Origin of the sequence: Rhodanobacter sp. LX-99 (assembly GCF_018599185.1) — a bacterium.
In the GTDB taxonomy this organism is placed as follows: domain Bacteria; phylum Pseudomonadota; class Gammaproteobacteria; order Xanthomonadales; family Rhodanobacteraceae; genus Rhodanobacter.
Genome location: NZ_JAHFVL010000002.1, coordinates 560058 through 673257 on the forward strand (window position 1 = coordinate 560058; position 113200 = coordinate 673257).

Genomic DNA, 113200 nt, shown 5'->3' on the forward strand with positions numbered 1-113200 from the left:
GCTGGGCTCGGCCGCGCGCTACGCCGGCCGCGACGCGTTCCCGAACCTGACCCGCCTGCCGGGCTGAACGGCCGCCCATGCTGCGCTGGATCGCCCTGGTTCTGATCCTGCTGCTGATCGGGCTGCAGCTGAAGCTGTGGACCGGCAGCGGCAGCATGCACGAGGTGGACAGCTTGCGCGTGGCGGTGAAGAAGCAGACCGACGAGAACGCGAAGCTGCTGCAGCGCAACCAGGCGGTCGGCGCCGACGTGTTGGACCTCAAGCACGGTGACCAGGCGGTCGAGGCGCGTGCGCGCACCGAACTGGGGCTGATCAAGCCGGGCGAAGTGTTCTACCAGGTGGTCGAGCAGCCGGCCCGCGCCGGTAGCTCGCTACCGCCACCGCCACCCGCCACGCCTGCCGGATCGCCATGAGCGCGCCGGCGCTGTGGTGCGTGGTGCCGGCCGCGGGGCGCGGCGCCCGGGTCGGCGGTGACTGCCCGAAGCAGTACCTGCCGCTGGCCGGGCGGCCGCTGATCGCGCACACGCTGGAACGGCTCGCCGCGCATCCGCGGATCGCCGGCCTGCTGGTGACGCTGGCTGCCGGCGATGCGCAGTGGTCCGGCATCGACACGCTCAACGGCAAGCCGGTGCTGACCGCGATCGGCGGCGCGGAACGCAGCGATTCGGTGCTGGCCGGGATCGACGCCTTGCCCGCGTCGGTGGGCGCGGGCGATTTCGTGCTGGTGCACGATGCCGCGCGACCGTGCGTGCGGCTGGCCGATATCGGCAAGTTGATCGAACTGGCCGGTGCCGTTGACGGCGGCCTGCTCGGTGCGCCGCTGCGCGACACGCTGAAGCGGGCGAATACGGCCGGCCGCAGCGAGTCGACCGAACCGCGCGACCTGCGTTGGCGCGCCTTCACGCCACAGATGTTCCGGCGTGGTCAACTGGCGATGGCGCTGCGCGAGGCGGTACGGCGCGGCGTGAACGTCAGCGACGAGGCGATGGCGATGGAGCGGGCTGGCTTCGCGCCGCTGCTGGTCGAAGGCGCCGAGGACAACATCAAGGTAACCACGGCAGCGGACTTCGCGCTGGCCGAGTTCCTGCTTGCAAGGACAGTCGCATGAGGGCAGCCCCATGAGGATCGGACAGGGTTTCGACGTGCATGCATTCGGCGAGGGCGACCACGTCACCCTGGGCGGCGTGCGCGTGCCGCATCGCCGCGGCGTGGTGGCGCATTCGGACGGCGACGTGGTGATCCATGCGCTGTGCGACGCGATCTTCGGCGCGCTGGCGCTGGGCGACATCGGCCAGCATTTTCCGCCCACGGACGAGCGCTGGCGCGATGCCGACAGCCGCCAGTTCCTGCGCCATGCGGCGATGCTGATGGCGCAGCACGGCTACGCGCTGGGCAATGCCGACATCACCGTGATCGGCGAGGCGCCGAAGGTCGGCCCGCACGTGCAGGCGATGCGCGAGAACCTCGCCGCCGACCTGGACAGCGAGATCGGCCGCGTCAGCGTCAAGGCCACCACCACCGAAAAGCTCGGCTTCTGCGGCCGGGGCGAAGGGATCGCCGCGCAGGCGTGCGTCCTGCTGGAGCGCGCGTGACCGAAGTAGAGGCCCGCAGCGCCGCAAGCCGGCTGCACGACCAGCTCGAAGCCATCGTCGAGGTGCTGCGCCGGCACGACGACGAGAGCCCGCTGCCGGCCGAATCGCAGGCCGAATTGCGCCGGCGGCTGGACGAGCTGCATCCGGCCGACATCGCGTTCATCCTCGAATCGCTGCCGCTGGACGACCGCCTGGCGGTCTGGCAACTGGTCAAGGCCGACCGCGACGGCGAGATCCTGCTGGAAGTGTCCGATGCGGTGCGCGAATCGCTGATCGCGGACATGGACCGCCACGAGATCCTCGCCGCGGTCGAACCGCTGGACGCGGATGAGCTGGCCGACCTGGTCGAGGACCTGCCGACCGCGGTGCTGCCGGAGCTGATGGCGAGCCTGGGCACGCAGCAGCGCGAGCAGGTGCAGTCGGCGCTGTCCTACGAGGACGACCAGGTCGGCGCGCTGATGGACTTCGAGATGGTCACCATCCGCGAGGACGTGAGCCTGGAAGTGGTGTTGCGCTACCTGCGCCGCTGGGACGAATTGCCGGCGCAGACCGACAAGCTGTTCGTGATCAACCAGGACAACCTGCTCACCGGCGTGCTGCCGTTGCACTGGCTGCTGGTGAACCCGCCGGAGAAGATGGTCAGCGTGGTGATGGCGCCGGACGTCAACACCTTCCACCCCACCGACGACGCCTACGACGTGGCGCAGGCGTTCGAGCGCTACGACCTGGTGACCGCGCCGGTGGTCGACGAGCGCGGCCACCTGATCGGCCGCATCACCATCGACGCGATGGTCGACGTGATCCGAGAGGAGGGCGAGAGCGAAGCGCTCAGCCGCGGCGGCCTGCGCGAGGAGGAGGACATCTTCGCCTCGGTGTGGGCTTCGCTGAAGAACCGCTGGTCGTGGCTGGCGATCAACCTGGTCACCGCGTTCATCGCCTCGCGCGTGATCGGCCTGTTCGAGGGTTCGATCGAACGCCTGGTGGCGCTGGCCGCGCTGATGCCGATCGTGGCCGGCATCGGCGGGAACTCCGGCAACCAGACCATCACCATGATCGTGCGCGCGCTGGCGCTGAACCAGATCACCGCCGAAAGCGCGAAGCGGCTTTGGCGCAAGGAGCTGACCGTGTCGCTGCTGAACGGGCTGATCTGGGGCGGGGTGATCGGCATCGTGGCGTGGTTGCTGTACGACAGCGTATCGCTCGGCCTGGTGATGACCGCGGCGATGACGTTGAACCTGCTGCTGGCTGCGTTCGCCGGCGTCGGCATCCCGGTGCTGATGACGAAGTTCGGCCGCGATCCGGCGCTGGGCTCCAGCGTGCTGATCACCGCGATGACCGACAGCGGCGGTTTTTTCATCTTCCTTGGCTTGGCCACCGTCTTTCTGATGTGATGCCGGCCTGACCCGAATGCCGGCGCGGCCGGTGGAGTGCCATGTCCGAATCCGAACTTGCCCAGGCCCCGCTGCCGTGGGCCTACGGCGCCCCGCCGTTGCAGGCGCGGTTGCGCAGCGTGCCGGAGGATTTCCAGGTCGAGGAGATTCTCGGCTACGACGCCGACGGTGCCGGCGAGCACGCCTTGCTGTGGGTGGAGAAGCGCGGCGCGAATACCGACTGGGTGGCACGCGAACTGGCGAAATTCGCCGGCGTGCCGCAAGTCGCGGTGGGCTATGCGGGCATGAAGGACCGTCACGCGGTGACCCGGCAGACGTTCTCGGTACAACTGGCCGGCAAGCCCGATCCGGACTGGTCGGCGTTTCCGCACGCGGAAGCGAAGGTGCTGGCGGCGACGCGGCATTCGCGCAAGCTCAAACGCGGCGCGTTGCGCGGCAACCGTTTCGTGCTGGTGCTGCGCGACGTGCACGGCGACCGCGCGGCGGCCGAACAGGTGCTGGCGCAGATCGCCGCGCGCGGGGTGCCGAATTACTACGGCGAGCAGCGCTTCGGCCGCGAGGGCGGCAATGTGGCGCAGGCGCGGGCGATGTTCGGCGGACGCCGGGTGGATCGCGACAAGCGTTCGTTCCTGCTGTCGGCGGCGCGCTCGCAGATCTTCAACAGCGTGCTGGCGGCGCGGGTCGAACGCGGCGCCTGGGACAGCCCGCTGGAGGGCGAGATCTGGTCGCTGGCCGGTTCGCGCTCGTGGTTCGGGCCGGAGCCGTTCACCGAGCTGCTGGCCGAGCGGCTGGTTCGCGCCGACATCCATCCGTCCGGCCCGTTGTGGGGACAGGGCGAGCCGCCGAGCCAGGGCGAGGCGGGTGCGCTGGAACGCGAGATCGGTGCGGCGTACGACGACCTGGCCGCCGGCCTGGCGGCGGCGCGGATGGACCAGGAACGCCGACCGCTGCGGCTGCTGCCGAAGGACCTGCGCTGGCACTGGCAGGGTGACGATGCACTGGAACTGTCGTTCGAACTGCCGGCTGGCGCGTACGCCACGGTGGTGGTGCGCGAACTGGCCTCGATCGTGTAGTCAGCCCTTGAGCAGGACGATCACCGCGCCGGTGCCACCCAGCGCCGGTCGCGCCGAGGCAAACGCGATCACGTCGTCGCGCCGGCGCAGCATGCGGTCGGTGAGGCCTTTCAACACCGGTCCGGCGGCTTTCGAGCGCAGGCCCTTGCCGTGCACGATGCGCACGCAGCGCAGGCCGTGCTGCTTCGCCTCGGCCAGGAAGGCGATGATGCTGGCCTGTGCGGCGGCGGCGTTCATCTGGTGCAGGTCGAGATCGTCCTGCACGCTGAACTGGCCGCGCTTGAGCTGGCGCAGCAGCTTCGGCGGGTAGCCGTCGCGCAGGTAGCCCAGTTCCTCGCCCACCTCGAGCAGGGCCGGGTCGAACGCCATGTCCAGCAATTCGCCGGGTACCGCGGCTTCGTCCGCCTCCAGCATGTGCGGGTGCGGCGCGGGTTTCGCAGGGGCCGGCGGCGCCGATACCGGAGCCAGCGGACGCACGTCGCCGACCGCCTCGCGGAACAGGCGGCTGTCGTCGTCATCGACCGGTGCGGATGGGCGGCGCTTCATGCCCGCATGCTAAGTCAAAGCGCGTGCATGACGGGAAGGTGGAGATCGCGGCGAAGTGAAACCGGCGTCCCGCTCCGGTAAACTCGACGGGTGTGGCGCGCGCCGTGGGGTCATGGACAAGCGTGTCCGCAGTCCGTTTTCGATGGAGCATCATGCGAGTTCTGGTCAGTAACGACGATGGCGTGGATGCACCTGGCATCCGCGTGCTTGCCGAGCGTCTCGGCGAAGTGGCCCAGGTGACGGTGGTGGCGCCCGATCGCGATCGTTCCGGCGCCAGCAATTCGCTTACGCTCGATGCGCCGCTGCGCGTCTTGCCGATGGGCAACGGCTACTATCGCGTGGCCGGCACGCCGACCGATTGCGTGCACCTGGCGCTGGCCGGGCTGCTGGACGAAGAGCCCGATATGGTCGTGTCCGGCATCAACAACTCGGCGAACCTCGGCGACGACGTGATCTATTCCGGCACGGTGTCGGCGGCGATGGAAGGGCGTTTCCTGGGACTGCCGGCGATCGCGGTGTCGCTGGTCAGCCACGACCACAAGGGCGAGCATTACGACTCGGCGGCGAAGGCGGTGCTGCTGCTGATGCAGCGGCTGCTGGTCGATCCGCTGCCGGCCGACACCATCCTCAACGTCAACGTGCCGGATCGGCCGTGGGCACAGATCGAAGGCTTCGAAGTCACCCGGCTGGGGCGGCGTCACCGCTCCGCGCCGTGCATCGCGCAGACCGATCCGCGCGGGCGGCCGATCTGGTGGATCGGTCCGGCGGGCGAGGTGGACGATGCCGGTCCCGGCACCGATTTCAATGCCGTGCGGCGCGGCTTTGTTTCCGTCACGCCGATCCATGTCGACCTGACCCGGTTCCAGGCGCTGGAGAAAGTCAGCAGCTGGATGCAGCCGCTGAGCGACGCGATGGCGGTGGGCCGGACCAACGACGACGAGGCGGCCTGAGCCATGACCATGTATCCATTGCCTGCCGCGGACCTGAAGGGCGAGGGGATGACCTCGCAGCGCGCGCGCGATCGCCTCGCGGCGACCCTGAAAGATGGCGGCATCCGCGACCTGCGCGTGATCGAGGTGATCCGCAACCTGCCGCGCCACCACTTCATCGACCAGGCGCTGCATTCGCGTGCCTATGAGAACGACGCGCTGCCGATCGGCCACGGCCAGACCATCTCGCAACCGTGGGTGGTGGCGCGCATGACCGAGGCGCTGCTCGAGTTCGGCGTGCCGCAGAAGGTGCTGGAGATCGGCACCGGCTCCGGCTACCAGGCGGCGGTGCTGGCGGCGCTGGTGCCGCAGGTGTTCACGGTGGAGCGGATCGAGGCCCTGCTGCGCCAGGCGCGCCGGCGCTTCCGCCAGCTCGGCCTGACCAACCTGCGTTCGCGCTACGACGACGGCAAGCTCGGCTGGCCGGACGAGGCGCCGTTCGACGCGATCATCCTCACCGCCGCCGGCGACACCATTCCCACCCGCATCCTCGACCAGCTCAGCCCCACCGGCGTGCTGGTGGCGCCGGTCGGCTCGCCCAGCCGGCAGACGCTGATCCGCATGCGCGGCGACGGCCAGGGCGATTTCATCCAGGAGGAACTGGGCGCGGTCAGTTTCGTGCCGCTGCTGGGCGGGATCGGCTGATGCGTCTGTTCGGGGCACTTTATGCGCGTGCGCTGAGCTGGGCACGCGAGCCAAGGGCGTTGTATTACCTGTCCGGGCTGAGTTTCGTCGAGTCGTTCATCTTCCCGATTCCGCCGGAAGTGATGCTGGCGCCGATGATGCTGGGCAAGCGGCACAAGGCGTTCTTCTTCGCAAACATCAGCCTGCTGTTCTCGCTGCTGGGCGCACTGGTGGGCTACGTGCTGGGCCATTGGGCGTTCCATGCGCTGCGGCCGGTGCTCGATGCGCTGCACCTGCTGGCACCGATCGAGCAGGGCGTGGCGACCTTGAGCAGGCAGATGGTCGAGCATCACTGGGGCATGTACGGCGTGCTGATCCTGGCCGCGTTGCAGCCGGTGGTGCCGATGAAGTTCATCACCTGGGCCTGCGGCATCATCGGTGTGCCGATCCTGCCGTTCCTGGCCTGCATCGGGCTCGGCCGCGGCAAGCGCGTGTGGTTGCTGGCGTTGTTGATCCGCCTGTTCGGCGAACGCGCCGAGCGGATCCTGCACAAGTACGTCGAATGGATCGGCTGGGCCGCGCTGGTCGTGCTGGCCTTGCTGCTGGTGTGGTGGTTCTGGCTGCGTTGAGCGGCGCTGTCCGGGGGAGCGACGTCGCATGAAAAAGACTGCCCGCATCGGTATGCTGGTGCGCATGGATCGATATCTTCAGTGCCTGGTAACTCTGGCCGTGACCGTGCTGCTTGCTTCCTGCGGCACCATGCGCAGCTCGGTCGTGGTGGAACCAACACCCGACAGCGGCTATGGCCCTCGCCCGGTCACCAGTGCGCCGACACCCGCCCGTACGCCGATACCGGGCGGCAACTACGCGGTGGTGCAGGGCGACACGCTGTATTCGATCGCGTTCCGCAAGGGCGTGGACTTCCGTGATCTGGCGCAGTGGAACGGAATCGCCGCGCCATACACGATCTGGCCGGGACAACGGCTGACTCTTTCGCCGCCGACGAAGAGCCATGCCGCGCCGGTGGCTGCCGCCCCTGTCCACGCGGGTGGCGCGCCCGTGGCGGCAGCCCCGATGTTCGAGGCTGTGACCGCACCGTCGCCGTCGCCAGCCGGACCACCCGCAGCGACATCCGCGAGCGTGCCGGCCACCTCACCGGCGATCACGCCGCCGTCAAGACCTGCCGCGCCGGCCGTTGCCGCCACGGCGACCACCGTGGTGCCGGTGGCAGGTGTCCCGGCTGCCGCACCGGCGACCATGCCGCCGCCCGCGCCGCCGGCCGCCGGCGTTTCACGCGTGGTCAGCAGCGTGCAGTGGCGCTGGCCGGCCGATGGCAGTCTGGTGGGCCGCTTCCAGAGTGGCGACGCGATTCCCGGCATCCAGATCGCGGGCAAGTCCGGCGATCCGGTGCGTGCCGCCGCCGATGGCGTGGTGGTGTACAGCGGCAACGGCCTGGTCGGCTACGGCGAGCTGGTGATCATCAAGCACAACGACAGCTTCCTGTCCGCTTATGGCCACAATCGCAAGCGCCTGGTCAAGGAGGGCCAGCGGGTCAGTGCCGGCCAGCAGATCGCCGAGATGGGATCGACCGGCACCACCCGCAACGAACTGGAGTTCCAGATCCGCAAGGACGGCAACCCGGTCGATCCGCTGGGATATCTGCCGCTGCGCTGATCGCGGCGTGGATCGGTCAAGCCGGCGGCAGGATGAATCCGGCGATGACCCGGCGCCCTTCGCCGGCCAGCAGGTTGTAGGTGCGCGCGGCGGCGGCGTTGTCCATCACTTCGATGCCGATGCCCTTGCGCAGGAAACCGGCCATGAACGCGGCAGCCGGAAATACCTGGTGCTCGCCGGTGCCCAGGATCACCAGTTCGGGTTGCAACGCCAGCAGGGCTTCGACATGGCCGGCGTCCAGCGTGCCAGCGGCGGTGACCGGCCAGTTCTCGATCGCCCGATCGGGTGCGAGCAGGAAGCTGCTGGTGAGCTCGCGATCGATCAGGGTGACCCCGCGCGCGCCGACGCGGCGCACGTAGAGATAGCCTTCGGGGCGTTCGAGCGACAGGTCCATCAGCGTGGCAGGGCGATCTTCGGCTCGTCGGCGTTGCGGCGGAACAGCACGACGACATGGCCGATCTGGTGGATTTTTTCGGCCCCGGTGCCTTCGATCAGCACGTCGATCTGGGCCTGCCGTTCATCCTTGTCGCCACCGGACAGCTTCACCTTGACCAGTTCGTGGATGCCCAGCGCCTGGTCCAGTTCCTTGACCACGGCTGCGGTGGCGCCCTTGCTGCCCAGCAGGACCACCGGGCTCAGGTCATGGGCGAGGCTGCGCAGGTAGCGGATCTGCGAGGAGGAAAGGGCCATGCGCTGGTGCTCGATTCGCGGTCAGTGAACGGCAAAGGGTATCATGCGGCATCCCGTTCCCCAATCGGCGACTGTGACGACATGGCCCGCAGCAAGAGCAGCGCAGTCTGGCTGCGCGAACATTTCAATGACGAATATGTGAAGAAAGCCCAGGCCGAGGGTTTGCGTTCGCGTGCGGTGTACAAGCTGGAGGAACTGATCGAGCGCGATCACCTGCTGAAGCCGGGCATCAACGTGGTCGACCTCGGTGCGGCACCGGGCAGCTGGTCGCAGCTGGTGCGCAACCGGTTGGGCGACAGCGGCAGGGTGTTCGCGCTGGACATCCTGCCGATGCAGAGCATCGCCGGCGTGGATTTCCTGCAGGGCGACTTCCGCGAGGAATCGGTGCTGCACGAGCTCGAATCCCGCCTGGAGGGGCTCAAGGTGGATCTTGTACTGTCCGACATGGCCCCCAATATGAGTGGTGTGGCGCTGGCCGACCAGATCCGGGCGATGGATCTGGCCGAACTGGCGCTGGATTTCAGTCGACAATGGCTCAAGCCGGGCGGCTCGTTCCTGATCAAATTGTTTCAGGGAGTCGGCTTTGACGATTACTTGCGCAGCTTGCGCGCGGACTTCACCCGCGTAACCATGCGTAAACCTAAGGCCTCCCGCGCGCGTTCGCGTGAGGTGTACGCACTGGCGGTGGGCCGCAAGCCTGCCCCGGTGTCACCGGGCGAGAACCGTGCATGAATGAAACAGCGAAAAATGTGTTGCTCTGGGTGATCATCGCGGTGGTCCTGTTCACCGTGTTCCAGAGCTTCAATCCGCGTGGCGCGGCCTCGTCCGACCTGCCTTACAGCTCGTTCGTGCAGAGTGTCGACAACGGCAACGTCGCCAACGCCACGATCAGCGCCGACCAGCCGGCCACCATCAGCGGCAAGCTGAAGGATGGCAGCCCGTTCCGCACGGTCGCGCCGATGCTCGGCTTCTCCACCAACGAGGTGGTCAAGCAGATGCAGGACAAGGGCGTCGAGGTTCGCCAGGACCCGTCCGAGGGCTTCTCGCTGATCGGCCTGCTGATCAGCTGGCTGCCGGTGCTGCTGATCGTGGGCGTGTTCATCTGGTTCATGCGCCAGATGCAGTCCGGCGGCGGTGGCCGTGGCGCGATGAGCTTCGGCCGTTCGCGCGCCAAGCTGCAGGGCGAGGACCAGATCAAGGTCAACTTCAGCGACGTCGCCGGTTGCGACGAGGCGAAAGAGGAGGTCGGCGAGCTGGTCGAGTTCCTGCGCGACCCGAGCCGCTTCCAGAAGCTCGGCGGCAAGATTCCGCGCGGTGTGCTGATGGTCGGCCCGCCCGGCACCGGCAAGACTCTGCTGGCGAAGGCGATCGCGGGCGAGGCCAAGGTGCCGTTCTTCGCGATCTCCGGTTCCGACTTCGTCGAGATGTTCGTCGGCGTCGGCGCCAGCCGCGTGCGCGACATGTTCGAACAGGCGAAGAAACACGCGCCGTGCATCATCTTCATCGACGAGATCGACGCGGTCGGCCGCCATCGCGGCGCCGGCCTGGGCGGCGGCCATGACGAACGCGAGCAGACGCTGAACCAGCTGCTGGTGGAGATGGACGGTTTCGAGGGCACCGAAGGCATCATCGTGATCGCCGCGACGAACCGTCCCGACGTGCTGGACCCGGCGCTGCTGCGCCCGGGCCGCTTCGACCGCCAGGTCGTGGTGGGCCTGCCCGACGTGCGCGGACGCGAGCAGATCCTCAAGGTGCACATGCGCAAGGTGCCGATCGCCAGCGACGTCAACGCCATGACCATCGCACGCGGCACGCCCGGCTTCTCCGGTGCCGACCTGGCCAACCTGGTCAACGAGGCGGCGCTGTTCGCCGCGCGCGAGAACGCGCGCGAGGTGCGCATGAGCCACCTGGACAAGGCGCGCGACAAGATCCTGATGGGGGCCGAGCGCCGCTCGATGGCGATGAGCGAGGACGAGAAGAAGCTCACCGCCTATCACGAAGCCGGCCACGCCATCGTCGGCCGGCTGGTGCCCGAGCACGACCCGGTCTACAAGGTCACGATCATCCCGCGCGGGCGTGCGCTGGGCGTCACCATGTATCTGCCCGAGGGCGACAAGTACAGCATCAACCGCGTGGCGATCCAGTCGCAGCTGTGTTCGCTGTATGGCGGCCGGGTGGCGGAGGAATTGATCTTCGGTGCCGACAAGGTCACCACCGGCGCCTCCAACGACATCGAGCGGGCCACCAAGATGGCGCGCAACATGGCGACCAAGTGGGGACTGTCCGACGAGCTCGGTCCGATCACCTACGGCGAGGACGAGGACGAGGTGTTCCTGGGCCGTTCGGTGACCCAGCACAAGAGCATCTCCAACGAGACCGCCAGCAAGATCGACGAAGTGGTGCGCGGCATCCTCGATCGTGCCTATGCGCGCAGCAAGGAGTTGCTGACCGCGAACCTCGACAAGCTGCATGCCATGGCCGACGCCTTGCTGCAGTACGAGACGATCGACGCACACCAGATCGACGACATCATGGCCGGGCGCATCCCCGGGCCGCCGGCCGACTGGACGAAGAATGCATCGACCGGCGCCACGCCGCCGCCTCCACCGCCGAAAGGCGACGCCGGTTCGACCGTGGGCAAGGTCGGCGATCCTGCGCCGCAGAGCCGGACCGGCATGGAAGGCTGACCGCCGCCGTTTGGACGGCCATACCGTTGCATTGGAAGAGGGCGGCCACTGGCCGCTCTCTTGCGTTGCGCGCATCGAGCCTGTCGCCGTGCGTGCATGTGATAGCTGTGAAAGCGCCGCACCGGAGACCGTATTTGCCGGACATGAACAATTCGGTGAAGAAATTTTCACGAAAAGGGTTGACGCAAGCGGGTGGAGTCTGAATAATTCCGCTTCTTGCTTCACCGCCTCGATGCCCAGACATCCCGGCGATGAGGAAAACGGTTTTCAGTGCGCCCGTAGCTCAGTTGGATAGAGTACCTGGCTACGAACTAGGTGGTCGGGAGTTCGAATCTCTCCGGGCGCACCATTTTTATTCTGCGAGGCGGGGTGCTTGCACCCCGTTTTGTTTTCAACGGGAAACCTGTACGGCTCCCCGCGAAAACGATGATCAAGAAACACAAGGTGTGCTTCGATACGGATTGACTGAGCGAGGCGGCACCCGTAACATTTCAAGGCTCCGGTGGTGGCATGGCCGGTGATTCGAAAGCGGGGTATAGCTCAGTCTGGTAGAGCGTTGCGTTTGGGACGCAAAAGTCGGGGGTTCGAATCCCTCTGCCCCGACCAGCGAGACGTTCTACCTGCAGAGACTGCGCCTGTAGCTCAACCGGATAGAGCATCGGCCTTCTAAGCCGACGGTTGCAGGTTCGAGTCCTGTCTGGCGCACCAGTATCAGGTCGATGGTGGATGTAGCTCAGCTGGTTAGAGTCCCGGATTGTGATTCCGGTTGTCGTGGGTTCGAATCCCATCATCCACCCCAGTTTCAAACCCAGGTTTCCTGGGCCGTTAGCTCAGTTGGTAGAGCAGTTGACTCTTAATCAATTGGTCGAAGGTTCGAATCCTTCACGGCCCACCAATCGACAAAACGCCGATCGCTTGCGATCGGCGTTTTGCTTTGCGCAGCCGGAACGGCGGCGCGACACGTCGGCGGTGCCGCGATTCGCAGCCGCCAACGCTTGTGCTGCAAGGTCGTGCAACCGTAAAATGGTCCGCTTTCGTATAAGGGAATCATCGACTTAGGCGGGCGTGGCCGCGGGCATGGGGATGAGGCGCTTGCGGAATTGCTCCGGCAGGTGACAATCGGTTTCAGAATCCGGTGGTTACGCGCGTTTGACGAGGGTGGCAAGGCGAGAGTGGCGGAATTGGTAGACGCACCAGATTTAGGTTCTGGCGGTTAACCCCGTGGGGGTTCGAGTCCCCCCTTTCGCACCACACCCTGTTGATTTCTTTGTTTTTCGGGCGGCACGGCCGCCATGGCGCCTGTGGCAGGCCCACAACATCAGGTAGTACCAGGAGACGTCATGCAGGTTTCGGTTGAGAACATCGGCACGCTCGAGCGCAAGCTCACGGTGAAATTTCCCGCGGAGCGGTTCGAGACGCAGGTGAGCGCGCGCATCGCGGAGATGGGCCGCACGGTTCGCCTGAAGGGTTTCCGTCCGGGCAAGGTACCGACGACGGTGATCAAGCAGCGTTTCGGCGACCAGGTCCGTGGCGAAGTTTTGTCCGACCTGATCGGCAGCACGCTGCGCGAGGCGGTGGCGCAGGAAAAGCTGCAGCCGATCGCCAATCCGGCGATCGACACCACCGGCCAGCCGGAAAACGGTGAAATCGCCTATACCGCGACGTTCGAAATCATGCCGGAGTTCCCGCTGGTCGACGTGGCTGCGCTCGAGATCAGCCGTCCGATGGCGGTGGTGACCGATGCCGACATCGACAAGATGCTGGAGACCCTGCGCCAGCAGCGCCGCAGCTTCGACGAGGTGGATCGTGCCTCGGCCGAGGGCGACTTCGTGATGTTCGAGTACTCGGCCGAAGCCGGCGACTACCGCTTCCCGGCCGAGGGTCTGGAGCGTGCCGGCAGCGTGCTGGGTTCGGGCACCCTGTTCAAGGCGCTGGACGAGGCGCTGATTGGCCGCAAGGCGGGCGACAGTTTCGAGACCGAAATTGCCTTTCCGGAAGATTTCCGCAACGCGCAGCTGGCGGGCAAGACTGCCGGGGTCAGCTTCAGCATCCTGAAGGTGCAGGAACCGAAGCTGCCCGAGATCGACGCCGAGTTTGCGAAGTTGTTCGGCATCGCGGACGGCGACCTGGAGACGTTCCGCAAGGAAGTTCGTGCGAACCTCGAGCGTGAGCTGAAGGCGGCGCTGATGGCGCGCCTGAAATCCGAAGTTGCCGAGAAATTGTCCACGGCCCACGCCGAGTTGGACGTGCCGAAGCTGATGGTACAGTCCGAGGCGCGCAACATGGCCGCCGGCAGCGTGCCGCAGGGCCAGCAGCCACCGCCGCAGCTGGTCGAGGCCGCCATGCCGATCGCGCGCAAGCGGGTGATCGCCGGCCTGCTGATGGGCGAGATTGCCCGCAAGCAGGAGATCAAGATCGACCGCAAACGCATTGCCGAACAGCTCGCCGCGATTGCTTCGACCTATGAAGAGCCGGAGAAGGTCATTGAACTCTACAACGGCGACCCCCAACTGATGTCCGGGCTGCAGAATCGCGTGATGGAAGATCAGGTGGCCGAGTGGGTGGCGGAGCATGCCAAGACCACCCAGCTGGACCTGAGCTTCGACGACGTGATGCGCCCAGCCAACGCCTGAGCTGTCCGCCAGGCCCATCAACCGGAGAGCTGCAAGCATGGCCATGGATCCGATCCAGAACCTCAATTTGATACCGATGGTCGTCGAGCAGACGGCTCGCGGCGAGCGCTCCTATGACATCTACTCGCGCCTGTTGAAGGAGCGGGTGGTCTTCCTGGTCGGCGAAGTCAACGATCAGGTCGCCAACGTTATCGTTGCGCAGATGCTGTTCCTGGAGTCGGAGAATCCGGACAAGGACATCAACTTCTACATCAACAGCCCCGGCGGTGCGGTCACGGCCGGCCTGGCGATCTACGACACCATGCAGTTCATCAAGCCGAATGTCAGCACGATGTGCATCGGCCAGGCTTGCAGCATGGGTTCGTTCCTGTTGATGGCGGGCGCCAAGGGCAAGCGTTTCGCCCTGCCGAACTCGCGGATCATGATCCACCAGCCTTCCGGCGGCGCGCAGGGCCAGGCGACCGACATCGAGATCCAGGCGCGCGAGATCCTGTACGTGCGCGAGCGCCTGAACAGGCTGTATGTCGAGCACACCGGCCAGCCGATCGAGAAGATCGAGCTGGACATGGAGCGCGACCGCTTCATGAGCGCCGCCGACGCCAAGGCCTATGGCCTGATCGACGAAGTGCTCGACAAGCGCGCCGGCGAGACGGTGAAATCGGCCTGATTCACAGGTTGTACCCCAGAGTCGCGAGATGGGCTCTGCGTCTGCAGGCAGACGCGGAGCCCTGTGTTATTCTCGCGACGCATCCAGATTTACCAGCGGGATCGAGAGTATGAGCGACGACCGGCAGGGGCGTTCCAGCGACAGCGGCAAGATTCTCTATTGCTCTTTCTGCGGCAAGAGCCAGCATGAAGTGCGCAAGCTGATCGCGGGTCCATCCGTGTTCATCTGCGACGAGTGCGTGGAGCTGTGCAACGACATCATCCGCGAGGAACTGGAGGAAAAGGCCGCCTCCGGGCGCACCCAGTTGCCGAAGCCGCGCGAGATCCGCGAATCGCTGGATCAGTACGTGGTGGGCCAGACCCGCGCCAAGAAGGCGCTGGCGGTGGCGGTGTACAACCATTACAAGCGGATCGAGTCGCGCCAGAAGAGCGACGACATCGAGCTGGGCAAGTCCAACATCCTGCTGATCGGTCCGACCGGCTCGGGCAAGACGCTGCTGGCCGAGACGCTGGCGCGCCTGCTCAACGTGCCGTTCACGATCGCCGACGCCACCACGCTGACCGAGGCCGGTTACGTGGGCGAGGATGTCGAGAACATCATCCAGAAGCTGCTGCAGAAGTGCGACTACGACGTCGAGAAAGCGCAGTCCGGCATTGTCTACATCGATGAGATCGACAAGATCTCGCGCAAGAGCGAGAACCCGTCGATCACCCGCGACGTATCGGGCGAGGGCGTGCAGCAGGCGCTGCTGAAGCTGATCGAGGGCACCCTGGCCTCGGTGCCGCCGCAGGGCGGGCGCAAGCATCCGCAGCAGGAGTTCCTGCAGGTCGACACCAAGAACATCCTGTTCATCTGCGGCGGCGCGTTCGCCGGCCTGGAAAAGGTCATCCAGCAGCGTTCCGAGAACACCAGCATCGGCTTTTCCGCCGAGGTGCGCAGCAAGGAGCGCACCGAGAACCTGGGCAAGGTGCTGGCCGACGTGGAACCTGCCGATCTGGTGCGCTTCGGCCTGATCCCGGAATTCGTCGGGCGCCTGCCGGTGGTGGCCACGCTGGACGAGCTGGACGAGGCGGCGCTGGTGAAGATCCTCACCGAGCCCAAGAATGCCGTTACCAAGCAGTTCAAGAAGCTGTTCGAGATGGAGGAGGTGGAACTGGAGTTCCGCCCCGAGGCGCTGCAGGCGATCGCCCGCAAGGCGCTCAAGCGCAAGACCGGCGCCCGCGGCCTGCGCACGATCCTGGAGCAGGTGCTGCTGGACACGATGTACGAACTGCCGTCGCTGGAGCATGTCAGCAAGGTGGTGGTGGACGACGCCGTGATCGAAGGCCAGGCCGAGCCCTATCTGATCTATCGCGGCAATCTGCAGCAGCGGGTCGCAAGTGACGGCGGCGACGCTGCCTGACCCTGTAGCCCCTCTGCGGCGACGACGGCTCCGGTGACTTCGCCGGGGCCGTTCTGTTTTTGGCGGGCCGCCTGCCTTGAGTAGGCTCCCGGTCGCCTCCACTTGACGAGTTGACAGGCCCGGCGCAGTGTCGGGACGAAACCAGATCCGAATCCGAGGGACTCCTCTTTCATGGCCAAGAACGCCCCCCTTCCTGTTGCGCTGGACGCTCTGCCGGTGTTGCCGTTGCGCGACGTGGTGGTTTATCCGCACATGGTCATCCCGTTGTTTGTCGGTCGCGATAAGTCCATGCGTGCGCTGGAGCGCGCGATGGAAGGCGAACGGCAGATCCTGCTGGTCGCGCAGAAGAGCCCGGATATCGACGATCCGGAGATCGCCGACCTGCACCAGGTCGGCACGCTGGCCGGCGTGCTGCAGCTGCTGAAATTGCCCGATGGCACGGTCAAGGTGCTGGTCGAGGGCCAGTCGCGCGTGGCGGTCGAGGATTTCAAGGAAGCAGACGGCATGCTGACCGCCCGTTCGCGCGTGATCGAGCCGGTCTACAACGCGAAGGAGCGCGAGCTCGACGTGGTCTCGCGCACGCTGATTTCGCTGTTCGAGCAGCTGGTCAAGCAGAGCCGCAAGCTGCCGCCGGAAGTGCTGGCGAGCCTGTCCGGCATCGACGATCCGTCGCGCGTGGCCGATTCCATCGCCGCGCACCTGTCCGTGCGCATGGCCGACAAGCAGAAGGTGCTGGAGACCGCCGACGTCGGCCAGCGGCTGGAGCTGCTGATCGGCCTGGTCGATGGCGAGATGGACCTGCAGCAGGTGGAGAAGCGCATCCGCGGCCGGGTCAAGTCGCAGATGGAGAAGAGCCAGCGCGAGTACTACCTCAACGAGCAGATGAAGGCGATCCAGAAGGAGCTCGGCGACAGCGAGGATGGCCCGAACGAGGTCGAGGAACTGCAGAAGAAGATCGAGGGTTCCGGCATGCCCAAGGCCGTGCTGACCAAGGCGCGGCAGGAGTTCAGCAAGCTCAAGCAGATGTCGCCGATGTCGGCCGAGGCCACCGTGGTGCGCAACTACCTCGACTGGCTGGTCGGCGTGCCGTGGAAGAAACGCAGCAAGGTGCGCAAGGACCTGCAGCTGGCGCAGGAAGTGCTCGACGCCGACCACTTCGGCCTGGAAAAGGTCAAGGACCGCATCCTGGAATACCTCGCCGTGCAGCAGCGCGTATCGGTGATGAAGGGACCGATCCTGTGCCTGGTCGGTCCGCCCGGCGTGGGCAAGACCTCGCTGGGGCAGTCGATCGCCAAGGCGACCAACCGGAAATTCGTGCGCATGAGTCTCGGCGGGGTGCGCGACGAAGCCGAGATCCGCGGCCATCGACGCACGTATATCGGCTCGATGCCCGGTCGCATCGTGCAGAACATCAACAAGGTCGGGACCAAGAATCCGCTGTTCGTGCTGGACGAGATCGACAAGATGTCGATGGACTTCCGCGGCGACCCGTCGTCGGCGCTGCTGGAAGTGCTCGATCCGGAACAGAACCATGCGTTCAACGATCATTACCTCGAGGTCGACCTGGACCTGTCCGAGGTGATGTGGATCGCCACGGCGAATTCGCTGAACATTCCCGGTCCGCTGCTCGACCGCATGGAGGTCATCCGCATCCCCGGCTACACCGAGGACGAGAAGCTCGGCATCGCTCAGAAATATCTGCTGTCGAAGCAGCTCAAGGCGAATGGCCTGAAGCCGGAGGAGCTCAGCGTCACCGAAGACGCATTGCGTGACATCGTGCGCTACTACACGCGCGAGTCCGGTGTGCGCAACCTGGAGCGCGAAATCTCCAAGATCTGCCGCAAGGTGGTCAAGGAACTGACCCTGGGTCAGGTGAAGAAGGCCAAGGCGAAGGCGGCGCCCGCGCCCGCGAAGACGGCCAGAAGCAAGGCGAAGAACGGCGTCGGCAAGGTCAAGGTGGATTCGGCCAACCTCGATCAGTACCTGGGTGTGCGCCGGTTCGATTTCGGCCGCAAGGAACTGCAGAACGAAGTCGGCCTGGTCACCGGGCTGGCCTGGACCCAGGTCGGCGGCGAGCTGCTCAGCATCGAAGCCTCGGTGGTGGCCGGCAAGGGCAGGCTGGTGCACACCGGCCAGCTTGGCGACGTGATGAAGGAATCCATCCAGGCGGCGCTGTCGGTAGTGCGCGCGCGTGCCGACCAGTTGGGCATCGATCCGGAATTCCACCAGAAGCTCGACGTGCATATCCACGTGCCGGAGGGCGCCACGCCGAAGGACGGCCCCAGTGCGGGCATCGCCATGTGCACGGCGCTGGTCTCCGTGCTGACCAAGGTGCCGGTGCGCTCCGAAGTGGCGATGACCGGCGAGATCACCTTGCGCGGTCGCGTGCTGCCGATCGGCGGCCTCAAGGAAAAACTGCTGGCGGCGCATCGCGGCGGGATTACCACGGTGATCATCCCGGAGGACAACAAGAAGGATCTCGCCGACATGCCGACCAACATCACCTCGTCGCTGGAGATCCATCCGGTTCGCTGGATCGACGAAGTGCTGGATATCGCACTGGAGCGCCCGCTGCAGCCGAACCCGGCCAAGGACAGCCCTCCTGCCGCCGTGGCCGGCGAGCCGACGGAAGGGCACTCGCTGACGCACTGATCCGATCGTCGCGTCATCCTGCCGGTTTTCCATCCAAGGTGTCCTGCTGGGCAGGGCACTTTCTGCTTTTTCGCCGTCGGTCGACGAAGTTTCCGCATAGTCTCCTGGCGCTCGTTTTGCAAGCGGTTTCGCGAGTCGCCGATCTTCCGGAAACGTTGCTGTGGCTTGTGTTGCGGATTCCGGCAAGGCACTGGTATAAAGGCGATACCGCAGTCCCGGCGTTGTATGTCAGCGCAGCGATGCGGGGTTGCGTTACGGCCCTGGCAAGAGCCAACCATCCATGCCGGTGCTGTCTCGTCTCCGGACTGGCCGCACTGACGAAATCCGAATAAGGGAGTTTTTCAATGAATAAAACCGATCTGATCAATGCCATCGCCGAAAAGGCCGAGCTGACCAAGGCCGACGCCGGTCGTGCCCTCGAAGCCTTCTTCGAGACCGTGCAGAAGTCGCTGAAGAAAGGCGAGGATGTCTCGGTGGTGGGCTTCGGTACGTTCACTGTGCGCAAGCGCGCTGCCCGTACCGGCCGTAACCCGCGTACCAACGAAGCGATCAAGATCAAGGCCTCGAAGGTGCCTGCCTTCAAGGCTGGCAAGACCCTCAAGGATGCCCTAAACTAAGCGGCTAACGCTTGGTTTCGGGTGCTTAGCTCAGCGGTAGAGCGTCGCCCTTACAAGGCGGTGGTCGTAGGTTCGATCCCTACAGCACCCACCAGAAAAATGCGGAGTGGTAGTTCAGTCGGTTAGAATGCTGGCCTGTCACGCCGGAGGTCGCGGGTTCGAGTCCCGTCCACTCCGCCACAGTTCGCAAGGGCGCCCGTGTGGCGCCCTTGTCATTTGAGCGGCATGTGTCCGCGCAAAAGGACGCATGCCGGCACGGCGGCTTGTGCCAACCGCGCGCCACGCGCTTTCACCATCTTGCGGGAAGATTTCAATGCTGCAGGCAATGCGTAACAAGATGCACGGATGGCCGTCCATCATTGTGCTTGGCCTCGCCGTCCTGGCGATGTCGCTGTTCGGCATGGAGAGCTACTTCATGTCGAACGACGATGCCTTCGTGGCGAAGGTCGGCAAGCACGAGATCGACCAGCGCGCATTCCAGGACCGCGTGAACCAGCTGCGGCAGCAGGCAGCCGAACAGCAGGGCGAGCAGTTCGACTCCAGCGCCTTCGAGAAGAACGAGACCAAGCTGCGCATCCTGGACGGAATGATCGACGAGCAGCTGTTGCTGCAGGCCAATGCGGACTGGGGCCTGCGGGTTTCGGACCTGGCCATGCGCGACTACATCGCCTCGATCCCGGCGTTCCAGGTCAACGGACAGTTCGACGGCACCAGCTACCGTGCGTGGCTCACCAGCCAGTACAAGACGCCGGAAATGTTCGAGAACGAGATCCGCTCGTCATTGGCCGTCCAGTTGTTGCCGTCGGCGATCAACGACAGCACCATCGCCAGCGACGCCCAGCTCGATCATTTCCTGAAACTGCTGAGCCAGCGCCGCGACCTGCGCTACTTCCAGCTGCCGCGCCCCGCGCTGGACAACAAGACGGTCGGCGATGCCGAGATCGAAACCTGGTACAAGGCGCACCAGGCCGATTACATGAATCCCGAGCAGGTTTCGGTGAAGTACGTCGAAGTCGTCGGCGCCGACCTGCCGCTGGCTGCCGAGCCGAGCGACGACGAGCTGAGGAAGCGCTACGCGAGCGAGAAGCAGCGCTTCGTGCAGCCGGAACAGCGGCTCGTTTCGCATATCCTGATCAACGTGCCGGCCAACGCCACGCCGGAACAGCAGAAGGCGGCCCTGGCCAAGGCCGAGAAGATCGCGGCGGAAGCCAACCCGGGCGACTTCGCCAAACTGGCCGAACAGGACTCGCAGGATCTGGGCTCCCGTCGCCTGGGCGGCGACCTGGGCTGGCTGGAAAAAGGCGTGACCAACGAGGCCTTCGATTCGGCCCTGTTCGCGATGCAGAAGGGCCAGATCTCCAAGCCGGTGCTGTCGTCCGATGGTTATCACATCATCTGGCTGCGTGACGTCCGCAGCGGTGAGTCCAAGCCGTTCGAGGAAGTGCGCGACCAGCTGGTCAAGGAATCGACGGCGGCCGAGCGCGACCGCACGTACAACGAAGTCGCTGGCAAGATGTCCGACAACACCTACCAGAACCCCACATCGCTGGAGCCGGCATCGGTCGCATTGAAGCTGCCGATCAAGACCACGGCGCTGTTTACGCGCAAGGGCGGCGAAGGGGTCGCTGCGAATCCGAAGGTCGTCGCCGCGGCGTTCAGCGACGACGTGCTGGTGCAGGGTAACAATTCGGGTCTGATCGATCTGGGCAACAACCACTCGGTGGTGATCCACGTCGACCAGCACGTGCCGGCAGCCGCCAAGCCGCTCGCGGAAGTGCGCGCCGACGTGCAGCAGAAGATCCTGGATGCACGTGCCGCTGCGGTCGAGAAGAAGCAGGCCGACGAGGCACTGGTGCGTCTGCGCAAGGGCGAGCCGATGGAGGACGTGGCGAAGTCGCTGGGTGCCAGCATCACCACCGTAAACGAGGTGGTCCGGCACGCGCAGATGCCGGAGCCGTTGCTGACCCAGGCATTCCTTCTGCCGCACCCGGCGGCGGGCAAGCCGCAGTTCGCCGCCGTGGACATGCTGGACGGCTCCTATGTGCTGCTGGCTGTGGACAAGGTGCAGGATGGCGACCTGTCCAAGCTACCGCCGGAGCAGCGTGAGTCGTTGCGGCAACAGATGGTCCAGGCGTACGGCTATGAAGCGACGCGTGAGCTGATCGACCAGCTCAAGGCGAAGACCAAGATCAAGATCAACCAGCAGCGGCTGTAAGCGCGTCGGCCGACTCGCGCAGTCGGTGTCGTGCGAAGAGGGGCGGCCAATGGCCGCCCCTCTTCGTTGATGGTGCCGGTCAGGCCTAGTTGGGTGCGCTTACCGTCAGTGTCTGGCCGGGCTTCAACGTATGGCTGCTCAGGTGGTTCCAGCGCTGCAACTGGCTGACGTCGACCGAGTAGTCGCGGGCGATCTGCCACAGGTTGTCGCCGCGTTTCACGGTGTGGGTCATCCGCGCCGCCTTCTTGTCGGAGACGAGACCGGCCGCCGCGCCGGAGCCGGCGCTGGCCAGGAGATCGTCGTCGCTGCTGCTGGCGTGTTCCAGCAAGGCATCGTGGAACTGGCGGGCGTGTTTGGCGGGCAGGAGCAGGTACGAAGTGACGTTGGCGTCGATCATGTTGCTGCGAAACGCCGGATTGAGGTGCTTCAGTGCCTCCACCGACATGCCTGCATGGTCGGCCGCCCGCGCGACCGGCATCGAACGGGATATCTCGGTCTGCACCAGGTGCTGTTCGCCTGGCAGCGTGGGCAGACTGACATTGAAGCGCTCCGGCTCGCGCACCACGCAGGCTATCCCCAGCAGCTTGGTCAGATGTTCGCGGGTTACCTTGCGCACCGGCCAGTGGGGAATGGCGGGCTGCTCCGCCGGCTTGCCGTGCGTCCGGATGATCCTGCGTATCGCGAACTCACCGGCGTTGTAGGCGTAATCGGCCACCCGCCAGTCGTTGAACTGGTCGTGGTACTGCTCGAGCAGCTTCATCACGGCATTGGCGGCGGCAGGGACGTCGAGGCGGCCGTCGTAGTGGCCGTCGACGCGCAGTCCCATGGCACCGGCAGTCACCGGCATGATCTGCCACATGCCGGCCGGCCGACGCTTGTGGGCGGGCCCTGGCTGGAAGTGGCTTTCCACCCAGGGCAACAGCACGAATTCACCCGCGACGTCGTAGCGGTCGGCCACTTGCTGCACATAGACCAGGCGCGGCAACACGGCCTGCAACTGGCTTTCGAACTGCTGCGGATGGCGCGTATACCGTTTGGCCCAGGCCAATACCGCCGGGTCGGCGTCACAACCGGGCATGGCAAAGCTGCTGCGCAGCCGGTCCCAGACGTCGGTTCCTGGCGATGGCGCAGGCGGTTCGCTGGTCGGTGGAGCGGTCTCGGGTGCGGCAATGGTTGCTGACGAGGGTTCACCGCTCGGTCGCTGCGCTGTCTGTGGTGGCACTCCGGCACAGGCAGCCAGCGCGAGCGACAGGAGCAACGGCAGGAGTCGAATGTGCTGCCTCATCCGTGGAACCCATCCTTGGCGCTGCGCACGGTGGCAAAACGGGTCACCCGGTCGTCGCCGCTGCCTTGCTGCCGGCACCACGCGATGACGGCGTCGGTGTCGGTCCGCAGGAACGGGTTGGTCGCCAGCTCGCGGGCAAGCGGCACCGGCAGCGTGGGCTGGAGGCGTCGGCGCAGCGCGGCGACTTCCTGCAGCCGTTGCTGCAGTTCGGGATTGGCCGGTTCGATGGTGCGCGCAAAGCGTCCATTCGCTTCGGTGTACTCGTGCCCGCCGCAGACCAGGGTTTCCCCCGGCAGTTGCGACAGGCGATCCAGCGAGGCGAGCATCTGCGCCGGCGTGCCTTCGAACAGACGGCCGCAGCCCAGGCTGAACAAGGTATCGCCGCACAGCAGCAGGCCGGCTCCGACGTAGGCCACATGGCTGAGGGTGTGGCCCGGGATCGCGATCACCTCGAAGCGCATGGACGGCGCAGTCAGTTCGACCCGATCGCCGTCGCGTACCCGCTGGGTGGCCTCGCCGATGCGTTCATCGACGGGTGCATAAACCGGCACGTCGTGGCGTGCGCGCAAGGCCGGCACGCCGCCGACGTGGTCGGGATGGTGATGGGTCAGCAGAATCGCGCGCAGCTGCAACCGATGCGCCGCCAGCGCCTGCTCGACGACTTCGGCATCACCCGGATCGACGACGATCGCGTTGCCATCGTCGTCATGCAGCAGCCAGATGTAGTTGTCGGCCAGCGCCGGTAACGGTAGGAGATGCAAGATGGGCTCCGCTGCGTTTGAGGAATATCCGGCGGGCCGGCGTTTTCCCTGTGGAACGACAGACGCAGCCATCCGGGGCGCGCATGAGGCGGTCGACTATAAATTGGCATGGCTGCCGGCTCGTTAGCAGAACGTTAACCAGTCGGGCGACTGTTCAGCAGCGTGCGGCAGTTCCACCTCGCCTGCGACCTGCTGCCGGATGTCGTCAACCGTTACACTCTGGGCACAGATCAGAGACCGGACGGGTTGCATGCCACAACGCGATGACGACATCTACGCCAGTGCGCCGTTGCGCCGCTTGCTGGATGAGCAGACGCGCGTGCTGAAGCCGGAACTGCAACGCTGCTTCGGCACCCATGCGCTGTTGCTGGGCGCATCCTTGGGCGATGCGCCACCGGCGCTGCCGATGCTTGGCTGCTGGGCCACCCTGCACCTGGCGAACGGCCGCTACCGGGGCGACCTGCACGCGGCGGCGGACGAGCCGTTGCCGTTCATCGACGATGCGTTCGAGCTGGTGCTGTTGCGGCATGCGCTGGAAGTGGCGCCGCTGCCGGGGGCCTTGCTGGATGAGGCCGTTCGCGTGCTGGCGCCCGGCGGTGTGCTTGCGTTGACCGGCGTGCATCCGTTCGGCGGTTGGTCGCCATGGTTCTACTGGCGCACGCGCGGGAAGTCGCCGGCGCTGCAGATGCCGTGGCGGCTCCGGCACCGGCTTGAGCTGGCCGGGCTGGTGATCGAGCAGGTGCAGCGGGTGGGCAGCATGTGGCCCAGCCTGGCCACGACGCGGCGAACCCTTGCCGGCGCCTTCGGCGGCGGCTACGTGCTGGTCGCGCGCAAGCGCCGGCGCCTGGTCACGCCGCTGCGACTCAAGCCGGTGCCAGTGCGCGTGCCGGCGAATGGCCGGCTTTCGCCGGGTACCCGGCGCAGTTCGGCACTGTGATTTTCAATGGAATACGTGAGCAACGATGAGCGAAGTGGAAGCATTCACCGACGGGGCCTGCCTGGGCAACCCGGGTCCGGGCGGTTGGGCCGCGCTGTTGCGCGCAAAGGGCAGCGAACGCATGGTGGCTGGCGGTGAACCGGCCACCACCAACAACCGGATGGAGCTGATGGCGGCGATCGGTGCGCTGGAAGCGTTGAAGCGGCCGTGCCAGGTCACCCTCACCACCGACTCGCGCTATGTGATGCAGGGCATCGAGCAGTGGATGCCGAAGTGGCGCGCGAATGGCTGGCGCACCGCCGACAAGAAGCCGGTCAAGAACCAGGACCTGTGGCAACGCCTGTCCGATGCGGTCGGTGCCCATCAGGTGCGCTGGAAGTGGGTGAAGGGCCACAACGGCCACATCGAAAACGAGCGGGTCGACCAGGCCGCGCGTGAACAGGCCGAACTGATGAAGGGCAGGGCATGAGGCAGATCGTTCTCGATACCGAAACCACCGGCCTCGAAGTGCGCCAGGGCCATCGACTGGTGGAAATCGCCTGTGTCGAAATGGTCGAGCGCCGGCTTACCGGCCGGCACTACCAGACCTACCTGAACCCGGATCGGGCTATCGACGAAGGTGCCCGGCAGGTTACCGGCATCGAGGACGAGTTCCTGCTCGACAAGCCGCGTTTTGCCGAAGTGGTGGAGGAGTTCCTGGCCTTCATCGACGGCGCGGAACTGATCATCCACAACGCCAGTTTCGACATCGGCTTCCTCGATGCCGAACTGGCCCGGCTGGGCAACGGCGCAGGCAGGATCGGCGACCGTTGCAGCGTGCTGGATACCCTGGCGATGGCGCGCGAGCGCTACCCCGGTCAGCGCAACAGCCTCGATGCCCTGTGCAAGCGGCTGGGCGTGGACAACTCGCGACGCGACCTGCACGGCGGCCTGATCGACGCGCAGTTGCTGGCCGACGTCTACCTGGCGATGACCTCGGGACAGGTGGCCTTCGACCTCGGCTTCGAGGGAGCTGCCGAACAGCGCGATGTGGTGGTGACGACGCCGGTGGTACTGCATGCGCGGCCACGTGTGCTGCGCGCCTCGGCGGACGAGCTGTCGCAGCATGAGGCGCGGCTGGATGCGTTGGACAAGAGCAGTGGGGATGGGAAGAGCGTGTGGCGCAGGTTGGGGTGAGCTTTAGTGGTGCGGTGCGCAGCGTTCACGGCCACGGGTGGGATTGTTCGGCCCATCCTTGGGCCGAACCCCTTCGCGCTTTGCGCTGCGGGGCCAGCCTGTGGCTGTCCAAATTCGCTCCCGGCGAATTTGTCGAACCCGGGTGGGCTCTCATCCCCGCCGTCACCACTAGAAAAGCAAAACGCCCCACACGGGGGCGTTTTGCTTTTCTGGCGGAGAGGGTGGGATTCGAACCCACGGTACGCTTACACGTACGCCTGATTTCGAGTGCGCCATCGGGGCGACCGCAAGCCCTTGAATGGCAAGGCTTTCGATGCCGGATTTCACTCGTAACTCGTTGATCACGTTGTATAATTGCACGCATGGACGGTACGGTCGTGGTGCACCGGGGTAGCATTGCCGGAGCACAAAAAATCGTACACAGACCGTACACAGCGGGGCGTCCACATGGCCAAGATCCGGCTCACCGAACCCTTCATCAAGACACTGCCACTGCCGGCAGCACACCACGCGCTGTACCACGACGAGGTGGCACGCGGCCTGGCCGTGCGCATCACCCGGACAGGGGCGCGCTCGTTCTTGTTCTGCTACTCCCACGATGGGCGGGAGCGCCGTCTGTCCTTGGGGCCATGGTCGCCCCCTGTGTCCAACCGCCTGGGCACGCCTGCCACCCGCAAGGCTGGCGGCTCGCTGGACTGGGCGCGGCATGAGGTAGCCCGCCTGCGATTGCTGGTGCAGTCCGGCACCGATCCGATGGCGCAGAAGCAGGATGCCCGTGCTGAACGCGAGGCCGCCCGGCAGCAGGCGGCCCGCGAAATCGCCATCGAGACCCTGGCCAGCCGCTACATCAACGAGTGGGCCAAGCCGCGCAAGCGTACCTGGCAGGAGGACGAGCGCCGGCTGAACGCCATCGTGGTGCCGGCATGGGGCAAGCGCAAAGTGAAGTCCATAACGCGGGCGGACGTCAGCGCGCTGCTGGCTCCTGTGGCCACAGGGGAAGGGATGCGGCCCGCAGAGGCCGGCGCTCGCCTGGCGCTGGTGCGCAAGCTGTTCTCCTTTGCCCTCGACCAGGGAATCATCGACAACCACCCCTGCCTGCGCATGCAGTTGTCGTGTGGCAAGCCCGCCCCTCGCACGCGAGCGCTGACCACGGCACGCGATCTGCGGCTGCTCTGGCGCGTCACGGAGCCTGGCAGCGTATGGACGCGCGAGCCTGCCAACGGGGCCTTGCGCAAACGCCGTTTCATCGAGGCGGAAGCCGATGCCCTGCGGCTGCTATTGCTGACCGGCGCGCGCGCCAGCGAGGTCACCGATATGCCGTGGAGTGAGGTGGACTTGGACGTCGCCACGTGGGTGCTGCCTGCTGCGCGCAGCAAGAACAAGCGGGCACACCTTGTCCCGCTGGTGCCTGCCGCTGTGGAACTGCTGCACAGGCGCAAGGAAGCGGCGAGCAGCGAATACGTGTTTCCCGCCACGCGCCGCAACCACATCACCGACCGGAACCTGAGTCGCCCACTCAAGGAGGTGTGCCAGCGGCTTGCGACATTCGGGGTAGACATTGCGCCTTTCACCCCTCACGACCTGCGCCGCACCGTTGAAACCGGTATGGCGGCCTCTCGTGTGCCGAAGGAATACCGCGACCGCGTGCTCAACCATGTAGACAGCAGCGTCGGCGGCCAGCACTACAACCAATACGACTTTCTCGACGAGAAGCGCGAGGCACTGGAAAAGTGGGCGCGCCGTCTTGAGGGTCTGCTCACTGACGCTGTGGCCACAGTGGTGCCGATGCAAAGGAGGATGCGCGCATGACCGTTCGGCTCACTGATTTTAATGCCGCACAGTTCGATGGCTCGATGGATGGTGAAGAGTGCGTGTTGCTGAAAAGAGCGCACGCAGGCGACGAACTTGCCGCCGCTGAGCTGCTTATGCGCTATACCGAGGGGCGTCTCGAAAACACGATAGTGAAGCAGACGATTTCGCTTGGGTACGACCAAGTCGTGAAACACATAGCAGTACATGCGCTGAAATCAAAAGGCGAGAGTGGGCGTGCGTTGCCGGTTTCGCCCCGCATGTTTTTCAACGGGCTCAATGCCAGCGGCACAAGAGGTCCGAAATCACGAAATGGCGACAAGAAACTAAACCTATTCTTGGTCAACAAGGCTTGGCTAACTCGCAGTGATCTAAAGACCGCACTAGTAGATAGGCCGGCTACGATTCACAGAGTCGAAGCTAAGCTCGTAGAGCACGTGCAGGCAATGTTTCCTGGTGCATCCCAAGACACGGCGCGTGCATACGTTCATCAGTCATACCCCGGGATTCCTTGGGAGGATCGTAACGCGAGTGTGGAAGGCTACGACGCTCTATGAGTACCGCCACTGTAATTCGTACGAATTAACCCGGCCTGTGCTGTAACTAAATAGTGCACCCCTAAGCAAATGAGGTGCACCATGCAACACACCGACCTGTTGACTGACTACCTGTCAGTCGCCTCGGCCGCCAAGGCCCTGCACGTACATCCACACACTCTGAAGCGCTGGCGCTGGAACAGCTACGGCCCGCAGCCGATCAAGGTGGGCGGTCGCATGTACTACCGCGCGTCCGACATCCAGCGTTGGCTGGAATCCCTGGGCGAACATGACAACGCGGCACGCGCATGAGCAGCCCAAAAGAAAAGCCCTCGGCGGCAACCGAGGGCTCAAACAACAACATCACTTGCCCACAGGGTAGCGACGCTGCCGCTGCGTCTCAACCGCTCGCTGAGAAATTTTGGAACGATGACGAAACCGCTGAAGGGTATGAGCCGCCAGAGCAGTTGTCCTCCAAAGAGTTCGATCTTTTGCTGCCGCCTGGCTTGGTGGGTGAGGTAGCGCAGTACATCTACTCAAGTGCCGACTACCCCATGAGGGAGGGTGCCATCGTGGCGGCGCTGGGGTTGATTGCTGGCATCGTAGGACGCCATTTCAATTTCAACGGTTCGGGGCTGAACCTATATCTGCTGTTGCTCGCTGAATCCGGACGCGGCAAGGAAAGCATGGCCAAGGGCATTGATCGCCTGGTATCGGCAGCTCGTGAGAAGGTGCCGATGGTCGATGAGTTTGTCGGCCCCGGTGCCTTTGCCAGTGGCCAAGGACTTATCCGCACCCTGGACAAGCAACCCAGCTTCTTCAGCATCCAAGGGGAGTTTGGGGAAATGCTGCGGCGAATGAATAGTCCTCGCGCCCCGGACGCCTTGGTGAGGCTTAAGCAGGCGATGCTTGACCTATACGGCAAAAGTGGATGGGGGAGCACGCTTGGGAGCACGGCGTATAGCGATATGGAGAAGAACACTACTGTGGTTGCCGCCCCTGCGTTCACCCTGGTTGCTGAATCAGTACCAGGGAAAGTTCTCGATCATTTGTCGTTCGACGACATTGAGGATGGCTTCCTTCCAAGATTCCTGCCGTTTGAGTCCAGAGGCCCCCGCGGACGAGCCAATAAATCAGCAGGCCACAGCCCATCGCCCGGACTTGTTGATGAGTTGGCAACACTCGCGGAAGACAGCCTAAACCTTCGACGCAATAACAGATGCGTCGATGTGCTTGCCACAGAGGATGCAGCACTTACCCTGCAACACTACCGGGACAAGATCGACGATCTGTTCGACGACAAAGGCAAGGAACCCCACGAGCGCGTCTTGTTCAACCGCGCCCCGCTCAATGTTATGCGTGTCGCCGCTCTGGTCGCTATTGGTTGTACTAATGCCCGCACTGACACTCCGCTAGTGGATAAGGGACACGTCGAGTGGGCGATCCAGCTTGTCGAGTATTGCGTGGATGTTCTGGCATCGAGGTTCCGCGCCGGCGAGGTCGGAACTGGTGGTACGCGGCAAGAAGCTGAATTGAAGAAATACATAATCGAATACCTGCGAATGTCGGTCAGCGGGCGGCTCAAGTACAAAGTGCCCAAGAAGCTCGTCACAGATCGGGTGCATGTTGGTCTTGACTATCTGCGTCGGCGTGCACGGCGTTGCAAGGCATTCACCCAAGACGTCAGAGGTTTTGACCGCGCCCTTTCTGATGCTGTCGTCGTATTGGTACGAACTGGCGCGCTCCGCAAAGCCGATTCAAGGAAATTCGGTATGAGCGGCGAGGTCTATCACTTACACGACCTCGATGCTCTGAAACCGTGACATCCTAGTTCCATCGCCAGCACCACCTCCCTGCCGACGTTTGCTGTGTGCCCACAGGGGCAGGCAACCGTCTCAGCAGGACGTCCAGCAGCCTCCAGGCGTGGCGCGGCAGCCGGGGTCACTGCGGTGGGACTGGGGTTCTCGGCAGCCCATGAGCCGCGTACAGCGCCGGCGAGATGGACGCCCAGTACAGGTAACGGGTAACGCCTGGCGTAACAGGCGTTGTTACCCCGTCAGACGTATACACACCAAGGGCTGAGGCCGAGTGGGTAACAGGGTAACGAGTTCCAGCTATCCCCATCACTGATGAACTCAGACTGCTACACCCCTGTTACCTTGTTACCCCGTTACCCAATCCCTCTCAAACCCTTACTGTGTAAAGGTTTGAAGGGGTAACGAAAGGGGTAACGATTTGGGTAACGGGTAACGAGCTGCTGCCCTGGGTCAGCCTATTTCGCGCGAATTACGAGCGCCACAAGTGCGCAATGCTGCCGCCAGTTCACACCGGCGGCATAGCGATGCACAAGACACCCTTCACCATCCAGCAGGTAGCCCAGCGCGCTGGCGTCAGCGCGTCCACCATTCGCAGGCATTCGCGCCTGGGCAACTGTCCGGCACCACGCCAGTACGGCCCGCGCTCGCTGCGCTGGGATGCTGAGGAGGTGGAGACCTGGTTGCGCGACCCGGTAGCGTGGCGAGCAGCGCAGAAGGCGCAGCGGACATGAGCAGGCGTCCTCCTGGTCGCCACCCGTGGAAGCAGGAAACGACGCGCATGCGCCTGGGGCTGCGTCCGCACGGCTGGACTCGTTCAGCCTTTTGCACGACATGCGGCCCCGTGTGGATACCCACATGGTTCGTCATACGCGACTGGTGCCTGACCTGGTGCCCATGGTGTTATGAGGCGACAGCGCGTGGTGTGGAAATCGTTGAGCGGCCCTTGGTCACCTGCCAAGGATGCAGGTTCTACCTGTGGCACCCACGGGGAGAGAGCGAACCTGGCGGCTGCTCCATCGGTCATGGCGCATGGCGGCCGAATCGCCCCCACGAGTGCGCATGGTGGCGGCCATGATCGAGCAGAACCTTTGCCCACATTGTGGCCAACCCATGCCGACTTCGCGCGCCGAAGCTATCGAGGCACAGGTCACAACCTGGCGCGCGTGGTGCAGGCAGAACGGCAGATGGGTTAGCCCCGACGATCGCGTGAATGAGGCCGTGGCGGCAGAGCTGCTCGGGCGAACATCATTCACCCTGCGCAACTGGAGGTCTGCCGGTCAGCCACTTCCATTCGTCCGCGTTCGCGGGCGCATCTCCTACCGCCTGCGCGACCTGGCCCTGATGCTTGAGGAAAGTGAGTAAGCCCTGGCGCGTGATCGTGCACCACGTGCACCGACATTCACTCGGTGCACGTGGCTGGTTCGCTCGGTATTGCCGCCCACGTTAGAACTATCATGCTGCGCCAATCCTCCGATGCGCGAAGAAAACTTGGCGCGCGTTGTTCGCCGACGAAGGGAGCGAACATTTCCACTCCCCCCACTGGGTTCGGGTCAGGATTGAGTGAGTTTGGAGCGGAAGGTCATGCGAGCGAACAAGTCTTCGCCATCCTCGGCAATGCTTATGTCGCTCACTGCAACGATCTCTAGCACTTCATCGCCATCGACCATCAACACCTCGGCAGCCACAGGCACGAGCGTAGTTGCATAGCCATCGCGTGCCTTCTGCATTTCGTCCTCGATATGCTGCCAGGCGTTCGGATATCGCTGCTGTGCCTCGGTGGTTTGTAGCAGGCTCATGGCTTGCCTCCTCTCTGTCGTTCCAGTTGTTCGACGCGGTTGCGCAGTGCCGATACCTCGCGGCGCAAGGCGTTTAGCTCCACAGACACACGCTTCACCAGATCAACGAACTGATCGCGGGTCACTGCTGCGTCAGGACGGTGGCGCTCGGCATGCCGGCGTGTGGCTGCCAGTTCATCCATGGTCGTCCTCCTTGCCACGCACCTGCTGCTCAAGGCGTTCAATACGTGCAAGGTTCTGCGCCAGGCGCACGCGGTACTTGCGTAGCTCCTTGTATACGGCATTGAGCAAGTCCACGACCTCGCCCATCGTGGCCTGCTGTGTGCGCTCCTTGGGCGTGACGTGTATGCGCAGGTCAGCCATGGCCGCCTCCCTTCGCGCTGGCCTGCTGCTCAAGCTGGGCGACGCGTCGCTGTAACTCTTTGTTCGCCTTCACCAGCAGCGACATGAAGGAGAGGAAGTAGCCGATAGTCAGCGGCCGCCCGTGCATCTCCTTGGGCACACCGGCAATGATGTCCTCGAAGGACGTAGGTGCTTCGGTTTTTTCTCGGCTCATGGCGATCACCACTGCACGTCTTCGATCACGACCACGCCGGAGGCCCGCGTCACGTCAAAACCCAGCCAGCGGGTCACGAGCAATGCAGCGGAATCCGTCTGGAACAGGGACACCAGGTTCTGCGCGCCGTTGGCCGGGTCGGTCGCCAGTTGCAACGTCGCCTGGTCGCTGGCGTCCAGCATCGGGTCTTCCGCGTCGCCAGCAATGGCCGTGGCATCCAGCAGCACCGCCTTGCGGCCGTTGCTGTCGGCGGCCGGCACCTGGTCGCTGACCAGCACTGGCACGCCCGCCAACTCGCCACCGTTCGGCGTCATGGACGGGAACGCCTGCTCGCCGGTCGTGGTGGCCTTCGTCGCCAGCCGATTCGCGGTATGCACATCAACCACGAGGTACGGTTTCCCAGTTGCCGAGATGTTCACCGTCTCAAGCGCCGCACCAAGGTCAGCCAGGGGCGATGCCGAACCCGTCACCGACGATGCACCTGTGGCCACACGGGCGAGGAAGGCGGCGTTGGTGCCAGCCGCGACACCGTTACGCAGTTCCGTCGCCAGCAGGATGTTGCCGGCAGCCGTGGTGCCGTTAATCAGTTCTGACGTAAGGGCGACCAGCGCCTGCACCTTGAAGGGGTCAAGGTCTTGGCCATTGAACGCCAGGCTGCTGACGGGCGCGGGCGCGCCTTCGCCAACGACATGGCCTGCCGCCACCACCGTGGAAATGGCCAGGCGCTTCCGCAGCGGCACGCGACGCAGCACGTTGTCAGCGAGCAGGCGATCCAGCACGGACACGGCAGGAAGGGTTTCAACAAAGCCTGCGGCGACCAGGGCATGACCGACCAGGTTGCCCGCCCAGCCCGCATCCGCGACGCTGCCGGCCGACATGGCCGAGCGCAGCACGGTGGCCACGCGAAACCCGTTCGAGCTCTGGTCGGCGTACTGCGCAGCCAGGGACAGCCGGCCGCCCGCCTTGGCGAGGCACTTCGCCATCAACACATAGTCAGCCACTTGGGCACTTAGGATCATCGACATGGGAAACCTCCTTGGGTGTGACCACCGCACAACGCGATGGCGCAGCCCAAGGGTGTTGTCCTGGCCGAGATGGGCCTAGGTGAAAGCGTGATGGTTCGTGATGCCGCGCAACAGTCAGAAGACTGGTTGAGTTAGTCCGTGCTTGTTATCCCTGGAAGCCAAAAGACCGATAAGCGGCGTCGTCGTAAAACCCGAGGCCGCCGCCTCGCGGAAGCTTGTCGTGACTAAACTGACTGGTGGCATCCAGGAGTGCCTTCATATTGAAGGGGATGTGTATGACGCTAGCTGTTCCGTTGTTGATGCGGGAGGCTAGGGCCTGTGGCCAGTAGGAGCTGAAAGCACTGGGGACACGAATGGGAACAGACACTTCTGTATAAGCCGCGATGATGGGTATCCCGTATTCGTCAACCGCTTTAGCAATCTCAAAAGGAACCCAGTCAGTATCAAGGCGTGTCGTCTTGCCTAGAATAAGCACCATGTTCTTAGAGTTACGAAGTCGCTCTAACAACGACCTCCGCAGGGTTTCCCGTGAACTAGAGTCTCGGACAGCCGATACCTTTTCGTGGCTGTTAACCATAGTGAAGTCAATGTCCTTGTTCTCCGACCACGCCTTCATTAGGTTGTAGTAGTCGATATCGGAGTTGCCACCTGGAATATTGGTTCCGTTGGCATGAAAAGCGATGTATGTGCCATTCCGGTACGCCATTATTTTTCACTCCAGTATTTCTTGACATCTCGAAGATCTACATCGTCAAACCGATCGCGGTGAAGGACGATGCGAATCTTGCCCGTAACCTCTTTCTCTTTTGTCTTGGTGATCGCCGACAATATGAGGAGATTGAGTAGATCGCGGGTAGGTAACCCGATTCCAGAAAGGCCGCTGCCGACCAGTGGCAAATTAACCGGATGCCCTCCCGCCTCAATGCGTGCGCGCTCCCAGGCGGCACCGAGTGCTGACCACAGAAGGGTCACGTCCGAAGATGCCTTGCACGTTTGGGGGTCCGAGCGGGTGAGGGCAAAAAGTAGGTATACATCTTGATTTACGCCAATGATTGCTGTCGTGCCAATTGGATAGGCGTTCTTCTTGCCTGCCACCTTTTGCGTTGTAGTGAACGCGACCCCTTTAAGCTCTTTGTCGACAATCACGTCGAAAGATTCGGGGTGTCCTCCGAAGCAGCGCTTCAAGAAAATTCCGTGAAGGCTTTTATCCGAGACCGGCCTGCCAATCTCACTGTCGAAATAGTCATTAACAGCAATAAGCCGAACACCTTCCTGCTCAAACAGATCACCGAATAATATTTCCAAGCATGTATTCGAGTTTGGAATAGGTAGTGCAACGCGAGAAGGTTTTGAAATTCTTTCCAAACCGAGCACCACGCCCAGGATGACGATAATCGTCATGGGCAGTGGGCCTTCAATCTTTACCGTTGGTAGCAGGAACGTGACCGTTTTCGTCGCAGTGAAAATCAAGCTATAGGTTGTGAATACGCTCAGTGCCGCCTTTCGGGGTGACCTTTTGATCGCTCGCCATAGATCCTTTAACCAAGCCATAACTCACCTGTATTTTGTTCTTGTCTGCGATGCGGTCGCTTATCGCTCTTGATTGGTCTGTGAGGGAGAAGTGAACTTGATCGCCTCACCCTCAACCACAACGTGCCGGTCATTGTTGCTGCGGTCGCTGCGCACGATCACCGCATCCGCGCCAATCTCCGCTCCTGCTGCCTGTAGCTGCGGGATGGCGTCGCTAACCGTAGGGTCAGTCCAGCCGGGCTTGTAGCGGTTAGCGGAGACGATGCCGATGGAGGTGTACGCGCGCTGCGGCGGCGAGTAGAGGATTTGTACCTGGCTGGCGTTCGTCGGCGCGTAAGGCGTCGGCAGATTGCTATGTGCCTGGTACGTGCTGCACCCGGCGAGCGCGCCGACAAGCGCGATGCCCACAAGAATCTTCATGTTGTCCCCTGTTGCCGCCCTCATCGAAGGCATGCCGTAAGTATTCACCTATCAAGGGCCAGGTGCCACTAGGTGAAGGCGTGTAGAAAAAAAGCCCCCGCATATGCGAGGGCCTGGTCGCTACTTTTTCTTCGGTGGAGCCGGTGGCGGCCGGTTGTGCTCTTTCTCGGTCGTCTTCGGGTGCTTATCGGCGTACTTCTCGGTGACGAACTTTCCAGTGCCAGAATCACGGAAGTTCGGCGGCCCTTTCTTACTGGACATGACCTGTTCCTTTGCTTGCCCGGCATTGGGCGGCTCCATTATCCACGGCCATGTCTCACCCGTTGAGACAGTGCGAGCTTGCGCCCTTGCGCAGGGCCTCCACGGCGCGCTGCGCGGGCCTTGTAGCCACGGGCGCATGTTGCTGGTGCGGAAGGGCATGCGGGGCGCGTGGGCAGCGTGTGCGAGGCCACGCGAAATTCGTACACCAGTCGTACACAGCGAAAAACTGGCCTGGCGCTAGGCAAGAAAAAAGGGCTACGCTTTTCGGCGTAACCCTTTGTATTCATTGGCGGAGAGGGTGGGATTCGAACCCACGGTACGCTTACACGTACGCCTGATTTCGAGTCAGGTACATTCGACCACTCTGCCACCTCTCCGGTGCGGTGCATGGTGGCGCATGCGAGCCGGGAATCATACGCGAGCGAACTTGCCGTGACAACAACCGGGTCTTCCGGCATGCTGCAACGGCTCGCACCTACTGAAAGCCCATGATCGAATTCGGACACGGAACGCATGTCGGCCTGCGCCGCACGCGCAATGAGGATACTTATTACGCCGGTGCCTCGCTCGGCCTGTTCCTGGTGGCCGACGGCATGGGCGGGCACCAGCATGGCGAGGTGGCGTCGGCGCTGGTGCGGGATGCCGTCGTCGGCCTGGTCGGCCAGGGGCACAGCCTGATCGAGGCCGTGCACGGCGCTGCTGAGCGGTTGCTTGCGCACACCCGGCCTCGTTTCGATGTGTTGCCGATGGGCACCACCATCGCCGTGCTGCGGATCATCGGCGACGGTTACGAAGTCGCCTGGGTCGGCGACAGCCGGATCTACCAGTGGAAGAAGGAGCTGCGGCAGATCAGCCACGACCACTCGCTGGTGCAGACGCTGGTCGAGGCCGGCCAGCTCGACCCGGCGCAGGCCGCCCAGCATCCGCAGCGCAACGTGCTGACCCAGGCGCTGGGCGTGACCGCCATCGAGCAACTGCACATCGGCATGGCGCGTGGCCAGCTGGAACCGGGCATGGGTTTCCTGCTGTGCAGCGACGGCTTGACCGAGGGCGTCAGCGACGCCTCGATCGCGCGCACGGTGGCGCGGACCGACCTGGCCGCCCAGGAATGCGTGGATCAGCTGTTGTTGAGCGCTCTCGACAGTGGCGGTGACGACAACGTCACGGTGCTGATCGTGCGCTGCAGCTGAATCCGGTTTCCGGATTCCCCCTGCCGCAAAAAACAAGGGCCGCTTTCGCGGCCCTTGTGCTTCAGGCGTCGATCACGCCGTTCCGGCTTTCTTTTTCGCCAGCCGCAGCCAGGTGTCGACGACCGTGTCCGGGTTCAGCGATACCGACTCGATGCCCTGTTCCATCAGCCATTCGGCCAAGTCGGGATGGTCGCTGGGGCCCTGGCCGCAGATGCCGATGTACTTGCCCTTGGCGCGGGCGGTCTTGATCGCCATGGCCAGCAGCTTCTTCACCGCCGGGTCGCGCTCGTCGAACAGGCCGGCGACGATGCTGGAGTCGCGGTCGAGGCCCAGGGTGAGCTGGGTGAGGTCGTTCGAGCCGATCGAGAAGCCGTCGAAGATGTCGAGGAATTCATCCGCCATCAGGGCGTTCGACGGCACCTCGCACATCATGATGACCTTGAGCTCGTGCTCGCCCTGCTTGAGGCCGTTCTTCGCCAGTACCTCGATGACCTTGCGGCCTTCGCCGAGCGTGCGCACGAACGGGATCATCACCCATACGTTGGAGAGGCCCATCACTTCGCGCACCCGCTTGACCGCCTTGCACTCGAGGCCGAACGCCTCCTCGAAGCTCGGATCGACATAGCGGCTGGCGCCACGGAAGCCGATCATCGGGTTTTCTTCGTGCGGCTCGTAGCGCGAACCGCCGAGCAGGCCGGCGTACTCGTTGGACTTGAAGTCGGACAGGCGCACGATCACCGGCTTCGGGTAAACCGAGGCGGCGATGGTGGCGATGCCTTCGGCCAGGCGATCGACGTAGAACTCGACCGGGCCGGCGTAGCCGCTGATGCGCTCGTCGATCTTCGCCTTCGTTTCGGCATCCTGCTTGGCGTATTCCAGCAGCGCCTTCGGATGCACGCCGATGTGGCTGGCGATGATCATTTCCAGCCGGGCCAGGCCGATGCCGGCGTTCGGCAGCATGCCGAAGTCGAACGCGCGCTCGGGGTTGGCCACGTTCATCATGATCTTCAGCGGCGCTTCGGGCATGGCGCCCAGGTCGGCGGTGATCCGTTCGAACTTCAGGACGCCTTCGTAGATCGTGCCGGTATCGCCCTCGGCGCAGGACACGGTGACGTCGGCGCCGTCCGGAATCAGCTCCAGCGCATTGCCGGTGCCGACCACCGCCGGCACGCCCAGCTCGCGCGCGATGATCGCCGCGTGGCAGGTGCGGCCGCCGCGGTTGGTGACGATCGCCGAGGCGCGCTTCATCACCGGCTCCCAGTCGGGGTCGGTCATGTCCGCGATCAGCACGTCGCCGACCTGCACCTTGTTCATGTCGCTCAAGGAACGGATCACGCGGGCCTTGCCGGCACCGATCTTCTGGCCGATCGAACGGCCTTCGGCCAGTACCTTGCCCTTCTCGCTGAGGCTGAAGCGCTCCAGCTGGGTCGCATGCGAGCGCGACTTCACCGTTTCCGGGCGCGCCTGCACGATGTACAGCTTGCCGGTGTGGCCGTCCTTCGCCCATTCGATGTCCATCGGGCGGCCGTAATGCTTCTCGATGATCAGCGACTGGCGTGCGAGTTCCTGCACGTCATCGTCGCTGATGCAGAATGTGTTGCGCAGCTCGGCCGGGGTGTCCTCGGTCCTGACCCGTTCGCCGGGCGCGCTGGAATAGACCATGCGCAGCTGCTTGGCGCCGAGGTTGCGGCGCAGGACGGCTGGCTTGCCGTCGCGCAGGGTCGGCTTGAACACGTAGAACTCGTCCGGGTTGACCGCGCCCTGCACGACCATCTCGCCGAGACCGTACGAGCCGGTGACGAACACCACGTCGCGGAAGCCCGATTCGGTGTCCAGCGTGAACAGCACGCCGGCGGCGCCCACGTCCGAGCGCACCATCAGCTGCACGCCTGCGGAGAGGAACACGTCTTCGTGCTTGAAGCCCTGGTGGACTCGATAAGCAATGGCGCGATCGTTGTACAGCGAGGCGAAGACTTCCTTCACCTTGTGCAGCACGTCGTCGATGCCGACCACGTTGAGGAAGGTTTCCTGCTGGCCGGCGAACGAGGCATCCGGCAGATCCTCGGCGGTAGCCGACGAACGCACGGCCACTGCGACGTCGTCGGCGCCGGCGTCCTTGCACAACTTGATGTAGGCCCCGCGAATCGCCTGTTCGAGCTCGGCTGGCAGGGTGGTGTCGACGATCCAGCCGCGGATCTCCTTGCCGGCCGCCACCAGGGTATCGACGTCGTCGACGTCGAGTGTGGCCAGCCGATCCTGGATGCGCCTGGCCAAGCCGCTCTTTTCCAGATATTGCTGGAAGGCGCTGGCCGTGGTCGCGAAGCCGCCGGGCACGGAGACGCCGAGCTTGGCGAGGTTGCCGATCATCTCGCCGAGGGAGGCATTCTTGCCGCCGACCTTGCCCAGGTCGGTCATGCGCAGTTGGTCGAGCCAAAGCACCAGGTCGTTCAAGGGTGTCTCCTCAGGAAGCTCTGCAGGTAAGTGGAATGGGCGCGGCACGAAGGCCCGAAGCGGGTTGCAAAGAACTGGTATTGTCCGCTGCGGATGGTGCGCAGCACAAGAAGACCAATGCCGGAAGATGTCATTCCAACGGCATACCAGTCAGCTGGCGGTGGATTTCATGCTTGCGCTAAGGTGCAGGCAAATGCTTCCCCGCCATCAGGACCCTGTATGCAGCGAACGGTTTTTTTCATCTCCGATTCCACTGGTATCACCGCGGAGACGATCGGCAACAGCATCCTGGCGCAGTTCGAAGGCGTGCAGTTCGACAAGCATCGGCTGCCGTTCACCGACAACGCGCACAAGGCGGAAACCGCTGCGCTGCGGATCAAGACCAAGTACGCGCAAAGCGGGCAGCGGCCGATCGTGGTCAACACCATGGCCGACCGTGCGCTGTGCGAGATCGTGGCCGCCAGCGGCGCCCTGATGCTGGACGTGTTCGCGCCGTTCATCGGTCCGCTGGAGGACGAACTGGGAACCAAGCGCACCGGCCTGGTAAACCGCTCGCACGGCCTGGTCGATTTCGACAAGTACGAGGCGCGCATCAATGCGACCAACTACGCGCTCTCGCATGACGACGGCATCGATGTGAATTATGCCGAGGCCGACCTGATCCTGGTCGGCGTGTCGCGCTCCGGCAAGACGCCGACCTGCCTTTACATGGCCTTGCATTACGGCGTCAGCGCCGCCAACTATCCGCTGACCGACGAGGACCTCGAGAAGCTCGAACTGCCGGCGCGCCTGCGGCCGTACCGGGATCGGCTGTATGGACTGACCATCGATCCGGTTCGGCTGGCGCAGATCCGCGAACAGCGCCGCGCCGGCAGCCGCTACGCCACCTTGCAGCAGTGTCGCTGGGAGCTGGAGCAGGCCGACCGTCTGATGCGCCAGGCCAACATTCCCAGCCTCAACACCACGCACGTGTCGATCGAGGAGATCGCCAGCAAGATCTTCGACCGCTTCGGTATCGAGCGGACCATGTTCTGACTGATTGCCACCTGGAGTTTGCGCGCCCGCCATGAGCGTCGTACTGGACAACCGCAACAGCCTGCTGCCAGGACGCTTCGAGTTCCTGATGGGGCTGTATGCGGAAAACTACCACCGGCTGACGCGGCTGTTCGCGCCGCAGCAGCTGGCGCCGGGCCGGTATGTCTCCGACGTGGGCGACGGACTCGACGTGCACCTGCACGTGCAGGAGTGCCACCCGTACACGCTGGAGCTGGAGCTCACCTACGATTTCGTCGACGCGCATACCGGCCAGCGCGCGCCGTCGGCGCAGTTGCGCATGTATACCGATGCGCATGTGGCCGAGGCCTTGCACTGCCATCCCGGCCGGCACCTGTGGCAGGTGCTGGGGCCGTTCTCGCCGGCACACACCGTGTTCCAGCATCGCCTGCGCATGAACGGATTCCTGTCGCGCTGGCTGGAGTACCTGGCGGAGCAGGGACATTCCATCGGCACGCTGGAACCGCAAACGGGACAATCGGAAAGCGGCGGCCTCGTTTGAAAGTGCGGCCAGGGGATGGCCGCTTTTTGACTTTCTCGCGCTCAGGGATGAGCGCACAAGTACGTCACAGCAAAAAGCCCGCGCAAGGCGGGCTTTTTGCTTGAATAGTGGCGGAGTGGACGGGACTCGAACCCGCGACCTCCGGCGTGACAGGCCAGCATTCTAACCAACTGAACTACCACTCCGCATTTGCAACAGCTTCCAGCTTCTGCGAGCCAACTTGGCGTCCCCACGGGGATTCGAACCCCGGTCGCCACCGTGAAAGGGTGATGTCCTAGGCCTCTAGACGATGGGGACGGATTAAGTTGGTGGAGCCAGGCGGGATCGAACCGCCGACCTCCTGCATGCCATGCAGGCGCTCTCCCAGCTGAGCTATGGCCCCGCCGCTGGAAGCCGAGAAGAATAGGTGCGGGCCACATATCCGTCAAGCTTTTTTTCAGCATCCCGGCGAGGGAATCGTCCGTCGCCACCACCTTGTTCGATGACCGGCCGAGTACCGCCGTGCTTCGTTTAAGCTGCAGCGACTCGCGTCGTTTTGAAGAATTGACGAATGCACGAAATCGGCTTCATTCGTGACCTTGCCGTGGTGATGATCGTGGCGGGCGCCACCACGATCCTGTTCCAGCGGATGCGGCAGCCGGTGCTGGTGGGCTACATCCTGGCCGGCGTGCTGATCGGACCCCACACGCCGGGCGTGCTGGTAGGCGATCCGCGCGCGATCGACGACATCTCCAATCTCGGCGTGGTGTTGCTGATGTTCACGCTGGGCCTCGAATTCAGCGTGCGCAAGCTGCGCGGGGTCGGCATCGGCGTGCTGGCCGTGGCCGTGGCCGAAGTCGGGCTGATGCTGTGGATCGGCTACGGCATCGGCGGCCTGTTCGGCTGGACCGGCATGGACGCACTTTTCCTTGGCGCGATCATCTCGCTCTCGTCCACGATGGTGGCCACCCGCACGCTGGCGGAGGGCGGACAGCGGCATCAACCGTTTGCCCGACTGGTGGTAGGGCTGCTGGTGGCCGAGGACATGCTTGCCATCGTCATGCTGACCTTGCTCACGGCAGTGGCGCTCGGCGGCTCGGTACAGGCGGAGACCGCGTTCACCCTGGTCGGCCACCTGGGCCTGTTCGTCATCGTCGGGATGATCCTGGGCCTGCTGCTGCTGCCGCGGCTGGTGGATTACGTGGCTGGCTTCGACCGCGACGAAACGCTGCTGGTCAGCGTGCTCGGCATCTGTTTCGGCGCCAGCCTGTTCGCGGCCTGGATGGGGTTCAGCGTGGCGCTGGGCGCCTTCCTGGCGGGCGCGGTGGTGGCCGAGTCGCGCAGCGTGGGGCGCGTGCTGCACCTGGTGGAACCGCTGCGCGACATGTTCGCGGCGCTGTTCTTCGTGGCGATCGGCCTGAAGATCGATCCGGCGATGTTGCTTCAGTACACACTGCCGGCGCTGCTCATCGCGGCGGTCGTCATCGTCGGCAAGACGCTGGCGTGCAGCCTGGGTATCTTCGTTGTCGGGCACGACGCACGCACGGCGCTGCGTTCGGGGCTGGGCATGGCGCAGATCGGCGAGTTCTCGTTCGTCATCGCCACGCTCGGGCTTTCGCTTGGCGTGATCAGCGATTTCATCTATCCGATTGCGGTGGCGGTCTCGGTGCTGTGCATGGCCGCATCGCCATACATGAATCGTTCAGCCGACGGGTTGGCGAATGGCCTGCGCCGGGTGACGCCGCGCTCATTGAGGTTGCTGGCGACCAGCTACAGCGGTTGGCTGGAAAACCTCAAGCCGGTCAACGAAAACGCGGCGATAGCCGCCATGTTCCGGCGCCTGCTGTGGCATATCGGCATCAACGTCCTGCTGGTGGTGGCGCTGTTCGTCATCGGTGCCTACATCAATGCGCACAACTGGAGCTGGTTCTCGATGCTCGGCATCGACCGGGACCTGCGCCATACGCTGATCTGGGCCGGTGCGCTGTTCCTGTCCCTGCCGATGCTGATCGCGGTCTACCGCAAGGCCGAGGCGCTGGGCATGCTGTTGGCGGAGATCGGCATACGCGAGCGGTTTGCCGGTTCGTATACCCAGGCCATCCGCAACGTGCTGGCCAGGGTCATCCCGCTGGCGACGCTGCTTGCGCTGGCGCTGCTGGTGAGTGCGCTCAGTTCGGCGATCCTGCCGCCACGCGGTATCGCGCTGTCCCTGGTCGTGCTGGGCGTGGTGGTGGCGGTGGTGCTGTGGCGCGGCCTGGTAAGGATGCATGCGCGTCTGCAGGCGGCGCTGAAGGAGACCCTGGAAAAGCCCGGCCCCTCCGGGGGCGGCGCGGGCTGATGGGCAGGGGGCGGGACCCCGGGAAGGTAGTGAACCTTTATCCCGAGTGACGGTCTGATCCCCGAATCGTTGCCAAGATCGGACAAGCACCGCACAATGCGTGGCCTGCCTCCATCGGGGGGGCCCGGCCGGCAACGTCGGCATATCCATACATGAGGGAGTTACGAATGAAGCACTTTCTGCGTCCCACGCTGACGGCGGTCGCGATGGCCGTTGCGCTGGGCATGACGGCCGGCGTTGCCGCTCAGACCGCCGGCGCTGCCGGTACCGTCGACAAGGCGAAGGCCAGCTATGTTGTGGGTTGGGAGATTGCTTCCCAGGTTCCGCCGATCATGCGTGATGAGCTGGATCCGAATGCGGTGGCGAATGCGGTGAAGGCGGCGTTGTCCGGCCAGAAACCGACCATGAGCGAGGCCGAGGCCAAGCAGGTGCATGAAGCCTTCATGGCCAAGATCCAGGCCAAGTACCAGGCCGAGATGACCAAGCTGGCGGCCAAGAACAAGGCCGAAGGCGACGCCTTCCTGGCCAAGAACAAGACCGCGCCGGGCGTGAAGACGACCGCGTCGGGCCTGCAGTACCAGGTGATCAGCCAGGGTACGGGCGCCCGCCCGGGTCCGAACGATACCGTCGAGATCAACTACACCGGTACCTTCGTCGATGGCCAGGTGTTCGATGCCTCCGCCAAGCACAATCCGCCGGGTGCGGCCAAGATTCCGCTGGCCGGCGTGATTCCGGGCTTCCGCGAAGGCCTGCAGCTGATGCAGGTGGGCGGCCATTACAAGCTGTTCATCCCGGCGGCGCTGGCCTATGGCGCCGAGCCGCAGCCGCCGATGCCGCCGAATGCCACGCTGATCTTCGACGTGACCCTGGTCAAGACCGGCCCGACGCCGGCAGGTGCGGCTCCGGCCGGCAAGTAATCAGAGGTCTATCGCCGTTTGCGGCGGTGACGAACCGGAAGGGCGCGAAGCGATTCGCGCCCTTCTGTTTTTCCGTCGATGACGGCGCGGTGCTGTGGTGCGCGTTCGAGCGGCTAGAATAGACGGCTCAGTTTTAAGGGATCGCTGCAACGATGATGAAAGTCACCATTTTCGGTACCGGCTACGTCGGCCTGGTCACCGGTGCCTGCCTGGCCGAGATGGGCAACCATGTGCTTTGCGTCGACATCGACGCGGGCAAGGTCGAGCGCCTGAAGCGCGGCGAGATTCCGATCTACGAGCCGGGGCTGGAGTCGATCGTGCAGCGCAACCATGCCAGCGGCCGGCTCGACTTCACCACCGAAGCGGCGCCGGCGATCGCGCATGGCGAGCTGATCTTCATCGCTGTCGGCACCCCGCCGGACGAGGACGGCAGTGCCGACCTGCAGTACGTACAGAAAGTGGCCAGCACGATCGGCCGGCACCTGGACCGCTACGCGGTGGTGGTGAACAAGTCGACCGTGCCGGTGGGTACCGCCGATCGCGTGCGCGAGGCCGTCGCGGCCGAGCTGGCGGCGCGCCAGGCCACGGTGGAGTTCGACGTGGTGTCGAACCCGGAGTTCCTGAAGGAAGGCGCGGCGGTGGAAGACTGCCTGCGCCCCGATCGCATCATCGTGGGAGCTTCCAGCGCGCGTGCGGTGGCGTTGCTGCGCAAGCTGTATGCACCGTTCAACCGCAATCACGACCGCATGGTGGTGATGGACGAGCGCTCGGCCGAGCTGACCAAGTACGCCGCCAACGCGATGCTGGCGACCAAGATCAGCTTCATGAACGAGATCGCGAACATCGCCGAGCGGGTGGGTGCCGACGTGGAGCTGGTGCGTCAGGGCATCGGCTCGGACCCGCGCATCGGCTACAGCTTCATCTATCCGGGTGCCGGTTACGGCGGTTCGTGCTTCCCCAAGGACGTGCAGGCGCTGGAGCGCATCGCGCACGCCCACGGCTACGAGGCGCGCCTGCTCGGTGCGGTCGAAGCGGTCAACCGGCAGCAGAAGAGCAAGCTGTTCGAGCTCATCTCGCGCCACCTCGACGGCAAGTTGGCGGGCAGGACGGTGGCGCTGTGGGGGCTGGCATTCAAGCCGAATACCGACGACATGCGCGAAGCCTCCAGCCGGCGCCTGATGGAACAACTGTGGGATGCCGGCGCGAAGGTTCGCGCGTTCGATCCGGAGGCGCGCGAGGAAACGCAGCGGCTGTACGGCGACCGCGACGACCTGGTGCTGTGCGAGCAGGCCATGGATGTCCTGCAGGGCGCCGACGTGCTGGCCGTGGTCACCGAGTGGAAAACGTTCCGCAGCCCGGATTTCGCGGCGATCCGCGCCGCGCTGGCCGTGCCGGCGGTCTTCGACGGGCGCAACCTGTACGACCCGGCGGTGGTGGAGGAGGCGGGCCTGGCCTACTACGGCATCGGCCGCGGCCGCAGCCTGCAAGCATCGCGATGAACGACTCGAACGACACGCTTGCCCGGCGGCTCGACGAGATGGAGGTCAAGCTGACCTTCATCGATGAGGCGGTGCAGGCGCTGACCGCGGCGGATGCCGACCAGTCGCAGCGGATCGCCGCGCTGGAGCGTGCACTGCGCGACCTGCGCGGCGAGATGGCGTCGATGCGCATCGCCCAGGGCGACGATCCGCACGACGAACCGCCGCCGCCGCACTACTGATCCGAACCCATCCAACCTGTCGATTCCGGAACACCCGCATGGCCGATTCCCTGCGCGATCAACTGCTCAAGAGCGGTATCGTCAAACAGGTCCAACAGGACCGGGCGCGCGAGCCGAAGCGTCCGGCGCCGCCGCCGTCCGGCAAGCCCGCACGCAAGGGCGGCAAGCCGCACGCCGCGTCGCCCGCCGCACGGCCGTCGGGGCAGAGCCAGCAGGACATCGACCTGGCCAAGGCGTATGCGTTGCGCGCGCAAACCGAAGCGCGCGAACGCCAGCGGGCCGAGCAGGAGGCCGCCGAACAGGCCAGGCTGCGGCGCGAGCGCAAGCAGAAGATCCAGCAGCTGCTCGACGGCAAGGCGTTGAACAAGGCCGATGCCGACCAGCCGCGCAATTTCGAATTCGGCGGCAAGATCCGCCGCGTGCACGTGGATGCCGCGCAACTGGCGGCACTCAATGCCGGCGAACTGGGCGTGGTGCAGCAGGGCGGTCGTTATCTCCTGGTAAGCCGCGACATCGCCGAGCAGGTGCGCGACATCGATCCGCATCAGCTGGCGTTGCTGGTGGATCCGAATGCCGCTGGCGTGGGCGATGACGGCGTGCCCGATGACCTGATGTGGTGATGTCGACCCGCATCGACGAAAACGCCCGGCGGTGCCGGGCGTTTTCGTTACGGCAGCCGCGAACCGGTCAGTTGACGGAAGCGGCCGGCAACTCGAAACCGCTCTGCGCCAGCGCCGGAAAATCCCAGCCGTTCTTCGGCTTGAACCGATCGCCGTAACGCTGCGCCAGCTGTTCGAGCCTGGCCTTGAGCTTGTCGACGCCTTCGCTGCGCGCATACTGGATCGGGCCGCCCCGGAACGGCGCGAAGCCGGTGCCGAAGATCACCCCGGCGTCGAGCAGGTCGGCGTCGTCGACCACACCGTCGGCAAGGCAGGCGATCGCCTCGTTGACCATCGGCAGGACCATGCGTTCCTGCAGGTCCGGTGGCGTTACATAATCCTTGTCGATCTCGGGCTTCTGCGGCTTGCCGTCCTGCCACACGTACAGGCCCTGGCCATCCTTCTTGCCGCGCTTGCCCGCCGCGAGTTTTTCGTCCAGCCCCGGCGGCACTTCCAGCCCCAGGAACGGCGCCAGCTCCTTGCCGACCGAGGCGCAGACGTCCAGGCCCACGGTGTCGGCCAGCTCGATCGGGCCCATCGGCATGCCGAACTTCTTCGCCTCGCGATCCAGCACCGGGCCGGGCACGCCTTCGCTGAATAGCCGCATGGCTTCCAGCAGATATGGCATCAGGATGCGGTTGACCAGGAAGCCCGGCGTGCCCTTGACCGCCACCGGCAGCTTGCCGATCGCCTTGCAGAACGCCAGCGCGCGTTTCTCGATCGCCGGGTCGAGCCGGTCGTGGCGCACCACCTCGACCAGCGGCATCTGCGCCACCGGGTTGAAGAAATGCAGGCCGAGGAAGCGCTGCGGCGCGGCAAGATTCTTGCGCAGCTCGTCGAGCGGGATGCTGGAGGTGTTGCTGGCGAGGATTTCGTCGGCCTGGAACTGCGGCTCGATGCCGGCGTACAGCGCTTCCTTCGCTTCGGCGTTCTCGTAGATCGCCTCGATCGCCAGATCGGCCGAGGCCACGCCGCTACCCTCGACGTCCGCGCGCAGGCGACGCATGGTGGCTTCGACCTTTTCCGGTGTCTTCAGTTTCTTCTCGTACAGTGCTCGGGCGCGATCCAGCGCGGGCTGGATGAATTTCATCTCGCGGTCCTGCAGGGTCACGTCGAAGCCCTTGAACGCGGCCCATGCGGCGATGTCGCCGCCCATCACGCCGGCGCCGACCACGTGCACGTGCCTGATCGCCGGGTCGGTGCCGCCGCCCTGGCCCTTCAGCCGTTCCTGCAGGAAGAAGATGCGGATCAGGTTCTGCGCGGTCGGCGTCGTCGCCAGCTTCGCCACCGACCGTGCCTCGATCTTCAGCCGCTGCTGGATGTTGGAGCCGCCGCGCTTCCACACGTCGATCATCGCGAATGGAGCGGGGTAATGTTCCTTGCGCACCTTCGCGGCGGTCTGCCTGAACACCATCGGCGCCAGGATCTGCCGCGCCAGCCAGGTATTGCTGGCCCAGGCCTTGGCGCGCCGCGCGAGCGGGCGTGCCGCAGCGTGGCGCAACAGCAGTCGCGCCTCGGCCAGCAATTCGTCGGGGCGGGCCAGCCGATCGACCACGCCCAGGCCCAGCGCGCGTTTCGCCGACAGCGACTTGCCGGTCAGCATCAGCGGCAGCGCCTCGGTGGCGCCGATCAGGCGCGGCAGGCGTGCGGTGCCGCCCCAGCCGGGATGGATGCCCAGCATCACTTCGGGCAGCGCGATGCGGGTCTTGTCATCGTCGGCGGCGATGCGCTGGCGACAGGCAAGGATCAGCTCGGTCCCGCCGCCCATGCAGGCGCCGTGCACGGCGGCCACGGTGGGGCAGGGCAGCCGCGCCAGCGCCTCGTAGACGCGCTGGCCGTGCTCGATGTTCTCCAGCACGGTGTCCTGCTTCGCGTACTCGATGAATTCCTTCACGTCGGCACCGACGGCAAACCCGGAAGACTTGGCCGAATGGACGATGACGCCAGCCGGTTTGTCGATCGCCATCCGCTCGACGATCTGCTCGAGTTCGTCCAGCACCGCACGGGAGATGGCGTTGACGCTGCTGTTGGCCCGGTCGAGGGTCAACGTGACAACGCCATCGTCGCCTTCGCTGGTCTTCCAGTGGTTGAAACGCAATCCTTCGAACATGGGAGTACAGGCGTGGTGGTGGTGGCCTGAACCATACCGTTCTGCCGCCTTGATTGCGAGATGTGACGTGCTTGCTTGACCGTGCAGGGGCGCCGGTGTGAAATCAGGCCTTATTCGGAAAACCGCCTGCCGTGGCTGGCCAGGCGGGGCATCCGGGGCGGCCATGCTGCGGCACCGCCTGCGTACTGGACAATGGAACGATCCACCTTGATTCAATGGGTCTCGCGGCGGCCGGATACCGCCCGGTCAACCACCCGGGCAGTCGCTGGCGGGCCGACTTCACCATCGCACTATCGCCGATACAACAGAACGGGGACGCAATGACTTCAGCAATGGCCTCCGTTCCGCCGCAAGCCGGCACCGAGATTTTCGAGCGGATACTGGCGGCGCCGAGCGGCCTCGTGGTGCTGGACAGCAAGGACGTCCATGCCCTGATCGACCAGTTCCGCGCGATTGCCCGGCATACCGGCCAGGCGGTGTACCTGTGGCAACCCGATACCGGCCTGGGCAGCCTGCGCGACGCACAGGTGCGCGTACCGGACTGCCAGCGTCTGGGCAACGCGCTGCGCTACATGCAGCAGAGCATGCATTTCGGCGTGTACTTCCTGCTCGGGCTGGAGCTGCCATTGTCGGCGATGGACGCCACCTTGCTGCGTCAGCTCGCCCGCGCGCCCAAGGGGCATCTGCGTCGCGTGGTGCTGATCGACGCGCCGGTGGCGCTGGCCGAGCATCTGGGCGAGCTGGCGGTGCACCTGGGCAGCGAGGACAGCCAGCCGCGGCGCTTGCGCCTGCGCGATGGCCGGTGGCTGGTCTGAGATAAGGCATGCACATGAATTCCGGCATCCTGGTGGTCGCAGCCCAGCGCGAATTGCGCCGCAGCCTGTTCGATGCGCTCGACCAGGCGGGCTATCCGCAGATCCACAGCGCGCGCGACGTATCCCACGCGGCGATCCTGCTGGAGGGGCGCGAGGCTCTGCCCCCGCTGCAGCTGATCGTGGCGGTGCTGGCCGGCGACGAGCAGCAGGCACGCGCCTGCTGCGAGCAGTTGCGCCGCTTGCCGGGCGGCGCCGACACGCCGCTGATCCTGGTGCTGGCCGAGGAAGCCAAGCTCGCCCCCACCGACCTGCCGCCGGGGATCACCGACTGGCTTTCCGCCAGCCAGATCGGCAGCGAACTGGTGCCGCGCTGGCGGCGCTCGCTGGCCGGCCAGCGTCCGCGCAAGTTGGTTGCCGCGGCAGACAGCAGCGCGCATGAGGATTATCGCTACGTGTTCGAGGAAGGCGACAGCGAATGGCTGATCGCCGACGCGCAGACCGGGCGCCTGCTCGAAGTCAGTCCCACCGTGGCCAGGCACAGCCGCATGCACGCCGGCCAGTGGGAAGGGTTGCCGCTGGCCGACGTGCTGCGTTTCGAGGGCATCGCGATCAGCCAGGTGCTGGCCGAGGCCAATCGCAACTGGTATCCCTGCCAGCGCAAGTCGGCGCAGGGCGCCGATACCGGCCAGGCCAGCGTGCGGCGCATCCGGCATGCCGGGCACGAGGCACTGGCGTTGATGTTCCGCAGCGACCGCGCCGACCTGCGGGCCGAGGCCGCGCTGTCGCTGCTGTCGCGCATCTTCGCCTCGACCAGCGGGGTCGACGCGCAGACCGCGTCCGGCCGCCTGCTGTTCGACGAGCTGGGCCTGGATTACCTCGCCGTCTGGTCGGCGCGCCAGGACGGCGCCGACGCGCCGACCCAGATGCTGCAGTTATGGAGCGGCGACGACCTGCAGTGGCCGCCGGCGCAACTGCAGAGTTCGCTGCAGCTGGTGCTGGGCGGCAAGCCGATCCTGTACCGCAACGACGCGAAGCGGCTGGCGCCGATCGACCCGCTGTTGCAGCAGCTCGACCTGGCCGGTTTCGCCGGCCTGCCGCTGCACGACGAACGCCACACCGTGCTCGGCGCCATGCTGGCCGGCAGCCGCCGCGGTTTCGGCGAGATGGGCATCATCGAGCCGGTGCTGCGTTGTGCCGCGGCCCGCTTCGCGCAGATGCTGGAACTGGGCCGCACCCGTGAACAGGGCCGTGCCGAGGGCCTGGTCGACGCGCTGACCGGCCTGCCGAACCGGCTGCTGTTCAACGACCGGCTGGACACGATCATCCGCGAGGCGACCCGCAACGGCGAGTGCTTCGCCGTGCTGTTCGTCGACCTGGACCGCTTCAAGGCGATCAACGACACCTACGGCCATGCCGCCGGCGACCAGGTGCTGCGCACGGTCACCCAGCGCCTGTGCGGCAGCATCCGCGCCTCCGACACGGTGGCGCGCTATGCCGGCGACGAGTTCACTGTCGTGCTGCGCCACATCGTGAAGAACGACGACGTGCTGCGCGTGGCCGAGAAGATCGTGCAGGTGATGGAGACGCCGCTGTATCTGGAGGACGGCACCGAACTGCAGGTGACCGCGTCGATGGGCTTGAGCTTTTTCCCCGACGACGCGGGCGACGCGCAGACCCTGCTCAAGCATGCCGACGAGGCGATGTATGCGGCCAAGCACCAGGGCCGCAACACCTTCCAGATCTACGAGGTGAGCCCGGAGTACGCCCAGCAACACGGCATGGCGCTGAAGACGCGCCTGCGCCACGCCGAGGGCAATGGCGAACTGCGCGTGGTCTACCAGCCGCAGGTCAATACCGAGACCGAAGACATCGTGGGCATGGAGGCGCTGGTGCGCTGGGAGCATCCCGAGCTGGGCATGATCAGCCCGGCGGTGTTCATCCCGCTGGCCGAGGAGACCGGCCTGATCGTCTCGATCGGCGAGTGGGTGATGCGCACCGCCTGCCGCCAGGCGAAGGAATGGGAGCAGCGCTACAGCCTGCGCCTGCGCCTGGGCGTGAACCTGTCCGCGGTGCAGCTGATGGAGCCGCAACTGCTGGATACCGTGGCGACCGTGCTGCGCGAAACCGGGCTGGATCCCACCTTGCTGGAGATGGAGGTCACCGAAAGCATCAGCATCAAGGAGGCGCCGAACCTGGTCGAGAACCTGCATGCGCTGCACAGGCTGGGCTGCCATATCGCGATCGACGATTTCGGCACCGGTGCGGCTTCGCTGGACTACCTGCGCCGGCTGCCGGCCGACCGCATCAAGATCGACCAGAGCTTCGTGCGCAACATCGGGGTGGACCCCGACGACGAGGCGATCGTGCGCGCCACCATCGAGATGGCGCATCGGCTGAAACGCGCGGTGGTGGCGGAAGGCGTGGAGATCGAACAGCACCTGCAGTTCCTGCGCCAGCACGGTTGCGACGAATTGCAGGGCTACCTGTTCTGCCGTCCGCTGCAGCCGATCAGCTTCGACAAGCTGCTGGCCGAACGGCAGCGCCTGCTGGAGGGACGGGTGGCCGAACCGGCTTGAGCCGGTGGCCGACGTCCCCATAACTGGTCCTGGCCCGTCGCGGGCTCGGGGCGCCTGGCCAGACATGACAACCAGCCGACAGGCCGTGCGTTATGGTGGAGGCGGTACCCTGTGCATACTGAACTGAACTCGGGCGTCGGACCGCGGTCTGAGCGCCGCGTTCAGTTCAAAAACGAAGCTCCCGCAGCGGAAGACGGCATTGACGACGGATACGGCCCGGATGGGCGAAAATGAACTGGACCGTGCACTGGTCGAGCGTGTCCAGCGAGGAGACAAGCGGGCCTTCGACCTGTTGGTGCGCAAGTATCAGCACAAGGTGATCGGGCTGGTCTCGCGCTATGTGAGGAGCCATGCCGAGTGCGAGGACATCGCACAGGAATCGTTCATTCGCGCGTGGCGGGCGATCGGCTCGTTCCGCGGCGACAGCGCGTTCTACACCTGGCTGTACAAGATCGCGGTGAACACCGCCAAGAACCACCTGGTGGCGATGGGCCGGCGCCCGCCGTCCGGCGACATCGACGCCGATGACGCCGAGTTCATGGCCGGCGCCGAGCGCATGCACGACAGCGCCACGCCCGAGCGCGAACTGATGCGCCAGGAAATTGAACAATCCGTGTTTTCCACTGTCCAAGCGTTGCCCGAGGAGCTGCGGACCGCCATTACGCTGCGCGAGGTGGACGGCCTCAGCTACGATGAAATCGCCGAAGCGATGGGCTGCCCGATCGGTACGGTGCGTTCGCGCATCTTCCGGGCGCGCGAGGCGATCGACGAGAAGCTGCGGCCCCTGTTGTCGGACCGCGAGGATCAGACATGAATCAGGCAGGCACGAATCAGGACACCCGGGAAAGCCTTTCCGCGGGCATCGATGGCGAGTTGTCGAAGGAGCAGCTGCGTTTCCTGCTGCGCCGGCTCGACCACGATGCCTCGCTGCAGCAGGCCTGGACCCGTTATCACATCGCCCGCGACGGCCTGCGCCGGCAGTTGCCGCCGATGGCGCAGCCCGGTTTTGCCGCGCGGGTGATGCTGGCGATCGAGCAGGAGTCGAAGCCCGCGGTGGCGTCGACCCGTCGCAACCACTGGCTGCGCTGGTCCACCGGCGGTGCCATTGCCGCCAGCGTCGCCGCCGCTGCCCTGATGATCGGGCAGCCGACCGGTGATGCCGAGCGCGTGGCCGCCTCGACCGCCCAGCAGGCCAGTGCGGTCACCACCGCTGCGCCGGCGAACAAATCGGTCGCCCCCGCCGCCGTGCCGCCATGGCTGAGCGGCAACTCCGCCGGATTGCTCAGCCAGCAGGCCTCGGCCACCTTCGGTGCGTCGTTTGGCCAGGGCCAGTCGACCTATGCGCGGCGCCTGTCGGACTACCCGTCGATGCCTCGTTACCGGACGCTCGACAACAACGACGGCAGCTACCTGCTGCTGCTCGACCCGGAGCAGCGGATGGCGCCGGATACCTCGCGCCGAGCTTCCGCCGTCGCGCAATAAGGCGAGTCCGCGTGTGATTGCCCGCGGCTCGTCCTCATTGTTGTTCTCAGCTTTACCGACCCGCCGCATGGGCCGGCGGGCAACGCATGCCCGCATCGGCCGCACAGCAACTCTGGCCACCAACCCGTTCGAAGCCTACCGACCGGAAACAACCAAGGAGGAGTCATGAATCATTCCATCTTGCGCAGCCTGGCGTGCTGTGCGCTGCTGGGCATCGCCGGTGCCGGTACGGTGCAGGCGCAAACACCGGGCGTGGCGGCGCTGCCGGATTTCACCGGGATCGTGCAGAAGAACGCGCCGGCCGTGGTGCACGTCGAAGCCCGCTACAACGGCGAGCGGCAGGGTGACAGTCGCAGTACGCGCGGGCAGATGATGCCCGGACAGGGCATGCCGGACGATCCGCAGGCCGAGATCCTGCGACGCTTCTTCGGCATGCCGATGATGCCGTCGCCACAGGAGCAGAAACGGACTTCGCTCGGCTCGGGCTTCATCATTTCCAACGATGGCTACATCCTCACCAACAACCATGTGGTCGACCACGCCGACAAGGTGACCGTGCGCCTGCAGGACCGGCGCACGCTGACCGCCAAGGTGATCGGCACCGATCCGACTTATGACATCGCCCTGCTCAAGGTCGATGCCGGCGGCAACCTGCCGGCGGTGAGCATCGGCGATTCGCGCAGCCTCAAGCCGGGCCAGTGGGTGCTGGCGATCGGTTCGCCGTTCGGTTTCGACTACACCGTGACGCAGGGCATCGTCAGTGCGGTGGGCCGCAACCTGGGCCAGCGCGACCAGCCGTATACCTCGTTCATCCAGACCGACGTGCCGATCAACCGCGGCAATTCCGGCGGTCCGCTGTTCGACCTGCAGGGCCGCGTGGTCGGCATCAATTCGCAGATCTATTCCAACACCGGCGACTACCTCGGCGTGTCGTTCTCGATCCCGATCGACGTGGCGATGAACGCCGTGCAGCAGCTCAAGAGCAAGGGCTACGTCTCGCGCGGCATGCTTGGCGTGACCATGCAGCCGGTCGACGACGACATCGTCAAGGCCTTCCATCTCGAGAACGGCGCGGGCGCCGCGGTGGTCGACGTCAGCCCCGACAGCGGTGCGGCGAAGGCCGGCATCCAGCCCGGCGACATCATCCTGGCCTACGACGGGCAGCCCCTGCAGCAGGCGGCGGACCTGCCGCCGCTGGTGGGCATGACCAAGCCGGGCAGCAAGGTGCCGGTGGAGATCCTGCGCAACGGCAAGAGGCAGACGCTGGATGTCACCATCAGCGAAGCCTCGCGCGACAAGAGCGCGGTGAACAGCCAGGGCGCCACGTCCCCGTCGAGCCGCAGCGGCACGGCCGCACTGGGCCTGACCGTGCAGTCGATCGACAGCGATACCCGCAAGCAACTGGGGCTGAAGCCGGGGCAGGGTGTGGTGATCGGCGACATCACCGGCCCGGTGGCGGCACAGGCTGGCCTGCGCGCCGGCGACGTGATCACCATGGTCAACCAGCAGAAGATCGGCAGCGTGGCCGAGTTCGAGGCGGCGACGAAGAACGTGAAGGCCGGCAGCACGGTACTGTTGCTGGTGCGCCGCGGCGATCAGAGCAGCTTCGTCGGCCTCACGGTACCGGATGACAAGTAAGCCGGTCGCGGCGCACGGTTGGCGGGAAAACGGCGCAGGCGTCCGCCCTTGCCGGGTGGCGCCTTCGTCGCGCGGGTCCGTGCGTGGTGGCAGCGGGTTCCATGCGATAATGCTGGGTTAGCGTCGCCCACGGCGATGCGCTGCCACGCATGGTGTGTGGCGGCAAGACCCAAGCCCGACAGGCCGCCTGCGCTCCATGGAATTGATCCGCAACTTCTCCATCATCGCCCATATCGATCACGGCAAGTCGACCCTTGCCGATCGCATCATCCATCTCTGTGGCGGCCTGGCCGACCGCGAGATGGAGGCGCAGGTGCTGGACAACAATCCGATCGAGCGCGAGCGCGGCATCACCATCAAGGCGCAGTCGGTATCGCTGCCGTACACCGCGCGCAACGGCAAGACCTATCAGCTCAATTTCATCGACACGCCCGGCCACGTCGATTTCTCCTATGAAGTCAGCCGCTCGCTGGCGGCCTGCGAAGGCGCGCTGCTGGTGGTGGATGCCGCCCAGGGTGTCGAGGCGCAGTCGGTGGCGAACTGCTACACCGCCGTGGAGATGGGGCTGGAAGTGGTGCCGGTGCTGAACAAGATCGACCTGCCCACCGCCGACGTCGAGAAGGTGAAGGGCGAGATCGAGGCGGTGATCGGCATCGACGCCACCGACGCGGTGGCGATCAGCGCCAAGACCGGCCTCAACGTGGTCGAGGTGCTGGAGGCGATCGTCGCGCGCATCCCGCCGCCGAAGCCGCGCGACACCGACCGGCTGCAGGCGCTGATCATCGACTCGTGGTTCGACAACTATCTCGGCGTGGTCTCGCTGGTGCGCGTGATGCAGGGCGAGATCAAGCCCGGCGACAAGCTGCTGGTGATGTCCACCGGGCGTACCCACGAGGTGGACGACGTCGGCGTGTTCACGCCCAAGCGCAAGAAGACGGCCAGGCTGGGCGCCGGCGAAGTGGGCTGGATCAACGCCTCGATCAAGGACGTGCACGGCGCACCGGTGGGCGACACGCTGACCCACGCCGGCAAGCCCGCCGACAAGGCGCTGCCCGGCTTCCAGACCATGCAGCCGCGCGTGTTCGCGGGCCTGTTCCCGGTGTCGTCCGACGACTTCCCGGCGATGCGCGAGGCGCTGGACAAGCTGCGCCTCAACGATGCCGCGCTGTTCTTCGAGCCGGAGTCGTCCGAGGCGATGGGTTTCGGCTTCCGCTGCGGCTTCCTCGGCATGCTGCACATGGAAATCGTGCAGGAGCGGCTGGAGCGCGAATACGACCTGAACCTGATCACCACCGCGCCCACCGTGGTGTACGAGGTGCTCAAGACCGACGGCTCGATCCTGATGCTGGACAACCCGGCCAAGCTGCCGACCAACTCCAGCCTGGTGCAGGAAATCCGCGAGCCGATCATCGTCGCCAACATCCTCACGCCGCCGGACTACATCGGCAACGTGATCACTTTGTGCGAGGAAAAGCGTGGCGTGCAGCGCTCGATCCAGTACCTGGCGACCCAGGTGCAGATCAGCTACGAAATGCCGCTGGCCGAGGTGGTGATGGACTTCTTCGACCGGCTGAAATCGGTCTCGCGCGGCTACGCCTCGATGGACTATCACTTCGACCGCTTCGAGGCCGGCCCGTTCGTGCGTACCGACGTGCTGATCAACGGCGAGCGGGTCGACGCGCTGAGCCTGATCGTGCACCGCAGCCACGCCGACCGCCGCGGCCGCGAACTGGTCGAGCGCATGAAGGACCTGATCCCGCGCCAGCAGTTCGACGTGGCGATCCAGGCGGCGATCGGCGCGCAGATCATCGCGCGCTCCACCGTCAAGGCGCTGCGCAAGAACGTGCTGGCCAAGTGCTACGGCGGCGACGTCAGCCGCAAGAAGAAGTTGCTGGAGAAGCAGAAGGAAGGCAAGAAGCGCATGAAGCAGGTGGGTCGCGTGGAAATCCCGCAGGAAGCGTTCCTGGCTGTGCTGAAGGTGGACAAATAACAAGTGCGATCAGCGATGATCCATCGGGCAACCTGGAGTTAAGGCATGGAATTCGATTTTTCGGCGATTCTGCTAAGCCTCACCGTGCTGTTCGGCGTGGTGTGGGGCCTGGATCGGCTGTTCCTGTACAAGAAGCGCAAGGCGCGCCTGGATGCCGCCGGCGAGGAATACCGCGACCCGATGCCGGTGGACTGGTCGCGCTCGCTGTTTCCGGTGGTGCTGGTGGTGCTGCTGCTGCGCTCGTTCGTGGCCGAGCCCTTTCGCATCCCGTCCGGCTCGATGATGCCGACCCTGGACGTGGGCGATTTCATCCTGGTCAACAAGTTCGCCTACGGCCTGCGCATGCCGGCGTTCAACAACAAGCTGGTCGACCTCGGCGAACCGCAGCGCGGCGACGTGGTGGTGTTCCGCTTCCCCGGCTACCTGTGCCAGGACGGCGGCAAGCTGGTGCGCAGCGGCGACATGAGCTGCAACGATCCGCAGGCGCCGGTGCCGTCGCAGAACTGGATCAAGCGGGTGATCGGCCTGCCGGGCGACAGCATCGAGGTGCACGGCGCCGAGCTGTGGGTCAACGGCCAGCGCGTGACCTCGGACGAGGTCGGCCCGTACGTGGGCAATCCGCAGCGCAGCGTGGACCAGATCATGCTGAACATGGGCGCCACGGTCTGGACCGAGCACCTGGGCAAGGTCAACCACATGATCGCGCGGATGCCGGCCTACACCACGCCGAATTCGATTCCGAACGATCGGGTGCCTTCGAAGGTGCCGCCGGGCTGCTACCTGGTGATGGGCGACAACCGCTACGACAGCCTGGACAGCCGCTGGTGGGGCTGCATGCCGGAACAGAACCTGGCCGGCAAGGCCTTCCTGATCTGGATGAGCTGGAAGGGTTGGGGCACCGGCGGCGTGGATTTCTCGCGGATAGGCACGGTGATCCACTGAACCCGTCGGCCGCGGCCGCCCGGTTGGCGAAAGCGTGACGGGGTCGAACCGTCGCGCCCACGCGGCTGCCGACAGTGCGAGAATGCGCAGGCATAATCGGCACGCCGGCGCGGACGGCGGGACCGCCGCGCACGGATCACCATCCACAGAAAGGCACGCCGAACAGGCGGCATAGCGAGGGGACTATGAAATCGAAGCAGTCGGGCGTCACCCTGATCGGGTTCCTGGTCATCATGGCCATCGTGGCCTTCCTGGCCTACATGGGCATGAAGCTGCTGCCGTCGTATTCGGAATACATGGGCGTGGTGAAGGCGATGAACCAGGTCGCCACCGAAGGCACCAACGGCAAGTCGCTGGACGAGATCCGCCGTGGCCTGATGTTCAAGATGGGCTTCCAGTACGTCGACGACGCCACCATCAAGCCGGCAAACATCACCATCGTGCGCAACAGCGGCGGCGCCAACCAGCTGCGCGTGGCCTACGACAAGCAGATCCCGTTCATGTACAACATCGACTTCCTGCTGCACTTCGACAAGAGCGTGCCGCTGCAGGGCAACGTGGGCGAGTAACTTTTGGAACTGAACTACCGTTTTCGCGACCCCGCGCTGGCCCAGCTGGCGCTGACCCACCGCAGCATCGGCAAGCCGAACAACGAGCGACTGGAGTTTCTCGGCGATGCGCTGCTCGGCGCGATCGTCGCCGAGATGCTGTACGAGGTCCATCCCAAGGCCAGCGAAGGCGAACTGTCGCGGCTGCGGGCGCAACTGGTGAATGGCCAGGCGCTGGCCGTGGTGGCGCGCGAGCTGGACCTGGGCGACGGGCTGAAGCTCGGCCCCGGCGAGTTGAAGAGCGGCGGCTTCCGGCGTGATTCGATCCTGGCCGACGCGTTCGAGGCGATGGTCGCCGCGGTGTACCTGGATGGCGGTTTCGACGCCTGCCGCGAGACCGTGCGCGGGCTGTTCGCCGAGCGCATCGCCGCCTTGCGCCGCTCCTCCAAGGACGCCAAGACGCGGTTGCAGGAATGGCTGCAGGCCAAGGGCCTGCCGCTGCCGCAGTACGAGCTGGTCGCCAGCCACGGCGAGGACCATGCCAAGACCTTCGACGTCAGCTGCACGGTCAGCGAGCCGATGGCGTTCACCGTCGAAGCCCATGCCGGCAACCGCCGCGCCGCCGAACAGGACGCCGCCGAAATCGTGCTGAACCGACTGCTGGAACAGCAGGACGCCTGACCCGCCGCCGCACCGCCCGCGTGCCGTTGCCGGCGAAGCACTACACTTGCCACCCGACCCGAGCAACCTGTGCCATGAACCACGAACTGGACCCCGCCGGCGGCATCCTGCCGCATGAGAATTTCCGTTGCGGCACGGTCGCGCTGGCCGGACGCCCGAACGTGGGCAAGTCGACCCTGCTCAATGCGCTGATCGGCTTTCGCCTGTCGATCATCAGCCCGCGGCCGCAGACCACCCGCCACCGCATCCTCGGCATCAACACCAGCGAGGCCGGGCAGATCATGTACGTCGACACGCCGGGCCTGCATCGCGGCGCCAAGCGCGCGATGAACCGCAGCCTGAACCGTGCCGCGCGTTCGGCGATCAGCGACGTCGACCTGGTGGTGCAGGTGATCGAGGCCGGCCGCTTCACCGACGAGGACGAAGCGCTGTACGCCGCCCTGGTCGAACAGTCGTCGCCGCGCCTGCTGGTGATCAACAAGGTCGACCTCAACAAGGACAAGACGGTGATGCTGCCGTTCGTGGCCGAGCTGGTGGCGAAACACAGCTACGACGAGATCCACTACGTCAGCGCGCTCAAGGGGCAGGGCCTGAAGGAACTGGAGCAGGCGATCCTCAAGCGCCTGCCGGTGCGGCCGCCGGTGTTCGGCGAGGACGAGGTCACCGACCGCAGCGAACGTTTCCTCGCCGCCGAGATGGTGCGCGAGCAGCTGATGCTGCGGCTCGACCAGGAACTGCCGTACGCGACCACGGTGGAGATCGAACAGTTCAACGACCGTCCCGACGGCATCGCCGAGATCCACGCGATCATCTGGGTCGAGCGCGCCGGCCAGAAGGCCATCGTGATCGGCAACGGCGGCGCCCAGCTCAAGGCGATCGGCACGAGCGCGCGGCGCCACATGGAGCGCATGTTCGAGCGCAAGGTGTTCCTGAAGCTGTGGGTGAAGGTGCGCGAAGGCTGGGTCGACGACGAGAACATGCTGAAGAAATTCGGCTATACCGATTGAGGTCGGGATTCGGGATTGGGGATTGGGGATTCGCAAGAGCCCGGACTTCCAGCTTTTTCGAATCCCGAATCCCGGCCCCCAAGCCATGCGCATCGAACAGCAACCCGCCTACGTCCTGCACGCGCGTGCGTATCGCGAGACGTCGCTGCTGCTCGAATGCCTGACTCGCGAACACGGTCGGCTCGGGGTGGTGGCGCGCGGCGTGCGCGGCGAGCGGGCACGCTTGCGCCGGGCGCAGTTGGAGCCGTTCCAGCCATTGACGATGGACCTGCTGCTGCGCGGCGAGATGGCCACGCTGACCGCGGTCGAAGCGGCAGGCACGTCGACGCGCCTGCCCGGCGACGCCGGCCTGGCCGGGTTGTATCTCAACGAGCTGGTGGTGCGCCTGACCGGCCGGCAGGATCCCTACCCGCGGCTGTTCGATGCCTACGCACGGACCCTGGCGCGGCTGGCCGCCGGCGAATCGCTGGCGTGGAGCCTGCGCCGCTTCGAACGCGACCTGCTGGAAGCGATCGGCTACGGCCTGCAGCTGCAACACGAGGCGGATTCCGGCGAGCCGCTGGAAGCGGAGGCGTCCTACCGCTATCTGGTCGAGCAGGGCGCCGTGCGTTGCGCGGCCAACAGTCCGCATGCGCTGCGCGGCAGCGACCTGCTGGCGCTGGGACAGGACCGGATGCCCGACAACAGCGGCCTGAAATCGCTGCGCGACATGATGCGCGAGGTGATCCGCTTCCACCTGGGCGGCAGCGAGCTGCGCGCCTGGCGGGTGCTGGCGATGGCGGTGTCGGGTCGCCCGAAAACAGCCGATTAGCTGTCCAGCGCCTGCAACGTCGCCAGCAGGGCCTTGCGGAAGCGTGCCAACGCCACCGGCGTGGCGCCGCGCAGCAGCAGTTGCCGCTGCAGCAGCACGGTCTGCGCCGACAGCGCGGCGGCGCCGCAGAAGCCGCAGGACGAACGCAGCCGGTGCAGGCGCTCGCTGAAGCCGGCGCGGTCGCGGCTCAACGCGTCCAGTTCCTGGTGCAGCAGGGCCAGTTCCTCGCGCAGCAGCAGCCGCAACGCGCGCATGGTAGTGGCGTCGCCGGTGGTGGTCAGCGCGGCGCGGTCATCCAGCATGTAGGCGTCGGGGCGATCCGGTTGCACCAGCGCCAGCACGCGCTGCAGCTCGGCCAGCCCGCAGGGCTTCAACAGGATCTCGCTGAAACCGGCGTCGAGCAGCGACTGCCGATCGTCCGGTTCCAGCTCGGCCGTGGTGGCTACCGCGATGCTTTCCGCCGAATGCGCCTGCGCGTCCTCGCGCAGCGCGGCCAGGATCTGCAGCGCGCCGGCGCCGGGCATGCGGCAATCCAGCAGCAGCAGGTCGAAGGGCTCGCTGCGCGCCCGCTGCAGGGCCGTCATGCCGTCCATGCAGGCCTCCGCCCGCGCGCCCATCGAGGCCAGTCCGTCGCACAGGAAGCGGCAACTGCCGGGGTCGTCGTCGGCCACCAGGACCCGGGCAGGCGCGGCCTGGGCCGGGTCGGAATCCGCGTTGGCGAGAAGGCTGTTCATGACGAAATCCATATCGTTCATCTTGATTTGGCAGAATGGCCCGACATGCGCCCGACTTCAAGCCACTTCCTGCTGTGTTGCTGCCTGCTGCTGGGAATCGGCTGGGCGCTGCCTGCACGGGCGGAAGTATTGCTCACGGCGAAGTCGGTCAGCGTTCCCGGCGCCCACCTGCAGGCGGTGACCCTGCGCCTCGGCGAGGACGCCGCCGGCGGACTGCGGCTGCAACTGAGCGCGGAACAGGCCGACGTTCCGGCGATGGGCTGGCGGCGGCTGGGCCTGACCCTCGACGGCAACCTGCAGCGGGACGCCCGCCTGCGCTGGATCCTCGACGGCGACGTGCGCCTGGCCGGCGCGCCGGGCGGCGCCCTCAGCGATGCCCATGTGAACATCCTGCTCAGCGAAGCCGCCAACACCCTGCAGGTCGACATCCTGCAAGGCAAGGCACGCGCCAGGACCGCGCTGCCGCTGGACCAGCCCACCCACGCGCAGATCGTCCTGGACAATCTCCCCGCCGGCTGGCTGCAGGGCCTGCTCGGCACGGTATGGTCGGGGCGTCCCACCAGCGGCCGGCTGGATGCCGAGCTGGCGCTGGACCTGCGCGATCCCGGCCTGCAGTCGTCCGGGCAGTTCACCCTCACCGGTCTCGGCTTCGATACCCCGAGCGGCACCCTGGCGGGGCAGGGGCTGGGCGGCAACGGGCGTTTCAGTCTCGATACCACCACCGGCCCGGCGCGGATCGACCTGGACGCCAGCCTGCGTGGCGGCGAACTGCTGCTGGGGCCGATCTACGCCAAACTGCCGGACCATCCGGTCCAACTGGGCCTGCATGCGAATGCGCAGAACGGCGCGTTCGAATTGAGCCACCTGCGGCTGAACGATGCCGATGCGCTGCAGCTCGACGGCGCCATGGCCTTCGACGCGAAGGGTACGCTGAAGACCTTGCGGCTGGACCGCCTGCATGCGAATTTCCCGGCGGCCTACCAGCGCTACGGCGAAGCCTGGCTGAGCACGCTGGGCCTGCACGGCATGCGCATCGCCGGCGAACTGAGCGGCAGCCTGGACCTGCGCGCGGACGGTCCACGCAGTTTCGCCTTCGATACCGACGGGCTGGACCTGGCCGATGCGGATGGCCGGCTGGCGATCGACGGCCTGCAGGGCGGGCTGGACTGGGCGATCGACGGCGAGCGGCCGGCCACGACCCTGGGCTGGCGCAAGCTGCAGTTCTACCGGATAGCGAACGGCGCCGCGCAGTCGCAGTGGCGCAGCCGCGCCGGCATGCTCAGCCTGCAGCAGCCGCTGCAGGTGCCGGTCCTGCAGGGCCAGTTGCGCATTGGCCAGTTGGACTGGCGTCCGGCGGCGGCCAAGGGGCAACGGTTGGCCGCCTCGCTCGCGCTGACCGGCGTCGACATGGCCGCGTTCAGCCAGGCGATGGGCTGGCCGGCGTTCCCGGGCACGCTCGGCGGGGCGATCCCGTCGCTGCGCTGGGTCGACGACCGTTTCGAGCTGGACGGCGGCTTGTCGGCGAGCGTGTTCGGCGGCTTCGTCGACATCACCCGGCTCTCGCTGCAGCAGCCGTTCGGCGCCACGCCGGTGCTCACCGGCGACATCGACCTGAAGCAGCTGGACCTGGCCGCGATCACCAGCGTGTTCGACTTCGGCGGCATCACCGGCCCGCTGGACGGTTCGATCGAGGACCTGCGCCTGGTCAACTGGAGCCCGGTCGCGTTCAAGGCCAGCCTGCTCGCGGGCAGCGGCGGGCGGATCAGCCAGCGCGCGGTAAACAACCTCACCACGGTCGGTGGCGGCGGCATCGCCGCCGGCCTGCAGGGCGCCATGCTGAAATTGTTCAAGACCTTCGGCTACAAGCGCATCGGCCTCAATTGCACGCTGCAGGGCACACTTTGCCGGATGAGCGGCCTGGAGAGCAGCGACGGCGGCTACACTATCGTCGAAGGCAGTGGCTTGCCGCGGTTGCAGGTGATCGGCCACCAGACCCAGGTGGATTGGCCGACCCTGGTACGCCGCCTGCAGGACGCGATCCACGGAGAGACGCCGCAAATCCGCTGAGCGGAGCGCGGGTTGCCGGCTCTTCCATCCCTTTCCACTACAGGAGTTCGTCATGCGCAAGCTCGTCTACGTCATCCTGACTTCGCTGGCCGTGGCGCTGGTCGGCTGCGTCACCATCAACGTGTACTTCCCCGAGGCGGCTGCGCAGAAGGCCGCCGACCAGTTCATCGGCAACGTGCTGAACGAGGCGGCGCCCGCCACGACGGCACCGAAGGCGCAGAAGCCGGCGGCAAAGGACGACGGCCAGCCGTCGGCGATGCTGCTCGACCTGCTGGTGCCGGCCGCTTACGCCGCCGACACGCCGGACATCCGCATCCAGACCGCCGCCACCGAGGCGATCCGCGGCCGCATGCAGGCCCGCTTCCAGGGCGCGCTGGGCGACCTGCTCGACAGCGGCGCGGTGGGCTTCACCCGCGACGGCATGGTGGCCATGCGCGACGCCGCCAAGGTGCCGCTGAGCCAGCGCGCGCAGGCGAATGCCACGGTGGCCGACGAGAACCGCGACCGCACCGCGCTGTATCGCGAAATCGCCAACGCCAACAACCATCCGGAATGGGAAGCGCAGATCCGCGCCACCTTCGCCAAGACCTGGATCGAGAAGGCGCACGCGGGCTGGTACTACCAGAATGCGTCGGGCGCCTGGCAGAAGAAGTAGGCCGCAGGCGCCATCCGGGCCGATCTGGGATAATCGGGGGCCAGCCAGCATGGCCCCATCCCTTTAGGCACCATGTCCCGATCCAACTCCGTTCCGTCGACGCCTTTCGAAGCCCACATCACCGACCTCGGCCATGATGGCCGCGGCGTGGCCCGGGTCGACGGCAAGGCCGTGTTCGTCAGCGGCGCGCTGCTGGGCGAACACGTGCTGGCCCGCCTGCGCAAGCGCCATCGCCACTTCGACGAAGCCGAAGTCGTCGAACTGATCACCCGCTCGCCGCACCGGGTGGAGCCGCGCTGCCGGCATTTCTCGCAGTGCAGCGGCTGCTCGCTGCAGCACCTGGACGCCGCCTCGCAGATCGCCGCCAAGCAGCGCGTGCTGGCGGAGAATTTCGAGCGCATCGGCAAGGTCGCGCCACAGGCATGGCTGCCGCCGCTCACCGCCGAGCCGTGGGGCTACCGGCGCAAGGGCCGGCTGTCGGTGCGCAACGTGGCGAAGAAGGGTCGCGTGCTGGTGGGTTTCCGCGAGGAACAGAACCCGCGCTTCGTCACCGAGATCCAGCAATGCGAGGTGATGCATCCGGCGCTCGGCCCCAAGGTCGGCCTGCTCGCCGACCTGCTCAGCGGAATGGATGCGGTCAACGACATCCCGCAGATCGAGTTCGCCGCCGGCGACGACCTGATGGCGCTGGTGTTCCGCCACATGCAGCCATTGAGCGAACGCGACCTCGCCGCGCTGACCGCATTCGGCCAGCAGCATGCTCTCGCGATCTACCTGCAGCCGGGCGGCACCAGCAGCGTGCATCCGCTGTGGCCGGAGAACCCGCGGCTGGCGTTCCGCATCGGCGGTGGCGACGCACGCTTCGCGGACGTCGAGCTGGAGTTCCAGCCGCTCGACTTCGTGCAGGTCAACGCCGGCATGAACCAGCTGATGATGGCGCGCGCCCTGGAACTGCTCGACCCGCAGCCGGGCGACCGCGTGCTGGACCTGTTCTGCGGCCTCGGCAACTTCACCCTGCCGATCGCCCGCCGCGTGGCCGAAGTCGTGGGCGTGGAAGGCGAGCACGGCCTGGTCGAGCGCGCCGCGCAGAACGCCGCGCGCAACGGCATCGCGAACGCGCGCTTCCATGTCGCGAACCTGTTCGAAGACCAGCGCACCGCCGACTGGGCGCGGGCGCCATGGGACAAGCTGCTGCTCGATCCGCCGCGCGCCGGCGCGGACCAGGTGCTCGCCTACCTGCCGCACAAGCAGACCCGCCGCATCGTCTACGTCTCCTGCCATCCCGCCTCGCTGGCGCGCGACGCCGGCATCCTGGTCAACCAGCACGGCTTCAAGCTGGCCTCGGCCGGGGTGATGGACATGTTCCCGCATACCGCGCACGTCGAATCGATAGCCTTGTTTGAGCGCCATCCATGAGCGCGAGAATCAAGAAGTGGCCATCCATGGCCGCACTCTTCAATGAAACCCCGTTTCATTTGGGCTTTGTCGCAGGCTGAGAGCAGCTATCCGTGGCTATCGAGATCGAACGCAAATTCCTGTTGGCCAACCATGGCTGGCGCGCCGGCATCGAGCGCAGCGAGCCGATCGCGCAGGGCTATCTGGTCAGCGCGCAGGCGCTGCGCGACGGCACGGCGCGCGCTTCCGTTCGTGCCCGGCTCGCCGGCGCGCAGGCGTGGCTCAACATCAAGGCGGCTCGCCTCGGCATCGAGCGGGCCGAGTTCGAGTACCCGATCCCGGTCGACGACGCCAGGGACCTGCTGGCCACGTTGTGCGACGGCGTGCTGGAGAAGACGCGCCATCACGTGCGGGTCGACGGCGTGCTGTTCGAGGTCGACGAATTCGGGGGCGACAACCACGGGCTGGTCGTCGCCGAGGTCGAGCTGCCGGCGGTCGACGCGCCGTTTCCGCGGCCGTCGTGGCTGGGTCGCGAGGTGAGCGCGCTGACGCGCTACTACAACGTGAACCTGATCGCGCATCCGTACCGGCAATGGTCGCCGGCGGAGCGTGCTGCCGAGGATGCCGCATGTTGATGATCGGCGTGGCCGCGCTGGAACTGGCCGAACACGAGAAGCGCCGGCTCACCGCGCCGGGCGTGGCCGGGGTGCTGCTGTTCGCGCGCAACTACGCCTCGCGCGAGCAGCTGATCGCGCTGTGCGAGGCGATCCGCGACGTCGGCGGCGACGACCTGCTGATCGCGGTCGACCAGGAAGGCGGCCCGGTGCAGCGCTTCCGCGACGGCTTCACCCGCCTGCCGCCGCTGGCGGCGATCGGCACGGTGTACCGGCGCGACCCCGACGAGGCGATCCGCCTGGCCGAGGAGCACGCCTGGGTGATGGCCAGCGAGCTGCGCGCCAGCGGCGTCGATTTCAGTTTCGCGCCGGTGGTGGACCTGGCCCGCGGCAATGCGGCGATCGGCCTGCGCGCGTTCCACGCCGATCCGGCGGTGGCCGCCGAACTGGGCCAGGCCTACGTGCGCGGCATGCACCTGGGCGGCATGGCGGCGGTGCTCAAGCATTTCCCGGGGCACGGCTCGGTCGCCACCGACACGCACAAGGCGCGGGCGATCGACCCGCGCGGCCTCGATGAGATCCGCCGCGACGACCTGCTGCCGTTCGCCGAGTGCATCGAGGCGCGGGTCGAAGCGGTGATGATGGCGCACGTCACCTATCCGGCGGTGGACAGCCAGCCGGCGGGCTACTCGAAGGTGTGGATCGAACAGATCCTGCGCGGCGAGCTGGGTTTCGCCGGCGCGGTGATCAGCGACGACATCAGCATGGCCGCCGCCGGCGCGGCCGGCAGCGTGGGCGAGCGCGTGCGCGCGCACCTGGACGCCGGCTGCGACCTGGTGCTGGCCTGCTTCCCCGAAGTGGTGGACGAGGCGATCGCCGCGATGCCGCACGACGCCTCGCCGATGCCGCCGCAGCTGGCCGCCATGCGCGGCTCGCTGGGTTCCAGCTGGGACAGCCTCACCGACAATCCGCAGCGCGAGCGTTTCGTCGCGCGCATCACGGCACTGAACGCCGACCAAGGAACCGCATGAATACTCCAACCCCACCCCTGGCCGACGCGCTCGCGCAGGCCGAGCTGTTGTACGAACGCAGCACGCTGGAAAGCGTGATCGCCGACATGGGCCGGCAGATCGACGCCGCGCTGGACGGCGAGCGTGCGGTGTTCCTTCCCGTGATGAACGGCGCGCTGATCTTCGCCGGGCAACTGGCGCTGGCGATCCGCACCGACCTGGAATTCGACTACGTGCACGCCACCCGCTACCGCGGCGCCACCTCCGGCAGCGACCTGCACTGGTTGCGCGAACCGGCGGTGTCGCTGGTCGATCGCGTGGTGCTGCTGGTCGACGACATCCTCGACGAGGGCCACACGCTGAAGGCGGTGCGCGAGGACTGCTACCGGCGCGGCGCCAAGCGCGTGCTGATCGCCAGCCTGTGCACCAAGCGGCACGACCGCCTGGTGGACGGCATCGCCTCCGATTTCAACGGCGTCGAACTGCCGGACCGCTACGTGTTCGGCTACGGCCTGGACTATTACGAACAGGGCCGCAATTTGCCGGCGATCTATGCGTTGAGAGCCGGGAGTGGGGATTAGGGAGTCGATTGGCTCCTCCCCCTGCTTGCAGGGGGAGGCAGGGAGGGGGTAAAGCTCTTGACCAGCTTTTGACCTCCTGACAAAGAGCCACCCCTCCCCAGCCCTCCCCTGCGATGCAGGGGAGGGAGCAAAGCCGACGACTCATTCCGTTAGCTTCAGCCTGCCAATGGATCACCACGATGCCTCATCCTGACCCCGCCACCATCGACCTCGCCGTCATCGGCGGCAGCGGCCTGTACAAGTTTCCGGGGCTGGAAAACGCCACGCGGCAGGCGGTGGATACGCCGTATGGCCCGGCATCCGGCGACGTGGTGACCGGCGACTTCGCCGGCAAGCGCGTGGCCTTCCTGGCCCGTCACGGCGAGAGCCACACGCTGCCGCCGCACCGGGTCAACTACCGCGCCAACCTGTGGGCGCTGCACAGCCTCGGCGCGCGCCGGGTAGTCGGGGTCAACGCGGTGGGCGGCATCCGCGGCGACATGGGGCCGCGGGTGATCGTGGTGCCCGACCAGCTGATCGACTACACCCACGGCCGCTACACCAGCTACTGCGATGCCGAGGGTGCCGAGGTGAAGCACATCGACTTCAGCGAGCCGTACACCGAATCGCTGCGCCTGCGACTGCTGGCGGCGGCGCGCGCGGTGAACGTCGAGGTGATCGGCGGCGGCTGCTACGGCGCCACGCAGGGGCCGCGGCTGGAAACCCGCGCCGAGATCGCCCGGATGAAGCGCGACGGCTGCGACCTGGTCGGCATGACCGGCATGCCCGAGGCGGTGCTGGCGCGCGAGCTGGAGCTGGAATACGCCTGCCTGGCGCTGGTGGCGAACTTCGCCGCCGGCTGCGGCGACGAGGCGGAGATCAGCATCGAGGAAATCTTCGCGCACCTGGCGGCGGCTACCGCCGAAGTGCCGCGCATCCTCGCCGCACTGCTGGAAAGCTGACCGCCGCGGCGAATTCCTGGACTGGCCGGATATTTTCGTATTGCACTCGGCCTTCACATATTGATACTTTTCCCCGGCCAGGGCGGCGAACCGAAGGGGAGAACAATGGTTCAGCGCAGTTCCTGGCGCACCCATTCCATGGATCCAGAGGTTCACGCGATGCGTTTCGGTACGGTCAAATGGTTCAACGATGCCAAGGGTTTCGGTTTCATCGCGCCTGAGGACGGCGGGGAGGACGTGTTCGTCCATTTTTCGGCGATCAATTCCAAGGGCTTCCGCAGCCTGCAGGAAGGTCAGCGCGTACAGTTCGAAGTGACCCAGGGCCCGAAGGGCGCCCAGGCATCGGCAGTCGAAGTGGCCGCCTGATCAGCCAGGCACACGTTGCACAGCAAGAACGAAACCCCGCATCCTGTGCGGGGTTTTTATTTTCGTGAGCGGGAGAACGTGATGACTGACCGCAGGCAGTTCCTCAAGGCATCCGTGCTGGGGGCATCGGCCTCGATGCTGGCCTGGGGCGGCAAGCTGGTTGCCGGACCGGCACTGAAGACGCCGGCGACGGCGACCGTGCGGGTGGTTTCGACCTGGGACTTCGGCGTGGCGGCGAACCAGGCGGCATGGACCATCCTCGGCAAGGGCGGCCATGCGCTGGACGCGGTCGAGTTCGGCGTGCAGGTGCCGGAGTCGGACCTGAAGAACCACAGCGTCGGCAAGGGCGGCTACCCGGACCGCGACGGCCACGTCACCCTCGACGCCAGCATCATGGACGCCGACGGCAGTTGCGGCGCGGTGGCCGCGCTCGAGCACATCGAGCATCCGATCTCGGTGGCGCGGCGGGTGATGGAGCGCACGCCGCACGTGCTGCTGGTCGGCGAAGGCGCGCTGCAGTTCGCGCTGGAGCAGGGCTTCAAGAAGCAGGACCTGCTCACGCCGGAAGCCGAGCAGGCCTGGCACGAATGGCTGAAGACGGCGAAGTACCAGCCCTCGATCAACAGCGAGGTGCACGACTACGGCAAGGGCGGCAAGACGGGCATGCCCGGCGGCAAGGACAACCATGACACCATCGGCATGCTGGCGCTGGACGCGCACGGAAGGCTGGCCGGTGCCTGCACCACCAGCGGCATGGCGTGGAAGATGCGCGGCCGCGTCGGCGACAGCCCGATCATCGGCGCCGGTCTGTACGTGGACGGCGAGGTCGGCGGCGCCACCTCCACCGGCGTGGGCGAGGAAGTGATCCGCAACGCGGGGAGCTTCCTGGTGGTTGAACTGATGCGCCAGGGCCGCTCGCCGCACGAAGCCTGCAAGGAAGCGGTGATGCGCATCGTCAAGAAGCGCCGCGAAGCCTCCAAGACCCTGCAGGTCGGCTTCCTCGCCATGAACCGTGCCGGCGAGGTCGGCGCCTACGCCATCCAGCACGGCTTCTCCTATGCCGTGTGCGATGCGAAAAAGCAGGACGCCCTGATCCCCTCGCAAAGCGTCTACACGACGAGCTACTCATGATCCCGCTTGCCCATGATGCTTGAGATCGCCGCCAACTCGATCGCCTCCGCGCTGGCCGCGCAAGAGGGCGGAGCAGGGCGGGTCGAACTCTGCACGGCGCTGGAACTGGGCGGCCTCACGCCGTCGCACGCGCAGATCGCGCTGGCCCGCGAACGCCTGCGCATCCCGCTGTACGTGTTGATCCGCCCGCGCGCCGGCGACTTCCTCTACAGCGAGCTGGAATGCGAGGCCATGCAGCGCGACATCGAAACCTGCGTGGCGCTGGGCTGCGACGGCGTGGTGCTCGGCATGCTCGACGCCGAGGGCAACGTGGACATCGCGCGCTGCCGCACGCTGATCGCCGCCGCCGGAAAACTTGGCGTCACCTTCCACCGCGCCTTCGACCTCACGCGTGATCCGTTGTCGTCACTCGGTGACTTGATCCAACTCGGGTGCGAACGCGTGCTGACGTCGGGAGCGCAAGCCAGTGCATGGGAAGGCGCGGAGCTGATTCGCCGGCTGGTCGAGCTGGCGGCCGGGCGCATCGTCGTGATGCCCGGCGCGGGAGTGGGCGTCGGGAACATCGGCAAGTTGCACGAGATCACCGGCGCCAGCGAGTTCCACGCGTCGGCAAAACGGCAGCATCCGTCCGGCATGCGGTGGCAGCCGGAGCTGCTGAAGGACATGCAGGGTGGGGAGCTGCGCAGCGATGTGGAGCAGGTACGAGGCATGGTCGCGGCGTTGAACGGCGCGGCTGCATCACGCTGACCGGCTGCGAGACGGATGGCAGGCTCAGGCCGCAACGAGGAAGCCGGACCATGGGTTCCTTGAGACCAGCGTTTGCAAGGAAATTTGCCTGAAGAGACTAGACTTCCTGGCGAAATCTGCTTCACGTTGGGCCACAGCGAATATCCACACACCCATCGACGCATAGGAGAGAACCGTGAGCAAACAGATATTCGTCAACCTCCCGGTCGCCGATCTCCCGAAGTCAGTGGCCTTCTTCGAAGCGCTCGGCTTTTCACGGAACCCGCAGATGGGCGATGACTCTGGCGCGTGCATCGTCGTCAGCGACACGATTTTCGTGATGCTGGCTACGCATGCCAGGTTTCGTGACTTCACGCCCAAAGCCATCTGCGACACCAGCAAGGCCGTCGAGGTTTTGCTCAACCTCCATTGCGAGAGTCGCGACGAGGTGGATGGTCTCGTGGCCAAGGCGCTCGCCGCGGGCGGTTCGACCTACGACGAGCCGGAAGATCTCGGCTTCATGTACTCGCACAGCTTCGTCGATCCGGACGGCCATGGCTGGGGCCTCTTCCACATCAGCGCCACGCCGGCACAGGAGTGACCGTAGACCTTTCGCAACAATGACATGCGATCCCTGCCTTCGCAGGGATGACGATGTGGGAGGTTTTTGCTCGTCATTCCGACGAAGGCAGGGATCGCGTGTCGCACTTCAGCTCTTCAACAACGAAGCTGGCCATCCTCTCGGCCTTTTGCAGCAGCAACTGCGATTCCGGCCTACGCCGGAATGACGAGTAAAAACCGGGCCGCCCGGCACTCCCTACGGCAGCGCATGGCCCCCAGCTTGGTTAAGATGACGAATTGCCGAACAGCAGCAGGAGCCACCCGAGTGATCATCAAGCCCAAAGTCCGCGGATTCATCTGCATCACCGCCCACCCGGTCGGTTGCGAGCGCAACGTGCTCGACCAGATCAAGGTCACCCAGGCCGCGGGCCACGACAAAACCAAGGGTCCGAAGCGGGTGCTGGTGATCGGCGCCTCCACCGGCTACGGGCTGGCCTCGCGCATCACCGCCGCGTTCGGCTACGGCGCAGCCACGCTCGGCGTGTTCTTCGAGAAGCCCAGCAGCCACGAGAAGACCGGCACCGCCGGCTGGTACAACTCCGCCGCGTTCGACAAGGCGGCCAAAGCCGCCGGCCTGTACAGCAAGTCGATTAACGCCGACGCGTTCGCCCACGAAACCCGCGCCAAGGCCATCGAGATCATCAAGAACGAGATGGGCGGCCCGATCGACCTGGTGGTCTATTCGCTGGCCTCGCCCGTGCGCAAGCTGCCGGACACCGGCGAGGTGGTGCGCTCGGCGCTCAAGACCATCGGCGCGCCGTTCCACAACACCTCGGTCGACACCAACAAGGACACCGTGATCGAGGCCACCGTCGAGCCGGCCACCGAGCAGGAAATCAAGGACACCGTGACCGTGATGGGCGGCGAGGACTGGGCGCTGTGGATCGACGCGCTGAGCGCCGCCGGCGTGCTCGCCGAACACGCCAAGACCGTCGCCTACAGCTACATCGGCACCGAGATCACCTGGCCGATGTACTGGCACGGCACCCTGGGCCAGGCCAAGCAGCACCTGGACAACACCGCGAAGCAACTGCGCAGCCGCCACCCCGGCCTCGACGCCTACGTCGGCGTGATGAAGTCCGTCGTCACCCAGGCCAGCGCCGCCATCCCGGTGATCCCGCTGTACGTGTCCATCGCCTTCAAGATCATGAAGGAGAAGGGCATCCACGAAGGCCCGATCGAGCAGGCCAACCGCCTGTTCCACGACCGCCTCTATCGTGCCGATGGAAAAGCTGCGCCCACCGACGACGAAGGCCGCCTGCGCCTGGACGACTGGGAACTGCGCGACGACGTGCAGATCCCCTGCAAGACGATCTGGCCCACCGTCACCACCGAAAACCTCAAGCAGATCACCGACTACGCCGGCTACAAGCACGAGTTTTTGCAGCTGTTCGGGTTTGACCGGGCGGATGTGGACTATGACGCCGAGGTGGAGGCGGATCGGCGGTTTGATTGTTTGGAGGGGTGAGATTGTTTGCTGGCCGCTGAAGTCGCGTGGCTTCAGCGGCTACGGCTTATGACCTCTGAAGTGCACATTGACCCGGACTTTCACGCGGGGTAGACGACTGATGGCGGGCTTCTAGCTTCATCGATCGTCTCTCTTTGATCTCTGGTAAATATCGGCTAGGCGTCCATTGACGATGGGAGTGCTGTGCTTAATTATGCAAGGGTGTCCCTCTGTTTCTGACTGGGGCGACGACAGCAAACAGTGCGACAGGGAGCAGGGGCAATGACGCAAGAAGTCAAAAATCTCAGATTGAAGGACTTAGTTCTATGGACCGAAAACCCTAGGGACAGCATTGATCCAGGTGCGAATGACCAAGGCATTATAGATAAAGCCCTTGAAGACAGTTCATCAAAGTGGAACCTATTGAAGCTCGCGAAGGATATGGGCGATTACTATGACTTCAGTGAGCTTCCGACGATTGTTTTTCATGGGAAAAAGCCTGTTGTTTATGATGGCAATAGACGAGTGATTCTTGGGAAAGTTAAGCAAAAGCTGGCTTCCGCTCCAAATATCGATATTGACTCGCTTCCGGACGTTCCTCTGGAAATTCCCTGCAACGTTTGCTCAAAAGACATCGCTCTGCAGAACGTTTACAGGAAACATGCAGACACAGGGTCTTGGCTTCCCTTGGAGCGAGACATATTTTTGCATAAACACATGCGACAACCGAAAAGTCCATTTTTGGTGATTGAGGAAAGTACTGGGGTAATTAGTGGACATCCACACCTTAATCAGCGGTTTGTGAAAGAAGAGATATTCCGGGATGATCAACTGGCCCGGCTAGGGATGGCAGTGCAAGGGGATAAGCTCCTCACCAAGCACTCATCGGAGGAAACTCGAGCAATTCTTGAGGATGTCTCGCGCAAGGTGGCCGCAAAAGAAATATCGACTCGGCATAACCGCGGCAAGGTTCTGGAGGTCCTCGATCCTTCTCACCAGAAAATGATTGACGAACACAAGGGGAGATCCGCGCACGATGTGGATCTCAAGGCGTCAGAGCGTTCTGACGCTGAGACTGCCTCTTCAAATTCGCGCCAGAGCAAGCGCGTTCGAACGAAAGCGAACGAGATATTTGGTGGCACGCTGTACCTCCGAGCGGGGGCGGTTTCCAACTTATATCGGGACATTGTCGACCTTCATCGGTTTTACGCTGAAAACAAGAAGAACTTATCGGAGGCATTTCCCTGTCTTATACGTATGGCGCTTCGTCTAATTTCTGAAGCTGCGGCCGGCGACATGAAACAATCTATGGATCAGTATTTAAAATCACGTTTCCAGAAGGTGAAAAGTGCATTGAGTAAGGACGCCAAAACGACGCTTTCGAACTGTAACGTGACCGAGACGAGCATCATTCAGTTACTTCACACGGGGGCACACAACTACGCTGCGGCGGCCAACTTGGATCAAACGATAGCTATGTCCATAGTGATTGGCGCCATCCTCACAGAGTCTCATGGGAAAGCGGCAAAATGATGAGCCACTTTTGCTCTCCATTACGCTATCCGGGAGGAAAGAACTGTATCTTCCCGTTTGTCTCCCAGTTGTTTCATGAAAACGGCCTTATTGGATCGGCTTATGCCGAGCCGTACGCGGGCGGGGCGGGTTTGGCGCTTAGATTGCTCTTTGGAGAATTCGTTGAGCGAATCTATATAAACGACCTCGATCGTTCTGTCTTCGCTTTTTGGACCTCGATTCTGTCTCGTCCGGACGACTTCTGTCGATGGATCGAAGATGTCGAGGTGACGACGGATACTTGGCACAAGTTTAAGGAAATGCAGAATATTGCCTCTGAGGTGGGATTATTTGAGCTGGCTCAGTCGACTTTCTTCCTAAATAGAACGAATGTGTCTGGTGTATTGAAGGGTGGGATCATCGGTGGTTACGAGCAGAAAGGTAAGTATAAGATTGATGCTCGTTTCAATAAGGCAGATCTCATAGCTAGGATACAAAAGATATCCATGTTCAGGAGTAGAATTGCAGTTTCAAATATGGATGGACTTGCCTTCGTTAGAAAGATGGACAACCGGCAAGAAGACGTATTCATATATCTCGATCCTCCTTACTTTCAGAAAGGTTCAGATCTTTATATGAACTTTTATATGAAAAGAGATCACGAGCGGCTCTCAAAACATGTACATAAGATGAAAAAGAAGTGGATGGTATCTTACGATAGTCATGACTTCATTTTAAATCTCTATGCGTCAAAGAGTAGGATTCGCTACAGGTTATCGCAAAGCGCATCCAACCGAGTGGGGGACGAGGTGTTAATCTTCTCTGAAGGATTGTCCTTTGCCCAGTCGCTTGGGGCGCTTAATTCACCAATTGCTTTGTAGAAAGTTCTATTAGATTGCTTTATTCCGAACAGCAAAACGAGATCAGGTTGAGATGGCCCCGATCTTTTGACCGTCACCAGCCGCCCGAGCGCCGACCCTACACAGGACAGCTCCGCACATGTTCGATGTGTTCACCGAAGAAGTCGAAGTGCTCATCAAGGACGGTATTGCCAACCTCTATTGGTACAAGGCCGACCTACACAAGGGGTGGCTTAGGTCCGGTGTGCCAGAACGGTTGCGGGACGAGGTTCATCGCCTTCGTGACGGCGATGGCAAGCCGCTATCGAAGCGCCTCCAGATGGATGCACTATACGAGCGGCTTCGTGGTGGCGACTATGACCGACGGCTCGAAGTCTCCCGGAACTTCGTGCGCATCCTGATCGAGCATGAGAACTTCACGCCACAGGACAAAAACCACAGAATCGACGTGGCACGTCGCAGCCAGCTGGAGCTTCTTGAGCTGATTCGCCGGCAGGAAAAAGATCGCGAGTACAAGGACAACATCCGCGCACGCGCTGCAAAGGTTGTGCGGGAGACCTACGATTCAAAGCTCAACGAGCTTCGGGCCAAGTTCATCGAAGCGAACGATGTAGAGCCGCAGAAGCGCGGCTACCTTCTGGAATCGCTGTTCACGGAACTGATGCGCATCAGCGGCATCCCCGTCGAGGAGCCTTTCCGCATTGTTGGGGAGCAGCTCGATGGCGCCATCAAGTACGACGGGCACTACTACCTGCTTGAACTCAAATGGACAGCCGCCAAGGCAGATCCCAAAGAGATCGGCCATTTCTTCTTCAAGGTGGAGGGGAAGTTCGGTGCCCGCGGCCTCTTCCTGTCCATGAACGGGTTCACAGAAGGAGCCCTACTTAGCCTTCCTACCGGCAAAAGCCTCAATATGCTGCTGCTCGACGGCACCCACTTGGCGAACGTGATTTTCGGTCACTACAAATTCCAAGAGCTGCTCGAGCACGCCATCCGGCAAGCGACGCTCAAGGGCGAGATCTACTGCACCCATCAGCTTCAAGGCTAAAGCGTCCCCAGAACTATCGGAATCAGGTTCACTTATCCACACCTGTCTTGACTCCCCTCCATGGCCGTAGCAGACTCGTTTGCAAGGAGCGTAGAAACTCCTCTAACAGCGGCACCCACCTCCGACAAACTGGTGGGTTTTTTGTACCTGTTCGCAGGTGCAAGCCGACGCGAAGCCTGCGTCGGGAGGGCGGCTAATACAACACCCTTCGGGGAAATACGCCCGCCGTCTGTTAGCGGTTTCTAACCTCCCGACTTCCCGTCCGGCGCCATGCCGTGGACGGGCACTTCATGGAAATGAGGAGGCGACCATGTCGACGTTCGATTCGGATGATCTGGAAACGACGGGCTATTTCCTGCCGGAGGACAGCCAGCTGCGGCTGAAGCAGCTACGCGAGTATGTGGAGTTCCTGTCGCACTTGGCGCAACCGCGGAGGGCGGATGAGGAGCAGGAATACCTCCCCGAGATTCGCCCGGGCGAGGTGGCGATCTGCCTGGAGTTGCTGGAGGAGCAGATCGCTCAGGTGCTGGACGAACTCTCCTGGCCGGCCGAGCGTGGCCACAGGGCGGCAGCATGCAATGCCGATGCGGAAGCGGAGGCTCACGCGGAAGCCGCGGAACCAGAGGTCGCCGAGCCGGTGAGGGATGAAGCCGGCAAGCGCTTCCTCTTCGGCGTCACCCTGGATCAGCTCGACGAGATCAACCTGCTGCTCGACAGCCTGCGGGCCCTTGGCAATGTGGTGACCTGCAGCGATCACGCCGAGTTATCCGACGTCACGCTGTCGATCATGGGCGATGCCATCGTGCGTGATGTGATGAAGCTGCGCGACATCATCAGCGATGTGAATGCGCAGCGGCTAAAGCCACCGCACGTTACGAAACCCGGTGTTCGCGAGGAGCAGGGCGCCTACCATGCCGGGCGACCGCGTTTGTCCGTGGTGGACAACGCCTCACGTGCCGCGTGACCGCTGCCCATCCACCGGAACGGGTGTCGTGAAAAAAGTCAGGGACAATTTCGGCCGGCAACAGGAGCCGCCAAATTGTCCCTGAAGACTCATGTCGCCGCCTCCCGCGCTTGGCGGTACGTTGGAACTACCACGGTTTCAACGTCGCCCAGCGGCAGGAGGCAGCCATGTCACTTTACGCAGCCATCGATCTGCATTCCAGCAACAGCGTGTTGGCCGTCATGGATGGCGACGGCAAGCCGGTGCTGCGGTGTCGGCGACCCAATGAACTTCCGAGGCTACTTGCCGACTTGGCACCCTACCGGGACGAGCTGGTCGGCGTGGCGGTGGAATCCACCTACAACTGGTACTGGCTGGTCGATGGCCTGATGGATCACGGCTATGCGGTGCACCTGGTCAACACCACCGCGATCCCGCAGTACGACGGCCTCAAGCACGGCGACGACGATAGCGACGCCCTGCACCTGGCCCAGCTGATGCGGTTGGGGCTGTTGCCGGAAGGCTACATCTATCCGCGCGAGCAGCGCGCCACCCGCGATCTATTACGCCGTCGCTTCAGCCTGGTGCGGCAAGCCGTCAAGCTGATGCTGTCGATCCAATCCAGCTTCAGTCGCAGCACGGGCAAGCAACTATCGGCCAACGCCTTGCGACGACTCACGCCGCCACAGCTCGTCGACCTGTTTCCCGAGCTTTCCACCCGCTACGGCGTGCTGATCCAGTTCAAGTTGTGGCTGACGTTGCAGGATCAGGTCACCGCGTTGGAGCGCTGGATCCGCAAGGATCTGGCGCAGCCGGATCTGCTGGTACGCCTGCAGAGCGTGCCAGGCATTGGCCCGATTCTGGGCATGACGATCCTGCTCGAGAGCGGGGATGTCGCACGCTTCGCCTCGGTCGGCGACTACGCCTCGTACTGCCGTATGGTCGAGAGCGTGCGGCTATCCAACGGCAAGCGGAAGGGGCACGGCAATCGCAAGTGCGGTAATCGCTACTTGTGTTGGGCATTCATGGAAGCAGCCAACTACGCGGTGCGCTTCAATCCGCTGATCCGGCGGTGGTACGAACGCAAGCGCGCCCGTAAGCATCGCGTGGTCGCGATCAAGGCCGTGGCGCACAAGCTGGCACGCGCCTGCTACCACATGCTGCACGAAGGCACGACGTTCGATCTCACGCGCGCCTTCGGCTGACTGCGCTGGCGGTCGCAGGCCGGAAATGGTGTTTGGCTTCGAGCCAGCTTCCCTGAAAGGTCGCGACCGTCGGCACCCGTGTTATACGCAGGACCGCACGCGGACCGAGCCATCAAGGGGTGGGCCCTGAGCCCGAGACTCTGTGCGACGCACGACGCGCACCTGGACGGCATCCGTGATGACCGATGAGTGTTTGGACAGCAGCAAGGGCCGCTGACGCGGCCCTAACCAGAACGGTGACTGGCGCGATCTTGGCGCCGAATGAAACACAGCGGCGGGTGGTCAGCGGCAAGACGGGCATCTACCCTCGGCATCACCGGGGAAGAGCAAGTGCGGGCCTCTTGACTGCGGACGGCGAAATGGTGACTGCGGACGGCGAAATGGTGACACTTTTTTCGTGCGGCATCAACGCGAAGACGATTACCACTGACTTTGGGAACGCATGCTCAGGTTCGATAGCTGTATGTAGACCTGTAGCCAGGCTGCCGGGTTTGTGGTCGCGCAGAACTAAATGACTTGCTCGCCTTGGGTAAAATTCCTTACTATTAATCAAATAGTAAGGAGAATCGCCATGTCCGAAGCCGCCATGACCAGCAAGGGCCAGGTCACCATCCCCGCCGATATCCGCAAGGCGCTCGGCTTGGTCGCGGGCGAACGCGTAGTGTTTACGCAACTTGACGACGGCTCCACCATCATGCGAGCCAAGACCCGTTCGATGGATGAGATCAAGGGCTTGCTGAAGTCCGCCGGGAACAAACGCAAGGTGCCGTTGGACGACATGCGCATCGGACGGCGCTGATGGCGGGGCTGGATACCAATATCCTGGTGCGCTGGCTGGTGGATGACGACGCCGGACAGTCGCGCCGCATTGCGGAAATGCTCAAGTCTGCGACACGCCGTGATGAAACTCTCTTCGTACCCCTGACGGTCATGCTGGAATTGGAGTGGGTATTGCGCTCTCGTTACGCATTTGCCAAACCCGACATCCTGCTGGCGTTGAACGCCCTGCTCGAGACCCGGGAACTGGAGTTTCAGGTTGAGCCTGTTATCGAACGCGCGCTGCACGCTTATCGACAGGGCACGGCGGACTTCGCGGACTGCCTGCACGCCGCAGCATGCTCGGTGGAGGGGAAGGCACCCATGTTTACCTTGGATGCCAAGGCCGCCAAGCTGGCTGACGCAAGGCTGCTGGCAGGATAGAACTGGAGGGAAAAACGGGGGTCGGGTTCACTTCCGCGCATTTGCCAGTGAACCTGAAAACTCATGTCGCCGCCTCCTGCGCTTGGCGGTACGTTGGAGCTACCACGGTTTCGACGTCTCCCATCGTATTGCAGCCGAGTTGGAGCGTGGATCATGAAAGGCGTGCGAGAGACTTTTACCCGTTACGACGGTGCCGACTACCTCAAGACCGAGGCGGACATCGCCGCTTATCTCGAAGCTTGCGCGGAGGAGGCGCCCAACGATCCCGTATTCATGCTGAAAGCCCTCGGCACGGTGGCGCGCGCACGCAACATGAGCCAGCTGGCCGAGGCTGCTGGCATGACCCGCGCCGGGCTGTACAAGGCACTGTCGGGTGCAGGCAACCCCAGCCTCGCCAACACCATGAGGGTGGCGAAGGCGCTCGGTTATCGACTGGCGCTGGTGCCGGATCGGGAGTGATGTTGCGTGGTAGCACTTGAGTGGTCCCCGGCACCTTCTTTCAAAAGCGCAGCAGCATAGACACCCGTGCCCATCACCACCCCTCGACACTAGCGCGACAAAAGCTCCCGCATCTGGCTGGCCGTGTGGGTATCGCCAGCCGCATCGGCGGCCAAGGCCGCGCCGTGGAGTGCGCCCCGTCGGCCCGGTGCCGCCGTCAGGGCGGTCTTGTAGGCTTCGAGGGCTTCCTGCGGCTTGTGCAGTTGCAGATACAGATCACCAAGCTGCTCGCGTGCGGGAATGATCGGGCCTGGCGTCACCGGCAGCTTCTCGATAGCGTCTTCCTGGTTGGCCGCCAGCCGGAGCGTCGCGATGCCATCGTCGGGATGCGCGCCGGCCGCCGACTGCCATGCCCTGGCTTCCTTCCCGAGGATGTCGACCTGGGTCGCCCAGTAATCCTTTTTGCTGGCCAGCAACTGCTGCCGGCAGGCGTCCAGTCGCGCGATGTCGGCATCGGCGGCCTGGGCATGCCCGGAGCGCGCGTTGGCCACCGCGCGGGCCCAGTAGACGATGGCCGCCACCTCCGGTGCCGCGCCGTCGCCTGCCTGCAGGCGCGAGGCATCGGTCCACTGGCGACCTTCCATGGCGAGGCGGATCGGCATCGCCGTGGCGGCGTAGCCGACCTTGAAGTCGGCACCGGCGTGGACGCCCATGCCGTCAAGCGAACGCACCACCTGTTCCGCGTCGGCGCGCCGGCCGCGCTGGAGATACGCGTAGGTGAGGTAGTCCATCGCATGGAGTTCCTCGCCAAGGTCGCCCTGGCTGCGCGCCGCGGCGCGCGCCGCCATGTTCGATGCGATGGAGTCGTCCCACAGGCCCAGCCGCGTGAAGATGTGCGATGGCATGTGCAAAGCGTGCGGTGCCGAAGGCGCGATTTTCGCGTAGGCGCGCGCTGGAGCCAGGCCGCGGGGCGCCAGTTCGGCACTGTCGTAAGCGTGGATGAGGTAGTGGGCCACGCCGGGGTGATCGGGGTGTTCCCTGTAGATCGGCTCCAGGATGGCGCCCGCCTGTTTCTGGTTGGCGTGCGATGTGTCCTGCGGGGAGGCCGTGGCCAGCAGCGACAAGGCGTACAGCACCTGGACTTCGGTGTCGGCCGGGTGGCGGCTGGCCGCGACAGCCATGGCCGCCGCATAGGCCTTGGCCCGGGCGGGCGGCGGTACCTGCCCGGCATCGTGGTAATACGCCGCGATCGCGGCGATCAACGCGCGTTCGCGCGCGGTCTTCGCGCCCAGGCGGGTCGCCCGGGTGGCTTCCGCTTCGCCCTTGGCCAACTCGTCCGAGTTGGGCGGGCTCCACAACGGGTGGACATGGGACATCGCGATGCCCCAGTGCGCCATCGCACAGGAAGGGTCGGCATCGGCGACCTTCCGGAAGGCTTGCTCCGAGGCGGTATACGCAAAGGAGTGGAGCAGGGCGACGGCGCGTTCGAAGTCGTGCGATACCGCGGGGGCGCAGGAGGTGGGGAAACTGACCCTGCCCAGTTTTTCCGGTGCCGGATGCGAGTGCATTTCCTGGGAGGCGGCGGCCGGCGCGCAGGCGAGGGTGCTGGCCAAAAGCAGGGCAATGATGGTCTTCATCGCTGAGGCTCCGGCAGGTGGTGGGACGATCATAGGCTCACCGGCGCTCTTTACCACCGTCGGTGTATGGCCGATTGCGTGTGTTCCGTTGAGCGGGCGTTAAGATGACGGCGCGCGAGGACGAGCGGAGACGGCGATGTGGAGGCGGGTGGTCGGCTACGGGGTGCTGCTGGCGGCGGGAACGCTGGCCCTGCAGTGGCTGGACTACCAGCGCCTGGTGCGGATGCATGCGGGCGACGTCTACCTGTTCCTGGTCGCGGCGGCCTTCTTGGTGCTGGGCATCGTGCTGGGCGTGCGGGTGTTCGCCGCGCCGGCGCCGACCGCCTTCGACGGCAACCCGAAGGCGCAGGCGGCGCTGGGCCTGAGCGGGCGGGAGCTGCAGGTGCTGCATGAACTGGCCGCCGGCCACTCCAACAAGGAGATCGCGGCGCACCTCCACGTGTCGCCGAACACGGTCAAGACGCACGTGGCGCGGCTGTTCGAGAAGCTGGGCGCGAAGCGGCGCACCGAGGCGATCCGCCGGGCGCGCGAGCTGGGGATCGTGCCCTGAGGGTGCTGCATTCGGGGGAATCGCCCGAATTCACCCGTTCGGGCGATTGCCATGGCGGGCGGGACGGCGGTCAATGGCGACACCAACCATCAAAGGGGAACGGCTCATGTGGATCACGATCTTGAAATACGGCGTCATCGCGGGCGTGGTCGTCGGCGGGTTGATGTTCGCCACCTTCCTCGGCTTCGACGGCATGCCGCCGCTGAAGTACGGCATGCTGATCGGCTACACGACCATGCTGATCGCGCTGAGCGCGGTGTTCGTGGGGATCAAGCAGTACCGCGACGTGGACCGGGGTGGGGTGATCGGGTTCTGGCCGGCGTTCGGGATCGGCCTGGGCGTCAGCTTCATCGCTGGGATCCTCTACGTGGTGGCGTGGGAAGCGCTGCAGGCGATGACGCACATGGATTTCGCCACCTCGTATTCAAACGCGATCATCGCGAGCGAGAAGGCGAAGGGCGCGAGCGCCGAGGCGCTGGCGAAGCTGACTGCCGACATGGAGACGTTCAAGGTGCAGTACGCGAACCCGATGTTCCGCCTGCCGATGACCTTCGCGGAGATCTTCCCGGTCGGCGTGCTGGTGTCGCTGGTCTCGGCGGGTCTGCTGCGCAACAGCCGATTCCTGCCCGCGCGGCGGGGGTGAGGCGCCTTGCGAGCGCGGGTGGGTCGGGGCGCGCTACCGCAAGGCTTCCGCGTGGTAGCGCATGGCCACGTCGCACCTTTCGTAACGTGCTCCATACCGGGCCATGATTTCGGCATCGTGCTGGAAGCCAAGCTTCTCGTACAGGTGAATGGCGGCGGCGCATTTGGCGTTGGTGAGCAGGTACAGCGGCTCGGCGCCCAGCGACCTTGCCCGGTCGATGACCGCGGAGAGCAGGAACTCCCCGGCCTTCATGCCGCGTGCCGACTCGCGCACGCCCATCTTGGTGAGCTCGTAGCTGGTGGCCCCCGTCTTCTGCAGGGCGCATGCGCCAACGATCCCGAGCCCGCTTGCCTCGACGAAGAGAATGACGCCGCCCGCGTCGATGATCTTCGCCCGCGGGTTCTCCAGCACATCCCGATCGGTTTCTTCAAGGTGGAACATGGCATTGATCCACTCCGCATTGATGTCACGGAAGTGCACCGCGAGATCATCGCTGAACTCATGGATGGTAAGGACGTCGCTCATGGCGCTCCCGGCTTTGTAGGGTGGAAAGTATCCTAACGGTTGCCGGGGCGAAGTGAGCGGCGGGCGAGGTTCGAAACGAAAGGCCGGTGCGGTCATACAAGCCACGATGATGAGCGTGCCGGGCAGAACATGAGCGCCCCTTGCCCCGAGCGGGATCGGAGGATCCTGTCCTGGGCGTGGTGTACAAGCACAGATTCCGATCAGTTCCGCAGAACTCGTCCTTCGGATCGTGTCGATTCGTGCCCCCGCCGTTCGTCGTTGCTCTGCGAAGGGGCGAAAACCGGCATTGGCATCCCGGTCCCACCAACCAGCGCAAGACCAAGGAGGAATCATGACTGGCTCGATGGCGGCAAAGAGAAAGCTGGTGTTGAAGATGTCGGTCTCCCTGGACGGCTTTGTCGCCGGACCGAACGGCGAGGCCGGCTGGGTGTTCCGGTCATCGGGCGGCGACGACTCAACGGCGTGGTTGCTCGATACGCTGCGCGGAGCCGGCGTGCACATCATGGGCAGCCGCAGCTATCACGACATGGCGGCGTTCTGGCCCTATTCGGAGATGCCGATCGCAGCGCCGATGAACGACGTCCCCAAGGTCATCTTTTCGAGGACAGGGCTCAAGAACACCCAGGTGGATCCGTTGCCGGCGCTCGCCGAAGCGAAAGCGCGCAATGCGCAGCGGCATGGCGTTACGCCGACAGCGGCGGTGCTGCAGTCCTGGGCCGAACCCACGGTGGCGGGCGGCGATCTGGCGGAGGAAATCCTGCGGCTGAAGGCGCAGCCGGGCGGTTACATCCTTGCGCATGGCGGCGCCCGGTTCGCCCAAAGCCTCGTTGCCTCTGGCCTGATCGACGAATATCGACTGGGCATTCATCCGGTTGTGCTGGGCCAGGGCCAGCCGCTGTTCTGCGCACTGCGCAGTCCGGTCGACTTGCGCCTGATCGGCGTGACGCCGTTTCGCTCTGGCGCCGTGGCAGCCGTCTACCAGCCGGCATGAACCGCCGCGCGTCAGTAGCTCTTGCCACGCGCCGACACCGGCCATACCACCTCGACCTTGCCGTTGCGCACGCCGACGTACCAGTCGTGGAGGTTGCAGGTCGGGTCGCAATGCCCGGGAACGAGCCTCAGCTTTTCGTTGATGCGCAGGACGCCGCGCCTGTCCTCGATCACGCCGTGTTCGTCCGAGGCGCTGACGTAGGTCACGTCGTCGCGGCCGTGGATGACGGGCAGGCCGCTGTCGAGCGACTGCACCTTGAGGCCGGCGTCGCAGACCGCCTGGCCGGGTTTCGCGCGGCTCATCACCGAGGTCAGGATGAACAGCGCATTCTCCCATTCGCCCTGGTCGATGCGGTTCCCGTCCTTGTCCCGGATGCGCCCGTAGTCCGCATCCATGAAGGCATAGCTGCCGCATTGCAGTTCGTTGTAGATGCCTGAATTCGACTCGAAGTGATAGGAGCCCGTGCCGCCGCCCGTGACGAGTTCGGGTGTCAGTCCGGCCGCCTGCAAGCCTTCGACCATCGTCTTCACCAGGGCGATGGCGTCGTCGAGCCTGGCCTTGCGGTCCGCGTAGTTTTCCAGGTGCTGCATGGCGCCTTGATACGCCTGGATGCCGGTGAATCCCAGGGCCGGCGCGGCGTCGATGGCTTTGGCGATCGCGACCGCTTCGCCGGTCGTGGCGACGCCGCAGCGGCCCGCGCCGCAGTCGATCTCGACGAGACACTCCAGCGTCGTGCCGTGCGTTTGCGCCGCGGCCGAAAGTTCGGCCACGTTCGCCAGGTCGTCGACGCAGACGATGATCCGCGCGCCGTAGTTCGGCAGGCGCGCGAGCCGGCCGATCTTGCCCGGGTCGCGCACCTGGTTCGACACGAGGATGTCCCTGATGCCGCCACGCGCAAAGGCTTCGGCTTCGGAAACCTTCTGGCAGCAGACGCCGACCGCCCCGCCCAGGCGTTCCTGCAGCTTCTGCACATCGACCGACTTGTGCATCTTGCCGTGGCTGCGGTGGCGCACGCCGTGCGCTCGCGCGTAGTCGCCCATCTTCACGATGTTGCGCTCCAGCGCGTCGAGATCGAGCACCAGGCAGGGTGTCTGGATATCCGCCTCGTCCATGCCCGGCAGGGCGGGGATGTCATAGCCGACTTCGCAGCCGGCGAAATCCATCGTTGCGTTCACGGGAATCTCCGCAGTTCTCGAGTGGCTTGCCGGGATCGGCATGGCTCTGGTGATGATGGCATTGACGGCTTGCCCGAAGAAATCCACGGAAGCGGCTGCTGCAGGCCCGATGCGGCGTGCAGCATCGGGCCCGATTTCCTGCCTCGATCGCACAACCTTGACGAGCACCAGCACGGAGGAGCGTCATGAAGCTTTGGCTGATTACCCTGGGTCTGCTGGCCGTATGCGCAAGCGCGCATGCAGCGACGACGGTCTGGCAACCCGCCGCTGGAAACACTCAAATACCGATCTGGCCGGGGACAACGCCTGATGCACACCAGGTTCCCGGTCCGGAAACCGCGAAGGTGAGCGACAAGTTGCTGGCTGGCAAGCCGGTGACCGCGGTAACCAATGTGACCCGCCCCACGATGACGGTCTATGCGCCCAAGGGGAAGAACACGGGAGTTGCGGTCGTGGTGTTTCCGGGCGGCGGCTTCGAGATCCTGGCCATGGATCTCGAAGGCACCGAAGCCTGCGACTGGCTGACGTCCAGGGGCATCACCTGCGTGCTGTTGAAGTATCGCGTTCCGAGCGCGCCCTATGAATGGCAGTGCGATTGCCGCCCGCACAATTTCGCCTTGTCGGTGCCGTCACTGGAGGACGCCCAGCGAACGATGCGGCTGGTGCGCCATCACGCCGCGGAGTGGCACATCGATCCGCACAAGATTGGCGTGCTCGGCTTTTCGGCGGGCGGCTTTCTGGCGGCGGAGATCAGCACGAACTTTGCGCGGCGCCTGTATTCACCCGTGGACGCCGCCGACAGGGAAAGTGCCCGCCCGGATTTCGCCATGCCGATCTATCCGGGACATCTCGCGACCGATGACGACAAGTTCAACGCCAACGTCCCGGTCTCCCGCGACACGCCGCCGACGTTCCTGGTGCAGGCGGAAGACGACTACGTGGATGGCGTCAACCAGTCGCTGGCCTATTACATCGCGCTGAAGAACGCCAAGGTGCCGGCCGAGATGCACCTGTACGCCCACGGCGGGCATGCGTTCGGGCTGCGGCCGACCTCGAACCCGATCACGCGCTGGCCTGCCTTGGCCGAAACATGGTTGGGCACCATCGGGATGATTCCCGTTGCGGGTCGATAGACTGGGTTCCAGGAAAGCGGATGGCGTGGCGGTCCAGGTTGAGCCAACTCAAGGGCGACATGTTGCACGTGCCGGGTGTTCAATACATGCGGCATCAGAGGATTGCCGTTCGATCGAGAAGTCCGGTGACCGTCGCATCGGCAGGCAATGCGGACGGCAACTGGCTTCACCCGATGCATCCACGAGAGAGCAAGCAGCATGAAGGCATTCGCCATTGATCGGTACGGCAAGAAGCATCCGATGCGGCTTGTCGACATGCCGGAACCCGGGCTTCGCGACGACGATGTGCTGATCGAGGTTCACGCCGCAGGTCTGAACGTGCTGGATTCCAAAATCAAAAGCGGCGCGCTCAAGCTGATCCTGCCTTACGGCATGCCGCTTGTGCTGGGCCATGACGTGGCCGGCGTCGTGACTCGCGTTGGATCGCAGGTTCGGCAGTTCAAGGTGGGCGACGAAGTCTATTCGCGGGTGCCTGATCGCCGCATCGGCACGTTTGCGCAGTTCATTGCCGTGAATGAAAAAGATGTCGCGCCCAAACCCGGGAACATCACCATGGAAGAAGCGGCATCGATCCCGCTGGTCGGCTTGACGGTGTGGCAGACCCTGGTTGAAACAGCCAACCTGGAGAAGGGGCAGAAGGTCTTCATCCAGGCGGGGTCAGGCGGCGTCGGTACCTTCGCCATTCAACTGGCCGGGCATCTCGGGGCCACGGTAGCCACCACCACGAGCAGCGCCAATACCGACCTGGTGAAGAGCCTCGGGGCAGACGTCGTCATCGACTACAGGAAAGACGATTTCGAGGAGGTTCTGCAGAACTACGATGTGGTCCTGCACAGCCAGGATGCGGCAGCGCTGGAGAAATCCCTGCGCGTGCTGAAACCCGGCGGAACGCTCGTCTCGATTTCCGGCCCTCCTGATCCCGCATTCGCACGAGGCATCGGAGCGCCGTGGTTCGTGGGGCTCGTCGTCCGCCTGCTGAGTGCCGGCGTCAGGAAAAAAGCGGCCCGTCGTGATCTGAAATATGCGTTCCTCTTCATGCGGGCCAGTGGACATCAGCTGCGCGAGATCACCCGGCTCGTCGAGGCCGGGGCCATCCGCCCCGTGATTGATCGCGTCTTTCCCTTCGAGTCGACCAACGAAGCCCTGACGTACGTTGAAGCAGGCCACGCGAAGGGCAAAGTCGTCGTCAAGATCAAGTGAGCCTGAAGTGGAGCCTGCCAGGAAACCAGGACGGAGGGAGTCAAGTCGAATCAACCATGCCCGTCCCTCCGGCGGCCTTTGGTCGTGTGACCATGCGCAACCGCATGCTTCCGGTCGAGCATGTTCATTATCGAATCCTCATCGTCCTCTCATGATGGGGTCGCCTCGCCGGGGCCATAGTCGACCCGATGCCGCAGGAGCATCGATGGATGGCAGGCAGCGGGCCTTCTCGACTCGGTGATCCAGCACGCCGCCGTGGTACGGAACAGTCTGCAGCGTGGAACGGGGGTGGATGATGAGTGCCGAATCAAGTCACGCCGAGGCGCAAACATTGCAACGGTTGGCCGAGGCCCTGCGCGGCCCGCTGTTACGCCCCGGCCACCCGGATTACGAAGAACGCCGGCGTGTCTGGAACGGCGCCATCGATCGCCGGCCGCTGGCGATCGCGCGTTGCGCGGACGCCGAAGATGTCAGCATGGCCGTCAAATTCGCGGCCAGGGAACGTCTTCCGCTCACGGTGCGCGGTGGCGGCCACAACGTTGCCGGCCTGGCCGTGCGTGACGGCACCTTGATGCTGGATCTTGGCGCCATGAACGGCGTCGAGGTCGATGCGCAGGCGCGTATCGCGCGCGTCGAAGGTGGCGCGCCATGGCGCGACGTTGACGCAGCGACGCAGCCGCATGGGCTTGCCACCACCGGTGGTTTCGTTTCGAGTACCGGCGTTGGCGGCTTGACGCTGGGCGGCGGCGTCGGTTGGCTCATGCGGCGTTGTGGCCTGGCGATCGACAATCTGCTCTCGGCCGATGTCGTCCTGGCGGATGGCCGTTGTGTCGTCGCCAGCGCCGACCGGCATGCCGATTTGTTCTGGGCGTTGCGTGGTGGCGCGGGCGGTTTCGGCGTGGTGACGCGGTTTGTCTTTCGCCTGCATGCGGTCGGCGAGGTGTTTGCCGGGGTCGTATTTCATCCGATCGAGGCTGCGCCCGCGCTGTTGCGTGCGTTTCGCACGTTCGCACCGGCGGCGCCGGAGCAGTGCACGTTCATGCTGGTGTTCACGACGGCGCCACCAGCACCCTTTCTGCCACCGCAAGTACACGGTCAACGCGTCGTTGTACTTGCCTATTGCTGGAGTGGCGAGCCTGCGCGCGGTGAGCATGCACTCGCACCGCTCACCGGTTTCGGCGAGCCGCTGGGCCGACTCGGCGGCATCATGCCGTACGCTGCCTGGCAGCAGACCTTCGACGTGCATGCGCCGGCCGGCGATCACTACTACTGGACGACATCGATCTTCGATGCGCTCGATGATGCCCTGATCGATGCGCTCGTCCCGAAGGCCGCCACGCCGCCCGATCCCCTGTGCGAAGTGCATGTGCACCATCTGGGGGGTGCGGTCGCCGCCATGCCGGCCGACACCAGCGCGTTCGTGCATCGTGATGCGCCTTTTTTCATCAACACGATCGGCCATGCACAGGCAGCGGAAAAATCCACGGAGGTACGCAAGTGGGCGCGCGGACTGCGCTCTTCGCTTGCACCCTGGGCGCGTGACGGAGTGCAGGCGAACTTTGCCGGTGACGCCAGCGACTGGCATGTGCGAACGCATGATGCCGCCACGCGCGCGCGCCTGGAGAACTTGCGCCGGAAGTACGATCCAGCCGGGTTGCTGCTGCCCGCACGCAGCGACTAGGCGGCGAGCTCGGCCAATAGCGCTCGCGTCCGCTCGACCACATCTTCGAGCCGCGCAGCGGCACCCTGCTTCTGGACAGCCTTGAACGCCGTACCGAGCATTTCACGCGCACCGGCTTCGGCCGCGGCATGAGCAGCGTGCCATTGCGGGAGCAGCGGCGCACCGGTCAGTTTGCGCAGGCGTGCAGCAGCTGCAAGCAGCTCCGCAGTGCACTCGGCATCCCCTTGCCTGAGCACCAGATAAGCCGTGCCTTCGATACAACCGGCAATGCCGCGCCGGTTCTGCAACCCGATGGTCAGGTCGAGCATGCGCAACCAGTCCCGGGCTGCGCCGCGTACGTCATCGAGCTGAAACCTCTGCAAGGCTCGATTGATCAACACATAACCGCGCTGGAAGATATCGTCGCCGCGCGACGACATCAGTCCGGCGGCTTCGCTCAACCATGCTTCCGCTTCGCGGTGCTGACCGCGCATTGCACAGGCAATGCCGCGGCCCAGCAGGGCTACCGAGCGCAACCAGCCCGAGTGGTGTTTTTCGGCGACGGCCAGCGCGGCTTCCACGCAGCGTTCCGAGCCATCGAAGTCACCGCAGCCTGCAAGTTCGAACGCAAGCACGCCTTGGCCTGACGCGGCGAGCACGTCGTCGCCAAGCCGCGCGGCCAGCACGATACCTTCCCGAAGCAGCGAGACTGCGCGCGCGTGTATCTGGCGGTGGTGATAGGCGATGCCATCGGCGATCAGCGCTCGCGCGCGATGCAAAGTTTGCGTATGCGACACCCGCAGCGCCATGTCCAGCCAATGGCATGCCTGGTAGTACTCACCTTGTACCCTGAAGTACCAGCACAGATTGGCGCAGAGCATGATCGCGCCATCGGCGAGATCCGTCTGCGCCAATGCGTAATCGAATGCCGCCTGCAGGTTGGCCTGTTCGCGCAACACGCGCTCGACCCACAGCCGCTGACGCTCACCGCGTACTTCCGCATCCACGCGCGCGGTGAAATCGATGCAGTGCGCCAGGTGCGCCCGCCTGATGCGCGCTTCGTCATCGCTTTTGTCGAGGCGTGCCAGTGCAAACGATCGTACGCTGTCGAGCAGGCTGTAGCGCGGGGGGCTGATGCTGGCATCGACCGCGATCAGCGACTTGTCGACGAGTCCGCCCAGCAGATCCAGCGTCTGTTCGTCGCCGAGTTCGAAAACCGCGCCGATTGCCATGGCGCCATGCAGCGTCCAGCCGCCGGCGAACACTCCCAGGGCGCACAGCAGCGCCTGCTCCAGGTCCGATAGCAGCGCGAAACTCCAGTCGATCAGTGCGCCCAGCGTCTGGTGGTGGGCCGGTTGTTCGGCGGGCGCATCCGCAGCAAGCCACTGGAAACGGTGCTGCATGCGCAACAGCAATTGCTCGGGGCTCAACAGGCGCAGCCGTGCCGCGGCCAACTCCAGCGCGAGCGGCAGTCCATCCAGCCGACGGCAAAGCTCGGCTACGGCACCGGCATTCGCCGTTGTCAGCGTGAATCCTGAAGCCAACGAGCGCGACCGTACCAACAACAGTTGCACGGCAGGCACCATGGCCAGACGCGCGACTTCGTCGGCGCTTGCCCAGGTCCCCGACTCGGGCGCTTCCAGGGGAGGCAATGAATAAATCGTTTCGCCCGTGCAATGCAGACACTGCTGACTGGTCACCAGCACGCGCAACTCTGCGCACAGGGACAGCAAGGACGCAACGAGATGGCCGAGGGGTTCGGCCACCCGCTCGCAGTTGTCGAGCAGCAGAAGAACGCGGCGCATCCGCAGCACCTCGGCCAGCCTTTCGAGAAGATTGCCGGCGCCAGGCACATCGCGGATACCGAATGCATCCGCCAGTGTGCGCGCCAGCCTTTCGCCATTCGTGCAAGGGGTGAGGTCGAACAGCCAGACCCCATCCGGAAATGCTTGCGCGCATACACGCGCCGCTTCCAGTGCGGCTTGCGTCTTGCCGATGCCGCCCGGTCCGGTGACCGTCACCAGCCGCGCACTGCCGAGCAATTCCCCGAGTTCGACGATGGCACCCTCGCGCCCGATCAGCGCGCCGGTGCGCTCGGGCAGGCGTGCGTGCAGGGGCGGAGCAAAACTCAATGCGAGCGGTGTCGCGCCAGGCGTGCTGGTCAGTGGTGCGATGAAACGGTAACCCAGGCCGCGCACGGTCTGGATGCAGCGTGGCGACTTGATGTCGTCGCCCAGCGCGCGTCGCAACTGGACGATGAGGCGATTGAGCGTCGCCTGGGTGATATAGGCGTGGCCCCAGACCGCATCCAGCAGGTGGCCGCGACTGAGCATCTGATCCGGATGGGCCAGAAATTCGAGCAGTACCGCGAACGCCTTGGGCTCGAGACCGACTTCCGTCCCGGCGCGGGTCAAGCGATGCGCACCGACATCCACCTGCACGTCGGCGAAGGAGACCACGCCTGCTGGTGCCGCATGCCCTGGAGGTTTGCCGGTGCCCATCGCCGCATTATCACGCGGATCAATATCCTCCGCTCAAGCGGTTTTTGGCGGAATTTCTCACGATTTCCCTATCGCGCCCTCATGATTCCCGGTTCGATGAAGAGCATTCTCCCAGCGAGCCGCTGCCGGTCCAGGGAGGCCAGCGACGGGTCGTCAATAGCCAAGAGGAGGCCTGTCATGAATACCCGTCTGCAAACAGCCATCGTCATCGCTGCCCTGGGAGTATCCGCCACCGCGCTTTCCCCCAAGGCGAATGCCTGCAACATCACTGACTACCGCAGTGCCAGCCCGTTCCATTGGTCGTTGCCACGTACCCTGCCGAACAGTGCGGCGGCGGCGGCGATCGAGATCTCGGCGGCCTCCCAGGCCTCCGCAGCCTCCAATAGTGCCGCGGCAAGTGCCGGGAACCTGCTGCAGCAGCTCGAGCCGATCACCGGCTTGTGGCAATTCACTTTCACGTCGAAAAACAATCCCGGCATCCCGGACGGCGCCCAACTGGATGCGGGTTTCGTGACCTGGCACGCCGACGGCACCGAACTTATGAATTCCGGACGGGCGCCCCCGACCAGCAGCTTTTGCATGGGAGTTTTCAGGCACACCAGTGTGTATGGCTACAAGCTCAATCACTACGCGCTGTCCTGGGATCCCACCGGAACGGTATTCGTCGGGCCGGCCAACATCCGCGAGCAGCTTAAACTGGATCGCAGCGGCAACGCCTACACGGGTAGCGTCGCGATCACCCAGTTTGCCGCCGACGGCACGACGGTGTTGGCACACATCAACGGCAACGTCTCGGCGCGGCGCCTGACACCCGACTCGAACTGAGTGCACGGATGTCTGCCCATGTAACCAGTTCGGCCTGAAAGCAGGAACGGTGGCGAGCACGGCGAAAGGACGTCGCCGTGCTCGCCCGATGACTGATAACGATACGCGCCGTACCGATGGGTAAAATGGTGGTCCCGCAACTGCCATCGGCACGCATCGCCATGTGTCCAACTATCTGCGTCCGCCTGCTCGCCGCCGTGCTCTGCCTGTTCGTCTCGCTGCCGTCGGCAGCGAGCGAGCAGCGCGCCCCGACCATCGGCCAGCAACGCGAGGCGGTGCTGTTCTGGCCGCAGGCGCAGCGCGAGGCGCAGTTCCGGCAGATGGGCAAACTGTTCCCCAGCGATCGCGCCGCGCGCGGCACGCATGTGCACGCCTTGCCGCAAGGCAAGCCGCTGGCGCTGGGCGGGCAGGGTGCCTCCGGGTTGCTGGCCAGCTACATGGACCGGCACCACCTCGCCGGCGTGATGGTGCTGCAGCATGGTCGCGTGCGCCTGCAGCGCTATGCGCTGGGCTTCGGGCCGGAGCAGCGCTGGGAGTCGTTCTCGGTGGCGAAGTCGGTCACCTCCGCCCTGCTCGGGATCGCGCTGCAGCGCGGCGACATCCGCAGCCTGCACGACACGCTGGGCATGTACATCCCGGAACTGCGCGACAGCGCCTACGCCGAGGTCACGGTGCAGCAGTTGCTGACGATGACCTCCGGCGTGCATTGGAACGAGGACTATGCCGACGCGAAGTCGGATGTGGCGCAGATGTACATGCACGCCTGTGTCGACGGCCAGGCGCACATCGTGTCGTACCTGAAGAAACAGCCGCGGCAATGGCCTGCCGGCACGCACTGGAACTACAACACCGCGGAAACCGACCTGCTCGGCATCCTGGTGCAGCGTGCCACGCACCGTTCGCTGGCCGCCTACCTGTCGCAGACGATCTGGCAGCCGTACGGCATGGCCGCCGACGCGACCTGGATCAAGGACGAGTGCGATGGCAGCGACACCGGCGGCAGCGGCCTGTCGGCCACGCTGGGCGACTACGCGCGGCTGGGGCAGTTCATGCTCGACGGCGGGCGCATCGCGGGCAAGCCGGTGATCGCCAAGGCGTGGCTGGACGGTGCGCTGCGCCGCCAGGAAAGCGTCGATGATCCCGACCGCGGCTACGGCTACCTGTGGTGGACCGATGCCGACGGCAGCTACGCCGCGATCGGCATCTTCGGCCAGATGGTCTACGTCGACCCTGCGCGCCAGTTGGTGATCGCCCAGGTGGGCGCATGGCCGCACGCGACGTCCGACGCACTGGTCGCCGCGCGGCGCGCGTTCGTGGCCGCCGTCAAGCGTGCGGTGGATGCGGAACACGATGCCCCGCTGCAACGAACGGGAAGCCGTCCGGCGCGCCATCCCTTGCCGGCCGGGCAAGCCGCCCCCACTCCCCGATGACCTGTCCCAGCCCAAGGAAAACTCCATGACCACCAAAGCCTACGGCGCGCACGCCGCCGACAAGCCGCTGCAACCCATCGACATCGCGCGCCGCGCGCCTGGCCCGCAGGATGTGCAGATCGAGATCGCCTATTGCGGCGTCTGCCATTCCGATCTGCATACCGTGCGCTCCGAGTGGGGCGGCACGCTTTACCCCTGCGTGCCCGGCCACGAGATCGTCGGCCATGTCAGTGCCGTGGGCAGCGGGGTGACCGGCTTCAAGGTCGGCGACACCGTGGGCGTGGGCTGCCTGGTCGGCAGCTGCCAGCATTGCGCGGCTTGCGACGAGGGGTTGGAGCAGTATTGCGAGAACGGCTTCGTCGGCACCTACAACGGCCCGACCCCGGACGCGCCCGGGCACACGCTGGGCGGCTATTCGCAGCGCATCGTGGTGGACCGGACATTCGTGCTGAAGATCCGCCATCCCGAATCGCAGCTCGCCGCGGTGGCGCCGCTGCTGTGCGCGGGCATCACCACGTACTCGCCGCTGCGGCACTGGAACGCCGGCCCGGGCAAGAAGGTCGGCGTGGTCGGCATCGGCGGGCTGGGCCACATGGGCGTGAAGATCGCGCATGCGATGGGCGCGCACGTGGTGGCGTTCACCACTTCGGAGGGCAAGCGCCAGGACGCGCTGGACCTGGGGGCGGACGAGGTGGTGGTTTCGCGCAACGAAAGCGAGATGCGCGAGCACGCCAACAGCTTCGATCTCATCCTCAACACCGTGGCCGCCAGCCACTCGCTGGATGCCTTCACCGGGCTGCTCAAGCGCGACGGCACGATGGTGCTGGTCGGCGTGCCGGAGCATCCGCATCCGTCGCCGAGCGTCGCCAACCTGATCTTCAAGCGCCGCGCCATCGCCGGCTCGCTGATCGGCGGCATCGCCGAGACCCAGGAGATGCTGGATTTCTGCGCGGAGAAGGGCCTTGTCGCCGACATCGAGATGATCCGCGTGCAGCAGATCGACGAGGCCTACGACCGCATGGTGAAGAGCGACGTGAAATACCGTTTCGTCATCGACAACAGCTCGCTGGCCAGCTGATTCCGCCGCCCCCATTCTTGTGCGGCATTCGCTGTCCCCCTCCCCGGCAAGCAGGGGAGGGGTGGCTTTTGCCGACGGGATTTTTACGCTCCGTGAGCGCATGCCTTTCTTTCGCCGCGGCGCCACCAAGGCGTCACCGGCCGTCGTTCCAGCGGCTCGACCCGACCGCCTGGCCGAGGCACGAATCAAGGGATCAATCACGCCGCCCCATGTCAGCGTGCGCCATAGGCGACCCAGCCCCTGAACGTGAAGCCCGCGTAGAACAATTCCACGTTCTCGAATCCCGCCTTTTCCAGCAGCGCAACGTCTTGTTCCGGCGCCAGCAGGGGAAGTCGGGCGCTGATGGCCTCGATCGCCTTGTTCGCGTTCGACGCGGGAACGCCGGATGAAACGGCGAAGGCCGCGTAGCGCTCCAGCCAGCGCACCTTCTCGCGCTCGGTCTGGGGAAAGCTGTGGTGGGCGACAACCAGCGGGGCGCCCGGTTTCAGGCGACGTCGCAGCTGCCTGAGGGTGTGCAGGCGCTCCTCGGCCGACAGGAAATGCAGGGTCAACAGACAGGTAGCGCCATCGAACGGCCCTTCCGGCGCCGTGTCGACATAGCCTTCGATGAGCTCGGCGCGCGACGCGAGCGGGCCCAGCGTGATTTCCGCCGCCTTCAGCATCCCGGCGGATGGATCGACGCCGACGAGGCGCCATCCGCGCTGTGCTTCGGCGAATGCCTTCAACTCCAAGCCGCCGCCCGCGCCGAGCACCAGGACATGCCCGTCTTCGGGGACGGACTCGGCAAGAAGCAGTGCGGTCATCTGTTGGAGGGCATGAAAACCCGGCACCAGCCTGACTGGACCTTCGGCGTAACGGGCGGCGGATGGTGGATCGGAGAAGGTGGACACGCGCGGCTCCCGGTTGGAAACGGATTCATTGATGGCATGACTTCACGAAGGGGGCGGGTGCCCGCTTCCCGATGGATTCACCCGCGCCAGTTCGCGTGCCGCTCCCAGAACGCCACGGCACGCCAATACGCCTCGCGATCCAGCGGCACACCCGAACCGCCTTCGGCCACGCCCAGCGCATTGCGCAGCATGGTGATCGGCACCATCGGGATTTCCTCCGGCTCGGCGGTGTAGAGGCAGCCGACCACGCCCCAGTCGGCGTCGATCGGCGAGCCTTCCTTCGCCAGTTGCCCGCGGCTGTAGAGGATCGGCAGCAGATAGCTGGCCACGGGCGGGTCGATGCCCTCGAACCAGCGCACCAGCACCGGCAGTTCATCGGCGCTGCGGGCCTCGTAGGCCGAGCGCAACCGGTGGCGGTTCGCATCGGTGATGGGCGTGGCGGTGCAGCGTGTGCTGGTCCAGTTGTGGTGCACGTGCAGCCGGCAGAACGGGGCGTAGCCGTCCAGCACCTTCAGCGGCGCTTCGGTATTGAGGCGTCGCTCGAACTCCTCGGCGCTGCAATCCTGGATGGCGCTGCGGCGGCGGTCGCGCGGGAACAGGCGAGTGCGGGCGAAGGGAGTGAGGACGATGGACATACCGGTCGACAGGCTGAGGATCAGTGCCTGAGGTTAGCGTGTCGAGGGCGTTGCTGATTCGCCAAGCCGAAAATCCGCAGGCGGACATCCCGCCTCCAAAACTGCATGAATCCGGCGGATCCGGAACATTCCATGCACGGAAACCTTGTTTCGACTCGGCGATTCCGCCCACCTTGTATCGCAACCGCGGGAGCGTTCAGGCCACGAATTGCAGGCGGGCCAGCTCGGCATACAGCCCGCCCTCGGCCAGCAGGCTTTCGTGCGTGCCCTGCGCGACGATGCGGCCGCCGTCCATCACCACGATGCGGTCGGCGCGCTGCACGGTGGCGAGGCGGTGGGCGATGACCAGGGTGGTGCGGCCTTGTTCCAGCCGCGCCAGCGCCTGCTGGATCGCGGCCTCCGACTGCGCGTCCAGCGCCGAGGTGGCTTCGTCCAGCAACAGCAGCGGGGCGTCGCGCAGGATCGCGCGGGCGATCGCGATGCGCTGGCGCTGGCCGCCGGACAGGCGCACGCCGCGCTCGCCCAGTTCGGCGTCGTAGCCGTGCTCCAGCGCGCTGATGAACTCGTGCGCTTCGGCGGCGCGGGCGGCTTCGCGCACTTCGTCGTCGCCGGCGTCCTGGCGGCCGAAGCGGATGTTGTCGGCGGCGCTGCCGGCGAAGATCACGGTCTCCTGCGGCACCAGCGCGATCGCGCCGCGCAGGCCGGCCAGGGTGGTGTCGCGCAGGTCGATGCCGTCGATGCGGATGCTGCCGCTCTGCGGATCGTAGAAGCGCAGCAGCAGGGCGAACACCGTGCTCTTGCCGGCGCCGGACGGGCCGACCAGGGCCACCGTCTCGCCGGGGCGGATCGTCAAGGTGAAGTCGTGCAGCGCCGCCGCATCGGGACGGGTGGGGTAGTGGAAGGTGACGCCGTCGAAGCGCAGCTCGCCGCGCATCGGTTGCGGCAGTGCCTGCGGCTGCGCCGGGTCGACGATGTCGGCGCGTTCGCCCAGCAGTTCGCCGATGCGCTCCATCGCGCCGGCTGCGCGCAGCACGTCGCCCCACACTTCGGACAGGCCGGCCACCGAACCGGCGGCGAACACCGCATACAGCACGAACTGGCCCAGCACGCCGGCGCCCAGCGTGCCGGCCAGCACGTGGCGCGCGCCGGCCCACAGCACCAGGGTGATCGCGCCGAACACCAGCACGATCACGGCCATGGTCAGCAGCGAGCGCATGCCGATGCGCCGGCGCGCGGTGGCCAGCGCGCGGGCGATCGCGCTGCCGTAGCGGGTGCTCTCGATGCGCTCGCGCGCGTACGCCTTCACCGCGGTGGAGGCGTTGAGGGTTTCGTTGGCGATCGCGGCGGCGTCGGCAAGACGGTCCTGGCTGGCGCGCGACAGCTTCTGCACGCGGCGGCCGAACAGCAGGATCGGCAGCATCACCGCCGGAATCACCAGCGCGGTCAGGCCGGCCAGCGATGGCGCCGTCCACACCATTGCCACCGCCGCGCCCACCAGCATCACCGCGCTGCGCAGCGCCACCGACACGCCCGAGCCGATCAGCGCCTGCACCACTTCGGTATCGGCACTCAGCCGCGACAGCAGCTCGCCCACGCGGCTTTTCTCGAAGAAGCCCACGTCGAGGCGGATCACGTGCGCGTACAGCGTCTGCCGCAGCGCGGCCAACGCGCGCTCACTGAGCAAGGTGATGCAGAAGTAGCGCGCGGCGGTGGCGAAGGCCAGTACCAGCGCCACGCCGAACAGCACGATGAAGGTCTGGTTGATCACCGCCTGGCTGGAATGCCCGAAGCCTTGGTCGATGATGTGGCGGAAGGCCATCGGCAGCGCCAGCGAGGCGCCGGAGGACAGCGCCAGGAACAGCAGCCAGCCGAGCGCGAGCGCGCGGTGCGGCTTCAGGAACGGCCAGAGTTCGCGCAGCGCGCCGATGCGGCGGACGGGACGGGAGGTGGCGGCGTCGCTCATGGGCTCTCGCAGGCGGATCAAGGATGGGCGTGGCCCGCGCACGGGCGATCTGTTCAAGGTGGGGCGGCTTGCCGCCGATTCAATCCGCGGCCAAGCGATGGAGGCTCAATCCAGCCGTCGCGCCTCGCTGCGGCCGCGGCTGATGTCGCTGATCCGCAGGCATGCTTCGGCGACGCGGCTGTCCGGCAGGCGCAGTTGCAGTTCCACGCCGTCGGCGCCGAATGCCTCGTGTTCGACCTCGGCATGCAGGTCTTTCAGGCGCGCCTTGAGCAGGGTCAGTTCGGCGAAGTCGCAGCGCAGGCCCAGCCGCGCCATCGCCACGATCGGCACGCGTTCGGCACGGCGCAGGCATTCCGCCGCGGTGCCGCCGTAGGCGCGCACCAGGCCGCCGGCGCCCAGCTTGATGCCGCCGAACCAGCGCGTCACCACCACCGCGACGCGATCCATTTCCTGGCCCTCGATCGCCTGCAGGATCGGCCGGCCGGCGGTGCCGCCGGGTTCGCCGTCGTCGTTGAAGCGGTAGTCCTGGCCGATGCGGTACGCCCAGCAGTTGTGCGTGGCGGTGGGGTCGCCCACTTCGCGCACGAAGGCCAGCGCCTGTTCGGTGGACTCGACCGGGGCGGCCAGCGCGAGGAAGCGGCTTTTCCTGATCTCTTCCTGATGGCGGCACGGCTGGGCCAGGGTGGACAACGTTTCGCTCATGGCTTGCGCAGTTTCGCCTGCAGTTCCGGCGGCAGTTCCCATTGCGGATGCGCGTGCCGGAACGCGGCCAGCCGCTGCTGTGCCTCGTCGTCGTGGCCTTGCGCGAACAGTTGCCGGATCTTGTCCAGTTCCTGTGCCGGCGTGTCGCTGGCGTTCGTCGCGGTGCCCGTGTCGGCCGCCGTTGCGGCGACGGGTGCCGGCGCAGCGACCATCGTGGCCTGCATGGGCGGCGCACTGGCTGCGGCTTCGGCCACCGCGGACCTGGCCGCGTCGGTGGCGGCCTCGTTGCCGGCTTGCCCGGTCACGTCGGCCGAAGCGCGGGGTGCCGCGGCTGCCAGCCGCTCGTCGCGAGAGGCAGGTGCGGCCTGCTTGCCGGCCACGGCCTGGCGTGACCTGGCCGCCACCGGTGCGGGAGATGCTGCGGCGATGATCCGGGGCGTTGGCTGTTTCGGCGGTGCAGGCAACGGGGCGGGTGGCATCGGTGCGTTCGTTGCCGGCGCCTCGGCCCGCACCGGCGCGACGCTGCCGCTCGCCACCGGCGCGGATTCGGTCCGGGGCGATTCGTGCATGCGCCAGGCAAGCCCGGCGGCGAGCACGATGGCGGCTGCACTGCTCAAGCCGACCAGCCAGCGTGGCCGGGGTTTCCTGGCGGATCCAGCCGGCGCTGCGGAGGTGACGGCAGCGGGCTTCGGATGCACCCAGTCGCCGGGTTCGCGCGGCGCCTTGCGGCGTTCGACCGGAACGGCGGGCTGCGTGCCATTCGTTTCCAGCGCCTGCGCGGCGGCGCGCAGCACGGCCGCGTCCAGCGCGTGGCCGGGCTCGTTCTGCGGCAGCTGACGATACAGCGCGGCCAGCTCGGCTTCGCCGGGCAGCGCCTCATCCGGCTTGCGTGGATCCAGCGGTGGCAGTGGCGTGGTCATTCGGACAGCACTTCGCGTAGACGGGTCATGGCATAGCGCAGGCGCGACTTCACCGTTTCGCGGCCGGCGCCGGTCACCGCGGCGATCTCCTCCAGGCTCAGTTCCTGCTCCAGCCGCAGCAGCACCGCCGTGCGCTGCTCGTCAGGCAACTGCTCGATCGCGCGCTGCAAGCTGCGCCGGCGCTCGAACTCGGACAGGGCGTGGTCCGGTTGTTCCTGCTCCGGCGTGGCGACGTTGGCCAGCGCCGTTTCGGCCTCGTCGCCGCCGGCCATCGGCCGCTGGCGGCGCATGCTGTCGATCATCAGGTTGTGCGCGATCTGCAGCAGCCAGGTGCTGAACTTCGCCTGCGGCTGATAGCGGACCCGCGCGCCGATCACCCGGCTCCAGGTTTCCTGGAACAGTTCGTCGGTGCGATGCGGGTCGCGCACGCTGCGCAGCAGGAACCGGTACAGCATGCCGCGATGGCGCGCATACAGCGTCTCGAACGCGGCTAGGTCGCCGCGCGCGTAGGCAAGCATCAGCATCGCATCGGGATCGACCGCGGCATCCATGGGGTGCGAGGGTAAGGCAAATCGTTGGGTGGCGGGTAGGCCGTGGAACCCGGCCGCGCCTGCTTGCCTGCGCTTTTCTCCCTCCCCCGCTTGCAGGGGAGGGTTGGCGGGATGTGCCGCTCTCGTACGTTCCGGCCCTGCGGCGTGGCCGTGGCTGGGGAAGGGGGCCGAGGCGCGGCCGCCCATAGCCACCGCCGGCGCCGCAAGGCCGGAAACCTCAGCGCGCTGCGGTGTCGCTGGCGTCGTCATGGCCGTGCGTGGCCAGCCCGCCGGCCAGCTTCACCAGTTGCACGAAGCCGGCGCGGTAGCCGTCGGCATCGCTGCCGCGCGCACCGCTGGCGAGCTGCGCGATCTGCGTGTAGCCGTAGCCGTCCAGGTACTTGCCGCCGCGCAGGGCATCGGCGAAGGCGGCGACCGCGGCGGCATAGCGCAGGCGCTCGCTGGTCCGTGTTTCGGCCTGCGCGGGAATCGGCTGCTCGACCAGCCGGCTGTCCGACTGTCCCGGCAGCTTGTAGCGCAGGCGCAGGAAGGCCAGCTCGCCGCCGTCATTTTTGACGGGGGACTTGTCGCCATAGCGCAACGGATCGATGCGGGCGGCGTCCGAACCCTTCGGGGTGATCTCGTAGATCGCGGTGACGTTGGCGCCCGCGCCGATCTCGCCGGCGTCGACCTTGTCGTTGTTGAAGTCCTCGCGCTTCAACAGGCGCTTCTCGTAGCCGATCAGGCGGTATTCCTGCACTCGCGCGGGGTTGAACTCGATCTGGATCTTCACGTCCTGCGCGATCGTCAGCAAGGTGGCGGACATCTCGTCGACCAGCACGCGGCGGCCTTCCTGCAGGCTGTCGATGTAGTGGTGGCTGCCGTTGCCCGCGTCGGCCAGCATCACCGCCATGGCGTCGTTGTAGTTGCCTTCGCCGAAGCCCAGCGTGGTCAGCGCCACGCCGCTCTTGCGGTGATCCTCGATGGTGGTCTTCAACGCTTTTTCGCTGACCGTGCCCACGTTGAAGTCGCCGTCGGTGGCCAGGATCACCCGGTTCACGCCACCCTTGATGAAGCCTTGCTCGGCCTGCGCGTAGGCCAGCTCGATGCCGGCGCCACCGTTGGTGGAACCGCCGGCGCCAAGGCTGTCGATCGCGGCGTCGATGGTGGCGTGCCGGTCGCCGGTGGTGGAGGGCAGGGCGACGCCGGCGGAACCCGCGTAGGTGACGATGGCCACCCGGTCCTGCCTGCGCAGTTCGCGCACCAGCTGTTTCAGCGAGGCCTTGAGCAGCGGCAGCTTGTCCGGTTCGTCCATCGAGCCGGAGGTGTCGATCAGGAACACCAGGTTCGATGCGGGGATCTTCGCGGCCGGCACGCGGTAGCCCTGGATGCCGATCAGCAGCAGCTGGCGCTTCGCATTCCACGGCGCGGGCGCCAGCTCGGTGGTGACGCTGAACGGCTGCTCACGATCGGCCGGCGGCGTGTAGCCGTAGTCGAAGTAGTTGATGAACTCCTCGGCGCGCACCGCGTCGGCCGGCGGCAGCTGGCCCGCGCTGAGCATGCGCCGCACGTTGGTGTACGAGCCGGTGTCGACGTCGATGCCGAAGGTGGACACCGGCTGCTCGCTCGCCAGTTGCACCGGGTTGCTGTCGCGATGGGTGTAGTTCTCGGTGTTGATGTCGCCGGGCATCGGCTGCATTGGCGGCATCGCCATCGGGCGTGCCAGGTAGGCGTTGGCTAGCATGCCCTTGCTCGCCATCGTGCGCTGCATCGCGGGTGCGGGCTGCATCGGCGGCGCCGGCGGCGGCAGGTTCGTCGGCATCGGCGTGGCCGCCTCGTTCGTCACCTTGTCGGCTGGTGCCGCGCGTTTGACCGGCATCGGTTCGGCCGGTGCCGCGTCGCCCGTCACCGGCATGCTTGCGACGGGTTTCTTCGAGGCGCCGCAGCCGGCCAGGATCACCAGCAGGGCCAGCAGCAGGGTGCGCAGCAGGGCTTTCACGTTCATGGGGCGGTTCTCCTCCGGTTGTGGAAGATGAAACGCAGGCCTGCGGCGAACGGGGTTGATCGTCGCGCGGTAACATGGCGCCCCCAGCGGGACCCATCGGAACGACATGATCAACAACGACGTACTGCGCGCCATCCGCTACATGCTCGACCTCAGCGACGGCAGGGTCGTCGACATCATCCATCTGGCGGACCCGTCGGCTTCGATCGGGAAGGAAGACGTGCAGGCGTTCCTGAAGAAGGACGACGAGGCCGGTTACGCCGAATGCAGCAACAAGGTGCTGGCGCTGTTCCTCGACGGGCTGGTCTTCCAGCGCCGCGGCAAGGACGAAAGCCGCCCGCCGCGCCCGCCGGAGAAGCGCGTCACCAACAACGTGGTGCTGAAGAAGCTGCGCGTGGCGTTCGAGCTGAAGGACGTCGACATGCACCAGATCCTCGAAAGTGCCGGCTTCCCGGTTTCCAAACCGGAACTCAGCGCGTTGTTCCGTCAGCCCGACCACAAGAATTTCAAGCTGTGCGGTGACCAGCTGCTGCGCAATTTCCTGAAGGGGTTGACGATGCGGGTGCGCCGCGGCGATTGATCCGCTCCGCTGCCGGGGTGCCCCTCCCTTGGCACGAAGCGTGCGGGGCAAGCAGGCTGATTGACGCTTGCAAATGTCGAGCGTAGCGTCAATCGGCGCTGCATATCCGTGCAGCTTTGTCAAGGAGATGGACTGTGAAACGTATCACAATGCTTCTTGTGTCATTGTTGATGTGCGTAGTTGCAGGGGTTGTATTTGCGCAGGAGACGAAGCCCTACAAGGAAGGCCATGTCTTGCAGGTCAGTTTCATCAAGATCAAGCCCGGGCAGTTCAACAACTACATGAAGTATCTGGACGGGCCCTACAAGGCCAACATGGAAGCGATGAAGAAGGCGGGCCTGATCACCGGCTACGCCGTGTACCGTTCGCAGGCGCACACGCCACAGGATGCCGACCTGATCCTGACGGTCGCCTTCCCGAACATGGCTGCGCTCGATCGCACCGACGAGGCCGATGCGATCTCGACCAAGGTGCTGGGCCCCATGGACAGCCGGGACAAGGCCAGCATGGACCGGGAATCGATGCGCGAACTGCTGGGTAGCGAACTGACGCGGGAATTGATCCTGAAATAGCGCTTGCGGGAGGCGTGGGCGCGCGTGTGGCCCGCACCCTGCGGTGATTTTTGCGCTGCCGACAGCGCATTCGTTGCAATGCTTTACTTGGGTTCTTGAGCGGTGACGGATTGCCGGGTTTTGCAGGGGGACAACCATGTTGAACCGCGTTGAAAAGGCCCTTGCCCGACAAGGGCCTTTTTGTGCGGGCACGCTTCGCCTGCATGCCGGTCGACGAGGATTTCCCCGGACTGTGCGGCGACCGACTGCTGCGCAATCTCCCGAAGGGGGTGGCGACGCGGGTGCGCGGCGCCGGCTGAATGAGGGGATGTCGGTCGTGCTGCACATTGCTGCCAGGCGCTGTCAGCAATGACGACAGCGAGACGGCCGGCACGCTGGGTTTCGCCGGGGTCTGCGAGCATCATGGACGGGGTTTCCCGCCGTGGCTGCATCCATGTCATCACGCTCCACCATTGCTCCGCTCGTGCTCGCGATCGGCATGCTGTTGATCAGCATGGTCTCGTACCAGTGCGGCGCGTCGCTGGCCAAACACCTGTTCCCGCAGGTCGGCGCGCAGGGCGCCACGGCCTATCGGCTGGGGCTCAGTGCGCTGATCCTGCTGCTGTGGCGGCGGCCGTGGCGCCGGTCCAATACTGGCCGGCGCGATTGGCGCGCGCTGTGGGGATATGGCCTCTCCATGGGGGCGATGAACCTGGTGTTCTACATGTCGCTGCGCACGGTCCCGCTGGGCATCGCGGTGGCGCTGGAATTCACCGGGCCGCTGGCGCTGGCGCTGTTCGGCTCGCGCCGGTGGCTGGACTTCGTCTGGATCGCGCTGGTGGTGGCCGGGCTGGCCCTGTTGCTGCCGCTGCGCGGTCAGGTGCACGCGCTCGATCCGGTGGGCGTGATGTATGCGCTGGCTGCCGGCGTGGGCTGGGCGTTGTACATCGTGCTGGGAAAGAAGGCGGGAGCGGCTCACGGCGCGGACGCGGTGACGCTGGGCACGTCGGTCGGCGCATTGCTGGCGATCCCGTTCGGCATCGCGCATGCCGGCAGTGCGCTGCTGTCGCCGGCGCTGTTGCCGTATGCGCTGGGCGTGGCGGTGCTCAGCTCGGCGCTGCCGTATTCGCTGGAGATGGTCGCGCTGACCCGGTTGCCGGCGCGCACTTTCAGCACCTTGCTGAGCCTGGAGCCGGCCATCGCGGCACTGGCCGGCGTGGCGCTGCTGGGCGAACGGCTCAGCCTGCTGCAGTGGCTGGCCATCGTGACGATCATCGTGGCGGCGGCGGGTACCGCGTTGAGCGTGCGCCGGCCCATGCTGGCCGAGCCGCTGGCGAATTGAGCGTCCATACCGAGTGCGCCACCCGTAGCACATCAGCTGTCGGTAGCCAAAACTCAGCTCCATCCCTCCTTACTTCTCCATTGCAAAGGCGAGTGTGGCGGCGCCGGAACTGACCGATAGCTACAGTAGCGCTAGGCGCCTTGCACGGCGGCGAGGATGCGACCTGCAAACTCCGAAAACATGTTCCGGATGCTCGTCGCAGGTGAAAGTGCCCGGTGATTGTCCTTGCCAGTGGGAGTCAGCTCCAACGCCGCCGCACTGTAGAGCTGGCGCTCGACGAGTCGCTCGCAAAGAATCTGATATCTGCGGGCGTATGAAGCGTCGCGAAACTCCTCGAATACGGCAAAGTGCGGTTCATCGCAGTGTACGGATCGCATGGAGGCATCGCATTCTTCGAGCAGCATCAGCCACGCCAGAAATGGAGGGCGCGGATCCGACTGGATCACTGGGTTCAACAGTGCCGGCGAGTATTCCCGCACTTTGCTCCGGCTCCTGGATACGCCGCCATAGGCGCCATGGTGATGTGCCACCCAAAGATCGGCAGCTGAACCGATGACTTCTTCACTGCGGTTGTTGAAGTTGTTTCCGAACGAGCCGACCTGTGACTTGAACTCGAAAACGCCAAGCAGCCTCTTTTCGTGGACGACCAGTACATCCCAGCTTTTGGTTGCGCGAAAGAAGCCGGGGAGAACCACCTTGGACTTGCGTACATGCACGGTATCGGCAGCCAGACCGCAGTACATCACGACCGCACGCACGACTTCGATGAAGCCATCCATGTTCTTGCCGCCAACGACCGCTGCACGACCGCTGTCGTGCGTCGCATTGACGGTACCGCTGTTGCGTGAATGCCAGAAGGTATGAACCGCCTGGCGGGTGAGTTTATCGAAGGACGGCGGAAGTAGACTGATGGTCACTGGAGCAATCCCTTTCCAACGCGTGCGGAGTCGGCGATTTGACGTGTTCGGAGTGCTTCTGCAGTGCTCAATCCATACAATTCAAATACCGGCATGTCGACTTCATCCTGGGTTTTCGTCGTGGCTGCAGCGATCAGGCGTTCGCGCATGTGCTCGTCGACGTTGCGCCAGTGAGGCAGGCGGATCCTGCGCAGATACTGCGCCTGGAACCGCAGAAAGCCTCCGGCCATGCGTGTGCAATAAGTTGCAACGACCATCAGCGTCAGCGATGAGCGAAGCACAGTCTGGAGTGCCCGCAGATCCCATTCGCGTGAGGTGACGAAGTAGAGATTATGGTGCGGGTAGTAGTGCCCCTCATCTACGACGAAGACACCTTCGCCCTTTATGTCAGGCACGAGCAGTTTGGGAGTTTCCAGCAGGCCTGGTTGGATGCGGTCGATCGTCCGATACCAGCCATCCGGATTGCGCTGTGCCACATGGCGGCCTGCGACACTGTCGCGATGCGCATGGAGGTAGCGCTTGAGGCGGGGAAACGGTTCGAGTGGAACGAGCTGTCCCGATTCATCGAACGGATTCAGCACCGCCTTGCCGCCCCACCGGATATGGCCGTCCACGAGGTCACGCGCCATGACGAGTGGAAGCTTGCGCTCCGGTTCGACCGGCAGGGCATCCATGGCATCGATGAAAACGCGGTCGCAGCCAGTTGCCACGCCGATGCCAACCTTGCAACCCGCCTGTTCAAGCGTGGGCAATTCGCGCTCCATGCGACGCAACAGCACGAGTCGGGGAATGTCATTAAGCAGCAGTGGAGCGGAGCCTACACTATCCAGCTTGAACTCCGCGACGCCGTCGGAACAAGGAGAGTCAAGCAGGGCCTCGACCATCACTGGCAGCGATTGAGCAGTGCCGGCTCCAACGGCACGAGTGATCTGTCGAGTTGTGGATTCCGCTGTTACGCGTTGAAAAATGGTGATGGCGGGGTAGGCGATGACTTCCGAATGGAAGGCATCGGTAGCCTCCATATCGATGAAATATTTCAACCAGTAGCCATTTGTGATCTTTTCCCGAAGTGGGCCACCATAACGATTCTTGAGCCAGCGGTTGGCGCAAATATAGCCGAGCACACCGTCGTCACTGAGTAGGTCCAGGGCGCGCTCGAAAAACGGTATGTACAAATCGGCTCGGTCGTAGAGTGTGCGGAAACGGCGCCGGTATTCGTTCAGCAGCGCGGCAGGAATCCGTTCCTGGCGGACATAGGGAGGATTGCCGACGACAAAGTCGAATGATCCGTTCAATGGTGTCAACAGAAAATCGTCGCGGATCAGCCATGACGAACACAAGGCATCTGCATCGTGCGGGCAGAGACCTTGCCGTGTGAGCTGATCAACGAGTCGCTGGCTGGTCAGGTCGAATGTCGTCTGATGCAGTTCCACAGCAGTGATGGCATTGCGCAGACTTTCCACAGCTGTCGCGGGTAAACCACCGTCGAGTACGAAGGCTGACCACAGACGCTGTGCGGCACGGAGCAGAAAGTCGCCTGCGCCAAACGAAGGTTCCAGCAAGCGCAGCCGGTGCAATGGGCGATCCACTCGATAGCCGGCAAGATCAAGGATCGCATCGACCACTTCCGGACGTGTGAAAATAGCGCCACGGTCTGTCTCGCCATGTCCGGCCATGTGCGAAATGGCCGCCTCAATTTCAGGCGCCCTTTCGGAGTGGTCAAACAGATCAAACGAAAGATTCATGGACGCCATGGTGACGGGGTGATTAAGAGCTGTCCAGCATGGGACGAATGCCACTACCTTGGCGGAATGCTGTCTCAGGCTATGAGCGGTGGAAGCATCAGTGCATCGTTTCATCCGCCGTATTGACCGTCGCCTTGCGCTCCTGCTTGCCCCAGCCCACCGACGGGCCGCGGATGGCCGTCCAGACCGAGCGGACCACCACGTAGTACATCAGCTGGCGGTAGCCGAAGCGCTGCAGCACCAGCCACCACAGCAGGCTCCACTTTTCCTTCTTCTCCATCGCGAAGGCGAGTGCCGACGCGCCGAGGTCGACCGCCATGAAGGCGGCGTAGAACGCCAGCATCCTGAGCAGGTTGGTGTCGTCGAACTGGCCGCGGTGCTGCAGGTAGTCGAGGCTGGTGGAAATGATCTGCCACACCAGCACCAGGTCGACCAGCGGCGACACCACCGAGAACAGGATCTGGAACAGCCACACCTGCGGCAGCGCGATCATGCCGAGCGCGCGGTGACGCGGATTGAAGGTGGCGTCGCGGTGCTTCCACAGGCACTGCAAGGTGCCGTAGGCCCAGCGGAAACGCTGGCGGGCGAGGCCGCGGGCGGTGTCCGGCGCTTCGGTCCAGGCGATCGCCTCGGCGTCGAACAGGGTGTGGTAGCCGGCTTTCTGCACCGCGATGGTGAGGTCCTGGTCTTCCGCCAGCGTGTCGGACGGGAAGCCGCCGAGCCGTTCCAGCGCCTCGCGCCGCCAGGCGCCGACGGCACCGGGCACCACGGTGATCGCGCCCAGCGCGGCCAGCGCGCGGCGTTCCAGGTTCTGCGCGGTGATGTACTCCAGCGCCTGCCACAGGGTGATCAGGTTGATGCGGTTGCCGACCTTGGCGTTGCCGGCCACGGCGCCGACCTTCGGGTCGGCGAACCAGCGCACCAGCCGCGGGATGGTGTCCCGTTCGAACTGGGTGTCGGCGTCCAGCGCCACCACCACCGCGCCGTTCGACTCGCGCAGCGCGGTATTCACCGCGTGCGCCTTGCCGCCGTTGGGGATGGTGATCAGCCGCACCCGCGGCTCGTGCGCGTAGTGCTGGCGCACCACCGCCGAGGTGGCGTCGACCGAGCCGTCGTCGACGACGATGACTTCGAGGTTCGCGTAGCGGCTTTTGAGGATGTGGCGGATCGAGCTGGCGATCACCTTCTCCTCGTTGTAGGCGGGGATCAGCACCGAGACCAGCGGCGGATCGTCCGGCAGCGCCGGCATCGTGCGCCGGCGCTCCTGCACCCGGTTGAACAGGGCGAGGTCGCCGAGCAGCAGCAGCCGGGCCACGCCCAGCGTGATGGCCGCGGTCAGCAGCCAGCGGATGAAGTGGCCGAACCAGCCCAGCGCGAGAAAGACCGAGCGGTCGGCCCACTGCGACAGCGAGCCGGGCGTCAGCGGTGGCATGGTCTGTTCGCGGCTGAGCCCAGCCAGCGTCGAGACGGTGACGAAGTCGTAGCCCCGCGCGCGCAGGCCGTCGATGATGCGCGGCAGCGCGGCGATCGTCTGCGAGCGTTCGCCGCCGGCGTCGTGCAGCAGCACCACCTGGCCGGTGCGCTCCGGGTTGCTGGCGGCAACCTGGGTCAGCACGTTGTCGACGATCTGGTCCACGCCGGGTCGCTGCCAGTCTTCCGCGTCGACGTGCAGGCCGACCGAGATGTAGCCCATCTTCTGCGCGATCCCGATCGGCACCAGCTCGTCGGCGGTGGTCGGCTCGGCGTCGCCGAAGTAGGGTGCGCGGAACAGCCGCATCGAGCGGCCGGTGAGCGCCTCGAACAGGCGCTGGGTGGCATTGAGCTCCAGCGCCACGATGCCGGGCGGGCTGTCGCCGAGGTTGGGATGGGTGAAGGTGTGGTTGCCGACGTCATGGCCTTCGGCGACTTCCCGCTGCACCAGCTTGGGCGACATCTCGGCGTTCGCACCGACGATGAAGAACGTGGCCGGCACGTGCCTGGCCTTGAGGATGTCGAGGATCTGCGGCGTCCATTCCGGGTCGGGGCCGTCGTCGAAGGTCAGCGCGATCTTGTGCGGCAGCGTGCCGGCACGCTGGATCACATAGGAGCTGGGCAGGGCGGTATAGCTTTCGTCGTCGATGCTGCCGTCGTCCTTGTCCAGTCCGATGGTGCGCGCGCCGGGCGACGGTTCGGCGGTGATTTCGAGCACCTCGCCCTGGCCCTCGATGTCGATGTCCTGGCCCTGGCCGATCGTGCGCAACTGGTCGGGTGCCGCCGCACCGTAGTTGCGGCCGAGCACCGACCAGATCGACGGGTCTTCCGAGCCCAGCCGCCACAACGCGTAGCCGTAGGGCCTGTAGCCATCGGCGGCGTGGATCTGGTTGTAGGCGGTGGCGCCGTCGAGGAACCAGACCTGGTGCGTGCTGCCGTCGTCCTCGCTGTAGGAGAAGTGCGGGTTCTGCGTGTCCGGGTCGAACACGATATCGGCCTGTGCATCGGAGGCGCGATCCATCGCGTCCTGGAAGGTCAGCGTCTCGGCGTTCCGGCCGTGCGACCAGTCGTAGCCGTAGCTGCCGATGGCCACGATGACCTGGTCCGGGTCGAGCACCTTCATGCGCTTGTCGAGCGTGCTTTCGAACCAGTCCTGGCCGGCGATGCTGCCGGCGTCCTTGCCGGCCCAGTGCTGGTCGTAGGCCATCAGCAACTCGAAGTCGACGATGTCGGCATAAGCGGCGTAGTCCCAGTCGGCGTCGTCGAACGGCACCGACAGCACGATGCCCCAGCCATGCGGATCGAACGCATCGTTGAGTTCGGACAGAAACGCCTTGAGGTCCGGTTGCGCGCTCGCGGGGATTTCCTCGAAGTCGATCGTCACGCCCTGGAAGCGGTTGGCGGCGAGGAACGCCACGATCTGCGCGATGCGCGCCTGCCGCATCGCGGGGTCGGCCAGCATGCGTGCCAGGCCGGCACCATCCCAGGCGCCGTTCGCCGCGTTCTGCAGCAGCGGAAGGATCGGGGTGGAAGGCTTCTGCGTGCGGATCAGGTCCAGCGCCCTGGCGTCGATGCTGGTGTGCAGCGCCATGCCGGGGCCGCTCACGCTCATCCATGTCGGGATCACCCAGTCCAGCGTGGGCAGCGCACGTTTCAGCGACGGGTAGCTGCTGTCGTCCCAGTTGACGTAGAAGCCGATCGCCAGCGGCCGGCCGGCCGGCTTGTGCAGCGATGGCGGCGGCGTGTGCGTGGAAGCTGCCTTGCTGGCGTGCGTGCGCGGAGCGTGCAGCAGCTTCTGCCGGGCGCGCACTTCCGCGGCCAGCTTTGCCGCCGGTTTCAGCAGTTCCGGTGCCGCCGCTTTCACCCCGGCCAGCGCGTGCCGGGTCCGGCCGTGTTCGCCGATGTGCAGGCCGGCCATGCTGGGCCACACGAACAGGCTGGCCGCGCACGCCACCACGAACAGCGTGCTGATCACCGCGGCGGCCAGCGCCAGTCGCGAGACACGACTGGCCCGCCGGCCGGTGGGGTCGAAGAAGATCGGTTTCTTTTGCATGCCAGGGTCGGGTCGGCGAACGCCACGGGGCGCGGATCTGCATGGGTCCCGAAACCGCCTTGAGACGGTGCGGACCCGGGGTGCGCAGTATCTCCGATATGGGCCTTTCCACGCGACGGGCCGGCAGGGCCGGTCAGCTTGCGTTGGCTATCCGCCAGGGCCGGTGCGGGTTCGCTTGCCGCGAACGCGCCGGTCCGCGCGCCCTGTCCCGCACGGGCCCGGTCAGCCGATCACGGGACCCGCCACTGGCCTGCTGAAATCCTGCGGCGTCAGCGTCTGGGTCAGCCGGAACACGCCTTCGTGGATCTTGCGCGGCAGTACCACGTCGAGCACGGTGGTCTGGTGCGGGCCGAGCATGGCGAACAGGTCGTCGCCGGCGGCGCTTCTGGCCAGCGCGTGGTGGATCAGGCCGCCGAGATCGACGGGCTGCACGCTGGCGCCGTAGGGGCGGTGGCTGGCGACGGCGGCGCGCAGCGTCTTGCGGCTGTTGCGCGGGTCGGCCACGCGGTCGTCGCCGGCGAGCAGGCTGTGGTCGAGGAACAGCGAGATGGTGGTGCGCTGCTTCGAATTGGCCTGGCGGTCGAGCATGAAGCCGTCCGGCAGCAGGTCGGCACTGGCCTGCGCGCCGGCGGTGAGCAGGAAGCCGGCGCCGCTCAGCGGTTCGCCGGCCTCGTCGGCGAGCCGCACGATCAGCAGGCTGCGCGGATCGTGGATGTGCACGCGCGGGGCAAATGGGCCGGCCGGCTCCAGTTCCACCTTGTCGGCGTCGCGCGCGGCGTTCTCGCGCTCGAAGGCATCGCACAGGCCCTCGTAGTCGCCGGCGCTGCGTACCTGCAGGCAGCGCAGGATCGCCTGCACGGTGGCCGGCGCGGCACTGGCCATGATGCCGCGCTCGTCGCCGGAATGGGCCGCGTCGGCGACCAGCTTGAACGCGCAGCGCGGGCCTCGGTTGAGGGTGAGGGCGAGCGTGTCGGTTCCGCTGGCGCTGTTGGCCTGCGGCGACAGCACCGCATGATGGGCGTTGAGGTTGGCGGCGGCGATGCGCACCACGCCGTCGGAGCCGTCTTCGCCGGTGTAGCTGTTGAGGTGGTCGTACAGCTTGCGGTCGGGGCGGTCGCCGGTCAGCACGAACAGGAATTGCCCGCGCTCCACCGGGTCGTCGCTGTGGATGTAGTCGAGGTTCAGCGACAGCGATTCGGCGCTGCCCAGCTCCAGCCAGTCGAGGATGCGCTGGCCCGGTTCCACGCCGCCGAACCAGGCCTTGAGCCGGCCGAGCAGGCCCTTG

At 65.3% G+C, this 113200-nt stretch carries 110 protein-coding genes and 12 tRNA genes (2 of these 122 only partly in view); 86 read left to right on the plus strand and 36 right to left on the minus strand.

The window, feature by feature from the left end; genetic code table 11:
- The 6 genes in view from eno to truD are tightly spaced (at most 41 nt apart) and all read left to right on the plus strand, a layout consistent with a single transcriptional unit that may run on beyond the window.
- Nucleotides 1-67 carry the 3' portion of a phosphopyruvate hydratase gene (gene eno, locus KK131_RS13365; RefSeq protein WP_214557209.1) on the plus strand. The gene continues 1232 nt to the left of window position 1, outside the view, so 67 of the gene's 1299 nt are visible here — the last part of the coding sequence; its start codon lies off the left edge, out of view; it ends in the stop codon at nt 65-67.
- Nucleotides 68-77: 10 nt separating this feature from the next.
- Entirely contained in the window at nt 78-413 is a 336-nt protein-coding gene (ftsB, locus tag KK131_RS13370; RefSeq protein ID WP_056385358.1) for a cell division protein FtsB, read from the plus strand.
- Nucleotides 410-1108, plus strand: coding sequence for a 2-C-methyl-D-erythritol 4-phosphate cytidylyltransferase (ispD, locus tag KK131_RS13375; RefSeq protein ID WP_214557210.1), 699 nt, complete (start codon nt 410-412; stop codon nt 1106-1108). The genes ftsB and ispD overlap by 4 nt, the downstream gene beginning before the upstream one ends.
- A gap of 10 nt (nt 1109-1118) precedes the next feature.
- Complete coding sequence (gene ispF, locus KK131_RS13380) at nt 1119-1592, plus strand: 2-C-methyl-D-erythritol 2,4-cyclodiphosphate synthase (protein WP_214557211.1); 474 nt, start codon at nt 1119-1121, stop codon at nt 1590-1592.
- Nucleotides 1589-2983, plus strand: coding sequence for a magnesium transporter (mgtE, locus tag KK131_RS13385; protein ID WP_214557212.1), 1395 nt, complete (start codon nt 1589-1591; stop codon nt 2981-2983). The genes ispF and mgtE overlap by 4 nt, the downstream gene beginning before the upstream one ends.
- Nucleotides 2984-3024: 41 nt before the next feature.
- Entirely contained in the window at nt 3025-4056 is a 1032-nt protein-coding gene (gene truD / locus KK131_RS13390) for a tRNA pseudouridine(13) synthase TruD (RefSeq protein ID WP_214557213.1), read from the plus strand.
- On the opposite strand, the gene KK131_RS13395 is transcribed toward truD, so the two are convergent.
- On the minus strand, nt 4057-4602 hold the full coding sequence (locus KK131_RS13395; protein WP_214557214.1) for a Smr/MutS family protein: 546 nt from the start codon (nt 4600-4602) through the stop codon (nt 4057-4059).
- A 152-nt stretch (nt 4603-4754) separates the two neighbouring features.
- Here KK131_RS13395 and surE point away from each other — a divergent pair, with 152 nt between their 5' ends.
- Genes surE through KK131_RS13415 form a run of 4 tightly spaced genes read left to right on the plus strand, consistent with a single transcriptional unit; the run spans nt 4755 to nt 7889 of the window.
- Complete coding sequence (surE, locus tag KK131_RS13400; RefSeq protein WP_214557215.1) at nt 4755-5552, plus strand: 5'/3'-nucleotidase SurE; 798 nt, start codon at nt 4755-4757, stop codon at nt 5550-5552.
- Between the two features lie 3 nt (nt 5553-5555).
- Nucleotides 5556-6236: a protein-L-isoaspartate(D-aspartate) O-methyltransferase gene (locus KK131_RS13405; protein WP_214557216.1), complete on the plus strand. Its 681-nt coding sequence runs from the start codon at nt 5556-5558 to the stop codon at nt 6234-6236.
- Nucleotides 6236-6844 (plus strand): VTT domain-containing protein, encoded by a 609-nt coding sequence (locus KK131_RS13410; RefSeq protein ID WP_214557217.1) that lies wholly within the window; start codon nt 6236-6238, stop codon nt 6842-6844. The genes KK131_RS13405 and KK131_RS13410 overlap by 1 nt, the downstream gene beginning before the upstream one ends.
- 52 nt (nt 6845-6896) lie before the next feature.
- A complete protein-coding gene (locus tag KK131_RS13415) occupies nt 6897-7889 on the plus strand; it encodes a peptidoglycan DD-metalloendopeptidase family protein (RefSeq protein WP_214557396.1) in 993 nt (330 codons plus the stop codon).
- A 16-nt stretch (nt 7890-7905) separates the two neighbouring features.
- On the opposite strand, the gene KK131_RS13420 is transcribed toward KK131_RS13415, so the two are convergent.
- Nucleotides 7906-8283 (minus strand): Mth938-like domain-containing protein, encoded by a 378-nt coding sequence (locus KK131_RS13420; RefSeq protein WP_214557218.1) that lies wholly within the window; start codon nt 8281-8283, stop codon nt 7906-7908.
- A complete protein-coding gene (gene yhbY, locus KK131_RS13425; RefSeq protein WP_214557219.1) occupies nt 8283-8579 on the minus strand; it encodes a ribosome assembly RNA-binding protein YhbY in 297 nt (98 codons plus the stop codon). Before yhbY ends, KK131_RS13420 begins: the two co-directional genes overlap by 1 nt.
- Nucleotides 8580-8660: 81 nt before the next feature.
- On the opposite strand from yhbY, the gene rlmE reads away from it, so the two are divergent.
- The 16 genes from rlmE (at nt 8661) to KK131_RS13505 (ending at nt 21452) form a co-directional block, all read left to right on the plus strand.
- Nucleotides 8661-9311: a 23S rRNA (uridine(2552)-2'-O)-methyltransferase RlmE gene (gene rlmE, locus KK131_RS13430; protein WP_214557397.1), complete on the plus strand. Its 651-nt coding sequence runs from the start codon at nt 8661-8663 to the stop codon at nt 9309-9311.
- Nucleotides 9308-11266 (plus strand): ATP-dependent zinc metalloprotease FtsH, encoded by a 1959-nt coding sequence (ftsH, locus tag KK131_RS13435; RefSeq protein ID WP_214557220.1) that lies wholly within the window; start codon nt 9308-9310, stop codon nt 11264-11266. Before rlmE ends, ftsH begins: the two co-directional genes overlap by 4 nt.
- 272 nt (nt 11267-11538) lie before the next feature.
- Nucleotides 11539-11615 (plus strand) — tRNA-Arg (locus tag KK131_RS13440).
- A gap of 180 nt (nt 11616-11795) precedes the next feature.
- Nucleotides 11796-11872 (plus strand) — tRNA-Pro (locus KK131_RS13445).
- A gap of 25 nt (nt 11873-11897) precedes the next feature.
- Nucleotides 11898-11974: transfer RNA gene (locus KK131_RS13450), tRNA-Arg, on the plus strand.
- 14 nt (nt 11975-11988) lie between these two features.
- Nucleotides 11989-12065: transfer RNA gene (locus KK131_RS13455), tRNA-His, on the plus strand.
- A gap of 20 nt (nt 12066-12085) precedes the next feature.
- Nucleotides 12086-12161 (plus strand) — tRNA-Lys (locus tag KK131_RS13460).
- A 271-nt stretch (nt 12162-12432) separates the two neighbouring features.
- Nucleotides 12433-12517, plus strand: a tRNA-Leu gene (locus KK131_RS13465).
- An 89-nt stretch (nt 12518-12606) separates the two neighbouring features.
- Nucleotides 12607-13899, plus strand: a complete 1293-nt coding sequence (tig, locus tag KK131_RS13470) for a trigger factor (protein ID WP_214557221.1) — start codon at nt 12607-12609, stop codon at nt 13897-13899.
- Between the two features lie 37 nt (nt 13900-13936).
- Entirely contained in the window at nt 13937-14566 is a 630-nt protein-coding gene (gene clpP, locus KK131_RS13475) for an ATP-dependent Clp endopeptidase proteolytic subunit ClpP (protein ID WP_214557222.1), read from the plus strand.
- A 109-nt stretch (nt 14567-14675) separates the two neighbouring features.
- Complete coding sequence (gene clpX, locus KK131_RS13480) at nt 14676-15968, plus strand: ATP-dependent Clp protease ATP-binding subunit ClpX (protein WP_214557223.1); 1293 nt, start codon at nt 14676-14678, stop codon at nt 15966-15968.
- A gap of 171 nt (nt 15969-16139) precedes the next feature.
- Complete coding sequence (gene lon / locus KK131_RS13485; RefSeq protein ID WP_214557224.1) at nt 16140-18620, plus strand: endopeptidase La; 2481 nt, start codon at nt 16140-16142, stop codon at nt 18618-18620.
- 344 nt (nt 18621-18964) lie between these two features.
- Complete coding sequence (locus KK131_RS13490; protein WP_007511239.1) at nt 18965-19237, plus strand: HU family DNA-binding protein; 273 nt, start codon at nt 18965-18967, stop codon at nt 19235-19237.
- 19 nt (nt 19238-19256) lie between these two features.
- A tRNA-Val gene (locus KK131_RS13495) sits at nt 19257-19331 on the plus strand.
- Between the two features lie 9 nt (nt 19332-19340).
- A tRNA-Asp gene (locus KK131_RS13500) sits at nt 19341-19417 on the plus strand.
- Nucleotides 19418-19550: 133 nt separating this feature from the next.
- A complete protein-coding gene (locus KK131_RS13505) occupies nt 19551-21452 on the plus strand; it encodes a SurA N-terminal domain-containing protein (RefSeq protein ID WP_214557225.1) in 1902 nt (633 codons plus the stop codon).
- An 85-nt stretch (nt 21453-21537) separates the two neighbouring features.
- Here the strand turns inward: KK131_RS13505 and KK131_RS13510 are convergent, their stop codons facing one another.
- Together KK131_RS13510 and gloB are read right to left on the minus strand one after the other, a co-directional pair.
- Entirely contained in the window at nt 21538-22530 is a 993-nt protein-coding gene (locus KK131_RS13510) for a transglycosylase SLT domain-containing protein (RefSeq protein WP_214557226.1), read from the minus strand.
- 203 nt (nt 22531-22733) lie between these two features.
- A complete protein-coding gene (gene gloB / locus KK131_RS13515) occupies nt 22734-23498 on the minus strand; it encodes a hydroxyacylglutathione hydrolase (RefSeq protein ID WP_214557227.1) in 765 nt (254 codons plus the stop codon).
- A gap of 250 nt (nt 23499-23748) precedes the next feature.
- Between gloB and KK131_RS13520 the strand changes: the two genes are divergently transcribed.
- The 8 genes from KK131_RS13520 (at nt 23749) to KK131_RS13560 (ending at nt 31135) form a co-directional block, all read left to right on the plus strand.
- A complete protein-coding gene (locus tag KK131_RS13520) occupies nt 23749-24435 on the plus strand; it encodes a methyltransferase domain-containing protein (protein WP_214557228.1) in 687 nt (228 codons plus the stop codon).
- 25 nt (nt 24436-24460) lie between these two features.
- The gene (gene rnhA, locus KK131_RS13525; protein WP_214557229.1) at nt 24461-24904 is read left to right on the plus strand and encodes a ribonuclease HI; all 444 of its coding nucleotides are present in this window, start codon (nt 24461-24463) and stop codon (nt 24902-24904) included.
- Nucleotides 24901-25611 (plus strand): DNA polymerase III subunit epsilon, encoded by a 711-nt coding sequence (dnaQ, locus tag KK131_RS13530; RefSeq protein ID WP_214557230.1) that lies wholly within the window; start codon nt 24901-24903, stop codon nt 25609-25611. Before rnhA ends, dnaQ begins: the two co-directional genes overlap by 4 nt.
- Nucleotides 25612-26058: 447 nt before the next feature.
- Complete coding sequence (locus KK131_RS13535) at nt 26059-27420, plus strand: site-specific integrase (RefSeq protein WP_214557231.1); 1362 nt, start codon at nt 26059-26061, stop codon at nt 27418-27420.
- Nucleotides 27417-27977: a hypothetical protein gene (locus KK131_RS13540; protein ID WP_214557232.1), complete on the plus strand. Its 561-nt coding sequence runs from the start codon at nt 27417-27419 to the stop codon at nt 27975-27977. The genes KK131_RS13535 and KK131_RS13540 overlap by 4 nt, the downstream gene beginning before the upstream one ends.
- Nucleotides 27978-28058: 81 nt before the next feature.
- Nucleotides 28059-28268 carry a helix-turn-helix domain-containing protein gene (locus KK131_RS13545; RefSeq protein WP_214557233.1) on the plus strand — a complete coding sequence of 70 codons (210 nt, stop codon included), beginning with the start codon at nt 28059-28061 and terminating at the stop codon, nt 28266-28268.
- On the plus strand, nt 28265-29779 hold the full coding sequence (locus KK131_RS13550; protein WP_214557234.1) for a DUF3987 domain-containing protein: 1515 nt from the start codon (nt 28265-28267) through the stop codon (nt 29777-29779). Before KK131_RS13545 ends, KK131_RS13550 begins: the two co-directional genes overlap by 4 nt.
- A gap of 1065 nt (nt 29780-30844) precedes the next feature.
- Complete coding sequence (locus KK131_RS13560) at nt 30845-31135, plus strand: helix-turn-helix domain-containing protein (RefSeq protein WP_214557236.1); 291 nt, start codon at nt 30845-30847, stop codon at nt 31133-31135.
- A 188-nt stretch (nt 31136-31323) separates the two neighbouring features.
- Here the strand turns inward: KK131_RS13560 and KK131_RS13565 are convergent, their stop codons facing one another.
- From KK131_RS13565 to KK131_RS13610, 10 genes are all read right to left on the minus strand, one after another.
- Nucleotides 31324-31569: a hypothetical protein gene (locus KK131_RS13565; protein ID WP_214557237.1), complete on the minus strand. Its 246-nt coding sequence runs from the start codon at nt 31567-31569 to the stop codon at nt 31324-31326.
- Complete coding sequence (locus KK131_RS13570; RefSeq protein WP_214557238.1) at nt 31566-31751, minus strand: hypothetical protein; 186 nt, start codon at nt 31749-31751, stop codon at nt 31566-31568. The genes KK131_RS13565 and KK131_RS13570 overlap by 4 nt, the downstream gene beginning before the upstream one ends.
- Nucleotides 31744-31932, minus strand: a complete 189-nt coding sequence (locus KK131_RS13575) for a hypothetical protein (RefSeq protein ID WP_214557239.1) — start codon at nt 31930-31932, stop codon at nt 31744-31746. The genes KK131_RS13570 and KK131_RS13575 overlap by 8 nt, the downstream gene beginning before the upstream one ends.
- Nucleotides 31925-32125, minus strand: coding sequence for a hypothetical protein (locus KK131_RS13580; RefSeq protein ID WP_214557240.1), 201 nt, complete (start codon nt 32123-32125; stop codon nt 31925-31927). The genes KK131_RS13575 and KK131_RS13580 overlap by 8 nt, the downstream gene beginning before the upstream one ends.
- Before the next feature lie 5 nt (nt 32126-32130).
- The gene (locus KK131_RS13585; RefSeq protein ID WP_214557241.1) at nt 32131-33150 is read right to left on the minus strand and encodes a phage major capsid protein; all 1020 of its coding nucleotides are present in this window, start codon (nt 33148-33150) and stop codon (nt 32131-32133) included.
- 145 nt (nt 33151-33295) lie between these two features.
- On the minus strand, nt 33296-33856 hold the full coding sequence (locus KK131_RS13590) for a TIR domain-containing protein (RefSeq protein WP_214557242.1): 561 nt from the start codon (nt 33854-33856) through the stop codon (nt 33296-33298).
- A complete protein-coding gene (locus KK131_RS13595; RefSeq protein WP_214557243.1) occupies nt 33856-34551 on the minus strand; it encodes a macro domain-containing protein in 696 nt (231 codons plus the stop codon). Before KK131_RS13595 ends, KK131_RS13590 begins: the two co-directional genes overlap by 1 nt.
- A gap of 189 nt (nt 34552-34740) precedes the next feature.
- Nucleotides 34741-35100, minus strand: coding sequence for a hypothetical protein (locus KK131_RS13600; RefSeq protein WP_214557244.1), 360 nt, complete (start codon nt 35098-35100; stop codon nt 34741-34743).
- A gap of 120 nt (nt 35101-35220) precedes the next feature.
- Nucleotides 35221-35361, minus strand: coding sequence for a hypothetical protein (locus KK131_RS13605; RefSeq protein ID WP_214557245.1), 141 nt, complete (start codon nt 35359-35361; stop codon nt 35221-35223).
- A gap of 287 nt (nt 35362-35648) precedes the next feature.
- Nucleotides 35649-35738: transfer RNA gene (locus tag KK131_RS13610), tRNA-Ser, on the minus strand.
- A gap of 111 nt (nt 35739-35849) precedes the next feature.
- On the opposite strand from KK131_RS13610, the gene KK131_RS13615 reads away from it, so the two are divergent.
- Nucleotides 35850-36551 carry a protein phosphatase 2C domain-containing protein gene (locus KK131_RS13615; protein WP_214557246.1) on the plus strand — a complete coding sequence of 234 codons (702 nt, stop codon included), beginning with the start codon at nt 35850-35852 and terminating at the stop codon, nt 36549-36551.
- A gap of 72 nt (nt 36552-36623) precedes the next feature.
- On the opposite strand, the gene ppsA is transcribed toward KK131_RS13615, so the two are convergent.
- On the minus strand, nt 36624-39002 hold the full coding sequence (gene ppsA, locus KK131_RS13620) for a phosphoenolpyruvate synthase (protein WP_214557247.1): 2379 nt from the start codon (nt 39000-39002) through the stop codon (nt 36624-36626).
- A 219-nt stretch (nt 39003-39221) separates the two neighbouring features.
- Between ppsA and KK131_RS13625 the strand changes: the two genes are divergently transcribed.
- Nucleotides 39222-40037, plus strand: a complete 816-nt coding sequence (locus tag KK131_RS13625) for a pyruvate, water dikinase regulatory protein (RefSeq protein WP_214557248.1) — start codon at nt 39222-39224, stop codon at nt 40035-40037.
- A 31-nt stretch (nt 40038-40068) separates the two neighbouring features.
- Nucleotides 40069-40557, plus strand: coding sequence for a DUF1249 domain-containing protein (locus KK131_RS13630; RefSeq protein ID WP_214557249.1), 489 nt, complete (start codon nt 40069-40071; stop codon nt 40555-40557).
- A gap of 108 nt (nt 40558-40665) precedes the next feature.
- Here KK131_RS13630 and KK131_RS13635 read toward each other — a convergent pair.
- The 3 genes from KK131_RS13635 to KK131_RS13645 form a co-directional block, all read right to left on the minus strand.
- Nucleotides 40666-40742, minus strand: a tRNA-Asp gene (locus KK131_RS13635).
- Nucleotides 40743-40778: 36 nt separating this feature from the next.
- Nucleotides 40779-40854, minus strand: a tRNA-Glu gene (locus KK131_RS13640).
- A gap of 9 nt (nt 40855-40863) precedes the next feature.
- Nucleotides 40864-40939: transfer RNA gene (locus KK131_RS13645), tRNA-Ala, on the minus strand.
- Between the two features lie 168 nt (nt 40940-41107).
- On the opposite strand from KK131_RS13645, the gene KK131_RS13650 reads away from it, so the two are divergent.
- The 5 genes from KK131_RS13650 (at nt 41108) to KK131_RS13670 (ending at nt 46131) form a co-directional block, all read left to right on the plus strand.
- Nucleotides 41108-42874: a cation:proton antiporter gene (locus KK131_RS13650; RefSeq protein WP_214557250.1), complete on the plus strand. Its 1767-nt coding sequence runs from the start codon at nt 41108-41110 to the stop codon at nt 42872-42874.
- A 167-nt stretch (nt 42875-43041) separates the two neighbouring features.
- Nucleotides 43042-43791, plus strand: coding sequence for an FKBP-type peptidyl-prolyl cis-trans isomerase (locus KK131_RS13655; RefSeq protein ID WP_214557251.1), 750 nt, complete (start codon nt 43042-43044; stop codon nt 43789-43791).
- A 155-nt stretch (nt 43792-43946) separates the two neighbouring features.
- Nucleotides 43947-45290: a UDP-glucose/GDP-mannose dehydrogenase family protein gene (locus KK131_RS13660; RefSeq protein ID WP_214557398.1), complete on the plus strand. Its 1344-nt coding sequence runs from the start codon at nt 43947-43949 to the stop codon at nt 45288-45290.
- On the plus strand, nt 45287-45511 hold the full coding sequence (locus KK131_RS13665; RefSeq protein ID WP_214557252.1) for a SlyX family protein: 225 nt from the start codon (nt 45287-45289) through the stop codon (nt 45509-45511). Before KK131_RS13660 ends, KK131_RS13665 begins: the two co-directional genes overlap by 4 nt.
- Nucleotides 45512-45549: 38 nt before the next feature.
- Nucleotides 45550-46131 carry a DUF2058 family protein gene (locus KK131_RS13670; protein ID WP_214557253.1) on the plus strand — a complete coding sequence of 194 codons (582 nt, stop codon included), beginning with the start codon at nt 45550-45552 and terminating at the stop codon, nt 46129-46131.
- A gap of 67 nt (nt 46132-46198) precedes the next feature.
- On the opposite strand, the gene KK131_RS13675 is transcribed toward KK131_RS13670, so the two are convergent.
- Nucleotides 46199-48280, minus strand: coding sequence for a 3-hydroxyacyl-CoA dehydrogenase NAD-binding domain-containing protein (locus KK131_RS13675; RefSeq protein WP_214557254.1), 2082 nt, complete (start codon nt 48278-48280; stop codon nt 46199-46201).
- 320 nt (nt 48281-48600) lie between these two features.
- Here KK131_RS13675 and KK131_RS13680 point away from each other — a divergent pair, with 320 nt between their 5' ends.
- The 11 genes from KK131_RS13680 (at nt 48601) to recO (ending at nt 60770) form a co-directional block, all read left to right on the plus strand.
- The gene (locus KK131_RS13680) at nt 48601-49095 is read left to right on the plus strand and encodes a hypothetical protein (RefSeq protein WP_214557255.1); all 495 of its coding nucleotides are present in this window, start codon (nt 48601-48603) and stop codon (nt 49093-49095) included.
- A gap of 14 nt (nt 49096-49109) precedes the next feature.
- Nucleotides 49110-51671 (plus strand): bifunctional diguanylate cyclase/phosphodiesterase, encoded by a 2562-nt coding sequence (locus KK131_RS13685; protein WP_214557256.1) that lies wholly within the window; start codon nt 49110-49112, stop codon nt 51669-51671.
- 220 nt (nt 51672-51891) lie between these two features.
- On the plus strand, nt 51892-52485 hold the full coding sequence (gene rpoE / locus KK131_RS13690) for an RNA polymerase sigma factor RpoE (RefSeq protein WP_214557257.1): 594 nt from the start codon (nt 51892-51894) through the stop codon (nt 52483-52485).
- A complete protein-coding gene (locus KK131_RS13695; RefSeq protein ID WP_214557258.1) occupies nt 52482-53153 on the plus strand; it encodes a sigma-E factor negative regulatory protein in 672 nt (223 codons plus the stop codon). The genes rpoE and KK131_RS13695 overlap by 4 nt, the downstream gene beginning before the upstream one ends.
- A gap of 165 nt (nt 53154-53318) precedes the next feature.
- Nucleotides 53319-54791 carry a DegQ family serine endoprotease gene (locus KK131_RS13700; RefSeq protein ID WP_214557259.1) on the plus strand — a complete coding sequence of 491 codons (1473 nt, stop codon included), beginning with the start codon at nt 53319-53321 and terminating at the stop codon, nt 54789-54791.
- Between the two features lie 196 nt (nt 54792-54987).
- On the plus strand, nt 54988-56781 hold the full coding sequence (gene lepA / locus KK131_RS13705) for a translation elongation factor 4 (RefSeq protein ID WP_214557260.1): 1794 nt from the start codon (nt 54988-54990) through the stop codon (nt 56779-56781).
- A 45-nt stretch (nt 56782-56826) separates the two neighbouring features.
- Nucleotides 56827-57723 carry a signal peptidase I gene (lepB, locus tag KK131_RS13710; RefSeq protein ID WP_214557261.1) on the plus strand — a complete coding sequence of 299 codons (897 nt, stop codon included), beginning with the start codon at nt 56827-56829 and terminating at the stop codon, nt 57721-57723.
- 185 nt (nt 57724-57908) lie between these two features.
- The gene (locus KK131_RS13715) at nt 57909-58292 is read left to right on the plus strand and encodes a DUF4845 domain-containing protein (RefSeq protein ID WP_214557262.1); all 384 of its coding nucleotides are present in this window, start codon (nt 57909-57911) and stop codon (nt 58290-58292) included.
- Between the two features lie 3 nt (nt 58293-58295).
- Nucleotides 58296-58952 (plus strand): ribonuclease III, encoded by a 657-nt coding sequence (gene rnc, locus KK131_RS13720; RefSeq protein ID WP_214557263.1) that lies wholly within the window; start codon nt 58296-58298, stop codon nt 58950-58952.
- Nucleotides 58953-59026: 74 nt separating this feature from the next.
- Complete coding sequence (era, locus tag KK131_RS13725) at nt 59027-59959, plus strand: GTPase Era (RefSeq protein WP_214557264.1); 933 nt, start codon at nt 59027-59029, stop codon at nt 59957-59959.
- A gap of 85 nt (nt 59960-60044) precedes the next feature.
- Nucleotides 60045-60770: a DNA repair protein RecO gene (gene recO, locus KK131_RS13730; protein ID WP_214557265.1), complete on the plus strand. Its 726-nt coding sequence runs from the start codon at nt 60045-60047 to the stop codon at nt 60768-60770.
- On the opposite strand, the gene KK131_RS13735 is transcribed toward recO, so the two are convergent.
- Nucleotides 60767-61504, minus strand: coding sequence for a response regulator (locus KK131_RS13735; RefSeq protein WP_345777253.1), 738 nt, complete (start codon nt 61502-61504; stop codon nt 60767-60769). The two genes, recO and KK131_RS13735, sit on opposite strands and share 4 nt — an antisense overlap.
- 45 nt (nt 61505-61549) lie before the next feature.
- On the opposite strand from KK131_RS13735, the gene KK131_RS13740 reads away from it, so the two are divergent.
- The 20 genes from KK131_RS13740 to KK131_RS13835 all read left to right on the plus strand — a co-directional run bounded on the left by KK131_RS13740 (nt 61550) and on the right by KK131_RS13835 (nt 80285).
- Nucleotides 61550-63571 (plus strand): hypothetical protein, encoded by a 2022-nt coding sequence (locus KK131_RS13740; RefSeq protein ID WP_214557266.1) that lies wholly within the window; start codon nt 61550-61552, stop codon nt 63569-63571.
- Between the two features lie 52 nt (nt 63572-63623).
- Complete coding sequence (locus tag KK131_RS13745) at nt 63624-64226, plus strand: YdbL family protein (protein ID WP_214557267.1); 603 nt, start codon at nt 63624-63626, stop codon at nt 64224-64226.
- A gap of 72 nt (nt 64227-64298) precedes the next feature.
- Nucleotides 64299-65642: a 23S rRNA (uracil(1939)-C(5))-methyltransferase RlmD gene (gene rlmD, locus KK131_RS13750; RefSeq protein ID WP_214557268.1), complete on the plus strand. Its 1344-nt coding sequence runs from the start codon at nt 64299-64301 to the stop codon at nt 65640-65642.
- A 92-nt stretch (nt 65643-65734) separates the two neighbouring features.
- Entirely contained in the window at nt 65735-66256 is a 522-nt protein-coding gene (locus KK131_RS13755) for a CYTH domain-containing protein (RefSeq protein WP_214557269.1), read from the plus strand.
- Nucleotides 66250-67266: a beta-N-acetylhexosaminidase gene (gene nagZ / locus KK131_RS13760; protein WP_214557270.1), complete on the plus strand. Its 1017-nt coding sequence runs from the start codon at nt 66250-66252 to the stop codon at nt 67264-67266. The genes KK131_RS13755 and nagZ overlap by 7 nt, the downstream gene beginning before the upstream one ends.
- A complete protein-coding gene (locus KK131_RS13765; protein ID WP_214557271.1) occupies nt 67263-67826 on the plus strand; it encodes a hypoxanthine-guanine phosphoribosyltransferase in 564 nt (187 codons plus the stop codon). Before nagZ ends, KK131_RS13765 begins: the two co-directional genes overlap by 4 nt.
- Before the next feature lie 179 nt (nt 67827-68005).
- Nucleotides 68006-68767, plus strand: a complete 762-nt coding sequence (locus tag KK131_RS13770; protein WP_214557272.1) for an S-methyl-5'-thioinosine phosphorylase — start codon at nt 68006-68008, stop codon at nt 68765-68767.
- Nucleotides 68768-68926: 159 nt separating this feature from the next.
- Nucleotides 68927-69133, plus strand: a complete 207-nt coding sequence (locus tag KK131_RS13775; protein WP_214557400.1) for a cold-shock protein — start codon at nt 68927-68929, stop codon at nt 69131-69133.
- Nucleotides 69134-69214: 81 nt separating this feature from the next.
- Complete coding sequence (locus KK131_RS13780) at nt 69215-70264, plus strand: N(4)-(beta-N-acetylglucosaminyl)-L-asparaginase (protein WP_214557273.1); 1050 nt, start codon at nt 69215-69217, stop codon at nt 70262-70264.
- 12 nt (nt 70265-70276) lie between these two features.
- Nucleotides 70277-71011, plus strand: coding sequence for a copper homeostasis protein CutC (locus tag KK131_RS13785; protein ID WP_214557401.1), 735 nt, complete (start codon nt 70277-70279; stop codon nt 71009-71011).
- Nucleotides 71012-71186: 175 nt separating this feature from the next.
- Nucleotides 71187-71591 (plus strand): VOC family protein, encoded by a 405-nt coding sequence (locus KK131_RS13790; protein ID WP_214557274.1) that lies wholly within the window; start codon nt 71187-71189, stop codon nt 71589-71591.
- Between the two features lie 285 nt (nt 71592-71876).
- Entirely contained in the window at nt 71877-73079 is a 1203-nt protein-coding gene (fabV, locus tag KK131_RS13795) for an enoyl-ACP reductase FabV (RefSeq protein ID WP_214557275.1), read from the plus strand.
- A gap of 261 nt (nt 73080-73340) precedes the next feature.
- Entirely contained in the window at nt 73341-74591 is a 1251-nt protein-coding gene (locus KK131_RS13800) for a hypothetical protein (RefSeq protein ID WP_214557276.1), read from the plus strand.
- Nucleotides 74588-75451 (plus strand): DNA adenine methylase, encoded by an 864-nt coding sequence (locus KK131_RS13805; protein ID WP_214557277.1) that lies wholly within the window; start codon nt 74588-74590, stop codon nt 75449-75451. The genes KK131_RS13800 and KK131_RS13805 overlap by 4 nt, the downstream gene beginning before the upstream one ends.
- Nucleotides 75452-75569: 118 nt before the next feature.
- Nucleotides 75570-76478 (plus strand): hypothetical protein, encoded by a 909-nt coding sequence (locus tag KK131_RS13810; protein WP_214557278.1) that lies wholly within the window; start codon nt 75570-75572, stop codon nt 76476-76478.
- A 310-nt stretch (nt 76479-76788) separates the two neighbouring features.
- The gene (locus tag KK131_RS13815) at nt 76789-77442 is read left to right on the plus strand and encodes a hypothetical protein (RefSeq protein ID WP_214557279.1); all 654 of its coding nucleotides are present in this window, start codon (nt 76789-76791) and stop codon (nt 77440-77442) included.
- Nucleotides 77443-77609: 167 nt separating this feature from the next.
- Complete coding sequence (locus KK131_RS13820) at nt 77610-78626, plus strand: IS110 family transposase (protein WP_214557280.1); 1017 nt, start codon at nt 77610-77612, stop codon at nt 78624-78626.
- 571 nt (nt 78627-79197) lie between these two features.
- Complete coding sequence (locus KK131_RS13825; RefSeq protein WP_214557281.1) at nt 79198-79425, plus strand: AbrB/MazE/SpoVT family DNA-binding domain-containing protein; 228 nt, start codon at nt 79198-79200, stop codon at nt 79423-79425.
- A complete protein-coding gene (locus KK131_RS13830; protein WP_214557282.1) occupies nt 79425-79826 on the plus strand; it encodes a type II toxin-antitoxin system VapC family toxin in 402 nt (133 codons plus the stop codon). The genes KK131_RS13825 and KK131_RS13830 overlap by 1 nt, the downstream gene beginning before the upstream one ends.
- A 153-nt stretch (nt 79827-79979) precedes the next feature.
- Nucleotides 79980-80285, plus strand: coding sequence for an addiction module antidote protein (locus KK131_RS13835; protein WP_214557283.1), 306 nt, complete (start codon nt 79980-79982; stop codon nt 80283-80285).
- A gap of 89 nt (nt 80286-80374) precedes the next feature.
- On the opposite strand, the gene KK131_RS13840 is transcribed toward KK131_RS13835, so the two are convergent.
- Nucleotides 80375-81958: a hypothetical protein gene (locus KK131_RS13840; protein WP_214557284.1), complete on the minus strand. Its 1584-nt coding sequence runs from the start codon at nt 81956-81958 to the stop codon at nt 80375-80377.
- A 79-nt stretch (nt 81959-82037) separates the two neighbouring features.
- Between KK131_RS13840 and KK131_RS13845 the strand changes: the two genes are divergently transcribed.
- Together KK131_RS13845 and KK131_RS13850 are read left to right on the plus strand one after the other, a co-directional pair.
- Nucleotides 82038-82451: a response regulator transcription factor gene (locus tag KK131_RS13845; RefSeq protein WP_214557285.1), complete on the plus strand. Its 414-nt coding sequence runs from the start codon at nt 82038-82040 to the stop codon at nt 82449-82451.
- A gap of 106 nt (nt 82452-82557) precedes the next feature.
- A complete protein-coding gene (locus KK131_RS13850; RefSeq protein ID WP_214557286.1) occupies nt 82558-83094 on the plus strand; it encodes a DUF4199 domain-containing protein in 537 nt (178 codons plus the stop codon).
- 33 nt (nt 83095-83127) lie between these two features.
- Here the strand turns inward: KK131_RS13850 and KK131_RS13855 are convergent, their stop codons facing one another.
- On the minus strand, nt 83128-83619 hold the full coding sequence (locus KK131_RS13855; RefSeq protein WP_214557287.1) for a GNAT family N-acetyltransferase: 492 nt from the start codon (nt 83617-83619) through the stop codon (nt 83128-83130).
- Between the two features lie 331 nt (nt 83620-83950).
- Between KK131_RS13855 and KK131_RS13860 the strand changes: the two genes are divergently transcribed.
- Nucleotides 83951-84610 (plus strand): dihydrofolate reductase family protein, encoded by a 660-nt coding sequence (locus tag KK131_RS13860; RefSeq protein ID WP_250887261.1) that lies wholly within the window; start codon nt 83951-83953, stop codon nt 84608-84610.
- Between the two features lie 11 nt (nt 84611-84621).
- Here KK131_RS13860 and bhcC read toward each other — a convergent pair whose 3' ends face one another.
- Nucleotides 84622-85959 (minus strand): 3-hydroxy-D-aspartate aldolase BhcC, encoded by a 1338-nt coding sequence (bhcC, locus tag KK131_RS13865; RefSeq protein WP_345777254.1) that lies wholly within the window; start codon nt 85957-85959, stop codon nt 84622-84624.
- An 11-nt stretch (nt 85960-85970) separates the two neighbouring features.
- Between bhcC and KK131_RS13870 the strand changes: the two genes are divergently transcribed.
- From KK131_RS13870 to KK131_RS13880, 3 genes are all read left to right on the plus strand, one after another.
- Entirely contained in the window at nt 85971-86918 is a 948-nt protein-coding gene (locus tag KK131_RS13870) for an alpha/beta hydrolase (protein ID WP_214557288.1), read from the plus strand.
- A 198-nt stretch (nt 86919-87116) separates the two neighbouring features.
- Complete coding sequence (locus KK131_RS13875) at nt 87117-88118, plus strand: NADP-dependent oxidoreductase (RefSeq protein WP_214557289.1); 1002 nt, start codon at nt 87117-87119, stop codon at nt 88116-88118.
- Nucleotides 88119-88410: 292 nt separating this feature from the next.
- Nucleotides 88411-89799, plus strand: a complete 1389-nt coding sequence (locus KK131_RS13880; protein WP_214557290.1) for an FAD-binding oxidoreductase — start codon at nt 88411-88413, stop codon at nt 89797-89799.
- On the opposite strand, the gene KK131_RS13885 is transcribed toward KK131_RS13880, so the two are convergent.
- Entirely contained in the window at nt 89796-92279 is a 2484-nt protein-coding gene (locus KK131_RS13885; RefSeq protein WP_214557291.1) for a winged helix-turn-helix domain-containing protein, read from the minus strand. The genes KK131_RS13880 and KK131_RS13885 overlap by 4 nt on opposite strands.
- A 177-nt stretch (nt 92280-92456) precedes the next feature.
- Between KK131_RS13885 and KK131_RS13890 the strand changes: the two genes are divergently transcribed.
- The 3 genes from KK131_RS13890 to KK131_RS13900 all read left to right on the plus strand — a co-directional run bounded on the left by KK131_RS13890 (nt 92457) and on the right by KK131_RS13900 (nt 95612).
- Nucleotides 92457-93104, plus strand: coding sequence for a hypothetical protein (locus tag KK131_RS13890; RefSeq protein ID WP_214557292.1), 648 nt, complete (start codon nt 92457-92459; stop codon nt 93102-93104).
- A gap of 161 nt (nt 93105-93265) precedes the next feature.
- Nucleotides 93266-94534, plus strand: coding sequence for a serine hydrolase domain-containing protein (locus KK131_RS13895; protein ID WP_250887262.1), 1269 nt, complete (start codon nt 93266-93268; stop codon nt 94532-94534).
- Nucleotides 94535-94559: 25 nt separating this feature from the next.
- Nucleotides 94560-95612 (plus strand): NAD(P)-dependent alcohol dehydrogenase, encoded by a 1053-nt coding sequence (locus KK131_RS13900; RefSeq protein WP_214557293.1) that lies wholly within the window; start codon nt 94560-94562, stop codon nt 95610-95612.
- Between the two features lie 212 nt (nt 95613-95824).
- Here the strand turns inward: KK131_RS13900 and KK131_RS13905 are convergent, their stop codons facing one another.
- From KK131_RS13905 to KK131_RS13935, 7 genes are all read right to left on the minus strand, one after another.
- Nucleotides 95825-96502 (minus strand): class I SAM-dependent methyltransferase, encoded by a 678-nt coding sequence (locus KK131_RS13905; protein WP_214557294.1) that lies wholly within the window; start codon nt 96500-96502, stop codon nt 95825-95827.
- Nucleotides 96503-96579: 77 nt separating this feature from the next.
- Nucleotides 96580-97137, minus strand: a complete 558-nt coding sequence (locus KK131_RS13910) for a DUF3228 family protein (protein ID WP_214557295.1) — start codon at nt 97135-97137, stop codon at nt 96580-96582.
- A 196-nt stretch (nt 97138-97333) separates the two neighbouring features.
- Nucleotides 97334-99100: an ABC transporter transmembrane domain-containing protein gene (locus KK131_RS13915; protein WP_214557296.1), complete on the minus strand. Its 1767-nt coding sequence runs from the start codon at nt 99098-99100 to the stop codon at nt 97334-97336.
- A gap of 105 nt (nt 99101-99205) precedes the next feature.
- A complete protein-coding gene (locus KK131_RS13920) occupies nt 99206-99802 on the minus strand; it encodes a YigZ family protein (RefSeq protein WP_214557297.1) in 597 nt (198 codons plus the stop codon).
- Nucleotides 99799-100722 carry a hypothetical protein gene (locus tag KK131_RS13925; RefSeq protein ID WP_214557298.1) on the minus strand — a complete coding sequence of 308 codons (924 nt, stop codon included), beginning with the start codon at nt 100720-100722 and terminating at the stop codon, nt 99799-99801. The genes KK131_RS13920 and KK131_RS13925 overlap by 4 nt, the downstream gene beginning before the upstream one ends.
- A complete protein-coding gene (locus tag KK131_RS13930) occupies nt 100719-101273 on the minus strand; it encodes an RNA polymerase sigma factor (RefSeq protein WP_214557299.1) in 555 nt (184 codons plus the stop codon). The genes KK131_RS13925 and KK131_RS13930 overlap by 4 nt, the downstream gene beginning before the upstream one ends.
- A 217-nt stretch (nt 101274-101490) precedes the next feature.
- A complete protein-coding gene (locus KK131_RS13935; RefSeq protein WP_214557300.1) occupies nt 101491-103257 on the minus strand; it encodes a VWA domain-containing protein in 1767 nt (588 codons plus the stop codon).
- A 106-nt stretch (nt 103258-103363) separates the two neighbouring features.
- On the opposite strand from KK131_RS13935, the gene KK131_RS13940 reads away from it, so the two are divergent.
- From KK131_RS13940 to KK131_RS13955, 4 genes are all read left to right on the plus strand, one after another.
- Nucleotides 103364-103837 (plus strand): DUF1456 family protein, encoded by a 474-nt coding sequence (locus KK131_RS13940; RefSeq protein WP_214557301.1) that lies wholly within the window; start codon nt 103364-103366, stop codon nt 103835-103837.
- 134 nt (nt 103838-103971) lie between these two features.
- On the plus strand, nt 103972-104409 hold the full coding sequence (locus KK131_RS13945; RefSeq protein ID WP_214557302.1) for a hypothetical protein: 438 nt from the start codon (nt 103972-103974) through the stop codon (nt 104407-104409).
- 161 nt (nt 104410-104570) lie between these two features.
- On the plus strand, nt 104571-104708 hold the full coding sequence (locus KK131_RS13950; RefSeq protein ID WP_214557303.1) for a hypothetical protein: 138 nt from the start codon (nt 104571-104573) through the stop codon (nt 104706-104708).
- 134 nt (nt 104709-104842) lie between these two features.
- Nucleotides 104843-105730, plus strand: coding sequence for an EamA family transporter (locus KK131_RS13955; protein WP_214557304.1), 888 nt, complete (start codon nt 104843-104845; stop codon nt 105728-105730).
- 131 nt (nt 105731-105861) lie between these two features.
- Here the strand turns inward: KK131_RS13955 and KK131_RS13960 are convergent, their stop codons facing one another.
- The 4 genes from KK131_RS13960 to KK131_RS13975 form a co-directional block, all read right to left on the minus strand.
- Nucleotides 105862-106647 carry a PaeR7I family type II restriction endonuclease gene (locus KK131_RS13960; RefSeq protein WP_214557305.1) on the minus strand — a complete coding sequence of 262 codons (786 nt, stop codon included), beginning with the start codon at nt 106645-106647 and terminating at the stop codon, nt 105862-105864.
- On the minus strand, nt 106644-108392 hold the full coding sequence (locus KK131_RS13965; RefSeq protein WP_214557306.1) for an Eco57I restriction-modification methylase domain-containing protein: 1749 nt from the start codon (nt 108390-108392) through the stop codon (nt 106644-106646). The genes KK131_RS13960 and KK131_RS13965 overlap by 4 nt, the downstream gene beginning before the upstream one ends.
- A gap of 97 nt (nt 108393-108489) precedes the next feature.
- Entirely contained in the window at nt 108490-111915 is a 3426-nt protein-coding gene (locus tag KK131_RS13970) for a glycosyltransferase (RefSeq protein ID WP_214557307.1), read from the minus strand.
- Between the two features lie 222 nt (nt 111916-112137).
- Nucleotides 112138-113200, minus strand: partial view of a phospholipase gene (locus tag KK131_RS13975; RefSeq protein ID WP_214557308.1) — the 3' portion only. 377 nt of this gene lie beyond the right edge of the window; 1063 of the gene's 1440 nt are visible here — the last part of the coding sequence; the start codon falls outside the window, past its right edge; its stop codon occupies nt 112138-112140.

Bases quoted from the DNA above. Each gene is read 5' to 3' on its own strand.
- surE (WP_214557215.1), top strand. From the start codon at position 4,755: ATGCGAGTTCTGGTCAGTAACGACGATGGCGTGGATGCACCTGGCATC.
- KK131_RS13910 (WP_214557295.1), bottom strand. From the start codon at position 97,137: ATGTCCATCGTCCTCACTCCCTTCGCCCGCACTCGCCTGTTCCCGCGC.
- lepA (WP_214557260.1), top strand. From the start codon at position 54,988: ATGGAATTGATCCGCAACTTCTCCATCATCGCCCATATCGATCACGGC.
- KK131_RS13970 (WP_214557307.1), bottom strand. From the start codon at position 111,915: ATGCAAAAGAAACCGATCTTCTTCGACCCCACCGGCCGGCGGGCCAGT.
- KK131_RS13900 (WP_214557293.1), top strand. From the start codon at position 94,560: ATGACCACCAAAGCCTACGGCGCGCACGCCGCCGACAAGCCGCTGCAA.
- KK131_RS13715 (WP_214557262.1), top strand. From the start codon at position 57,909: ATGAAATCGAAGCAGTCGGGCGTCACCCTGATCGGGTTCCTGGTCATC.
- KK131_RS13860 (WP_250887261.1), top strand. From the start codon at position 83,951: ATGACTGGCTCGATGGCGGCAAAGAGAAAGCTGGTGTTGAAGATGTCG.
- KK131_RS13940 (WP_214557301.1), top strand. From the start codon at position 103,364: ATGATCAACAACGACGTACTGCGCGCCATCCGCTACATGCTCGACCTC.
- ftsH (WP_214557220.1), top strand. From the start codon at position 9,308: ATGAATGAAACAGCGAAAAATGTGTTGCTCTGGGTGATCATCGCGGTG.
- KK131_RS13575 (WP_214557239.1), bottom strand. From the start codon at position 31,932: ATGGCTGACCTGCGCATACACGTCACGCCCAAGGAGCGCACACAGCAG.
- KK131_RS13735 (WP_345777253.1), bottom strand. From the start codon at position 61,504: ATGAACAGCCTTCTCGCCAACGCGGATTCCGACCCGGCCCAGGCCGCG.
- KK131_RS13665 (WP_214557252.1), top strand. From the start codon at position 45,287: ATGAACGACTCGAACGACACGCTTGCCCGGCGGCTCGACGAGATGGAG.
- KK131_RS13805 (WP_214557277.1), top strand. From the start codon at position 74,588: ATGATGAGCCACTTTTGCTCTCCATTACGCTATCCGGGAGGAAAGAAC.
- KK131_RS13890 (WP_214557292.1), top strand. From the start codon at position 92,457: ATGAATACCCGTCTGCAAACAGCCATCGTCATCGCTGCCCTGGGAGTA.
- KK131_RS13595 (WP_214557243.1), bottom strand. From the start codon at position 34,551: ATGACGATTATCGTCATCCTGGGCGTGGTGCTCGGTTTGGAAAGAATT.
- KK131_RS13615 (WP_214557246.1), top strand. From the start codon at position 35,850: ATGATCGAATTCGGACACGGAACGCATGTCGGCCTGCGCCGCACGCGC.
- KK131_RS13870 (WP_214557288.1), top strand. From the start codon at position 85,971: ATGAAGCTTTGGCTGATTACCCTGGGTCTGCTGGCCGTATGCGCAAGC.
- KK131_RS13685 (WP_214557256.1), top strand. From the start codon at position 49,110: ATGAATTCCGGCATCCTGGTGGTCGCAGCCCAGCGCGAATTGCGCCGC.
- KK131_RS13625 (WP_214557248.1), top strand. From the start codon at position 39,222: ATGCAGCGAACGGTTTTTTTCATCTCCGATTCCACTGGTATCACCGCG.
- KK131_RS13920 (WP_214557297.1), bottom strand. From the start codon at position 99,802: ATGAGCGAAACGTTGTCCACCCTGGCCCAGCCGTGCCGCCATCAGGAA.
- KK131_RS13415 (WP_214557396.1), top strand. From the start codon at position 6,897: ATGCTGGTGCGCATGGATCGATATCTTCAGTGCCTGGTAACTCTGGCC.
- KK131_RS13815 (WP_214557279.1), top strand. From the start codon at position 76,789: ATGTCGACGTTCGATTCGGATGATCTGGAAACGACGGGCTATTTCCTG.
- KK131_RS13785 (WP_214557401.1), top strand. From the start codon at position 70,277: ATGATGCTTGAGATCGCCGCCAACTCGATCGCCTCCGCGCTGGCCGCG.
- KK131_RS13605 (WP_214557245.1), bottom strand. From the start codon at position 35,361: ATGTCCAGTAAGAAAGGGCCGCCGAACTTCCGTGATTCTGGCACTGGA.
- KK131_RS13895 (WP_250887262.1), top strand. From the start codon at position 93,266: ATGTGTCCAACTATCTGCGTCCGCCTGCTCGCCGCCGTGCTCTGCCTG.
- KK131_RS13670 (WP_214557253.1), top strand. From the start codon at position 45,550: ATGGCCGATTCCCTGCGCGATCAACTGCTCAAGAGCGGTATCGTCAAA.
- recO (WP_214557265.1), top strand. From the start codon at position 60,045: ATGCGCATCGAACAGCAACCCGCCTACGTCCTGCACGCGCGTGCGTAT.
- KK131_RS13405 (WP_214557216.1), top strand. From the start codon at position 5,556: ATGACCATGTATCCATTGCCTGCCGCGGACCTGAAGGGCGAGGGGATG.
- rlmE (WP_214557397.1), top strand. From the start codon at position 8,661: ATGGCCCGCAGCAAGAGCAGCGCAGTCTGGCTGCGCGAACATTTCAAT.
- lon (WP_214557224.1), top strand. From the start codon at position 16,140: ATGGCCAAGAACGCCCCCCTTCCTGTTGCGCTGGACGCTCTGCCGGTG.
- KK131_RS13520 (WP_214557228.1), top strand. From the start codon at position 23,749: ATGCCACAACGCGATGACGACATCTACGCCAGTGCGCCGTTGCGCCGC.
- KK131_RS13855 (WP_214557287.1), bottom strand. From the start codon at position 83,619: ATGAGCGACGTCCTTACCATCCATGAGTTCAGCGATGATCTCGCGGTG.
- KK131_RS13955 (WP_214557304.1), top strand. From the start codon at position 104,843: ATGTCATCACGCTCCACCATTGCTCCGCTCGTGCTCGCGATCGGCATG.
- KK131_RS13845 (WP_214557285.1), top strand. From the start codon at position 82,038: ATGTGGAGGCGGGTGGTCGGCTACGGGGTGCTGCTGGCGGCGGGAACG.
- lepB (WP_214557261.1), top strand. From the start codon at position 56,827: ATGGAATTCGATTTTTCGGCGATTCTGCTAAGCCTCACCGTGCTGTTC.
- rnhA (WP_214557229.1), top strand. From the start codon at position 24,461: ATGAGCGAAGTGGAAGCATTCACCGACGGGGCCTGCCTGGGCAACCCG.
- KK131_RS13915 (WP_214557296.1), bottom strand. From the start codon at position 99,100: ATGAGCGACGCCGCCACCTCCCGTCCCGTCCGCCGCATCGGCGCGCTG.
- clpX (WP_214557223.1), top strand. From the start codon at position 14,676: ATGAGCGACGACCGGCAGGGGCGTTCCAGCGACAGCGGCAAGATTCTC.
- KK131_RS13780 (WP_214557273.1), top strand. From the start codon at position 69,215: ATGACTGACCGCAGGCAGTTCCTCAAGGCATCCGTGCTGGGGGCATCG.
- dnaQ (WP_214557230.1), top strand. From the start codon at position 24,901: ATGAGGCAGATCGTTCTCGATACCGAAACCACCGGCCTCGAAGTGCGC.
- KK131_RS13885 (WP_214557291.1), bottom strand. From the start codon at position 92,279: ATGGGCACCGGCAAACCTCCAGGGCATGCGGCACCAGCAGGCGTGGTC.
- KK131_RS13825 (WP_214557281.1), top strand. From the start codon at position 79,198: ATGTCCGAAGCCGCCATGACCAGCAAGGGCCAGGTCACCATCCCCGCC.
- KK131_RS13560 (WP_214557236.1), top strand. From the start codon at position 30,845: ATGATCGAGCAGAACCTTTGCCCACATTGTGGCCAACCCATGCCGACT.
- rpoE (WP_214557257.1), top strand. From the start codon at position 51,892: ATGGGCGAAAATGAACTGGACCGTGCACTGGTCGAGCGTGTCCAGCGA.
- KK131_RS13505 (WP_214557225.1), top strand. From the start codon at position 19,551: ATGCTGCAGGCAATGCGTAACAAGATGCACGGATGGCCGTCCATCATT.
- KK131_RS13695 (WP_214557258.1), top strand. From the start codon at position 52,482: ATGAATCAGGCAGGCACGAATCAGGACACCCGGGAAAGCCTTTCCGCG.
- KK131_RS13800 (WP_214557276.1), top strand. From the start codon at position 73,341: ATGACGCAAGAAGTCAAAAATCTCAGATTGAAGGACTTAGTTCTATGG.
- KK131_RS13550 (WP_214557234.1), top strand. From the start codon at position 28,265: ATGAGCAGCCCAAAAGAAAAGCCCTCGGCGGCAACCGAGGGCTCAAAC.
- KK131_RS13875 (WP_214557289.1), top strand. From the start codon at position 87,117: ATGAAGGCATTCGCCATTGATCGGTACGGCAAGAAGCATCCGATGCGG.
- KK131_RS13510 (WP_214557226.1), bottom strand. From the start codon at position 22,530: ATGCCCGGTTGTGACGCCGACCCGGCGGTATTGGCCTGGGCCAAACGG.
- KK131_RS13850 (WP_214557286.1), top strand. From the start codon at position 82,558: ATGTGGATCACGATCTTGAAATACGGCGTCATCGCGGGCGTGGTCGTC.
- KK131_RS13600 (WP_214557244.1), bottom strand. From the start codon at position 35,100: ATGAAGATTCTTGTGGGCATCGCGCTTGTCGGCGCGCTCGCCGGGTGC.
- KK131_RS13395 (WP_214557214.1), bottom strand. From the start codon at position 4,602: ATGAAGCGCCGCCCATCCGCACCGGTCGATGACGACGACAGCCGCCTG.
- KK131_RS13765 (WP_214557271.1), top strand. From the start codon at position 67,263: ATGAATACTCCAACCCCACCCCTGGCCGACGCGCTCGCGCAGGCCGAG.
- KK131_RS13420 (WP_214557218.1), bottom strand. From the start codon at position 8,283: ATGGACCTGTCGCTCGAACGCCCCGAAGGCTATCTCTACGTGCGCCGC.
- KK131_RS13820 (WP_214557280.1), top strand. From the start codon at position 77,610: ATGTCACTTTACGCAGCCATCGATCTGCATTCCAGCAACAGCGTGTTG.
- KK131_RS13580 (WP_214557240.1), bottom strand. From the start codon at position 32,125: ATGAGCCGAGAAAAAACCGAAGCACCTACGTCCTTCGAGGACATCATT.
- KK131_RS13775 (WP_214557400.1), top strand. From the start codon at position 68,927: ATGCGTTTCGGTACGGTCAAATGGTTCAACGATGCCAAGGGTTTCGGT.
- rlmD (WP_214557268.1), top strand. From the start codon at position 64,299: ATGTCCCGATCCAACTCCGTTCCGTCGACGCCTTTCGAAGCCCACATC.
- ftsB (WP_056385358.1), top strand. From the start codon at position 78: ATGCTGCGCTGGATCGCCCTGGTTCTGATCCTGCTGCTGATCGGGCTG.
- ispD (WP_214557210.1), top strand. From the start codon at position 410: ATGAGCGCGCCGGCGCTGTGGTGCGTGGTGCCGGCCGCGGGGCGCGGC.
- tig (WP_214557221.1), top strand. From the start codon at position 12,607: ATGCAGGTTTCGGTTGAGAACATCGGCACGCTCGAGCGCAAGCTCACG.
- clpP (WP_214557222.1), top strand. From the start codon at position 13,937: ATGGCCATGGATCCGATCCAGAACCTCAATTTGATACCGATGGTCGTC.
- KK131_RS13630 (WP_214557249.1), top strand. From the start codon at position 40,069: ATGAGCGTCGTACTGGACAACCGCAACAGCCTGCTGCCAGGACGCTTC.
- truD (WP_214557213.1), top strand. From the start codon at position 3,025: ATGTCCGAATCCGAACTTGCCCAGGCCCCGCTGCCGTGGGCCTACGGC.
- KK131_RS13570 (WP_214557238.1), bottom strand. From the start codon at position 31,751: ATGGATGAACTGGCAGCCACACGCCGGCATGCCGAGCGCCACCGTCCT.
- KK131_RS13770 (WP_214557272.1), top strand. From the start codon at position 68,006: ATGCCTCATCCTGACCCCGCCACCATCGACCTCGCCGTCATCGGCGGC.
- nagZ (WP_214557270.1), top strand. From the start codon at position 66,250: ATGTTGATGATCGGCGTGGCCGCGCTGGAACTGGCCGAACACGAGAAG.
- era (WP_214557264.1), top strand. From the start codon at position 59,027: ATGAACCACGAACTGGACCCCGCCGGCGGCATCCTGCCGCATGAGAAT.
- KK131_RS13540 (WP_214557232.1), top strand. From the start codon at position 27,417: ATGACCGTTCGGCTCACTGATTTTAATGCCGCACAGTTCGATGGCTCG.
- KK131_RS13650 (WP_214557250.1), top strand. From the start codon at position 41,108: ATGCACGAAATCGGCTTCATTCGTGACCTTGCCGTGGTGATGATCGTG.
- KK131_RS13740 (WP_214557266.1), top strand. From the start codon at position 61,550: ATGCGCCCGACTTCAAGCCACTTCCTGCTGTGTTGCTGCCTGCTGCTG.
- KK131_RS13810 (WP_214557278.1), top strand. From the start codon at position 75,570: ATGTTCGATGTGTTCACCGAAGAAGTCGAAGTGCTCATCAAGGACGGT.
- yhbY (WP_214557219.1), bottom strand. From the start codon at position 8,579: ATGGCCCTTTCCTCCTCGCAGATCCGCTACCTGCGCAGCCTCGCCCAT.
- KK131_RS13410 (WP_214557217.1), top strand. From the start codon at position 6,236: ATGCGTCTGTTCGGGGCACTTTATGCGCGTGCGCTGAGCTGGGCACGC.
- KK131_RS13700 (WP_214557259.1), top strand. From the start codon at position 53,319: ATGAATCATTCCATCTTGCGCAGCCTGGCGTGCTGTGCGCTGCTGGGC.
- KK131_RS13965 (WP_214557306.1), bottom strand. From the start codon at position 108,392: ATGAATCTTTCGTTTGATCTGTTTGACCACTCCGAAAGGGCGCCTGAA.
- KK131_RS13880 (WP_214557290.1), top strand. From the start codon at position 88,411: ATGATGAGTGCCGAATCAAGTCACGCCGAGGCGCAAACATTGCAACGG.
- KK131_RS13835 (WP_214557283.1), top strand. From the start codon at position 79,980: ATGAAAGGCGTGCGAGAGACTTTTACCCGTTACGACGGTGCCGACTAC.
- KK131_RS13545 (WP_214557233.1), top strand. From the start codon at position 28,059: ATGCAACACACCGACCTGTTGACTGACTACCTGTCAGTCGCCTCGGCC.
- KK131_RS13925 (WP_214557298.1), bottom strand. From the start codon at position 100,722: ATGACCACGCCACTGCCACCGCTGGATCCACGCAAGCCGGATGAGGCG.
- KK131_RS13490 (WP_007511239.1), top strand. From the start codon at position 18,965: ATGAATAAAACCGATCTGATCAATGCCATCGCCGAAAAGGCCGAGCTG.
- KK131_RS13655 (WP_214557251.1), top strand. From the start codon at position 43,042: ATGAAGCACTTTCTGCGTCCCACGCTGACGGCGGTCGCGATGGCCGTT.
- KK131_RS13935 (WP_214557300.1), bottom strand. From the start codon at position 103,257: ATGAACGTGAAAGCCCTGCTGCGCACCCTGCTGCTGGCCCTGCTGGTG.
- KK131_RS13830 (WP_214557282.1), top strand. From the start codon at position 79,425: ATGGCGGGGCTGGATACCAATATCCTGGTGCGCTGGCTGGTGGATGAC.
- KK131_RS13745 (WP_214557267.1), top strand. From the start codon at position 63,624: ATGCGCAAGCTCGTCTACGTCATCCTGACTTCGCTGGCCGTGGCGCTG.
- KK131_RS13675 (WP_214557254.1), bottom strand. From the start codon at position 48,280: ATGTTCGAAGGATTGCGTTTCAACCACTGGAAGACCAGCGAAGGCGAC.
- KK131_RS13535 (WP_214557231.1), top strand. From the start codon at position 26,059: ATGGCCAAGATCCGGCTCACCGAACCCTTCATCAAGACACTGCCACTG.
- KK131_RS13660 (WP_214557398.1), top strand. From the start codon at position 43,947: ATGAAAGTCACCATTTTCGGTACCGGCTACGTCGGCCTGGTCACCGGT.
- KK131_RS13590 (WP_214557242.1), bottom strand. From the start codon at position 33,856: ATGGCGTACCGGAATGGCACATACATCGCTTTTCATGCCAACGGAACC.
- KK131_RS13565 (WP_214557237.1), bottom strand. From the start codon at position 31,569: ATGAGCCTGCTACAAACCACCGAGGCACAGCAGCGATATCCGAACGCC.
- KK131_RS13585 (WP_214557241.1), bottom strand. From the start codon at position 33,150: ATGTCGATGATCCTAAGTGCCCAAGTGGCTGACTATGTGTTGATGGCG.
- ispF (WP_214557211.1), top strand. From the start codon at position 1,119: ATGAGGATCGGACAGGGTTTCGACGTGCATGCATTCGGCGAGGGCGAC.
- KK131_RS13680 (WP_214557255.1), top strand. From the start codon at position 48,601: ATGACTTCAGCAATGGCCTCCGTTCCGCCGCAAGCCGGCACCGAGATT.
- KK131_RS13930 (WP_214557299.1), bottom strand. From the start codon at position 101,273: ATGGATGCCGCGGTCGATCCCGATGCGATGCTGATGCTTGCCTACGCG.